Source organism: Cytobacillus sp. EB106-05-05-XG126 (assembly GCF_058791715.1).
On sequence record NZ_JBYTDU010000001.1, the window covers coordinates 543,791 to 659,133 of the forward strand.

Genomic DNA, 115,343 nt, shown 5'->3' on the forward strand with positions numbered 1-115,343 from the left:
GGGAGAGGATGAAGCTTATATGGATGTCGTAAATTCCTGGTTTGATAAACTTTTCTCCTTAGAATCTCCTAAAAGAATCGGAAACTATCACGAAACCATGCTGGCGAGCTTTCCGCTTATTCAGGCCATATCCTTATACGCTATGAAAGACTGGGGATATCAATCACTGTCAGTCAAAAAACAAAGTCTGAGTGAACGAATGGATAGCCTAAAAGTAGTGAACTGGAGCAGCACGAATCCGGAGTGGAGAAGATTTGACGGAAATGCAAGAGGGGAATTCTTTTACCTTGATAAAAGCAAGAAAAATATAGAGGCGATTGCCAATTGGCTGGAGACGCAAAGGAGGTGAGCATGATGTAACAGCATAAAAAAACCCTCAGGCGGGTCCGGGAAGACGATAGCCTGAGAGTCTAGTTGAGATGGAGTATACCAGCTCATAAGTTAGTATACTCCTTAATTTACATTTTTTAAATAGTGAAATATAAGGGAGGATATTAATTACAATGAATGCATTACTAATACGGGAGTATATCATCATACCGGAAACGAAATCAATTAGGGCCCATTATAACGAAGAAGGCGAATGCTGCAGTTTGGTTTTGGAAGGGAATTATACGTTTATGGTAAAGAAGAGGCCGATTGAGATCATAGATGAAAGCATAAACTATTATGGCTTTGATCTGAATGGTGCATCGAGCGGTTCGAAAACTATACTTGGACCCTGCAGAGCTGCCCCTGTAAGAATTCCGGGTGGGATGGACATGTATTGGTTTCCTCATACATCGCCTGGCCACGATGAGTGTGTGTGGTTTGCGCTTCATCATGTGGATGCCATCATGCCAGAGGGCTATAATACCTCAAACGTTTATGTGAGTGGCGGTCATTGTTTTAAACTGAATGCGGCTGAAAAAGAGGTCTCTATGAAATATGACCGGACAGAGATACTGGCATCAAGAATATCCAAACGAAAGGAAAACACTTTCAGCTTTATTATGGAAAGAACCACCGATACATACTCGGTTAAAAAAGGAAAGCGTAACTATATCATTGAAAGGAAGAAAAAGTAGCATCAGACAGCGTCTTTTGCCGGCTTAAGGGTGCCTGTCCAGCATAGCAGTAATGGGGATAGGCACTTTCTAATACAGTAGATTGATAAGCTAATACTATCCAGGCTAAGATCTCTTAGATGTTGTCTAATTCGACATAGTTCCTGATATAATGATAAGAGAAGGAGGTGAGAAAGGTGGAAAAAGTACTGAATTTAATCCTGAACAAGCTTGAATCATTAGATCATAAAGTGGGTTCCATGGACAAGAGGCTGGACGCACTGGACCAAAAGGTCAGCTCGATGGATAAAAGGCTGGACACACTGGACCAAAAAGTTAACTCTATGGATAAGAGGCTGACAGCGGACTTAAAACGGCATGAGGATCTTATCCAGCAATTGATTCATAGTGTTGCTGCCACTAATGTTAAAATAAATGAAATGAATGAAAAATTGTCTGTTATTGATGTGAAAGCAGATCAGGCTATTGAAGGGGTTGCCGACCTTAAAGAATCGGCTATTTCAAGGCATGATCTTGCTTATTATGATCAGAAGATTTCAGAGCACTCCCGGCAGATTTATAAGCTGAACAATCAGTAATCCTCCTGAAGAACACTTCGCATTATCTTCATCTTCACTATTGGATCCAATCAGGCACCTGACCTCATGCATTGGACTAAGAGGACAGGTGTTTTCATTTTTCTAACCCACCCCACTAAAAAATTAACAGGGCAGCGTCGTACAATTAATGTAAAAGAGGATGACATAACTCAGAGGGAGATATCATACATGAAAAACCTGACTATATTTACCGCCTCAGCTGCAAAGCCAAATATCATCGTGAATTCTGCTGATGATGCAGACCGAAATGATCCTCCGGCAGACTGGAGCATTTCAGCCGAGAACCCTGAAGATATCATCCATGGATTCTCTCAATTAAAAATCATGAAAGAATACAAGCTAAGAGGCTATCAATATTTCAGCGGCAGAAACGGAAATGGGGTGGTGTGGGCGATTCCAGCAGCAGTGGAGCTTCCTGATCCTGATCTTTGCGGCCGGTTGGATGACTTTTTCCTCAGTCCGCCTAAACCTCAGTTCGCATTGGATGACTTTATGGAGGCGATTGATGGGGACAGGTCACCTTTATCCTATCTGCAGGCGGCGATTGCTTTGCATGAGCTTTATGAATTTGGGGCGATATGGCATGGCTGTTCATGGGGACAGGATCGGATTTTGCCTTATACGGATGATTACAGAGAAGAGATGCGTTCAGATATAGACGAGCGGAATCCGCGAATAGAAGACTACTTAAATTTTATTCACCCGTGGGATGAACTGAAGGATATTCCGGATATCCTAAATCCTCATTTTTTCTATAAAAATGGAAAACCGATAATCATTTTTTATACGATTAATGATATCGGCTATTACAAATTAAACCGGTACATCCATACTTTTGAAAAGGAATCCTATATCCAGAAGGTAAAACGTGAAGAAATTGGGTCAGGTCCAGGGGGAATCATTTTCTGATTGAAATGAAACAAAGATGTCACGATTATAAGCCCCATTACCATGCAAATAATGTTAGAATCAACAGGGAGGACTAAGCGGCAGGCAAGGTTCTCTTTTCTTTTTGCAGAGAGTTTACCAGCATTGGGATTTTTCAGAAATCATTGAGCATCAACTCCTGTTATAATAGGTGTATAATGAGTATTGGTGTATAGAGAAAGAGAGAATAATTAAAAGGGGAAGAATTGATCATGAAAGAGGAAGAAACCCTGAAGACGCAGGGACGGCCTTTATCAAAGATCCTCGCACTGACAGTCAAAACAGGGATTATTAAATCCAATCTAATCCCGATGTTTGCAGGATTAACACTGGCCTTATATACGTATGACTTCGGCCTTCTGGAGAAGCTGCCCGAAATTCTGCTGGCCTTTATAGGCTCAAGCCTTGTAATGGGGGCAGCAGGGGCTTTTAATAATTTATATGACCGTGATATCGATTCGATCATGAAGCGGACTCAAAGCAGACCAACTGTTACAGGGGAAATCAAGCCAAAGCAGGTATTGTGGCTTGCAAGCCTCATGTCTGTGTTTGGGATTCTCGCTCTTGCCTTCACGACTCCGTTAGCAGGGCTGCTTGGATTTTTGGGGCTGTTTTTTTATGTGGTCCCTTACACGATGTGGAGCAAACGAAGAACCATTTATAACACGGAGATCGGAAGCATTTCAGGTGCGATGCCGCCGCTTATCGGCTGGGCTGCCATCCATCCGGATATCACGCATCCTGCGATCCTTGGGCTGTTCATCATCACCATCATCTGGCAAATGCCGCACTTTTATGCGATTGCCATCCGGAAGCATGATGAATATAAAGCGGCGAATGTGCCGATGCTGCCTGTTGTTAAAGGCGTCAGAAGGACATATATCCAGACGAATGTTTATTTAGTTATTCTGATCGGGATCAGCTTTCTGTTAGGTTCCTTAAGCACCGGCCTTATGCTCGTAGCATTGCTCCTCGGGATTGCCTGGCTGGTACTCAGTATCTACGGCTATAAACGGATGGATCCTGAAAAATGGGCAAAATCACTGTTTATCTTTTCGCTTGTCCATATGACAGTTCTTTTTTCGACGGTGATTATTTATTCGATTATGGGGATTATTTTTAATTTGTAAAAAACAGACACACTGGACAATCAGTGTGTCTGTTCTTGTTTAAGAGGTGATTCTTGATTTGCGGAATCCATCATAAATACTGATTCCTGCATAAATGATGAAAATAATGATGATGCTGCTGAGCAGCCAGTTCTTCAATTGGGCAGCTGATATTGCAAATAAATCGGTCATGTATGCAATAAATTCTGCCTGGAGCAAATTCGGGTTCAGCAGGATGAAGATGAACACGATGGTGGCAAGCAGTTCAAGGATGGTATTGAAGATCGCCATTCTTTTCGTCCACTGGCCAATGATGAGTTTGTAGAGAGCGAGTCCCGCTTCGAGCGCAATGATGACTGCCACAATAGGCCAATATCCGAGCAGAACATCCTGGTTGACCGCGGCAATCTTAAACTCCAATCCTTCACCTCCGCCTCTATAAACACCCATCAGCCGGTCGGCATAAAAGTAAAGGGTTGCCCAGATAGCAGTCCACATTAAGCTTCCGAACACCTCAAACTTGGAAATGGCTTTTTTCTTCGGAATATACGTAATGCTTTTCAAATCGTCCGGAGTCCACGGTTTTAAGCTGGGTGACAGTGGATGCTGCTCTTTTCCTTTATCCATCCTTTCAATTACGGCGAATACAATCGTCAGCCAGAAAAATACCTGGACGGCCACTTCCATGAGTCTCCAAATTCCGTAGCCCGTTAATTCGAGTATGGCATTGATGATCGTTTCGTCCCGGTTAAAATTAAAAATAAACTCGGCTGCAAGTGATATCAATGAAATCGCTGCGGCAATCGGCAGGATCATTTTTAACAGTGATACATATACATCAAAATACCGCGGCCCGATCAGGTGCATCGGCTGATCCCGGTATCCTGCCGCGAGGGTTGCGGGACTGCCCAATTTGCTGAGGACATCCCTCACATCTTCCTCATTGTAATCATCCGGAAGCATATCCCCGATTGTTGACTGAAGCTCGAGTGCGATATCCGCACGGCTCTTTTCAGGCAGCCTCCGGGTCACTTCCTGTATATATATTTCAATTAAATTCATCTTCCTCATCCCCCTTTAACAGCCCGAAAAGCTGTTTGGAATTCTTAATCCATTCTTCTCTCAGTTGCAGAAATGTCTCCACACCCAGTTCGCTTAAAACATAATACTTGCGCGGCCGGCTCTCCGTATGATCCCAGCTGCTTGTGACAAGCTCTTGTTTTTCCAGACGCCGCAGCAATGGATATAATGTGCTCTGATCAATATTGATGCCGGAGTCCTCCAATAGCTGAACCAGTGAATACCCGTATTGCGGTGTCCGAAGCTGGCTTAGCACAGCCAGCGTCAATGTCCCTCTGCGCAGTTCAGTTGTTAACGAATTCAGCAGCGTGCTCATTCAATCACCTCGCTCCATATACTATATGTCATACACTATATGGTTTATACTATGTATCATACAGTATGAATGTGATAATAATCTACTGCTTATTGTACTTTTTTTGGCACTGTTTTGATAAGCAGATGTGCAGTGCAGCCACTTCCTTTTGTAATCCAGGTGGGCTAAGTCTTCATTTTTTAAACATCGGGACAATGGTCTGTCCAAATGAATATTTAGAAATATGATAGTTATTAAGGAGGTGATAGTATGTTTACTTTAGGAAAATGCTGGTGGTGTGAACTTCTTCCTTCAGCTTGTGAGGGATGTGCCTGCAGCATTTTAAGGAATGCGAGAGAAGGGCAGGAGTTTTTGATTTTGCTGAAAGGTACTGCGGAATTTTTAGCTTTAGATCCTGGTCAAACCCTTCAGCCCACTGCCTTTTCTTTTGTCCGGTTTAAAGAAGGGACGTGCTGCGCAATCTTTACCTTCTCCCAGCAGCCGGCAGTGGCACCTGTTCCGGCAGAAAGAGAATTTATCATTGATTGCCGAAGCATTGCTGCTCTTTCTCCATTGACAACTCCTTGCTAAATTGAAGAGGAAATTGTGATCATCAGGTTACCCTGTAATCTGCATGTGGTCCGCTTTTCTATTTGCTGGGGTGCATCAGCGTGAGAGTAAAAAAAACATTGGGTTATCCAATGTTTTTTTGCAATTTATTGCTGTTTATCAAGCGCTAATTTTAATCCAAATCCAATTAGCATAAGGCCTGGTGCTTTATCCATGAATTAGGATTATTTTAGCCGTGTTAATTACGACTTGTATGCCAGTTCAATTCTCCTGTTTTTTGGATTTCTGATTTCTAGCCAGAAATCGTATTGATGCACAATTATATCTTCTATTCCATGATAAATGACTAGTTCATGGTTCGCCAAAAGAGACCCCTCCGAAGATTAAAGTTTTAGATACTTCTACCTGAAAACTGACTCACTGAAACTTAAATTTATGTTCCCTGAAGATAAAATTTAAAAGGGTGCTAAAGGGATAATAATCCAAGGATTAACGCCTTTTTATAAAGGGTCTTATTGAACAAACGGGGCAGCTTAGTTACAAAACATTTAAAGGAATTAGAGGTTTTGTTGCTAATTAGGCATTTGCTAAAGAAGTAAATTAATTTTACTTCGTTAACTAACGTGCTAACAGGGCAGGTTAATTGAAGAAGTAAATGATCAGAAACTCGGGTAATGAATGATCTGAGGATGATTAAATTTGAAGAAGTTATAAAAATTCTGGCACTAAAATCCCCTATGGTACCCAATTAGGGTGGGAGGAAGACCTGCTTCTGCACAATATAACACTCTTAAAATCCATCCTTTAAGATAAAGCAGCTTATATGCTTGAAAGAAGGCCTTGATAAGATGGTTTATCAAAGCCTATTCAAATTCCTATGTAATTAAGCTAAAGAATTATTTTCACCCGTGGGAGCTGGCCATACTGGATCCAATAAAATTTCTTTTTCTGCTATATTGTCTGCTGGTGCATTGCTTAAGGTATCGATCGGTGACTTAGATATGCTAACTGTAAAAAATGCAGCGCAAATTACAAAAACTAGAATTTTCTTCAAAAACTTTTCACCTCACTCTCTTTTATAGGGATATAATACCCGATTATGAAATTTATGTAAATTATAAATTTAAAAAAAATTAAATTTATTTAAATAAAGTTAAAAACCGACTAGAAACTGCTGAGTTTTCTATGTATTATGGATATTAAGATAGTCGATTCAATTATTCAAGATTTTAAAGGTAGTTTTAGAGTTGAGTGGAGGAATTCCTTATGACAACAATGGGAGAAAGGGTTAGAAAAAAAAGAAAAGAATTAGGTTTTACTCAAGAGGATTTGTCTGGCCCAAATTTTAGTCATGCAGTAATTAGTTTAATAGAGAGGGATAGGGCAAACCCTTCTTTAAAAACGTTAGAGTATATTGCAGAAAAACTAAATGTCAATGTTAATTATTTGTTATATGGTCAGGAAAAACAAATTGACGTTAGCAATGACATTACTTCAAAGCTAGCTATAATTCCTAGTCTGTTAAAACTTACTAAATTTAAAGAAGCAAAAAAGGCAATAAATGAAATCAATGAAGAGAGTGTTAATACAGATCAATTGGGTGAGTATATAAAGCTTAAAGGTGATATAGAGGTGGGGCTTGGAAATTATTCAGAGGCAGTTTCACATTATAAAAATGCTCTTATATATACCACACTTTTAAATATAGAAACGCTAATTGAAGTTTATACAAAAATTTCTGATTGTTTTATAAATTTAAAGGATTACCAATTGGCTATAGAAAATGCTCAACAAGGACTTTTGTTATTTAGATTCTATCAATCAAAAGTAAATCCTTTTACTAAACTGCAACTGTATTATAACTTATCCCTTAGTTATTGCCGTATATCTGAATTTAAGAAAGGTCTGCAAAGTATAAGTACAGCTTTTGCATATATGGAGGAGACTCATTGTTATTACTTTCAGAATTTATTTTGCATGTTAGAAGGCTTGGCATATCTGTATACTTCTAAGTTTAAAGAAGGAATAAAATCTACATTAATGGCGATCAAGCACATGGAAAAAAGTAACTCAACAGAATTAATAGGATGTTACACAAATTTGGGTATTCTGTACAGAGAAATAAGGGACTATAAAAAATCTTTAGTGAATTTAGAAAAAAGTCTAGAACTATCTATTATGCACAACAACAGCTGGAACCTATTAAATACCAATCTTGAATTAGCATTGACATATTTCTTAATAGGAGACTATAAATCATCGGAGATTATATGCCAAAAACAACTTGAAAATACAAATAATAGATCCGAACTTTTTGTAAAGATAACTTTATTGCTGGCTTTTATAAAGTTTAAATCCCATTCAAACGAGGAGGCACTAGAACTTGTAATTGAAGCGGAAAAGTTATCGAAAGCTAAAGGAGGATATGGTTTACTATCAAAAATTTTTATTTTAAAGTCTAAGATCTTCAATGCACAAGGTAATCACCAGGAAGCTATTAATGCGCTAAATACAGCGCTAAATTATTGTAAAGGAGAATCATACGATAATCTTTCATTTTTTTTAGAATAAGAATGACATGTTATTAAAAAAGATTCAGCCTCTATCCATTTGGTTGCTAAATAAAATTTTCAACATGAGTTCCTTTCACACCTATGAACATTGTTATTTTTAAAAATGTTTAAAGCTGGGGGAGTAAATAATATGCGTACTTATGAACCTTTGAAGGTTGAGGAAAAGTGGCAGCAAGAATGGGAAAAAAGCGAGATCAACACGACAAACACAACTACTGAAGATTCTAAAAAAAAATATTACATATTAGAACAATTTCCTTATCCTTCGGGAAGTGGACTTCACATGGGGCATGTGAGAGTTTATTCAATGGGAGACGTATTAGCACGATTTAAACGGATGAAAGGTTTTAATGTGCTCCATCCAATGGGCGCAGATGCTTTTGGTTTACCTGCAGAAAATGCAGCTATTAAACATCAGGTTAATCCAGAAGAGTGGACTTTAAAGAATATGGTTCAAATAAAAAATGAACAAAAAACTTTAGGCTTCTCTTATGATTGGAATAGATATCTTGGTACCTGCCTTCCCGATTATTACAAAATGACTCAAAAATTATTTTTATTATTTTATAAACGTGGATTGGCATATAGGAAAAAAGCTAATGTAAATTGGTGTCATGAATGTTCAACTGTTTTAGCTAATGAGCAAGTCGAAGATGGTAAGTGCTGGCGCTGCGATACAGAAATTGAAAGAAAAGAACTGGAACAATGGTTCCTGAAGGTAACTGATTATGCTGATAGGCTTCTAACAGATCTGGACAAATTAGATGAATGGCCAGATAATGTTAAAAATATGCAGAAAAATTGGATAGGTAGATCTGATGGTTATGAAATTACATTTTCGATTAAGGATTTAGATGAAAAGATAAACATATTTACAACTTGCCCGAGCTTAGTTTATGACACCAGCTTTCTAAAGTTGTCAATTGATCATCCTTTTATTAGGAACCTCCGAAATTCTAATTCCCAAATAAGAGAATTTGTAGAAAAAACAGGCAAAATTTCTGAGTTTGATAGAGCATCATATAATGTAGTTAAAGATGGAGTATTCTCAGGATTTAATGCTGTAAATCCTTTAAATGGTGCTGATATACCTATATGGGTTACTAATTATGTTCTTACTGAAGGGGGGTTAGGTGTTCCAGCCCAGGAAAAGAGTGACTTTGAATTTGCTGCTAAATATAATCTTGCTTTAATGGGAGAGGACCATAACAAAGATAGCTTAGATAGGGATGAGGTCCTCAATACACTTAAACAATCGGAAAGTGTGAAAAAGAAATGCAGATATAAATTAAGAGATTGGCTAATATCCCGTCAGAGATACTGGGGATGCCCAATTCCCATACTATATTGCTCTAAATGTGGTACGGTACCTATTCCTGACGACGATTTACCAGTTTTGTTACCTAAAGATGTTGTTTTTAATAAAGGGCAAAATCCTATTGAAACTTCAGCTGCTTATAAAACAACTATTTGTCCAAACTGTAAGAATGAAGCAAAGAGAGAAACCGATACGATGGATACTTTTATAGACTCGTCTTGGTATTTTTTAAGGTTCATAGATCCCAAAAACGGGCAAGCCCCATTTGATCCTGAAAAAGTAAATAAATGGCTGCCAATTGATGAATATGTAGGTGGAGTGGAGCATGCAATTTTACATCTTTTATATTCGAGGTTTTTTACTAAAGTTCTCTATGATGAGGGTTTGGTAAATTTTGATGAACCTTTTAAAAGCCTCTTGACTCAAGGTATGGTATTAAAAAATGGTTCAAAGATGTCAAAGTCTAAAGGGAACGTTATTAGTCCCATGGAAACAATAAAAAAATATGGAGCAGATGCTACCAGAATGTTTGTGCTTTTTGCAGCTCCTCCTGAAAAAGACTTGGAATGGTCTGATTCAGGTTTGGAGGGTATGCTCCGGTTCTTAAATAAGGTTTGGAAATTAGTTCAGAAAAATACGGATAATAATACATCTGAAAAAGTTCTAAATTTGGAAGATGAAGAAAGTCAAAAGTTATACCGAGAATTACATTTGACTATAAAAAAGGTTACAAAAGAGTTAGAAGAAGGAAATGGATTTAATACCGCGATCAGCTCTATAATGGAATTTGTAAATTCTGTTACGTTTAATCAAGAGAAAATAAGTAAGTCGAACTTAAAAGATTATTTAGAAGCTATCCTTTTGCTGCTGGCTCCTTTTGCACCGCATATATCTGAAGAACTTTGGAGATCCATTGGAAATACTGGCAGTATATTTAAACAAACATGGCCAGAATTCAATACAGATGCTATTATAATGGATAAAATAGAAATTCCTATACAAATAAATGGGATAGTTCGAGATTTAATTAAGATTAGAGCAGATATAAAAGAGGAGCAACTAAAAGAGGAAGTTATCAAGCTGCCTAAGATTCAAGCAAGGATAAATAATCAAGAAATCAAAAAAGTAATCATTGTTCCAAATAGACTTGTAAATTTAGTAGTTTGATCTATATTATAATATAAAGCCAGCTAATTTCGAATTAGCTGGCTTTTTCTTAATTGCATACTATTAGAAAAATAGATTATTTTGTGTATGGTACTATGGAACAAGAAAATTCCATGGTTTGAAAAAATGATATTTAATACAAAATAAAAAGGAGGCACTAATTAAGCGCACTCCTTTTTACCTTATGGATTAATCAATTCTCCATTAAATCTTGGGATAAGTTGACAATCTCTTATTTCATTATGGTTAACTAGCCAAAGTATAAACCTTTCTATGCCCATACCAAACCCTGCAGTATTTAGAGGATATAGTTCCTTCATGTCTAGATACCATTGATAATCTCTACCATCTAGATTATGAAAGTTTAAAGCCTCTCGCACCTCCTGTGCAGTTGTATGACGTTCACCACAACCAACAACTTCTCCGATGCCAAACAATAAGTCGCCGTTAAGAGCATATTTCCCTGTTTCATCAGATCCCTGATAAAATGGGACAGATAAATAATCATGATGGGTAAGCCAAACAATTCCATCATACATTTTTATTAGCTCCTGTTCCCCTTCATGAGTGATAGTTCGAAAACCCTCAGGATGGTATTTTACATAACGGCTGCTATTACCAAGCAAACCAACAGCCTCTTCCATAGTAACCGTCGGATAGTTACCATTCCTGTCAATCAGTTTTTCAATATGGGTTAGATCTCCTGAAACTGACTCTAAAGTATCTGGAATGTTATTTAACAAATCAGTACTTAATTGATGGACATAATTATTTACGAGCTTCATTACTTCATGCAGATTCCCTTGAATTTCTGCCTCACTGTGGTAGAACTGGCACAAATGCCTAGAATCAGCTTTTTCTCCTCTGAAAGAAGGCATTATATAATGTACACCTTCATTAAATACTCTTAACGCATATTCTAAATGAAACTGCATTGAATCTGATAAATAGGTATCTATGCCCTCAAGCTCTATCTTCACGGGCAATGAATCACTTCCAAGCCCCATTGGACTTGTAACAGAGCCGGTGGTTATTGGTAAACAAATAGACCTAAGGTTTGACTGTTTAAAAAATTTAAATGTGGAATGATTAATTTCGTCCTGAATGGTACAGATCGCTTTATACCAAGGGTCAGATAGAGCTTTTTTAAAATGCGTTTCTGTGTTCATCCACGTCTTTTGGGGAATTATTCTATCTTTACTATTTGTACTTATAGACATCATTAATTCTCCTCTCTAGATATTTACCGTTTATACTCGGCAGGATTTATGTAATATCGGCTCTGGGTTAATAGGTTTAAATTTGTAGAGCATAATTGAGAAACCACAGTAGGTAAGGTTCTTGTCAAATAATTCATAAAAATATCTTAGTCTATTCTCCATAGCTTTCTTAATATCAGGATCCACTGTTGAAAGATGTTCCTGGGACATGACCATGGAAATATATTGTTCAATTTCCTCACGTGTTGACTCCAAATATTTAAAGTCCTCAGTAAAATAGGGTTTTAATCCATGATCTTCAAACGTTTCTTCCCAGAAAGACTTATCCCACACATCAATATTTGAATGAATAGCTTCCTCAACTGACTTTTTAATATGGAAAGGAGGAATCTCCCTATAGTAAATCGGGGCAGCTGCCAATACACCGTTTGGCTTTAGGACTCTTAAATATTCTGAAATGGCACTATCCCTATCATTTATGAATGACGTTACATTACTGCAAAAAACAAGATCAAAGGAATGATCTTCGAATGGCAGAGTTCGAGCATCAGATTGTATAAACTCAACATTTTTAATACCGTGTTCTTCTGCTTTTGCCTTTGAAAAGGCCACTGATTGTTTATTAATGTCTATTCCAGTAACCTTTGCATGTGGGAGGGTGCTGGCGAATTCAAGACTGGAAAATCCAGTGTTTGAGCCAATCTCCAAAATACTTGCATCGTGTCGCAGGTTACTTTCCCTAATAATTACCCGAATGGTTTCGATTCCACCAGAACACATATTAGGCTCTCTTACTATAGAGACTAAATTTGAAAAATCAGTATTAATAATTTCTTCTTTACTGTAGATTCTTTCTAAAGTTACCACCATTAATAACCTCCGTTTGTTAGAAAATTCAAAATCCACTAAAATCTATCATAAATTTAAAAATAGGTCAATTATATTTTAAAAAATTTAAATATATTTGAATTTTTTTAAAAGGGCTGTTATGATGTGATTAAATAACATATTTTGGATGGTGGCAAATGAATGAATATAAAATATCAAAAAATGACGAAATAGTTGTATGGGCTCCATCCTCACCAGCCCCTTTCCTTTTCCCTAAAAGGTTTAAAAGAGCTATTACTTCATTAGCTGATCGGGGATATAAAAATATAAGGATCGGCGATTCATGCAAGAGAAACCAAACTTATGATATTGGATTTTCCAAATGCCTTGCTGAAGAGTTCCATAGTTATTTAACTAATGAGGATATAAAAGCAATCTTCTTTGCTGTTGGAGGCTGGACTACCAGTGCCTTGTTTCCCTATATAGATTGGGAGTTGGTTAGCGCAAACAAGAAAGTCTTAGTCGGTTACAGTGATGCTACCTCTTTATTACTAGCTTGTTATGCAAAATCCGGCATGCTGGGGTTTCACGGACCAATGGTAATATCTGAATGGGGTGAATACGGTGGTCCATGGCAATATACTGTTGAGAGACTGGAAGAACAATTGTTTGGTGAAAATCTTTATATAGATTTAAAACCACCCGATTATTGGACTGAGGAAAAGTTATGGTGGGATAAGGAAGATGTTCGAAAAAGAAGCATTTCCGGGAGAGGGGAGTGGCGTTTCTTTAAGAAGGGAAAAGCTGAGGGGGTTTTAATTGGCGGGAATTTAAATACAATTAGTTTTTTATTAGGAACAGAATATATGCCACGTCTAGAAGGTGCAATTCTATTTTTTGAAACTGAAGGATATAGCCCTGATAAATTATTAGCCTATTTAATGCAACTGAAATTTCACGGGGTATTTGATGACATATCCGGCCTTATTATTGGCAGACACTCTAATCCTGAATTGGCTAGTTCCGGCGAGTCTTCATTTGAAAAAATCTTACATAACGTGTTTGACAAATATAATTTCCCCATAATAGCCGATGTTGATTTAGGACATACGGAGCCCATGATAACACTGCCAATAGGCGGTCGTGCATTGATAGAAAGTGAACAAAACTTACTTAGAATTTATAAAAACTAGAGGAGATCTCCCATGTATAGGAATTCTTTAGCAGAAATGATTTATGATAATGTTGCTCCTAACCATTTAAGGGATACCAAATATCTACAGGCCTATTTAACTTCAGAAAATAAAGAGCCAATTCCATTAGCATTAGGAGAGACCTGGAAACGAGTCCCTGATGGTCTTATAAACAATTTGAAGGAAGCTGCTTCTTTTGAAAGTGGTTATCAGATTTCTATGTATGGCCTACCGAGTTTTAGGAATCTTTTGAAAGACTACATTGGAAGGTCAGAAAGAATTGCTGGGGATAATAGATTAGAAACTGCTGTTACCTGGAATGGAACAAGAAGTGCCATGTTTGATTTTGGTAGATACTTATTAAAAAAACAAAAGAATCAGAAGAAGCCAGTGTTTATCTCCACTGATCCTGGATGGGATTATGAAGGTGTTTTTTGTCCTTTAGGTTATGAAATAAAAAAAATCCAACTATCTCCCTTGAACAGCTTTCAGCCCAGTTTAGAAGATTTTAAGACAGCTATTGAAGATATAAAAAAGCATCAAGGCAAATACCTCTCGTTTATTGTAATTAATGCTCAACATAACCCTACAGGAAACAACTGGAGTGAAGTATTGGTTGAAGGAATTATTCAATTAGCTGCAATACATAAATGTGGGCTATTGATTGATAATGCTTATTATGGTCTAACACCTGATTTCAGCAGTAAAACTTCAGCACTAGAAATTGTTAATAGAAACTGGAGTATTATCGAATCTGCAAAGATTAATAATTGGATCTTTGCTACAAGATCTTTAGGTAAACAGTTCCATTGTAACGGTTGGGGAATTGGGGCAATCATGGCTAGCCCTCCAGCTTTGGATATTATAGTAAACGAATATAGAGCTGTTCATTCCTACAATTATAATGCACTGATGCAAAAATCTATGGAAAAGTGGATGAAATCTGAGGAATCCACAAGATTTTTAACTAAGCTGCATTGCGAAAGTGACAGAAAAAATAATTATATTAACGATTTTTTCAAGACTAAATTAAATTACCCAGAGTCTTCTTATCATATAGGCGTTTATTCTCCGTATTTACTTTTTGAAGTTCCGGAAAAATACCACAACGAGGCTGACAGTATAAATACCTATATTAAAAAACTCTTCTATAAAACTGGTGTTCTGGTAACTGATTGCTGGGCCACTCCTAGAAAGAGCGATTTAAAGGGTAAATCACTAAAGTTTGTTCGGATGTATACAGGTGTTTCAGAAGATATATTACATGAAGCCCTTGATAGACTTAGGCAAAATGAATTTTCATTTAAATAAGGGGGAACATTTAATGAGGAAAAAATTAATGGTACTGATACATGATATTGATCCATTTATCTATTTAAAAGGTTTAGAGTGTTTAGACTATGAAATTGACGTCATCTATACAGAACCCCAAAACCCTGCAATGTCTGCTATTTTTAACAATTGGCTTAAGGTTACTACGTTAAAAACCCAATCTGTAAAAGGACTTGAAAGCATTTATGAATTGGCTGAAAAAATTGGTCGGGAAAAAAATATAGACGGTATTTTAAGTTTTAATGAGTTTATGACAGAACCTGTAGCTGAAATTGCCCAAAACTTAAATCTGCCTGGGAATTCTGTACAGGCAGTTAAAGCCGTTCAAAATAAATATTTACAAAGAATGAAATTGAAGGAGTACCAAGTACCAAGTGCAAAGTTTCATCTAATTAGAGAAGAGTCTGATTTAGCTGCAGCAAGTCAATCAATAGATTTCCCTGCAGTCTTAAAACCTGCCTTCGGATCAGGCAGCTACCATGTGTATGACATCGAAAACATGGAGCAGCTCAGAGAGGTATATAAAACAAAAATAAAATCTTATTCAAATTATTTAAATAAAGAAAAAGAGTTATTCCTACTTGAGGAAAAACTGATCGGAGCAAATTTCTATCATACTGAAGGATATGGTGATTATGTTAGCGTTGAGTCAATGGTATACAAAGGGAAAATAAACCATATTTGTGTTTGTGATAAAACTCCTCTAGCTCCTCCGTTTAGAGAAACAGGTGCCATCTTACCTTCTGTATTGGAGACTGATAAACAAAATGAAATATATGAAGTAGCTTCCAAAGCAATAAAAGCTCTAGGACTAACAAATGGCCCTGTACATACAGAAATTAAGTTAACAGAGCATGGTCCAAAAATAATAGAGGTTAACGCCAGGGCTGGCGGAGCAATGCCCATAATGCTTCAATTGTGTTCTGATTATGACATTCCTAAGGAGGCTGCTAAAATCACTGTTGGTGAAGAGCCAAAATCTAAAGCAACCTTCAAAGGGTATGGCTCATCATTTTTCTTTCATGAAGAAAGTGTTAGTGAAAAAGAGGTTGAGTCGATTGATGGTGTAGAAGAGGCAAGGGCAATTCAAGGTATACACACCCTTGTTTGTTTAAAAAAGCCTGGGGATAAGATATTAGCAGACTTAGGTATGCGTTCCTTATACTCTTTTGCTTATACTTTTGGAAATACTTCAGTGGAATGCTTGGAGCAATATAAAAAGATAAAAGAGACTATAAAAGTCAGCTATAAGATAGGAAGTGTTGAACATGTCTGAAAAGAAAGTTTTTATTGAAAACTCTCAGACTGGTTTAAATGTACATTATGATGTCCAAATATGTGAAAATTGCGTTTTGCCTGAGACATTCCCAGATATATCATTTAACTCTAAAGGAATTTGTAATTATTGTGATGAATTCGCCGGTATTCCAGATTGGAACGAAACCAACTTAGAAGAGTTTATTAATACAGTTAAAACAAAGTCACTAGGTTCTAAATATGACTGTTTGGTCCTATATAGCGGAGGAAAAGATAGTTCTTTTTCTTTAAAATTAATGAAAGAAAAATATAATTTAAGGATTCTGGCGATGACATTAGATAATAGTTATTTATCTAACGTTACAAGCCAAAATATGAAAATTGTTTTGGATAACTTAGGGATCGATCATCACATAATTAAATACCCTAAGTCAGTGATGGATGAGATTTATAGAGGAAGTTTAAATGGAACGTTTGACAAGTCAACATACATGTATTCTACAACTTGCTGCGGCTCATGTATAGGGCTTGTATTCATGACGGGTGTTATGTTGGCGAATAAATTGAATATCCCTTTAATTGCGGGGGGATGGACCCCTGGTCAAATGACTGATTCAGCCGTTCTTGAAAGTGATTTCATACAGGGAATTATCAGCAAATATGCAGACAGGATGAAAGAAGTTTCAGAAAAAGCCTGGGCACATGTTGGAAGTGAAGAAGAACAACTACAGGTTACCCAGTTCTTAGTTAATCCACTTTATGTTTCAGATTATAAAGAAGAAGAAATAGTTAAGTCATTAAAAGAAATTGGTTGGAAGCAGCCTAAAGATACTGATTCGTGTTCTTCGAATTGCCGTTTAAATAGCTTTCTAATAGTAGATCATTTAAAGAAATTTCAATTCCACCCTTATGTCTATGAATTATCTTACCATGTAAGAGCTGGATTAATGAGCAGGCATGAGGCATTAGAAAAAATGTCACATATTAATGTCACTTTAGATTATGTAAATAAATTAGAAGAAGAGTTGGGGGTTTAATAATGAGAAAGCGTCTTTTATTACTTTTATATAGTGGAGGGTCCGCTCCTGATTTAATTTATCCTAGTATCAGTAAATTAGATACAGATATTGTTACCATCTATATACGACCTGAGAATAAAGCACTTAATGATCTATACAACAACTGGGTTGGAAAATACGGTGATGCGATTGAGGTAAAAAGTTTTCAAGAGATGGTCACTGAAGCTATAGCCTATCATGAAAATAAACCGATTCATGGTGTTATAACATTTGGAGAAATGGTTTTGGATACAGCAGCTCAAATCGCAGAAAAACTCAACTTACCATATAACACTAGAAAATCCATAGAGTTATCACAAAACAAGTATTTACAAAGGAAAGTACTTCATGAGAATGGTGTGCCGGTTCCTAAATTTCACTTGATTGAAGGTGAAAATGATTTAAAGATAGCTTGTGAGAAAGTTGGATTTCCTGCGGTCTTAAAACCAGTGTATGGTGCTGGTGGCTACCACATAGCAAGTGTAGAGAGTTATCAAGAATTAGTAAAAGTGTATACAGACTTTACTCAATCCTATAAAAATTATTTTGTGGAAAATGGAAAGCCGGATTTTTTATTAGAAGAAAGAATGGAAGGGGTAAAGTGGCATAAGGAAGACTATTATGCAGATTATTTGAGTGTGGAATCTATTATCCATCATGGAGAAATATATCATTTATGTGTCACAGACCGTACTGAAATCTTAGAACCCTTTAGAGAAACGGGATATATGTTACCTTCGAATTTAGGAAATGATTCTAAGGAAAGCCTATATCAGATTGCAGCAGCAGCAATTCATGCTTTAGGATTGAAAAATGGTGTAACTCATATTGAGATTAAACTAACAGAGAGCGGCCCTAAAATTATAGAAGTGAATGCAAGGCCAGGAGGAGGTATTCCATTTAGATTAAGACTTGCTGATCCAGATTATGATCTATTTTATGAAATGGGCAGATTATCTCTTGGAGAGAAACCGAAAACAATTCCTGACTTTAAAAGAAGTGCAGGTTCATTCTTATTACATGGGCCGAACTACAATGTTAAGATTGCCGAACTATCAAATATACAAACAGCAAGAGAAATACCAGGACTTGAACTGCTTATTATGGTTAAAGAGGCGGGGACTATTCTAGATCCTAAAAATAGTTTAATGGATATGTTAGGTTTCGCCTATGTAAGCGGGAAGACGCACAGTGATTTAATAGCAATAAGGGACCAATTAATAGATACTCTCAATGTTAAGTATGAGCCTGTATAATAAAGTTCCATTTTTTAAGGAGTGATAAGATGATTATAAAATTGATTGGCACTATAACTGCTTTAAAAAATTATTATCGCTCCTTTGATAGCTTTGTTTGGGTACTATTTCTTGGTACCCTTATAAACGCTATTGGAATTGGTATTTTTTACCCTTTTTTAACTATATACATGAAAGAACAAATTAATATGCCGATGAGTGCAATTGGGTTACTACTAGCCCTGCAAAGCATAGTTGGTATAGTGTCTCAGCCTCTTGTCGGATTAATGATTGGCAGATTTGATAAAAGACTTGCTCTTATAATAATAATGTCTGCTGTTACTCTCGTGGATATATTATATATCTTTTCCAGGTCCATTCTTTTAATTGCCATTGTCCTTTTTCTTTCAGGTATGTTGGTCCCTATGTATTATGTTGTAAGAAATGTAATTGTAGGGGAGAGTGTAGGCTCAGAACAGAGAACTGAGGTAAATAGTATCTTACTTATGGCTTTTAATGGAGGTCAAGTTTTAGGTGCTTCTATTGGTGGGTTCCTTGCCGTATTTTCTTATACATATGTATTTTTAGTAAATGCTGTAACCACCCTTTTGTTTACATTGTTATTAATATTTAGATTTAATTATAAAGATAATTCAAGCAAAGAACAAAAGATTAATTTTAATAGAACCAAAGAAAAAGTGAATTTCTCTTTGGTGTGGAAAAATAAGGGGTTTATATGGTTCTGTATTGGTACTATTTTAACCATTACTTGTTATGCCCAGTTATTTACAACGTTACCGGTATATCTAAAAGGGCATTTAGGTATTAATGAAATGCAATATGGAATTATCGCATCAATTAACACGTTCGCTATTATGGTCTTTCAGTTGCCTTTAAGTATCTTAACAAAGAACCTGAGAAAAGCAAGCATAATGGCAATGGGATCATTAATGTTTTGCTGCTGTTTAGTTGGTATTTACTTTGTAGATCAATATCTATTCTTCTTTCCATTAATTCTATTTGTATCATTTGGCTGTATGTTGTTTTTCCCTACCTCTACAAGCTATGTGGCAGATATATCACCACCGAATTATTCAGGCCACTTTTATGGTGTTTTTGGTGGAGTGAGCTCCCTTGGGTATGCTATTGCTCCATTAATTGGAGGCTTTTTATATGAAGAGTCTATAGGTTATCTATGGTTCTTTTTATTAATATTTTCCTTCTTAAGTCTTCTTATTTTTAGTTTATTAAGAAAAGAGGGTACAGAAAATGTCAAATACGATAATAAATCACAGGTTACCAATTAACAATCAGCAATTATTAAATATAGAAATAGTATTAAGTGAGCTCAAGAAATATGATTTAGTCCAAATCAATGATATCTTCTGCATTCCTGAAAAAGAAGAGATTGTTCGATCAAAGAGGAATAACAAAGTAAAACAAGTCAACCGAATATATTACCCTATTAAAGTTAAATTAGAAAATTCTAATACAATGTGTTATCTCAGATCTTTTGGAGCTGATTTTAATATTGTTTTGTTTGACTGGATAGATTTAAAAGCCCCTCCAAAAGGTTTTTTTTCCATTGGAAAAGGCGTTGCAAATGGGATTGAAGTCAAAAGCCTACTATTAGCACAATTTTTCGGTGAGCCTATGATATTAGATGATATAAGTAAAAATTTATCCAAAATATTAAAACAGCGTTCCAACAAATTTATTAGTATTGTTGATTCACAATATGATTTGCCATGCTTAAAGGTGAGTGCTGTTATATGATTCAGAATACTTATATCAAAAAATTAGAAGATGCACAAATTATTAATGAAAAAGGTTATGGAAAAGGAATCCCTATTTGGTATAAAAATGGAATAGACTTAGTCAACAATATTTTTCAAGTATTTAAAGAATGCTTACAATCAGAGATTAATGACTTTTATATTTTAGATTTCGGTAATATCATTCATAAATCAGTCTATGATCAAGTTTATGGAGATATTAATAATTATGATAGCATCTACACTTTTAAAGATAATAATAGTGATTACTTAATTAAATCAGATGCAATGCCTCTAAATATTTCTTACTTACTAGAAACAACTGAGAAAAGACCGGTTCTAACCTTAACCTCTGTCGCAAGAAATGAAACAGGCAGTACTAAGGCTTTATTTAGAGATCGAAATATTTGGCCAGTAATTCAGTTGAATCATGTCATAAAAGAAAATGAAATTAATGGTTTTTTTGACAAATTAACTCAAGTCTATCGCGATTTTTTTAGAAAACTATGTCTGCCAACTCTTTTTGTAGATGCAGGTGAACTACATAACTATGCCTCTAGCCAAAGGTATTTTGTAACCGCACTAGACAACTTGAATTTCACAAAATCAGGTATGATCTTTCAACTATCCGAAAACTTTAAGGAAAACTTTAATACTAATTTTGAATTAATTGATTCAGGGTTTTCAGAGAAAGTCATAGCCCTTATGGCTATTTTACACAGTGATCAAAATGGGCTTATATTGCCAACTTCAGTAGCTCCAAGTCAAGTTATTATTGCATCTGCCTTGGATAATAACATGCTATTAATTGAACAGGTTGAAAAACTACTCAATAGTCAATCCATAAGATGCAGTGTAAAGAGAGAAGAAAATAATATAAAAAAAATTAAAAGACAATGGGAAAAGGAAGGTGCTCCATTACTTATAATTTTGGATGAACATGAAATTACCTTATATATGAGGACCTCGAGAAAAAAAACAGTACTTACGATAGAAGACTTAAATGATTTGAGTCCATTTTTATTAACCCATGATAAAGCTTTATATTCAAAGGCCAACAAATTCTTAGAATTAATAGAACACGGGCATAGTACTGAGGATCGGATAACTTTTATATGTAAAGATTGTAAATCTGGAAATAATCAATTTTTCGGCCATATTTATCCATATAAATATGGCGAATGTGATGTATGTAAAATCAATAAAGGAGTAAAAAGCATTCTTTCTACTAGAGGCAGGTTCTATTAATTTCATGTTGGTAACTTCTTATTTTGGAGTGAAGAAATTGATTATAGATGTCAGAGAGCTTTCATTCAAATATAAGGGAGTAAAGGATAAATATGCTCTGAAAAATATAAACTTTTCTGTAAGTAAAGGTGAATTCGTTGTCATTACGGGTGCTTCGGGTGCTGGTAAATCCACTCTCCTGCAATGTTTAAATGGATTAATTCCCCATTACCAAAAAGGACTTTATTCTGGTGAAGTAATTATTCTTAATAAGAATATAAGAGAGCACAGAGTAGGTGAAAATGTAAAAGAGGTAGGGTTAGTTTTTCAGGATTTTGAGGCACAATTATTTTCGACAAACGCTGCTCTTGAAATTTTATTTGGACCCGAGAATTTAAATTTTTCCGATGAAGAAATGGATAAAGTCATAATGGAAATATTCCCTGCTGTATGTTTGTCCGGGTTAGAAGATAGAGCTCCTTCATCCCTTTCAGGGGGGCAAAAGCAGCGTTTAGCAATAGGTTCTATCCTGGCTATCGATCCAAAAATAGTTTGCATGGATGAACCAACTACAGATTTAGATCCCGGTGGTAAATTAGGCATCGTAAATATTATTAAAGACCTTCAATCAAAAAATGATAAAACAGTCATATTGGTTGAACATGAATTAGAGGAAATAATCACTTCAGATCGCATTATTGTAATGAATAAGGGACAAATTGTTCTGAATGATAATTCTGCTAATGTATTAAAGGAAGTTGAAGTTCTAGAAGCAAATGGAGTTTTTCCGCTTCAAGTGCCTCTATACTTTCACAAATTGGGCCTAGCGAAAGAGGTGCTGCCACTGCTTCCTGAGGAAGGGGTTCGGTTGTTCAAGAGTTTACCAATTAATTTAGATAGTAACCAATACAATAAACTTATAGAAAATGATAAAAAACGTATAAATACCTATAAAAATGTTGTGTTAGAAACTATAGATTTAAATTATAAATACCCAGATGGTTCATATGCGCTTCAGGGAATCGATATACAGATAAGAGAAAATGAATTTGTTGCAATTGTGGGTCATAATGGTAGTGGGAAAACGACTCTAATCAAACATTTAACTGGGTTAATCGATACTAATCATGGAAATATTTTTATACGTGGCAAGTCAGTTAAAGAATTAACAGTATTCGAAATAGGGCAAAAGATCGGCCTTGTATTTCAAAATCCTGATCATCAAATCTTTTCTGAAACAGTCTATGAGGAAGTAGTATTTAGCCTAAAATTAAGAGGGTTATCTGAAAATGCCATTAATGAAAGGGTAAAAGAAGCACTGAAAGTGGTAAATCTTTCAGGATACGAGGATGAGGATCCATTCTTTTTAACAAAAGGTGAGCGACAACGGTTGGCGATTGCTTCGGTAATTGCAGCTGAATCTAAAATCATTATTCTGGATGAGCCGACAACGGGTCTTGATTATCATGAACAAAGACAAGTAATGGACTTAATAAAAAAATTAAACAAGTCTGGACATACAATAATTATTATTACTCATGTGATGTGGGTGGTGGCAGAGTATGCACACAGAACTCTAGTTATGAAGGATGGTGAAGTTGCATTGGATGGGATTACAAGAGAAATATTAGGAAAAGAGAATTTACTTAAAGAGCTTTCTATCCGTCCTCCACACATAACCGAGTTTAGTAAACTTTTAGGAATCACACTTCTTTCTGTTGATGAAATGTTAAATTGTACAAATTATGGTGGTGTTCATTCAAGGAAGGAGGAAAAATGTGCAACTTTACCTGAATCGCAATACTCTTTTTAATAGGTTGGACCCAAGAACAAAAATCATAAATTTTGTTTCAATCTTCTTTAGTGCCATGCTTTTACCAGACATTCTTTCTCAAATAACTTTACTTTGTATAGTATTAATTATTGGAAAATTAGCACAAATGTTAAAAAATATTAAGCATTTAAAAATAGTAATAACAATGACCTGTTTTTTATCCATACTATTATGGTCCGCAAGCTATCCAGGAACTAAGGATGTATTATTCTTTTCAATAGAAGGTGCTGAATTTGGTGTAATAGTGGCAATCAAGATTAGCACCATTATTATTGCAGGCATCTTATTCCTCAGTACAACAAAGGTTGAAGAAATATCACTCGCATTAATATATTTTAAGGTTCCTTATAGGGTTTCATTTGCTTTTATGACAGCATTAAGAATGGTTCCAACCTTAATTTCTACAAGTCATATAATTATTGATGCTCAAAAGTCAAGAGGCCTTGACTTAAGTAAAGGGAGTATAATAGAAAGGTTCAAGAAGTATATTCCACTACTGGTCCCTGTATTCCTTACATCAATAAGGAATACTGGAACTTTAGCAATGGCTTTGGAATCAAAAGGATTTGGCTATCAAAATTATAGAAGTTATTATTTAAAGCTCAAAATGACTTCTGCCGATTTTATTATTCTTGGATTAATGCTGATATTATGCATTTCAGTAATTTATTACCGAATAAATTTTTAATAGCATTGTGAAAGGAGTGATGGTTTGTGAAAGAAGTATTTAGTATGTGGAAACACACCAAAATGGTAGTTTTAGTAGCACTATCAGCAGCGATATATGCAGCAGCGATGATTCCTTTTAAAGGTTTAGTAATTATACCTGGGGCTTCAGAACTGAGGCCAGCAGCTGTATTTCCTGTAATATTTGGTTTGTTATTTGGTCCTGCAGGGGCATGGGGAGTAGGAATAGGAAGTATTATAGGGGATATGTTTAGCTTTATTGGTCCGGGAACACCATTTGGATTTATCGCAAATTTTCTTATGGCATATATCCCTTACAAAATATGGAACAGTATAGGCAATATAAAAAGTACGGATGATGATTCTTTATATCTAAACTCTGCCAGAAAGATAATTAACTTTTGTATGGCCGGTATTCTAGGGGCCTTTGCATGTGCACTCACTTTAGGTTTTAGTGGAGAACTTTTGGCTGCTGTTCCCTTTGCTGCAATGGCTTCAGTCGTAGCTTTGAATAATTCAGTTGCTATCTGTGTGTTAGGTCCACCTTTAATGCTTATTTTATATAAAAGGGTAAAGAAATGGGATTTGCTATGGATGGATATTGTTGATGAAGAAGAGATACCAAAAAACTCAATTTTGACTTTTACAGGAACGATTTTTATCTTATGCGGAATTTTAGGCGGTATGGGCACTTCTTTTTGGTTAGCACTTACTACAGCGGACCAAAAATTTTTAGCCGATGGCTTCCAGGCAGGTACAGTTGGTGGAGGAATTATTACAATTGTTTCCGGACTTGGAATTGTACTTATACTATCTGGCTCGCTTTTACAAACTTATCACCAACGAAGTAGCTTTCAGAGCACAGACAACATTACCTCTCAAAAACAAGGATGATTATTCAATAATAACGAGGTCAGGATATATTAAAGAGGTTATGCAGTCCAGAGAAACATTAAGGAAAACCTTATTAAATGACCACATAATCGATATTATGTGGTCTTTATTAGTTTAGCTGGAGCTTTGTTCTTCTGTTAATAATCCTTGTAACATCTTCCCTTGTGTGTAAGTGTCCTATCTGCTAAACCCTTTAAGACAGAAGATGCTGATCAATTTGTCACTAACTATATAGAATGGAATGGGCTGCCTCGTGCATCGATTGCCATTGTAAAAGACGGTAAATTTGTATACGAGAAGGGATATGGCCACGATTCCAAGGGAAAGCCAGTAAAATAAAAGTCGTTAATGAGGATCGGTTCCGTATCCAAATCATTTACTGCATTTGCTGTTTTGCAGCTTGCTGATCAAGGGGAATCCAACTGGATGACCCAATAATTAAATATCTGCCAGAGGAAAAACTTGATGATTCAACATGAAAATATGTTGCGATTTTCCAGCTTTTAGGTATTCCTAATCCAGTTATTGTATCACCTGCAATTTCCTTACAAGCAGGTGTGGAACGTATGAATGATACGAACGAACCTGCAGTCAAACCCGGGAGAGAAATATAATTATAGCAATGGGAACTACTGGTTATTACCGTTACTGGTAGTGAAATTAAGCGGAATAGAATTCTCCCAATATCTTAAACAAAAGGTATTTCTCCACTGGGAATGACTGACTCTCTCACCATTGCAGTATTACTAAATCGTTATACCCCTAAGTTCGGGCATTATCCAAATGACCGAGGGAAAAGAACTAGTATTGAAAGCTCCAATATCAAAATTAATTGATCTAACACTTGGCGTTATCACATTCATTTTTTGATTTTAGGAATAAGAGGATTGCTGCGGAGTAAAAATTTCGAATAAACGTAAACAGCATCCTCCCTGGAAATTTATCCTTCGTTTAATTCCCCAATAGGCTCAATCAGTATTAATTGGGTGGTTGTTTTTTAATGTTCCAAGTTTACAAAACAACAGTTCGACCACTATTGATGTATTTGGTCTATACCCAGCCGCCATGTTCTTATTGGCGGTTGTTTTCATCATCGGATTGGTTCTTAACATTTTGAGAATCTATTATTGAATAGCATTAAATAAAGGGTAAGGACTAAAAAAATGACACTAAAAACGCTCAGAAATTACTCTGAGCGTTATTGAACTGAATCCCAATGTTTTAATGCTGCTTACCTAGCGCCAGCTTTAATCCGAAAGCGATTAACACAACACCTGTAGCTTTATCCATAACTCTTTGAACCTTTGGGGACATGAGCCATTCCCGCAGGTAATTGATGAAGAATACGTATAGGAAAAACCAGCATATGCTCAGCAATGTGTATATAATTCCCATAATGATCAGCTGCTGTTGCGCGTTTTCGCCTGTCTTCACAAATTGCGGCAGAAAGGTTAAAAAAAACATTGCAACTTTGGGATTGAGCACGTTTGAAAGGAGTCCTTGTTTAAAGGCAGACTTTTTCATGTCTGATTTTACTTCAGTTTCTAAATCAGCATTCTTCTTCTTTTTCATGCTGATGAATGAAGATAGCCCCAGGTAAATCAAATAAACCGCCCCGGCAAATTTAATGACTTCAAATGCTGAAGCAGACTGCATTAAAATGGCTGATAGGCCAAAAGCAGCCGCAAAGGTATGCACTAAAGAACCTGCTGTAATGCCCAGCCCCATTTTATAGCCATCTGTCCTTCCGTCTGAAATCGTCCTCTTTGTTATAAGGGCAGTATCAATCCCTGGACTCATGACCACAAACAAAGAAAGAATTAAAAACGTAAAGAAATCATTCATTTTTTTCACTCCTTGCCCATGTGTTAAAAGAGGATGAACATATTTAAATATAATTTAACACATGGTAAAACTATTTTGTTCAAAAAATTTAAAAAATTAAAGGGCTGGTCCCGACAGAAAAAACTTGAACCTAACGTAATGTTTTATAGTGTTCTTAACAGTGAGAAAGAGGAAGGAAGCATGAAATAGAGAATATAATTGTTAAGACACTGATTTATGACAAACATGTCCGTTTAGTTTTTATTGATAATACTGCTTTCAGAATGTTCATAACCTCACAATTCTTTATAAGGGGGAGAAGATGGTAAAGGGATTCTTCTTCTCCCCTGCACTGAACACACAATGAATCTTAACCGCTATTAATCTTCTGTAATCGTAATAATTACTTTTCCTTGAGCGTGACCTTCTTCAAAATATCTAAAAGCTTTGTCCACTTCACTTAATTTAAATGATCGATCAATGACCGGCTTTACTTTTCCGGCTTCAATAAGTTCGCTCATGTAAATCAGGTCTACCTGATTTTGCCTCTGCAGCATGCTGCTCATTTTCTTATTCCCTGTGAATGAAATCCACGGCCCCATGACCATCGCCTGTGTAAATTGTGCTCCTGAACCTCCGGCAAGCACATAGGTTCCATTAGATCTTAAAGCCCGCTTATAAACAGAAATCGGCTGATAGCCGTTAACAGCCAGAATCAGGTCATACTTCTCTGTCCTTTTGGAGAAATCCTCCTTTTTATAATCGATGGCATGATCTGCTCCAAGGGTACGCAAAATGTCTAAGTTCCTTGTACTGCATAAACCGGTAACCTTAGCACCCAATGATTTGGCGATTTGTACGGCGAAAGTTCCCACACCCCCTGACGCCCCATAAATCAAGACGTTTTGTCCTGCCTGAATGTTTCCTTTGTTTCTTAAGGCCTGTAGTGCTGTGACTCCCGCCATAGGTACTGCGGCTGCCTCCTTAAAGGTAAGATTGGCTGGTTTTATGGCCAGCGCCTTTTCAGGGACAGATACATATTCAGCAAAACCGCCCCAGCCGCAGCCTGAAAGGTCTCCGTACACATTATCGCCTGGCTGAAACTGTGTGACGTCTTTGCCGACTGCTTCCACCTGACCGGCGATGTCACCTCCTGGTACCGTGTATTTTGGTTTGAGAAGACCGTAGGCAAAGCGTGCCAGGTATGGTTTTCCTTTTAAAAGAACAAGATTCCCATAATTCACAGATGCTGCGTGAACCTTGACGAGTACCTCTTGATCCCTGGGCACTGGTTTATCTAAATCTGTCGATCTAAGATTATCTGGCGATCCGTATTTTTGATACACAATTGCTTTCAGAAAAAATCCCTCCTAATTTTCCAAGTAAGGCATAAGTTTAAAAGAATATCTATTAATTTTATTCCGGGAAAAATATTTCAAGACTATAATGCTTCTTTTGTTGATGAAGAAGGCGGGTCCATATAGTCTATTTTAAAAATTTTTTGTAATATTCCTTTACAGGAATATTCCTAATGGTGTATATTATTCTTAAGGAAAGTTACAATAAGGAATCGGGGGTGGGATCTACTATAGAAATGGAAAGAGTGACCATAATCACGCCGGGAGATGATACAACATGAATGGGCAACTTTTCAGTGCACTGGCTGAGCCCAACCGTCTGGATATCATAGACCTGCTGCTGGAAGGAGCGCTTCCAGTAGGGGATATCGCAAAAAAACTTGAGTTGAACCAGCCTCAAACTTCCAAGCATCTTCGCGTTCTTTGTGACGCTGGCCTTGTGGAGGTTCAGCCGATCGCCAACCGCAGGATTTATAAAATCAGGCCTGAACCGTTTCAGGAACTGGATAGGTGGCTTGATTCCTATCGCCGATTATGGGAAGGCAGGATGGATAGGCTGGATGATTACCTTAACGTATTGCAGGGCAAAAAACCTTTGAATTGATGATTAAGCTCAGATTAGGTCTGTCTCTAGAGTTGCAGACGGTTTTTCAAATACAGCTTCTAATGGAGGAGTAATAATGGCAAATAATGCAATGCTTTCAAGAGTTGAAGATGAACGGGTGCTGGTATTGGAACGCGTATTCGATGCACCGCGAGAGCTTGTCTTTAAAATGTTTAAAGAGCCGGAACACTTGAAACATTGGTGGGGTCCGAGAGGCTGGGAGCTCCCGGTTTGCAGCGTTGACTTCAGACCTGGTGGAGTATGGCATTATTGCATGAAATGTGTTGACCGGAATCAGGGCCAATTCTATGGCATGGAATCCTGGGGCAAGGGGATATACAAGGAGATTAGCGAGCCGGTGAGCATCAGCTATACTGACTATTTTTCCGATGCTGAAGGGACTATTAATGAGGATATGCCCTCTACTGAAGTGACTCTGGAATTTGTAGATGTGGACGGAAAAACCCAATTAATTAACCGTGGAGAATATGTATCTGCAGAGGCGCTCCAGTCCGTAATGGAAATGGGTATGCTGCAGGGTATAACAGATACTTGGAATCGTCTGGAAGAACATTTGAACGAGATCAAATAACGATATTGAACATACAGAAGGCAAGATTGGCTGCAAATTAATAAATTAAAAATGGCGTTGATCCTAGAAGGATTAACGCTTATTTTTGAATTACGCTTGTAGGTGCAACCGATAATCAAAGTTCCCTTTTGATGTGGATTTTTTTTATTCACTAAAGGGTGAGTAAAAAAATCGTCTTGACTATTTAGGAGGGAGGAACAATTGGCAATTCGAGATTGAGTCTTGATGAAGTCAATATATGATCTATTTGGAAACTAAAGACAAGTGCTTGTTTAGAATTAGTTTTTATAATCTTTAGGTGTTGAAAACGATAAAGAATAGCGCGCAATGCAGCACGCTATTTATCTATGATCAGATTTGATTTGGCATCGTTTCTATTTATGAAGCGTCCTCTGGATATAAATACTTCTTCTCGAAAACTGAAGTAAACGCCATCTGCATTGATAATTATATATTTTTGGTAGGTTTTGTACTATTTTCTTTTATTTTGGTTCCAAGCTATATCTTGGAAAGTTGTTTTGTTTTTAAAATGGCAAATATCCAGTGTAAGAGCTTATTTACACAAGCAATAACAGCTACTTTAAAAGGTTTTCCTTCTTCACTTTTTTTATCATAGAACTCTCGTAATTTCTTATTTCGAGGAATAATCTCATCGCTTGTTTTGCTCTTACGACAGTCACGAATCGCACAACGAACTGCAATATATTAGGCGTGACAAAGCCTGCTAGATCTTCTTTTCGTGATTCGGTTTTGGGTGGCTGTAAACTTACTCTATTTCCCCAATTTCTGAAATGATCGTTTCAGAGATCTTTTCTCAGATACCTGAGATAGATTTGATAATATTATATTCTTCAACTTCTTTTGCGAGGGCATCTATCTCTGACTCTAACTTGGATAGGTGCTCTTTGTATTGAAGAATGATGGTTATATACATACCATGACTCAATAATATGACGCTGATACAAAGTCTTTTCAAACGGATTTCGGTTTGCGGCAGCTTTGAGTTGAATAGCTTTTTCATAATTACCTGATTCTACTCCTAAAAGTTGTCGCACGTACCTTTTAATAATCGTGAAATATCCGTATAGAATACGGTATATCAAAAAATATAATTAAGTTTAGCATTTCTTATAACTTTTGCCTGCCCAGTGATGATTATGAACACCCTCGATAATCCATCTTTTCGTACTAACCTATTGATTTAAATATTTATCTCTGTCTTCATTAGTTCTTCTTATAGAATATTCAAGCTGCAAATAGTGTCACTAAATCTATTAATAGTATAAGTTGTGGAAGAATTGTTTAGACAATAATTGCTTCTTTTATAGCTCGTTTATATTTCTATATCGCTTTGTCAGAAGGGTTTCCCCACATTTTAGCGAATTTTTATGTAGTTAAGCACTTTAAAGGAGGAATCTCTTTGGATCTTCGAACAGTATTTGAATATTCTATTGAAAGACATCCTCAAAAGGTTGCCATTATAGACGGGGATAGAAGGTATACATACCGGCAGCTGGGTTTAGAGGTTAACAGTGTAGCCTCTTCCTTACATAGACTCGGTGTTAATAAATATGACCGAATAGCTGTGCTTTTGAAAAACCGTTTTGAAACAGTGGTTATATTCTGGGCCATTCAAAAACTTGGTGCTATATTTGCAGGAATAAATGTTAGACAATCCCAAGAGATCGTTCATTATTGTTTAAGTGATTTAGAGTCGAAATTTGTTATCTACGATGTTTCGACTGAGTATTTAATTAACAAAAAAAGGTTCATGGAAAGGCCAGTATTTATAAATATAGATGGAAATGGCGGGGATATTAATTATGAAGAACTAAAAAAACAAGAATCTTACGACTTTAATCCCAATCAAATCAATGAAAATGATTTAGCCGTCATCTTATATACCTCTGGTACAACAGGTAATCCAAAGGGTGTTCCACGTTCACATCAAAATGAATATGCAGCTGCTTTTGCCCATATCTTCCAATGTCATTATGAGTGGCATGATTCCACATTAGGGGTAGTACCCCTGTATCACACAATGGGATTGCGCTCCCTGCTTAGTATGGTGCTGTTAAATGGTACCTTCATCATTCTTCGGGATTTCGACTCTTATGAGGCTATTCAATTAATAGAACAAGAAAACATAAATAGTCTATATCTGCTCCCTAATATGTATCATGATATGGCAACATTGCCTGAAGCGAATAAATCGAATTTTAATGAATTGCGTACTATTGTGTATGCAGGAGCTCCTATGACAAGCAAATTAATTGGCTTATGTATGGAAGTTTTCCGTCCCAAGTATTTTATTAACCACTATGGCAGTACAGAAATTTACACCTATTCCTATTGTGATCATATCTCGGAAAAGCCTGGATGTGTTGGGAAGCCAGGCATCCATCAAAATTTAAGGATTATAGAACCTGATATCAGCCGTTCCAAGACACCTGCTGACACCGTTAAGGATGGAGAAATAGGTGAAATTATTGTTCATATCGGCTCCCCTGAATCGTTTAAAGGGTATTGGAATAAACCGGATCATACGAAAAGAAGTGTGATTCAAAATTGGTTTTATACAGGGGATTTAGGATACAAAGATGAAGATGGAGATATGTTTGTGATAGGACGCCTAGATGAAATGATTCTTCACGCTGGAGATAATATATATCCTATAGAGGTCGAATCTGTACTATTAGAACATGAGAAGGTTCAGGAAGCTGTTGTGGTTGGGGAAGATGATGAACGCTGGGGACAAGTGGTGGTTGCATATATCGTTCCAAGTGATCCATCTTTGACCGTTAATGAATTGGATTTATTTTGCAAAAGACACCCTAAATTATCAAACTATAAACGGCCAAGAAAATATATCTTTCAAGCATCTTTTCCAAAAACGGCTGTAGGAAAAATAATGCGTAAAAAAATTAAATCAAGTTATTAATGATAGATGGGACTTTCAAATTTTTATCATAAAAGCAATATTTTAAACATGAATAGGCAGGAGGCTTGAAATGCCCAATATGCTAATTGTAGATGATGAATATGAAAGCCGTTATGTCCTTCGTGAGTTTATAACTTCCAGTGAATATCATTATTTTTCTGTACATGAAGCAGAAACATATGAAAAAGGACTGTTAATGCTTAAACAGCTAAAGCCTTCCATCCTTATAGTTGAGATCTCCTTGCCGGGCAACAATGGTTTCGAACTGGGAAAAGAAGCAAAGCGGTGGGATCCGGAAATTTCTGTAATAATCTATACTCAGCTAAAAATATTTGAATATGTCCAAAGTGCTATTAATCTAGGGTTTTCAGCATTTTTGCTAAAACCGGTGTCAAGAAGTGAAATCAAACAGGCTTTTGAGCGAATAATTGTCCATAGTCTATCGACGGAGACAAACCGTTTTACAGGAAAGCGGAAAGATACCGCAAATGTCGATCTTGCCCATCCAATTGAATCATCTATTCAATATATTCAGAGTCATTTTAAAAACCCTATTACACTAAATCAGGTTGCGGATTCAGTCTATTTAAGCCCTTCCCATTTTAGCCGTTTATTCAAGGAAGAAATGGGTGTAACCTTTATCGAGTATTTAACTGCATATAGAATAGAGCAATCGAAGTCATTGCTCAAAATGACCTCTTTACCTATTGAGGTAATCGCCCATCAAATAGGCTTTACTAGTTCTGGGTATTTTGCAACGACCTTTAAAAAAAGCGAACGCTGTACACCATCTGAATATAGAAGTCTTTTTATAAATTAAATAAAGGATAATTAATATAAGGATAAGTCCCATTTCGGGATTTATCCTTTTTTAATAATATTTTAAAAGATCATTTGCAAATATATTAAAACCTCAAAATTACGAATGTTCATATAATTCAATTAACACATTCAAAGGAGCGAAGGAGCTTTGATTATAAATGAACTTAAGAGATGCATTCGAAATAATGAAAAAGCAATCCTAGCAACTATCATTGATAAAAAGGGTTCTTCCTATCGCCAAGTTGGGGCAAAAAGCCTCATTTTCTCAGATGGAACTGCTTATGGTGTACTTAGCGGTGGGTGCATTGAGCAAGACTTGCTTGAACATGCAAGGGATGTATTTGAGACAGGTGAACCAAAACAGATTATTTATGACCTAAGAAATGATCATAATGTGCCATGGGGGTTAGGTGTTGGGTGTAATGGCGTCATAACAGTTTTGCTTTCGCTTATAGATCCTGTAAATAATAGAGAATCAGCTGTAAAGCAATTCAAAGTATTAAAACAGCAATCTCTAAGTAAGGAACCATATCCAGTCTGTACAGTCATTAAATCAAGTAATCATAATGCGCTTCTTCCAGGAACTATTCTAGAAAATATTGAGTTGCCCTTATTTAAGATTATGTCAAGCGGGATTTTAGAAAATTATTCAATTGATATGGATGGAAAAAAGGAAACCGTAACTTTATTTTTGGAAACGGTTAAACCTACGCCTCATATCATCATTTTTGGAGCAGGACCAGATGCATCATCGTTAATAGATCAATTAAAGTTTTTACATTGGAGAATAACAATAGTGGATCATCGTCCAGGATATTTAAATAAGGATAACTTTCCTTACGCAGATGAATTGAACTTAGTGCCGCAGGGAGAGTTTCCGGAAGATTTAAATGCGAGTGAAAATTCTTATGCAATCATCATGACTCACCACTATGAACAAGACCTTGTGTATTTGAAGGGATTGCTCCAGCTTAATCTTAGCTATATAGGCCTATTAGGTCCGAAGAGAAGGTTCAATAATCTTAAAAAGGATCTTCAAGCACAAGGGTTCATGATACCTGCAAAAGCTGCTGAAAAGATTTATTCACCTATAGGTCTTGATATAGGCTCTGAGACACCTGAGGAAATAGCACTGAGTATTGCAGCAGAAATTATGGGCCACAAAAATAAAACGAGCAGCCAATCGCTTAAGTGGAAAAAGGATTCAATTCATCCTTCAAATCCCGCTTCAAATGAAAGATTAAAAGAATTGGTTCAATAGATGAAGATGGAAATCTGGAACATTGTCTTAGCAGCTGGTCATTCTACCAGGATGAAAGGAACTCATAAGTTACTTAAAAAGCTTGAAGAAGAAACAACAATCCTTAGATATACCGTCAAAAAGATTTCGGCTAACATGGCCAGTAAAACGATGGTTGTATTGAATAGGGATTTTCCTGAATTGGAAAATGAAATCCGTGATTTGCAAGTATCCATTGTATGGAATCCTTGTCCGAAACTTGGAATTAGCAGTTCCCTAGCTGCAGCAATTGAAAGCTTGTCTCCTGCGTGTGAAGCTTTGTTGATAACACTAGCTGATCAGCCCGAAATAAAAGTAGAAGTAATGAACGAAGTAATTACAGAGTATCTCATATCAAAAAATCCCTTAATTATAACTTCATATAGAGGAAAAATAAGGCACCCCATTTTATTTGGCCAATTGTATTTCAATGAACTCTTGAACCTAAAGGGAGATCAAGGAGCAAAAATACTTATTAGTGCTAATAAAGAAAAGGCGCACATTTATTATGAGGATGAAGAAGCTCCGGAGGACATCGATACTATTGAAGATTATAGGAGACTATTAAAAAGGAGGAATGAAATTGACCTATGTAGGTAAGCCTGTGAAACGAATAGAGGATGCCAGGTTAGTGTCCGGAGAAGGAACATTTATTGATGATCTTTCGCCATTGCCAAATATCCACTATGCTGCGATTCTTAGAAGCCCCCATGCACATGCCCGTATTAAAGCGATTTTTTTAGAAGAAGCGGCAAAAACACCAGGTGTAATCGGAGTAGTTGTTGGAGAACATGTAAAAGCTTTAACCAATCCTTTTCCAGTCGGCGTAAAGGCACCAATAAAATACTACCCCATTGCAGTAGAAAAGGTCCGGTTTGTGGGAGAGGCTGTTGCAGTTGTTGTGGCTAAAGATCGTTATATTGCAGAAGATGCTCTCGCAAAGATAAAAGTCGATTACGAACCGCTGAATCCTGTGGTCCAAATTGAAGATGCTCTTTCGTCTGAGTCAGCCGTTCTTCATGAAGAAGCGGGTACGAATATAGTTAATCATCGTGTATTCCAATACGGCAATGTCGAGAATTCATTTAAAAGTGCCGATTATATAATAAGTAAAAAGTTCACTTTTCCAAAGGTTAGTGCAACTCCTGTGGAAAATTACGGAGTAATCGCGAATTATACAAAAAGTGAAGGTGCGTATACCATTTGGTCAAACTTTCATGGACCTTTCACACTTCATTCCGTCATGACTGCTGCACTAAAGGTGCCGAGCAACAGACTGAGGATTATTACGCCAAAGGATATTGGCGGAAGCTACGGGATCAAATCAGGTGTATTTCCATACATGGTCTTAATGGGTGTAGTGTCAAGAATATTGGATGTACCCATTAAATGGACGGAAGACAGACAAGAACACCTCATGGCGAGTTCCAGTGGTACAGATCGTGTAACGTGGATTGATGCAGCGGTAAAAAAAGATGGAACCATTCTTGGTTTGAAAATGAAATATGCGGATAGTGTTGGCGGATATATACGTGCACCCGAACCTGCTTGTTTATATAGAACACACTCAAATTCAACTGGAGCCTATCGAATTCAAAACGTTAAAATGGAAGCGATTGCAGTCGTTACGAATAAAAGTCCAACAGGGCTCATAAGAGGCTATGGCGGTCCCCAGCACTATTTTCCGCTGGAAAGAATGATGCAAATCATTTCAGCTGAATTGGATCTGGATGTGATTGAAGTCATAAAGAAAAATTTAATTACGAAAGAAGAATTTCCCTATCATACAGCTTCAGGCGGGATATACGATAGCGGGGATTATCATAAGGCATTGCACCTTGCGCTTGAATCGATTGATTACGATAGCTTTAAAGAGAAACAAAAAGCAGCCTGGAAACAAGGGAAATATCTGGGGTTAGGGTTTGCTTGCATCGTTGAGCCATCCGGTTCGAATATGGGTTATGTGACCATTGCTTTGACGCCGGAAGAGAGAGCAAAATCATTGCCGAAATCAGGCTGTTCTGAAGGCGCAACAGTATCGATAGATCCAATGGGTGGAATCACAGTCCGGATCAGTACGGTACCAACTGGGCAAGGCCATGAAACAGTTACTTCCCAAATCGTTGCCGACGTTCTAGGTGTTGATCCTGCTTCTATCCGGGTTATTGCTGAATTGGATACGTTAACAAGCCCATGGTCAGTAGCATCAGGTAGTTACTCCAGCAGGTTTGCCCCTATCGGGTCAAGTGCCGTTTATCAAGCAGCGCAAAAAGTAAGATTGAAACTGTTAGAAATCGCCAAAAGCCAATTAGATACAACAGTGGACGAATTGGTCATGGCAGAAGGGAAGGTATTTGCAGAAAAAAATCCTTCTAAGAGTATCTCCATTAAGAGATTAGTAGGTTTGGCACATTGGAATCCGCAAGGCCTTCCCTCTGGTATTGAACCAGGTATCCATGAATCTGCATTTTATACATTATCTGCAGCGGAGTCCCCAAATGAATTGGATCTTGTTAATGGATCCGTCACCTATGGATTTGTTTTTGACGCTGTTCAAGTGGAAGTGGACATTGATACCGGTGAAGTGAAGATTCTTGACTATACCACGATCCATGACGCTGGGAAACTATTAAATCCAAATATTGTGGAAGGTCAAATAATGGGTGGTCTAGCTCATGGACTAGGAGCCGCACTTTATGAAGAACTTGCCTATGACGAAAGGGGGCAGTTCCTGACTGGAAGTTTTATGGACTACTTATGTCCTACGGCTACAGAAATCCCAAATGTGACCATAAAGCATATTGAAACACCTTCCCCCCTAACCCCTCTTGGAGCTAAAGGGTTAGGAGAAGGAAATACAATGAGTGCTCCGGTTGTCATCGCAAATGCGGTTACAGATGCGTTAAAACCATTTAATATATCAATTGATCAACTTCCTTTATCTCCAGATCGGATTTGGTCAAAAATTAATAATAAGAAAACGATACAAATCTAACTTAAGGAGGAATTGTCATGAATGGTGAAGGAAATATTCAGCTTAACGGAAATCTAGATAAAGTATTCTCGAGTTTATTAGATCCGGAAGTATTAAAAAACTGCATTATGGGATGCAAAGAACTATATAGACAAGAAACCAATGTGTATGTGGCGGACTTATCTGTTGGGGTTGCTGCAGTTAAAGGGAAATATGATGCAACCATTCGTCTTACGGACCTGGAGCCCCCTCATTCCTATAAGTTAATTGTTCATGGTGAAGGGGCACCAGGGTTTGTAGATGCCGAAGCAGCCATTCATTTGGTTTCGGTGGACGATGAAAATACAGAGCTTAGGTACACTTATGAGGCTGCTGTAGGTGGAAAAGTCGCTTCAATTGGCCAGCGTATGTTAGGTGGAGTAGCTAAACTGATTATTAAAGACTTTTTTAAAAAGATTAAAAGAGAGCTGGATAAAGTAAATATTGCTGACTAGGAAGGAGGACGCTTGTATGAAACCAGCAACCTTTACTTACTGCAGTCCTTCAACTATAGAGGAAGCAGTGAAACTATTAGAGGAATATGGAGATACAGGGAAAATCATTGCTGGCGGGCAAAGTTTTATTCCCATCTTAAATATGAGGATGTCCGAACCGGAGTGTCTCATTGACATTAACCAAATCAATGAGTTAAACGGAGTCAGGGTAGAAGAAGGGGTACTGAAAATTGGTGCTCTTACAAAGCAAAGGGAACTTGAACAGTCAGATGCCGTTAAAATCAATGTTCCTATACTCTCGGAAGCCACTCCATATATTGGTCATGTCCAAACGAGAAATAGAGGAACTGTTGGAGGAAGTGTTGCCCATGCAGATCCAAGCGCAGAGCTGCCCCTTTGCTTTTTAGCACTGGATGCTGAAATCGTTATCCAAAGTATAGATGGGACTAGGAAAATAAGTATAAATGATTTTTTTATTACCTATTTAACAACAGAGGTGATGCCGGAGGAAATATTAACTGAAATTCATGTTCCCTTATCTGAACATAATGGGTATGCCTTTGAGGAATTTAGCAGGAGACATGGTGACTTTGCCTTAGCAGCTGTTGCTTGCATTCTATCAGTTGATGAAATTGGAAAAATAGATAAAGTGAGACTTGTCTTAGGAGGGGTGGATGCAATTCCCCTTTTAGCAGAAGAAGCAATGGAATATTTGGCTGGAAAAAGTCTAACAGAGGATACACTTGAAAAAGCCGTAGAGCTGGCTGTGAAGGATGCTGATCCTGATGGGGATTTACATGCTTCAAAAGAGTATAGAGTCCATATGGCTAAAGTTCTAACAAGAAAAGCATTGATAAAAGCATTTAACCGAGCTTTAGGAAAGGGGGTGTAACATGTCGAATCTCTCCATTGAACAGAAAATGAACGTTTCTTTATCAATTAATGGAAGGGAGGTGGAAGCAGAAGCTGAGCCTAGAAAACTATTAAGTGATTTTATAAGAGAAGATCTGGGTCTTACAGGTACACATGTTGGCTGTGAACATGGTGTTTGCGGTTCCTGCACGGTGCTTTATAATGGTGCAGCCGTACGAAGCTGTTTAATGTTTGCAGTTCAGGCAAATGGATCATATATACAAACAATCGAGGGTTTAACAGAGAATGGAGAACAGCATGTTTTGCAGCAGACATTTACGGAGTTCCATGGACTTCAATGCGGCTTTTGTACACCGGGGATTTTAATGTCCTCATTAGAAATGCTGAATAGTGGCGAAGAACCCACAAAACAAGAGATTAAAGAGATGTTATCCGGCCATCTTTGCCGCTGTACTGGGTACACAGGAATTATTGAAGCTATTGAAAGAGCATGTGGGACAAATAAATGTAAAGAAGGTGACAATTAGTGGATCTTGGAAAGCTGTTTGATTTCGCAGTGAATCGATTTCCTGATAAAACAGCCATCGTTCAGGATGATAGACGGTTATCCTTTAAGGAATTTCAATTAGAAATTAATAAACTTGCATATTCATTGCAGAAGCTGGGGATCGAAAAAGGAGATCGTGTTGTTATTATTCTTAAGAACCGCTTGGAGATGGTCGCTATTTATTGGGCTGTTCAAAAAATCGGTGCCATTTTTACACCAATAAATTTTCGTCTTTCAACAGATGAAGTGGCATTTTGTGTAAATAATGCTGATGCGAAAGCGGTTATTTTTGAACCAAGCAGCCAGGATGCTGCATTAAACGCATCATATGCAAGTAAGCCTCTTTTTATAAGCGTTTTAGGTGCGGAAGGTGCAGAAATTACCTATAAAGAGCTATTAAATCATAACCAAGAGACGTTTCATCACCCCAATATCGACATGGATGATATTTGCTTAATGTTATACACTTCAGGAACTACAGGGAAACCAAAGGGTGTTCCCAGAAGCCACAAGAATGAATATAGCGCGGCTATCGCACACATTATTCAAAACCAATATGTACTCCATGAAAGCACTCTGGGTGTCATGCCGCTCTATCACACGATGGGGATGCGCTCGCTATTATCCATGGCATTTATCAATGGGAAAATGGTCATGATTCCTGATAATAATACAATGAAAATGTTAAAAGTAATGGAAGATGAAAAGATTAGCTGCGTTTATTTAGTTCCTACCATTATTCATGATCTGTTAAATCATAAAGATTTTAATAGGTATAATTTACGGAATGTTCGGAAAATAGGATACGCTGGAGCATCCATGACAACGGAGTTAACAGAAGACTGCTTTAGGAAATTAAAGCCTGATGTTTTCGTAAATCACTATGGCAGTACAGAGGTATATACTTTCAGCATTTGCAACTATTTAGATAAAAAGCCAGGCTGTGCGGGCAAAGCAGGTTTCCATCAGCAGCTAAAAATAGTTGAACCTGACCCTGAAGGAAGTTCAGGACCTGCTGATATTGTACCGCATGGAACTCCAGGAGAAATTATTGTAAATATTGACTCATTAGAAGCATTTAAGGGCTATTGGAAACGACCTGATGCAAACATCAAATCGATCAGAAACGGCTGGTATTTCACAGGAGATATGGGTGTTCTGGATGAAGATGGCGATCTTTATGTTGTTGGCCGCGTGGATGACATGATCATTTCTGGTGGAGAAAACATTCACCCTCTTGAGGTTGAAGATGTATTGTCTTCACATCCGGAAGTATTAGAGGCTGCAGTTGTCGGTTTACCTGATGAGCGTTTTGGAGAGAAGGTTGTCGCATTTATAGTCAGTAAAAGCCCAACTATTTCAACTGCAGAGCTGGATAACTATTGCAGGGAATCTGGCAGCCTGGCAAACTTTAAGCGGCCCAGGGATTACTGTTTTATAAAAGAGATACCTAAAAGCCCTGTCGGGAAGATATTAAGGAGAAAATTAAAAGAAAATTATTCATCCATAATACAAAAAGAGGAGAGTGTAGGGTAATGACAACAATTAATAACAAAGGTACTTATCAATGGGATCATATTTTAGTAGACAAGAACATTGAAGCAAAGACAGCCACTATTACATTAGATCGGCCAGAAAAAATGAACACGCTAAGTTTTATTGCACGCTCACATCTTAATCAAATTTTCACTGAATTAAATAATGATGAGGATGTAAGGGTGATTGTGATAAAGGGAGCGGGTGAAAAAGCCTTCAGTTCGGGCGGGAATATTGCAGAATTCATGGAGCAGCATCCATCTGTACTTTCAGAATTGCATGTAAATGTTGCTGCGCCAGAGCGTTCTCCCAAACCAGTTATTGCCCAATTGCAGGGGTATACATTTGGGGTAGGTCTTGAAATCGCAATGGCATGTGATTTTCGAGTGGCATCAGAAACCACGCAGTTGGCATTACCCGAGATCAATCTTGGCATGATTCCTGGCAGCGGCGGGTCACAGCGGATTGCAAAAATTGCCGGAGTCGGCCGTGCAAAGGATATGATCATGAGGGGAAGACGGATACCAGCACACGAAGCACATCAATGGGGCTTGTTAACAACTGTGACAAGTCAGGAGAATTTAGAAGTAGAGGTAAATAAATTGGTTAAAGATCTTGTCAGACTATCACCAATGACATTAAAAGTGTTAAAAAAGGTCATAAATAGTTCCCAGGATGCGCCTTTAAGTGTAGGGATGGAGATTGAAGGATTTGCATATGGAATGCTGCGATCTACTGAAGATTTTAATGAAGGTGTACAGTCGTTTGGAAATAAGGTGAAACCCAGTTTCAAAGGAATATAATCCTTTTTACTAGATAAATGGGAATGTTGAATAGGGAAATGGAGGGTATATATGAAATACTCAATGGGTGAAAGTTTGAGAATGCTGCCCAGGTATTTAAATATTAACACCTTTAGTGCTGGAACACTTGCGGCGATTTTTGGATGTACCGGACCAGCTTTAATTATCATTGGCGGTGCTGCTGATGGCGGATTATCAATTGAGCAGACTATTTCTTGGCTGTTTGCAGTTTATTTTTTCGGAAGCTTGATCGGGGTTTATTTGGCATTAAAGTATCGTCAGCCTATTGCGGGAGCCTGGTCCATTCCAGGGGCTGTTTTAGTCGCAGGTGCCCTGCAGCATTACTCCCTTAGTGAAATTTCAGGAGCCTATTTAGTTTCCGGTATTCTCGTATTTATTCTGGGGATTTCAGGGCTCATAGGGAAAATAATGAAATGGATCCCAGTACCGATTGTTATGGCGATGATAGTAGGGGCAATGATCAAATTTGGCACTGGAATGATTACATCTCTTGAAGGGACTCCTCTAATAGTGGGGACAGCCATTTTGGTTTATTTATTTTCTTCACGTTATATAAAAAAAGTGCCTCCTATTTTAATGTCCTTTGTCGCTGGTGGAATTTTGGCAGCGATAATGGGAGAGTTTCAATCGTCCAGTATGGAAGCAGGATTTACACTGCCGCAAGTATTACTGCCGACATTCAGTTTTGAATCCATCATATCAGTTTCAATACCCTTGACCCTATTGGTGATTGGGGCGGAGAATGCTCAAGCCATAGGCGTCTTGATGGCAGAGGGATATAAAGCCCCTATTAATTCAATGACGATCTGGAGCGGAATAGGCGGGATAGTTACATCTCTATTCGGCGGACATAATGCTAATATTGCAGGACCGATGACAGCGATCTGTTCATCTAGAGAATCTGGAGAAAATAAGGAAGGGCGCTATGCCTCTGTTATTGTAAATGCAGTAATATTTGGAGGCTTTGGCTTAATTGCAGGTTTAGCTGTCCCATTTGTGACTGCCTTACCAGGTGCGTTGATTTCAACTGTTGCGGGACTAGCGATGATCGGAGTACTGGTAAGTTCCCTTCAAGCATCCTTTTCTGAGAGGAAATTTCAAATTGGTGCATTTTTTTCATTAGTTATTGCGATGTCTGGAGTCTCTTTCTTTAGTATAAGTTCCCCTTTCTGGGCTCTTATTGGTGGAGTTATCGTTTCGTTAATCATTGAAAAAGGAGATTTTGATACCTTTAAAACTAAAATTAAAGCGGATGAAGGAAAAGAGAAATTTGAGAGCGCGGTGTAATCCTTAATTACTTTTAAAAGCACTATCTCCCACACAAGGGAATGGAACAAAGATAAATAATTCGATTGGAGAAACCCGATTCCTTCATGAGGAGGAACCGGGTTTCTTTTTGTGGCTAGATTGTAAGCTGTGCAAATAGCACAGAAAAAATGCACATAGGATGGCTGCTTTTGCAGAGTGAGAGCTTTTGAGGAAGTATCCGATGAAATATGGAAGACTACTTCAAAACGATAATATTAGTTAAAAAAGTGCTCGTTTCCTATTTAGGGCGAATACCTCTAACTTGAAAAGCAACAAGCTGGATGATGATTCTCCAACTAAGAATGATGTAAAAGGTGCCAAGGGCCTTGCCCAACTGGTCAAGGACGGAAGATACGCCGAACCTACAACCGCAAGGTGTTTATGCGAACTCCGTGTGGCAAAGAAAATTGGCGATCTTTTAACAGAGGACCTAAAAACGGTTCAGGGACAGATGCACAACTGGATTGACCGGAATTTTCCGGAATTCTTGAAGGTCATTAAGACGTGGGAGGGCAAGGCTGCATTACAATTCTTACAGCTTTATGCATTACCGCATGAAATAGCAGATTTACTTATCCATTTAAGAAAAACCGCAAAATGAAGTGTAGGTGCCAATAAGATTTGGAGTTAAGCAAGCAGCGAGTCAGCTCATCGGAATCCGCCAAGGCTCTGAGGTGGCAAAAATGGAGCTAAAAACTCTTCTGTCTAAATATGATCCGATCCAGACGGAATTCGAAGAATTGAACGTAAAAGAAGATTCCCTGCTTGATGAAATCCGGGTGTAGCTCAAATGTTAGCTGTCAAGGTGTTGGAAGAGATACTGTCGCTGGTTTCTTTGCGGAAGTGGGTGTCCAAAGTGGACTACACTCACTCCCGTCAAATCATTAAGCTGGCCGGCTTGAGCCTGAAGGAAAATACGAAAGAGGCCATAAGAAGTTAAGGGCTTTGACTAGTTTAATATTAATCGTTGAGAACCGCACCATAAGTAAATGAGGCTTTTTAAAAAATATTGATTTGCTTTCTTGATAAATCACAAGCGAGGTTGCCAAAGTAAAAACTGTGGTAGAATAAATTATCTTTAAAAAAGTATATAAGGTGTTTGATAAAATTGGAAATTAAACATTTGGAGTGTTTTATTGAAGTTACACGTACTGGCAATTTCACTAATGCAGCTGAAAATCTGTTCATTACGCAGCCTGCCCTCAGTAGAATTATCAAATCATTAGAGGTTGAACTTGGTACACAGCTATTTATTCGTACAAGAAAAAAGCTGATATTAACAGATGCAGGATTTATTCTAAAAAGACATGCATTAATAATTGAAAAGCAGTTGCAGCTATTGGATGCGGAACTTGGTAAGATGTTCATGCTAAAAAAGAGCCATGTCCGTATTGGGCTCCCTGCCATTACCAATTCCATTTTCTTCTCACAACTGATTGCTTCGTTTCATGAAAAATATCCAGAGGTTACATTTCAATTGGAGGAGCATGGATCTAAGCCGATTGAAGAGAAGGTTATCAATGGCTTGCTAGATTTTGGGGTTGTCGTTCTTCCAGATAAAATTGATGATTTCGACTATTATATGTTTGTTAATGAGGAATTGAAACTAGTTGTACCCGCGTCTCATCGTCTTGCCGGGAAGCAGGAAGTGTCATTGGAAGAACTTAAAGAAGAGAGCTTTATTATGTTCAACCGGGATTTTGAGTTAAGAAACCTTGTCACCACTGCTTGCAGAGAAGCTGGTTTTCAACCGATAATTATTTCGGAAACATCACAATTAGATTTTATTCAAGAATTAGTTGCTTACAATATAGGTATTACATTGCTGCCTGAGAATACATGTTTAGAACTAGCTAGTGATTTTCGGACTATAACCGTAACCAATCCGACAATCGAATGGAATCTAGCGATGATCTGGAAAAAAGATGCATACTTATCACAGGTTGCGAAAGAATTTATCCGATTTGCCAAAGTAAAGCTGTCGACAGCTAATCATAACCATGATTCATAATCTAGAATAAGTCAAAAATTAGAAGGCTTCCCCTTGTTTAAGAGGGGAGGTTTTTTTAATTGTATAGGCTAAAGAGCGCTTACATACTGTTTTGTTATGAATTGTATATGGGATTGGCATTGTATCTTTCCACAATAGTCATATTATAATTGTCCTTGTGAAAAAGCTAATGCAAATGAGGCGAACGCTTCAATGTAATTTATATAGGGTGGTAGTCATTCATGGAAGCTAAAAAAGTTAAAGAAACGCGTGTTGTTCAAACGGATCAAGTACTCATTAATGATTTGAACAACTATCATACATTATTTGGTGGAGTTCTAATGAAGAAGATGGATGCTTGTGCGACGCTTTCCGCTCGCAGGCATTCACGGGTAAAGGAATGTGTTACTGCATCGACCGATTCAGTTAATTTCCTCGAACCGATTCGACAAAGTGATTCGGTCTGTATAGAATCATTTGTCAGCTACACAGGTAAAAAGTCAATGGAGATTTTCTGTAAAGTAATTGCCGAAAATCTTGAAACTGGAAACCGCAGAATCGCAGCTACTGCATTCTTAACTTTTGTACCTCTAGATCAAGATAAAAGACCGATAGAAGTGCCAACTGTTATTCCAGAAACAGAGGAAGAAAAATTTCTCTATGAAACGGGAAAAGAACGTGAAAGAGTTCGCAAGCTAAAAAGACAAAAAAATAAAGAACTTGTGTCCAAACTTTCACTGGATAAACCATGGGACTAATACGAATCAAAAAGGAGAGATATTATGCTGACAACATCGAGTTACGACCAATTGAAAAATGCGCAAATGGCTATCGGAAAATTAAAAGACGCAAAACCATCTATTTATAGAAAATTTATAAATATCATTAAACTGACTCGTCAATTGCAGTTTGGATATCAATATATGGGTGCATTAATTATGGATGAAGACCCAGGTAAATTCAATTCGAAGTCAAAAGATGATTATGTATTGTCTGTCTATTATCGGGAAATCGAAAATTTAAAAACAGATAAAAAATTCCTTGATTTACAACAGTTACTCAAGACGTATAAACAGCTTAGCTATGCTAATATTAGCAAGTTGGCATTGGGGGAAAAACCAGAAGCATTAGTTGGTCCAACTATAGTCCGTTAATAGCGGAAGGGAGCCTTTCGCTTAGAACTTTTATGTGAACCGTACTAAATTCATACAACATTAAACTTACCTAATCTATAGAAATTTTTTAGGAACAGTTTAACATTGGCCAATAAAACTGTTCCTAAAAATCTTTTTTGTGAAATGGTGCATGGAGTGCCGGTTAAAAACCTTCTGCCGCATCTAATTAACGACTGTAGAACTAAAAGATGCGGAAGGTTTAGTAAATATAATCATCCAATCGATTCATCAATAATTCAGGCTGACCCCGAGGTTCTTATGAACACTTACAGGGTCAGCTTTTTTATATTCAGAGGAATTTTGGAAGTGATTTATTTCTAAATGAAGGTTAAATTAGTGGTCGGGATTTTCCTGATCACTAACCATTCCAGGTTTTTAAGATAATGAATTATTTGGCTGGGCTTTATTAGCAAATAAAGTAAAGATGAGTTTGGGAAAAATTAGTCGCTTCCGCCGTACAGGTTTCAATGTGCTTTTTAGTAGTAATCCCCTCAATTTTTATTTTTCCGGAAGATTACTGCTTACCGTGGGAAATTAAACCTTTTTTCTAATAATATTCTTCTCTACGGACACGATAATACAAAGGAAACTTATAGATTGGTGGCCGGGAGAATGAAGGTATTATCTATGATTCAGCCTTGGGCAAGTCTTTTTGTCCTTCGAGAGAATGAATTTGAAACAAGGTCATGGAAAACAAATTATCGCGGGCCGCTGGCCATTCATACAAGTAAAAAAATAGATAAGGCTGTTTGCAGGCATGTGGCCATCCGTTCGCTGCTCGGTAAGCATGGATATACAGAAGAGACCCTTCCGACCGGAATGATCATTGCTGTAGGCCGGCTTGAAAATTGTCTGAAGATAACTGAAAAAAATCAGACAACAGCAGTCCTGGAAAATGGACAAATCGTATCAGGAAATGATTATTTTTTAGGAGACTTTACTGTGGGAGGATATGCTTGGGAGGTTCAAGACATGAAGATCTTGAATGAACGTATCCCAGCAAAAGGCCAGCTTGGGTTATGGGAAACTGATTTATTGTGAAAGGCGATGAAGGTAAGCAGTATTTCACTTGTACATAGAAATAACGGATTAATTTTTATACTGAGGTGACTTTAAACGAGAGGGAGATTTAGTGATCTTAGGATGTTACAAAGGTTTTTTCGCCGAGTTAAGCGAGAAAGTTCGTGGGAGGCATAAATATCATCATGCATAAGATTTTCTATTCCTCATAAGTTGACATCCTATTAGCTAGTATAACGAATAACAAATAAGAATTCAGCTTTCCGTTTACTGTTTGTTTTCTTTAGATGCAGTATTTTTTTGACATTATATGTACAAAATAATGTAGATGAAAATAAAAATGGTGGCAATTATGAAAACATTGTGACTTTTTCTTGTTTTAGCAATATTATCCTTTACTTCCTTATACATCTTGAAGAAGAAAATGAACGTCATTAACATCTTGGGCTGTTATTTTTTCTCCAATATTCTTATTACAAATACAGGTCTAATCATTAATTTAAATTTAGAACTTACAAAGCAAGATCCAAGTCAGTTAATTTTTTGGACACAAAAAATTCCTGAGTTGTCACTCAAACCAGCGTTACTTTTATGGGTTATTTATATTTTGTTCTCTAAAAGAACTATTTTCAGTAAACTTATTCATCTCTTCATCTTCTTAACAGCACTCATTTCAATTGAAATATTTTTCGTTCATATCGGATATTTGGAATGGGTAAATTGGAATGTATTTTATTCATATTTGAGATACACTCTGATTATTTTATTATTGGCTATTTACTCATTTTATTTAGAAAAACTTATTTATAGAGACAAAGAGGTGAATACGTCATGATGTTACCTCTTCCTGAGAAATTTGATTCAAATGAAATGTTTATTCTCTTTTCCACAATACTTACTTGGTCCCTCATGTTTATATTACCTAGACGATTGCCTCCTGCTACCATCACAATTATTTGGACATTTAATGTTTTTCTTGCTTTGTCAGCTGATATTACCCTTAGTGTAAAACCATATGAATTATACTTTACAATTGATCATAAAAAGCATGAATTATTTGATGTATTATTGCACTTTGTAACTTACCCTACTCTTTCTTACTTTGTCGTAAACTTCTATCAATATAAAAAACCAAAAGGCCTAAAGTATCTATTTTATATTATTTTTTGGGCTGGGGTAGCGATTGCTCTAGAATGGATTGCAGTAAAGTTTCAAGTTTTTACATATACAGGCTGGAAATTGTATTTATCCTATATCACTTATTTGGTTGTTTTTGCTGCTACCATTTGGCTTTCGAACTTTATTGAAAAGAAGGACCCTTACAAAAGGACTCCAACTAATTGACTCGATTAAAACACCATTAACTCCTTCTTTTGCTATGGCGATAGCAGTAGCTCGTCCAATACCTCTGCCTGCACCAGTAACTAAAGCAGTTTTGCCATTTAATGAATTCATTTTTTTTACTCCTATGAACTGGTTTTTATACAAATTAAAATAGAAAGACCGCAATCTTGCATAGATAGTTTGCGGTCTTTCATAGACAAACAACGTTTTATTCTAAATTGGCGTGTTTGCCATACATCTTATTTGTATCCAAGCCCTTTTTCTCCATGAACCTCAGAATAACAGCATCGCAGAATAGTAAGAGAGTTTGCTCGAATAATGAGCCCATAGGCTGAATGGTTTTATAATCACCTTCCGATTGATCCTTAGGTGAACCAGGTAACTTAATCTTTATATCCGCTATTTTTCCGATTGTGGATTCGGGGAAAATCGTTACGGCGGCAATCGTTCCACCTATACTTTTTGCTTTCTCTGACATGGATACAAGGCTTTTCGTTTCTCCTGAACCTGAAGCGATGATCAAGATGTCATCTTTTTCAAAGTTAGGGGTCACCGTTTCGCCTGGTACATAAGCATCTATGCCCATATGCATCATTCGCATCGCAAATGACTTGGCCATAAATCCAGATCTGCCTGCGCCAGCTACAAACACTTTTTTTGCTTCAAGAATCCCATTAACCAATTTCTCAGCTTCTTCATCCGGAATGTGGTCAGTTGTTCTGATTAACTCTTTTAAGATCTTAGCTAAATATTGTGAAGTATGCATGCTTGATCTTACCCTTTTTTGATCATTTCTTGCATTGTTGCTGCTGCAGCTTTTGTATCAGCTTGACCTGTAATACCGCCGCCAACAATGACAAGGTCTGGATTTACTTTAATGACTTCTGGAAGTGTTTCTAATTTAATGCCGCCTGCGATTGCAGTTTTTGCATTTTTTACAACACTTTTAATCGTTTGCAGATCTTCAAAAGAGTTTTTTCCTACTGCTTGAAGGTCGTAGCCGGTGTGGACACAAATATAGTCTACACCCATTGCATCGACTTCTTTAGCACGGCCAGCTAGATCTTTTACAGCAATCATGTCAACAAGGATTTTTTTGCCTTGTTTTTTCGCTTCTTCTACAGCACCTTGAATAGACATATCTTCGGCTGTGCCTAGGATCGTAATAATATCAGCACCTGCTTCAGAGGCTTTCATTACTTCATAACCAGCAGCGTCCATGATTTTCAGGTCTGCTAAAACCTTTAAATTAGGGAATGCTTCTTTTACTGCCTTTACTGCATGGAGACCCTCGTTGATTACGACTGGGGTACCGATTTCTACGATATCGATATGTTCCCCCACTTCTTTAACAAGCTCAATTGCTTCTGGAATATTGACTAAATCTAAAGCTAATTGTAATTCCATATATGTTCACTCCTATTAATTTTATTCGGATTTTTCGTACAGTTATACTGTCTCCAAAATTAAATAGATCCTCTTCAGGAATATTATCCTTTTGGAGTATTATCTGTACCAGCAGCCGGGATCGATGATGTTCCCAATCGCTGAACAATTGCAAGTATACAACCTATAACATTTTAGTGGAAGTACGCACTTTTATTTTACATAGTGCTAAAAAGTATACTATGGGGTATAATAACGATAGAGGTGAGTGAAATGTCACGAATGCAGGATAAGATCTTTAACTGTGAAAAGGAATTGACGCTATCAGTTATCGGTGGAAAGTGGAAAATGCTGATTTTATGGCATCTAGGGAAAGAAGGAACCAAGCGATTTGGTGAATTGAAGGCTCTCATGCCAGGAATCACGCAAAGGATGCTTGTGAACCAATTGCGTGAACTGGAAGAAGACTTGATAGTAGATCGGAAAGTGTACCCGGTTGTTCCTCCAAAAGTGGAATATACCCTTACTGAACAGGGGAGAAGCTTGATGCCGATTCTTGATGCTATGTATAAATGGGGTAAAAACTATATGGAGACTGCAGGGTTAAACCCTAAGAAAGAGTCAATTAATTAAAACTTGACTATATAAATCGAGGCAAATAGCACCACAATATAGAAAGGGGCAATGTGATATAGCATTGCCCCTTTTTCTTTGTTTGCCTTGTAAAAGGCTGACAAAACATATCTATTAGATTGTAAATGCCAATGGTAATGACATACCTTTATTAAACTATGACTAGTTGTTAATTTATTTTTTCTTTTTCAAGCATATCCTTAACTACATACTCGATGGTTACATTTCCTAAGACCTTTTCCATCGCTAATTGTGCAGCAGACAATATAGGAATGATCGTATTTTGAATGTTTCTTCCTACAGGACATTTAGGATTTGGACTTTCATGAACATTAAACAACTCATTATCCTGTACGACATTAACTGCCTTATATACATCTAGCAGAGTAATGTCAGATAAATTCCTTGCAAGCTTAGTTCCCGGAATACCAGGATGTACCTCTACTAACCCTGCTTTCTTTAGCATTCCAATAATTTTCCTGATAAGTGCTGGATTTGTGTTTACACTTTCTGCTAAATATTCAGATGAACTTACACCGTCTTTATTAAACTCTATAAGAGATAATATATGAACGCCTACAGCGAATCGGCTGCTAATGGACATTTATTCATCACCTTTCTTGCATCTTCATAAGGATAAATCTTTTCTTGTAATAAATGTGGTTACACTCTTAATATTATACCTTAAAAAATGACCATTTATAGTTATTGACAAAATCTTAAAATGTAATTATTATGATTACATGTAACTGAGTTGGTTACAGTTAATTTAATTGTATGTAACTGATGGATGTAACGATAAACAATTTTATTGGGAGGAATGGAAGATGAGATTGTTAGTAACTGGAGCTACAGGGAAATTGGGCACCAAAATTGTTGATGCATTGTTGAAAACTGTTCCAGCAAATCAACTTGCAGTTAGTGTTCGGAATCCGGAGAAGGCAGAAGGAATAAAAACTCGAGGGGTAGAAGTTCGCCAGGGAGATTTTGACCGTCCAGAAACTTTAGATACGGCTTTTAAAGGAATCGATCGCTTATTGATTATTTCTGCGGATGGAGACAATGAAACAAGAATTCGTCAGCACACAAATGCGGTTTCTGCAGCAGAGCGTGCCGGTGTTAAATTTATTGTATATACCAGCATTGCAGACGCCAGGGAAAGTAAAAACATGCTTGCTCCAACACATAAGGCAACGGAAGAAGCTATTTTGAAAACAGGAATTCCTTATTCTTTCTTGCGTAACAATTGGTACTTGGAGAATGAAAGTTCAAGCATTCAAGGTGTACTGGCAGGAGCACCATGGGTGACTTCTGCAGGAACTGGTAAAGTTGGCTGGGCACTGCAGCAGGATTACGCAGAGGCTGCAGCAGCAGTATTAGCTGGTAACGGGCAGGAAAACACTATCTATGAGCTCTCTGGCAAGTTATTTACACAGGAAGAGTTTGCCTCTGCACTTGGCGCTGTATTGGGTAAGGAAGTACCAGTACACCAGGTTGATGATGCTTCCTATGCTGAGGCAATAAAGGGTGCTGGCGTTCCAGAATTCCTCATTCCTTTTCTAGTTGGTATCCAGAAAGATATTCGAGAGGGTACACTTGAAATCGAGAGCAGCGATTTTGAAAAACTACTTGGACGTCCTGCTGCTCCACTTAGCGAAGGATTATCTCAAATCGTTCAAAGTATCCAATAAAGTGTATTTTGGGATTTTATTATAAACCCGTAAATAAAAATCGCCTTTTAATAAACAAAAAAACAACATAATTCAGAAAATAAGTAATAGGTCTGGTTTTTGCGTATAAAAATTAAATTAGCACACAAAGAAGCAGTCCATTTCGCAACTGAATTGGTCTGCTTCTTTGGGTTAATGAGAAAAATTTTGAATAGGAATGGTATATTATGCGACCAACCTATTAATGTTTAAAAGGAGGTAATGATAAATCGTGAAACTGACTATAAAAAATTGGCTTTCTAATTTGCGATGGTACAATTTTAAGGCTATTATTGCGTTTTTTGAATCAGCATTATCTTACATATTTTATAAAGATTATCCCAGCCTTGAATATCGGGAGTGGTATTTGTAAAAAAATTATATACTTTAATGCGAAGCTGGGAACTCAGATGATGTTGCTGTTTGATACCTGAATTTCTTAAACTTGTCATTTGCTCTGAAAGCATATGAAGTTCCGACAAGACTTTTTAAATTTTAAACAATCAATTCCATCATCTTTAGTTTAGAAAAATTTGTTAAAAGACATGCACTTGAAAAAATATAAATCATATATAGGTGATATCCCGTTTTAAATGGCTGAGGAGGATAACATGAAACCTATGCTGCCTATTGAAAAATATTTCGGTAAGTTAGAACTAGTTCATACATTTTATGGGGCTATGCCTACAGGTGTTAGTGTTTCGGAAACTGGTCGTATTTTCATTTGTTTTCCGAAATGGGGAGACGATGTTAAATTTACGGTTGCCGAAATTGTTGAGGGTGAATTGCAGCCTTATCCTAACTTACAAACCAATTTGGTTAACCCCGGGAATATCAGAATGACTTTCATCAGTGTCCAAAGTGTAGTTGCGGATGGAAGGGGAACGCTTTGGGTATTGGATACAGCGGCACCCAATTTTTCTGCACCAATTAAAGGTGGGGCAAAATTAGTCGCTGTTGATTTAAAAACCAATACAATTAGAAGCGTATATACCTTTACAGAGGATGTAGTCCTGCCAACAACTTATCTGAATGATGTCCGATTTGACTTTCGTGTTGGAAAAGCAGGTTATGCCTATATAACTGATTCATCTTCCAAAGGACCCGGAGCTATTATCGTTGTAGATTTAGAAAATGGAAACGCGTTTAGACGGTTAAATGGAGCAAATTCAACTTCACCCGATCCTTATTTTTTACCGAAAGTAGAAGGTGAAATTTTAATGAACCGAAACAAAGATGGTTCCACATCTCCATTTAGATTGGCGTCTGACGGTATTGCGATTTCTCCCGATGGAAAGGTATTATTTTTTTGTCCACTTACAAGCCGTCATCTGTTCTCGATCCCAACAGAAGCCCTGAGAGACAGAAATATACCGGACATGGATTTACCTTATCATGTGGAGTACTGGGGAGAAAAAGGTGCTTCTGATGGAATGATCACTGATGCAAAAGGAACCATTTATGCAGGAGACTATGAAAACAACAGTATTCGAAAGATATTGCCAAATGGCACAATGGAAACCATCGCACATGACCCGAGAATTTTATGGCCGGATACTTTTTCGATTGGTCCGGATCAATACTTATATGTCATTGTGAACCAATTACATCGGCAGGCAAGATTTCATTATGGAAAAGACCTGCGACAAAAACCTTATAGTTTAATTCGTATGAAAATTGGTGAATTTCCTGCTCCTGCCATTTATAATAAATAAAATAGAATTTGTAATTGTGAAAAAATTATGGTCACAAAAGGAGGAAGATTATATATTAAATCATTTTTGGTTTGTTAGGAACAGTTTAGGTTGTAATTTTAAACTGTTCCTATTTTATTTTTATAGAGAGGGTAAGTTCAATGCTGTATCGATATTATTTAAATCTAAATTGATTTGTTCGTTTGTATCCCAAGCATGATACCATCCTTTTTCTTCCATATATAAGGAAACTTGTTCATGTATATCAATAGCTTCCGTTAAATGGCGAGTGAGCATTTCTTTAATTTCGGGCGTTCCTGATTCTGTAACAGCCATGGCAAAATTTCTAACTCCACTCTTAGCTGCAATCAATAAATCCATTGCAACCACTTGATCCGAGAGTGCGTTCATGCCAGTTAAATTTTCAATGATTGGATTCATGTTCATTCACCTCCTAATTTACTGCTTAGCGTTTGTAAGGATAGAAGCATATTCTTGTAATTGTACCGTAGATAAATCAATGTCTTGCTGCATAATATCTTTTAATCGCTGATCTGTAACTAACGCTTTCATCGTTTTGGATTTAGTCAGACAATTAGTCTTAAATGCAGCCATCTCATGGACCTCAAGAACTTCATGCAAGGCGTAGTTCATTTTTTTATACCTCCTTCCTTAAGGTTTCAACACGACTTTAATACATTCGTCCATTTTTGTGTCAAAAATCTCATAGCCATGTTTTGCTTCACTAAGAGGAAGGACATGACTTACTACATCGCTCGGGTCAATCTTACCACTTGTTACCAATTCGAACATGTATGGCATATAGTGGATGACAGGAGCTTGACCGGAGCGGATATTGATATTTCGCTGCATAATATCTCCAAGAGGGAAACCATTATATCTGCCGCCGTAAACGCCAGTAACTTGAATTGTCCCGCCTTTACGCACTGCTTGTGAAGCCATTATAAACGCACTTAATGCTCCCCCTTGAAGCTTCATTCCGCTCGCAAGGAACTCCATATCAGTCATTTTACCGTCCATACCAACAGCGTCAATAACAACATCAGCCCCGCCTTTGGTAATTTCCTTAAGATAATTTCCTACATTCTCATGGTCCTCAAAGTTAACAATTTCTACTTTGTTGGTACGTTTGGCGTGCTGCAAACGATAATCGACATAATCTACTGCAATCACACGCTTTGCACCTTTTAACCAGCAGAATTTTTGAGCAAAAAGACCAACTGGACCGCAGCCAAATACAATAACTGTATCTCCGGCCTTTACGCCTGCATTGTCAACACTCCAAAAACCAGTGGTCATAGCGTCAGCGATAACGGATAATTTTTCATCTGGTTCTTCACAGGTTTCTGGAACCTTAAAGTGAGTGAAATTGGCAAAGGGAACACGTAAATATTCAGCTTGCCCGCCTGGATAACCGCCAGTCGTTCCCGAGTATCCGAAATATGCACCCATATCACCATTATCATTAGAATTATCACATTGGCTTTCCAAATGGTTTTTACAATAAATGCATTCACCGCAGGCAATGTTAAATGGAATAATAACACGATCTCCTTTTTTTACTTTCGTAACATTTGGTCCAACCTCTTCAACAATTCCCATCGGTTCATGACCGATAATATAGTCTTCCTGCATATTTGGAATCATTCCATGGATTAAATGTAAATCAGACCCACATATAGCTGTACTCGTTACTTTAATAATCATGTCATCTGGTTTTTCAATCTTTGGATCTGGGACGTCTTTGACTACAACATTTTTAATACCTTGATATGTTACTGCCTTCATTGGTTACAGCCTCCAGTGTTAGTGATCATCAGGTGTCCGGTCAAACATACCTTTTCTATTGGTCTCAACGGGAAATAAATTCATTTTGCCAATCATCAATGTATTGTTGGCAGAGAGTTGATCTAGTTTATACTGTTCACTTAGTTCGTAAGGATGGAACCATTTTTTATTAATCATTAGTTCTGTAATTTCTTGGTGCATGGCAATCCCTTGCATTAACTGTTTTCGTAAGAGGTTTCTGACATCAGGTGATGCGGACTCCGTTAATGCTACAGCAATATTGCGGACACCTTCTTTGGCACGAAGAAGTAAATCCATCGCAAATGTGGTATCTGCCAGCTCTGGTACGTGTAGCGAGTTTATAGGGTCTAAATAGTCATTATTCAATGAATTTGCCTCCTTTTCAATTTACTATTGGTGTTGGCCGGTTTTGAGGAACAGGAGCTTCAAAAGGTGCGCGTTGATAAACTGCCTGTAATTCTCCAAGCGCTTGAATGGATTGTTCAACATCTTTTTGCATTAATGCTCTTAAATCATTATCAAATACCAGTCCTTGCATTAGTTTTGATTTCGCTAAGCAAAGGGTTTTAAAATTTATAACTTCATGTAGATCCAATGACTCATGATCAGCTAATTTTTGATTATCCATTTCTAATTAACCTCCTTATTCTTTCGTACAATCAATTGTATTGTTCCAAAATAGGAGGGAAACATTCTTTAATGTTTTTAAAAATTAATGGTTGGTTGGAATATTCATACAGTGGGGGAAATTCATTTATTTTGGTGGCTGCGGATGATTGTATCGGCGGTCTTTTTTCTTGTATCTAAAAAAATGTCCAACCAGAAATATCCGGTTGAACTTAAAATACGAAAGGAAGAAGAAATGCCTTATCCTTCTTACTCTCTTGTTGATTAAGAACCTCCATCTTAAGAAAAATCGTATTTATTATTGAAGAGACTTCTTATAACAGACATTGAAAATCTGACCAATAAGAAGGAAAAAGAAAGCGAATAGAAAGTGGTTTTCCAATTCCATCCCTTTTTATATTTTACAAGCTGTGTATTTTTTTCTAACCATTGCTCAGTAATAGTCATCGGTACACTGAAATACAGAACTTTTAAAAGGCAATCAAGGATGCGAGAATCCTTAGTCAGTTGATTATAAAAAACACAAGATATTGGGAAAAGAATGTAATCAAAAACCAAACTTGTTTTAACTTGTTTTGGAAATCGGGTGGGATATTTAACGTAGCCTTTATTTACAACTAGTTGATCTACCAATGATGCATAATAACTTTTTATAAAGAAAACAAGGAGCCAATCCTTTGCAAGAGGTTTTTTAATTAAGTAAATAAAGGAACTAATACCAAAGAAATAAAGCAATTTTATAAGGTTTTTTTCAAATTTTCTACCTATGTTCAGCACCTCCATAATATAGGTTATCTCTGATGCAGGTGGTTATACTTAGGACATTCGAACATTAGTTAAGTAAACAATATGGGAAATATAAGGAGGATACTATTAACCATCTAATGCATCCATTTTTAGGTTCAGCCAATGATGAGAGTTCCCTTTTATGCGGCTTTTCACAAAGGGGTTAGGGAAAGAATCGGACATTAATTAAACAAATCAGTTTATGAATAATCGTGTGGAACCTTATCATATTTAGAGGTATAAGCAAGGAGTATCATTTGATTTACAGTAGAATTCATATGCTATTGCACTGCAAAAAAAGACCAAATAAAGCAGGCCAAACCAAACAAAGATCTGTTAAAGGCTTCGTAGAGTCTGTGGAACAAGCTTAATGATTGTGAAATCAGCGTGTACAAGTATTCGACTCGGAAATCTCTCTGTTTTCAGGTGCTTTGTTTTCCTTTCCCCTAAGAATGGGCGTCAAGTCAGTTCTTAGTCATTTATTTACTTTGGGCTGTTCCAACACTTCTTCCTGCCACAATTGATACAGATAGAGGATGAACGCAAAACCGACCATCATAGCAACAATAGCTATTGTAGACAAAGTCGATTCACTCGAAACAAGCCCCATCCGTTGCCATACCGGGTAAACAATATACATAAAAGATCCGTCCAAAAGTATATTGACAGTCAAATACATCCAAAATTTCCTGAAAGTAAAGTGGAATACCCAAATAACTATAACTAAATATGCTCCATACACCCAAGGAACCGGTACGACTTTATCCCATCCGAACAGACTGGAACCTGTCTCTTTCCACCATCCGTAATGATAAGCCGCCTGATATGCCAAGGTATGAATAACGGTCATAAATAGAGCGACAGGCATGTACCTGCGTACAATATCCATTTTCAAAAAGAACAAGGACGCCCAAGGCAATATCAAGAGTGACCAGAGAATAATCTGTTTCATGTTTGTAAAACCCCACATTAGTTTTATATGTAGTGTACTCTTGGTGCATATATTTATTCGCTTATTCGATAAAGGTAACTGAAACACCGACTTAGTTATGCAGATTAACATTCCAATTGGGTATGATTTTTTGCGTTGAGCTGCGAAAAAAGGGTTTTACAGCCATTTCATTTAATTTGTGAAAGTAGTGTGTATACAGAGAGGGGTCACTCAAAGGGAGAGTAAGAGGGTAAACCGACAGTATAGAAAACGAAGATGTAGATATTTAACAAAAGAACCTAGAGAGTAATTCAAAAATGGAAACTTTTCAAAGAGTGATTCCGCTTTATTAGATGAAAGATTAGAGCATAGGTCCATAATCAACGAGCCGGACAAATGTCGAATAAAAGTACTGCAACAAGGGGCATCCTAAAGAAAAAGGGATTGTTATTATGATTGGACTAATAGTTGCGATTGTCACATTTAACTTGATAGCTTTCAGAACAAATAAGAGGTTAACCCCTAATCAAATTGTCCATATTTGGGCATTTACCATAGCGTTTCAACAATCTTTTGACAGCATAATTGAATTTAAATACCATGGTTACTGGTATTTTGATAAGGAAATTGATTGGATTGGAATACTTCCGCATACGATACTTATTCCTCCAGTCAATATGATGTTCCTCAATTGGTACCCTTTTAAGGAAAAAATTATTAAACAGTGCTCATACATACTCCTATGGGTTATAAGTATATTGGTTTATGAGACAATCACTTTACTTCCCCAACCATGGGGTTATTTTCATTACGGTTGGTGGTCGATATGGCACTCAGCTGTAATTGACCCCATACTTTTCTTAATTTTACTGAAATATTATAAGTGGATTAGCAAATTGTAAGGACATTTTCAATGAGAGAAAGCGAATAATTAGAAAGTTTCCTCCTTTCGCTTACCGGGTGGCATTAGCTAACGAACGGAGCTGAGCTGTCACTTTATTGAGTCAAACCAGCTAAACCTTTGTCAATATTTTTCAATGAAGACTAAAATAACCCACGCTATTCTATAAATGTGAATGCCTAATAACCTTCCATGTTCTTTCGTTGAAGGATTCGTGTTACTTAGATTAATTTTGTTTCAAAGCAAGCTCCTGGAATTTCGTTATATGAAATTTGTCCTTCCAGGTATTGAACAACAGGGGAATGATGGTTTCTGACCCCTTTCCTCATTACTTCCTCCAGAAATTTTATAAGTAAGCCAAGACCTACAACCGTATGAAAAGTTTTTGAAACTTTACTATAAGGTTTACCTTCTTCTAAAGTGCTTGAACCTGACTTTCCCCTTTTGAAATATCCAGACAAATTAATGGATTCATTCTTAGATCTCCTCTTAAATTAGTAATTTGCCAGTAAACCCTAATCTTCCATGCAGTCTCACCGCTTCGTTTGTTATACGTGTTCTATGTCCCAACCAGCCTTAATCATGTTTCTGCAAGTAAGAAAGAGGCAGGTTTGTTCAAAAAAGCAATCATATTATTGATAACTGGGCATTGGTCCTCAAAAGGATAATTGCACTTTTAGTTTGCGTTTTTATATATTCATGTTGCAACAATACATAACGAACATCGTCTAAATAGATAAACAGATGCCTGCTCAGATATTAGTGCATTCTTTTTTAGGAGGAAACCTCATGAAGAAAAGGTACCATATTATAGCTCTCTTTGGTTTAATCATCACTGGGTGTACAAATAATGGTGTGACTCAAGAAGAGCCAAAGCCACCTAAAGCCTTTATAGAAGTGGATAACGAAAGATTCGAAACTATACTTGGAACCTATTGCTGGTCGACGAAAGGTCAAGCCGAATGTGTGGATAAAGCTGAACCAATCGAGCTTTTGAAAGGAAGTGAACCAATTGAAGTAAGTCCTGGTGAAAGTGTAGCTTTTATTATGGAATATGAACCAAAACCAAATAAAATTCATGTTCTGCAAATAAGCAGTTCTGAAGAATCGGAAGTTAAAATAAGTAACAATCATTTCACAGCGCCTGCCCAAAAAGGGATTTATTATTATTCATATGGAGCCTGGTGGATGGATGAAAAGAAAGAGAACACATCTGCTGGAGATGCTAATTATGCATTTGCCATAGAAGTAAAGTAAATTTTCTTCTTTAGCTAACAGGTTAACGGGGCAGATTACTTTAAGAACGTATCAGATAACACTCTTACTTATAATCTGTGTATTAAATTCAGAATTGAAGGTTACCAGTCATAGTCGTTGTAAGAGGAGGCAATTCAAAAAACAGCTGAATAACCAAGATGCGATTAAGATTCATAAGATTATCAATATATGAATGGTCATTGGAAGCGAGAGCATACCGAAGTTAACATTTGTTTTTAGGTAGATTCTCAGACTTTTGGATGAAAAAAGTCCACACCTATGAAGGATTCCTGTATTCCATCAATAATATAAAATAATAGATAACAATTATTGTAAGTCTTCTATGAATTCTTTAGGGAGAGTGATACCATTGTCAGAATTGATTTATGCCGGTTCATTAAAGACGCTTGAAGATGAAGGTGCAAAGGTCATTAAAGGTGGAAATCAAGCAATTGCCGTATTTGTGTACGAAAAACAAGTCTATGCGGTGGATAACCGTTGTCCGCATATGGGCTTTCCCCTTCATACTGGAAGCCTATGTGATGGGATTTTGACGTGTCACTGGCATCATGCCCGCTTTGATATAAAAAGCGGAGGAACCTTGGATCCATGGGCGGATGATGTCCCTACATACCCTGTCGAGATTAAGGAAGATGAGGTTTGGGTTTATCCAGTTCCGTTTAATAAGGTGACAATCGAAAAATTAAGGCAGCGATTACGTGACGGCCTTGAGCAAAATATTAGTCTTGTCATCGCCAAATCAGTTGTTGGATTAATGGAAGCTGGTTTTCCATCGACAGAGATAGCAAAAATCGGCGTCGAATTCGGAACAACACATCGGAGGAGCGGATGGGGATCGGGATTAACGATTTTAACAGCCATGACCAATGTATTGCCCAAATTAGATAAAACTGGGCAGGTTTTAGCGCTGTTTCAAGGCCTGGTTCATGTTGCACGGGAAAGTTCCGGCATGGGAACACGCTTTTTGCTTGGATCCCTCCCTGTATTAAATGAAAAGAATACCCAATCATTCGAGCAATTATCAGAATGGTATCGTCATTGTGTGGAGGTGCGTGATTCACAGGGAGCTGAACGGGTGCTATTGACCGCGATACAATCGGGATTCTCGGACGAGCAGCTTGCTGACATGATGATGACAGCGGTGACAGATCATTTCTATGTAAACACAGGTCATACTCTTGATTTTCATAATAAAGCATTTGAAATTTTAAATCAGATTGGTATTGAGCACCGGCCCTATGTATTATCATCCTTGCTGCCTGGTATCGGCGATGTATCCCGCAGTGAAGAATCCCATAGCTGGCAATCACCTGTGAACCTGGTCAAACCCTTAAAGGAGGCATTCCGAGAATTACCTGATATACTTGCTGATGACACATCACGAGGGGACGCTGGTATAGATGAACCAGCCTTGGTTGAACAAATTTTATCAGATAACCCTATTAAAACGGTAAATATGATGATTGCTGCACTTAAAAACGGCGTCACTCCTTCCCGGTTAGCCCAGCTCGTAACTTTAGCGGCTGCTGATCGGATTTCCCGCTTCCATGTACAAAATGATTTCAGGGATTGGATCACTGTACTTCATACTTTTACTCACGCACATGCTGTACACGAATCGTTACGCCGCTCTGCTACGCCTGAATTGACCCGGGCTGTTTTCCATGGAGCAATGAGTGTGTATCTTGATCGTTTTCTCAATACACCCTCCGCCAGAAGGCCGGAACCAAAGGATGTGGAAACTGAACCGCAAAGTCCTTCAGAATTGTTGGAGATGATGAATCAGCAGCAGCAGGTTGCGGAATCAGCAAGATGGGTAGTGAATTACCTGGCACGCGGCGGTGATAAAAGCGAACTCTTCAATACGCTCGGGCACGCTTTACTAAGGGAGGATGCAGAGTTTCACTCCTTTCAAATGTATGAAGCAGCAATGGTCGAACACGATCATTGGGAAAAAGAGGATTCAGAGCTTGCCAGGTATGCACAGGAAACATTGATCCTTGCAGTAACACGTTATCTGGCAGGCCATGCCCCAACTGCGAGAGAAATGCCGCATACAGCACAAATTGCCATGCGCCTCCACCGGGGAGAAAAATTATTTGAAGATGATTGATCAATCGATGACGAGTCATGATTCAGAACGAGAAGGACAAACAATCGTATCATGCTCATTAACGCTTTTATAAACCCGTTTTAAAAGTGTCTAATCCCATGTATATAGGGGTTAGGCACTTTTTTAATATCATAATTAACGTTCATCATGACTATTATCCAACAAACTGGCCATATTGTTGAATAACTGCCTATATATCTTGATAAGCCTCAATAAATATTTGATGAAAACATTTACCATCAGCTGTAAGGAGGCGAGATCATCGAATTAAAACCTTATATTCCACAGAAACTTTAATCACAATCATGGGCAAGAGGGCTTCCAATGCAAATTTGGAGGTTCTTTTTCTTTTCATAGATAAGTCCTTTTGGATAGCTATCATTATCTCAACTAAGTTAAGTGGTATGTAATCTTAACAAAATGGAAAATATCCTTGACCAAATGTTAAGCATTCTTTACAATAAAGAGGCAGGAAATGGTAATAGGGGATGTTAAATATGCTGAGAAATAAAGTGAAGGAATTAAGAGCGAGGCATAATTATACTCAATCTGATTTAGGTAAATTGGTTGGAGCTACCCGCCAAACCATTGGCATGATTGAAAAAGGTGACTATGCTCCGTCTGTACTGTTAGCATTGAAAATTGCTAAAGCATTACGTGTTGATTTAGAGGAACTGTTTTGGATAGAGGGGGAGGATGAGTGATTATGGAACGTTTTTTGCGTTCACCTTTTACAATGAGTGTGTTTCTGATTGGGCTTGCGGTCATTTATTCGATGAGCATCGTTTTGGAGCAGCGGAATAACATGACGACTATTATTTTTGTTGCATATGCTATTTTTGTCATCATCTATTTCGGAACAATGGTTTATTTTAACCGTAAATTTCCAGACCAAAAGATTCGTATTCTTACCTTCATCCCTTATGAGCTGAAAGAAGAAGATGAAGGGCATCAATATATTACGTATCGTGCTTGTCGAAAAGTGTATATTTATTATTATTTTGCGATTCCGGCATCTATTGTAGCGGTTGCACTGTTTAGAAAAGTCGAGTTGCTCCCTGTCATCGCTTTGACTGTACTTGGCATTGGGCAGTATTTCATTTTTTGGTCGGAAGTTAAAAAACTTTATGAATAAAGGGGAGGATGTAGGATATGTTTTTATCGTATATATTTGTATTTCTTCTGGCGGCAATTCCGTTATTTGAACTTGTTGCTGTGATTCCATTGGCTATCATCGGAGGTCTATCTCCAGTTCTGACAGCGATACTTGCTTTTTTGGGGAATGCTCTGACAGTGGTTCTGTTAATTGTTTTTGTAGATCAAGTGAAGAAATGGATGAGAAAGCGAAAACAAAAAAAACGTATGCAAGATATTATGCATGTGGAAGAAGTTGCGGCGACGCAAGCTGAAGCTGAAGGCATGGAAGAGTCGAAAAAAGGCAAACGGGCACGGACACTTTTTGATAAGTATGGCTTACCTGGCTTAGCGATTATTGGCCCTTTTTTCGTTGGATCTCATATATCTGCGTTTATGGGAATGAGCTTTGGTTCTACAAGAAAGAGGGTAACCGGCTGGATGTTGACCAGTTTATTCCTTTGGACAGTCATTATGGCTGTAGCTTCAAGTTATGGAATCACCTATTTTATGCCTCATGTTGAAGAAGATGGTTTTTTAGTCCGCCTATTCAGCAACTAACATTTCATTAGAGACTTTTAAGATCCTTCATACTCATTCAGTAAGCAGGCGCTTTTCCTGAGTAAGGAAGCGTCCTTTTTCTTTAGTAAGTGCTCTCTTGGTTCGGAGAATATGCTATATAATTCGGACAAATTCAGTTATTCTGCATGGTAAGGTGAGAAAAGAAGGGGAAGTATACTTTATACCCGTACCACTTCTATGGATGAATGATACGGTAAAGATACGGCAGATGTATTACGGAAGGCCCAAAAGGCGTATGAGTGTGATGCACATTGGCTTGTCTATTTATTATCAGGCCATTAAATTGAATTAAAACTCGACAGAAGGAAGGATACTCTATGAAATCTATACTGTTAATCGGACAATCCAACATGGCTGGCAGAGGATTTATGGACGATGTGTCTCCAATTTATAATGAGCACATAAATATGCTGCGAAACGGCAGATGGCAGATGATGGCGGAGCCAATTCATTTTGATCGCCACGTATCTGGTATTGGACCGGCAGCCTCTTTTGCTCAGGCTTGGACAGAGGACCATTCAGGCGAGGGGATTGGGCTCATTCCATGTGCCGAGGGAGGAAGCTCTATTGATGATTGGGCAATAGATGGAGTTTTAACCAGGCATGCGATTTCTGAAGCAAAATTTGCAATGGAAACAAGTGAATTAGCGGGGATCCTATGGCATCAGGGAGAAAGCGACAGTTACGGAGAACGATATAAAACATACGAAGCCAAACTGCTTTCCTTATTCGAACACTTGAGAGAAGAATTGAATGCACCGGATATCCCGATCATAATAGGTGAGCTGGGGCATTATCTTGGACAGGCGGGATTTGGGAAAAGTGCTTCAGAATATAAACAAATAAATGAGATATTATCTAAAGTGGCTCATTCCGAAAAGAATTGCTTTTTCGTAACATCAAAAGGCTTAACGGCAAATCCAGATGGCATACATACTGATGCTGTTTCCCAAAGAAAGTTTGGGTTAAGATACTATGATGCTTTTTCAAAACAAAAGCATGTTTTAGAAACTTTAGATATAGAAGATGGATGGATTGAAAAGGCAGCAAAACGTGAACTAACGAAAAATGAACGTATTTTTGTTGAAAGTACGAAGTTTGCCTTAGGAGGAATGAGTTTTGAGGAATTCTCTAGTGCTGTCTCCAATATTAATGACGGTAAGTAATCAACAAGCGTCGCATTTCATAAATAAGGAATGCTTCTGCTTTTATTTTATGTAAAAGGCTATAGTCGAAAGCCATAGCCTCTATTGAGATATATGATCAAGCGAAATTTTATGATTGGGCAATAGAGAAATGGAAGTATTATGAGGAAATTCTTGAAAAATGGCTCGGTCAAAAGAGCCATTTGCCATTCAAAAGTTTGAAGAGAAGCAAATTTTAAATTCCTATAAACCAAGAAGCAATGAAGGATTTGAATGTCCTTAGAAATGATTTGAACAAGGAGGACTAAATAGATCTGAATTTGAACACTAAAAATAAGGGAGTTACCTCTCTTTTTTATGTAAATAGGGTGGTTTTCGAGAATGGTTTGCTTGTCTTAATAAGGATGGGATGCATGGCTGATTAAGACAAGCATCAGTAAAACTCTATTCAGGAATCCTTTCATATGCTAATTTTAAAATAATTTCCTTATATTCAGGGTATTTGGATAAAAGGTCTGCTTGTGTGAACAGTTCAAAATCCTGAAAATCAAAGCCTGGAGAAACCATGCAGCCTACCAGTGAGAATGTATCTGCCTCCATAACAGATGAACCAAAGATTGAATTTTTCGGTACTAAAGCTTGAGGTACTTCTCCGTTATCAAGGTTTATTCCTAATTTAATTTCTCCATATTCACCATTTTCATTGATGATATGTATGGTTAATGGACTTCCAGCGTGAAAATACCATAATTCATCCGATTTCAATCGATGAAAGTGGGACACATCGTTGGACGTTAATAAGAAATAAATGCTTGTATAGAGCTTGCGTGTTCCCGCAAATTTCACAGACAATTCTTGATCAGAAGTACATTCCTCTGATTGAAACGTTCTTTTATAATATCCTCCTTCTGGATGAGGAGTTAATCCAAGCTTTGAAACCCAATAATGCTCATTCTTCATTTTAAATGCTCCAATCCCTGCATAAATAAATACCAAAAAAGTTCCTTAAGTTGGCTTAACCTATTTTTTTGTATCTGTAACTTATTTTTCCTTAGAAAAGTCATTATAATTTTTGAACTTTGAAGGCCACTTTTTCTTCTTTAAGTACTTTTCATTAAGTACTAAAATCTTCCCGCACTCAGCGGGTGTGTATTTTTTATACACTAGTTTATATTTTTCGAATGCCAAGTGCCCTAATATATAAATTGGTAAAATAATGAAAAAGAGGATTGTCAATTGCAGTAACCAGTTGATTTCATCTCCAATGATATAAATCGTAAATACAGCATGTGCTGCAAAAGAAACCATTAAGGTGAGAAGCACATTAGATAGATGAAAAGGGATCATTTTATTTTTTTCCGGAACATTCGCTCCAGTTCATTTTTGATAAAAAGTGTAGTAAATACAGATATCACAATGACAACAAGGGAAACAAAATATGTAAGAACAGTGTACATGTTTTCCGCCCACGCTCCTTCAATTACAATAGAAGAAAAAGCTGATCATCAATTATTCTTACTATTGTTATCATGGTCACAAACCGCTTTTTTGTGGTGGCCTCAATTTACACAGTTGTCTGAGATTAAAGTATTAAGACGCTTAGTGTCTAAATCTTTGTTTTGTTCAGAAAAAAATTTTATATTCATTGTAACACAAAAAATAATAAAGATTTTGGCTGAACTAGAAGAAGTAAAGCGTGTAGATTAATTCAGCTTCGCTTAGTAAATTTTTTGTTCGGCCTATTTGAAACAGCACTTGTGAATATACGGCACTGAATAATTAAAATTATCAGAATTTTTAATGTTATTAACGAGCTTGTTGGTTATAATAGTATTTGGAGTATATCCAACAAAATTAGAGGAGCTGAAATCATGCAATTTATTCCTTATTTACAGTTGAACGGAAATGCAAGAGAAGCAATTGGATTTTACGAAAAGGTATTTCATGCCGAAAATTTAGGAGTGATTACTTTTGGTGAAATGCCTGCCAGCCCGGATTTTCCTTTACCAGAGGATGCAAAAGACCTTGTTGCACACGGGACGATAAAGGTTGGTGAGTCAGCTATTATGTTTTCAGATACATTCCCAGGGCAGCCAGCTCAAGAGGGAAACCTTGTGACTATTTGTATTACCTTTGACCATGCAGATAAAGCCCGGCAAGTTTTTAATGCCTTACAGGATGGGGGGAAAGTTGAAATGCCGCTATCAGAAACAAGTTTTAGTCCTGCATACGGGGTCATTAAAGATAAATTCGATGTAACCTTTCAAATTTATACTGAAGGACATCAAGGTTAGTACATACGATATAGGAGAAAAAACGGCTTTGAGAAAAAATCAAAGCCGTTTTTTATGACTCGTTTATTGAATGGGTAAACTTTTAATAATTGAACAATTGGAAAGGAGTATACATAATGACGAACCTGAAAGAAGTATCTATTTCAAAAGTGGAAATGCTTATCAGAAAACCTGTTAAGGAGGTATTCGATGCTTTTATCGATCCTTCGATTACTACTAAAATCTGGTTCACCAAAAGCAGTGGAAGATTAGAAAAAGGAAAACGACTCCGCTGGGATTGGGAGATGTATGGAGTTTCTGCTGAACTTGACGTAATAGAATTGGAACAAAACAATCGAATTCTTATCAAATTTGACGATGAAACTACGGTAGAGTGGATTTTCACACCCCGGACAGAAGGAACTTTTGTCACCGTCATTAACGCAGGTTTTAAAGGAAGTCCAGATGAAATAATAAATCAAGTGAAAGATTCAACTGGCGGTTTTACGATTGTTCTGTGTGGTTTAAAAGCACTTCTTGAGCATAACATCATTTTGAATCTTGTTTCGGATAGATTTCCTGACGCGCAAGTATGAAGTTAAGAATATCTTTACCCTTAGAGCTTGACTTAACAGCATTGACAAGTTTTGAATGGGATACAGCAGCTCGAGGCATTTGGCCCTTATACAAAAATGAATTAACTAGGAATGAATAATGAGAAATTAAAGAATGTGGCACGTGCCCTGATTTCAGGGGAATGGACTCTGGATCCTCTTGTTATTCCGAAAAAACCAAATATATTTGCAGAAGTAAAGTACTTAAGCGAATACAAATATATTCAGCAATTTATTATGCTTGCCGGTTAAAGCCAAAGAAAATACATCCGGCAAGCAGCAGAACCCTCCCCATTAAGAGAAGCCTTATCATTTCTTTTTACCCTTCTTTTTTACCCTCTTGGCAATCATGACGGCGATAAAGAACAAGGGGATATAAATGAATGTAAAGACAAACCCTGCTTTCCCAAAATATTCATTAAACAGACTAATCCTTTCGCGCGAATTAATAAAGTTAATCAATATTAATAAAGGACCGACCACAAAAAACACACCGACTTTTTGTCTAATGTTAAAGATTCTCTTGATAAGTCTTGAAGAAATCCAAATGGCAATACACACATTCGGAAGCATAATTAAGTTCCAGTTTGCAATTCCAATATATTCGAAACGTTCCACAAATGGCATCTCAACAATTTTCCACATGGTTAAAGTGGGCCAAACCTGTTTAGCAAGCTGATCTTCCGAATAATATGCAAAGGTAATGACTGCTAAAATCGTATAGATCAGGGTAGTGGTAAAAACTGCAAGGTGGGCCCACTTTTTGGATTTCTTTGGTTCTTTTATAAAAGGATAAACGAACAAAATAATCTCAAAACCGATGAAGGTAAGCGACATATTGTAGGAACTGATGAGAAGTTCCTTAACGGAATGATCCCAAATTGGGAGGAGATTATAAAAATTTGAGAATTTAATGGCCCAGCCAAATGTGAGAAGGAGATAAGCCGGCAATACAAGACCAAAAAAGGCTATACCGACTACGGTTCTTAACCCTCCAAAAATGATATAAGTACAAAGTATCATGAAACCAAAGGAGAACCAGAAAGTGCTAAGATCCGGAAACATCCACACTTGAATGATTTCGATAAATGTTCGTGCGATAGCTAAGACATACAAAAAAAAGTAACCTATAAAAATGGAACTGATAGCTTTGCCGATCAAATTGCCTAGAAGGTACTTATGGGCTGTCACAAAATCTCCATCAACCGTTTCGGCAATTTTATAGATCATCCAAAGGATGACATGTATGCATCCCCCGGCAAACAGGATGGAAATCCAGGCATCATAGCCAGCATCCTTTGCGATGTCTCTCTGATAGCCAAGAACCCCAATGCCAATTTGCATAGACATAATTAAATAAAACACTAAAAATGGGGATATCTTCAATCTGTCTGGTATTGGCTGTTCCTTTATCTGGTTCACCTCCGTTTCATAATTTGGTATCTGGCTGTGGTAAAACTGCGTTCTCACTCCGGCGTTATTCATCAACTTTTTATCTTGTGTTCTTTTTTGCTAAAGGGGATAGGATGTCTATTAAAGTAAGACCAAAGCGTATATTTGTTTTTTGACTATATTAAAAATTTATTGGAATAAAAAAGGGTTTTTCCCATACCTCATGCTGGACTTCATCCTTAATCCTGTTTAGTCATAAGTAAATCACCATTATTTTCTGCATTACTCTTAATATTACCGGTGTTGGAAAACTTATGAATGGAAGGCCATAAAAAAGTGTGGCGGTAAGTGGAAATATAGTGGAGATATATGCCTGGCACTTACACAAATGATATAAAATATTGGAACTGTGCCAACGCCCAGCTGCATTTGGATTATAATGATAGGCTGGTTAGTGCACAAAGGAAACTGTATCCTCCCCTCTGAATGTCGAAAATTAGTGAGTAAGATCATTGCTGGAATCAATATACAAAGATCCTTCTTTCTGTAATTCAGCGTAAAAAACATCATATATACCTGGTTTCACAGCACCTTTCAAATGATAATTACAGTGTTCAGATATTGCAGCTAAAGCTTGAGTTGAACCGCAAAAATATAACCGCCACTAAAAAGTAGTCCAAGACACAGTTAGCTTTCTGGCGGAAGTTATATGCTTCAGCTTGGAGGATTATACAGGTACATTAAGATCATTCCCATAACTTCCTATTAAAGAATTATGACCCCCGTCTTGAATTTAGATGGGGGCAGGGTGTTTGGAATATTTTAAGAATGGATCATTAATTTAGGTGTTCTCTTTGGGATAGCAGACTTTCCGGAATAGTAACGATATGGCTAAGTTCACGAGTCTTCAAACTGAATGCCGGACAATATTAACTTGAGCTATTCTTGACTACTTACTGAATTGAAAAAAGGTGATTACAATAGCTAAAATCAGCATTGTTAAGGCATTTAATCCCATAATCGGTCTATGTCTGGCTCTTAAGAAGTGAGCGTGCAGGGCACCTAGCATAAGAATAGTAATGAGGGATCCTGAAAGCAAGATAAATTTAGGAAGCCAAAATCCGATGATCAATCCGCCTACGCTCAATATTTCCAGGAAAGCAATTAATTGCATGAACCATAGGGGGTAGCGATATTCTCCCCAGTGCTTAACCATTGACTTGGTACGTGCTAATTTCATCGAAATGGATATGGCGAAAATAAAAATTAAAATTATTTGAATGATCATAGTTACTACATCCACAAAGTTTCCTCCTTTTGTATAATAGACGTAGCTGCTATATATACATTCTAGGCTTGTTAGGTTAGTGAGTATGTAGTCTGGACTACATTCGGCAGAATTGGGGGAGGGCTATTTGGAAAAAATGAAGTATTTATCGAGAATACAGATTTTTGAGGATCTGGAATTGGAGAAATTAAAGAAATATGAACCGGTCACACCTATGAAAGTTGTGGAGAAAGGTACCGTTATTAGTTCTCCACATATGGATCAAAAGTTATTGTATTTAATCAAATCGGGTAAGGTTCGTTTGTATAGAATAACTGAGAGCGGGAAAGAGCTTACAGTTGATATTTTAGAAACGGGGCATGTGTTTGGAGAAATTGGTACTTTTACAACAGGTTCTGAAAATTTATATGCTGAGGCATGGGAGGATTCTGTTATTTGCAGAATTGATAGAGTGCAGTTTGAAAAAATAATACGTGAAAATCCAAGTATTTCTTTAAAGCTTCTTGAAATAATCTCCAGCCGCCTTAAGGAAGTCGAAGAGTTACTGGAGTATATGGCATATAGCAGTACAAGGAAACGGCTTTTATTCCTCTTAAATAAACTTACAGAGAAGTTTGGGGATAAATTGCCAAGCAGCAGTGCGGAAGAATGGGTTGCACTTGATATTTACATAACTCATCAAGAATTAGCATCGATGATGGGCAGTATCCGTGAAACAGTGACAGCACTTTTAAATGAATTTAATGCAGAAGGAATAGTGCGCAAATCAGGAAGGCGGGGAACCATGGAAGTTCATAGTGTGCGCTTAAAATGTGCATTAAATGAGGACGGATAAAAATCAGCACTTATTGAAGAGTGCATTAGATCAAATTAAAAAAATGATATATTTCCATCTTTATAATCAAGAGAATAGTGTTGACATTTTTAGTAAAATAAATTATCTTTAATTCAAGATATTTTATTTCGAGATATATTTCGATTTATACTTGAAAGGAGTAAGTCTTATGCATGAGATTCTAAAAAGAATAAATGAACTCGCAGTAAAAAGAATGAAGGAAGGCTTAACACAAATTGAAAATGCAGAAATAATCATTTTGCGCTGTCAATATATCCAAGAATTTCGCGGCTCAATGGAAGAGCTGCTATTAAACACAACCATCGTTGATCCTATAGGAGATGATGTAACTCCTGAAAAATTAAAGAGAGCCCAGGCAAGACATAAAGTTAAGCCAATATGGTAAATCTTATATTATCCAGAAAGCGCGCAGCAGTTACAAAGGGAACCACAAAAAACATTAATTTTAGGTAAGATTATTAAATGCAGAGGAACTGAGGCATTAGTTCAATTTCTCGAAATGATAAGAAAAAGCAAAAAAATTTTAAAATATTATCTCGAATTCGAGATAATAAAAATTAGGAGGAAATAAAAATGATGGACTTAGGATTATTAATTATTAGGCTGGTAATTGGCATATTATTCATTGGTCACGGAGCTCAAAAATTGTTTGGGTGGTTTGGGGGTCATGGATTAAAAGGAACCGGAGGCTGGTTTGATTCCATTGGGATGAAGCCGGGAGTAATGATGGCTCTTTTTGCTGGATTAGCAGAACTTATAGGGGGAATCTTGTTTGCATTAGGATTTTTAACTCCTCTCGCAGCACTAATGATTGCAGGAACTATGATCATGGCTATCGTTAAGGTGCATGGTCCAAATGGGTTATGGGCAACATCTAATGGATATGAATATAACTTAACGTTACTCTCTGTTGCCATTGGTATCGCATTAATTGGCCCTGGCCGATATGCATTGGATTTCTTTTTATTCTAAACTATCCCGAATTAGAAATACTCAAATAAAGCTTTCGGAAATTTTTGTTCCATTCCAGCTTGTCTATAAATTGATTAACTGAATTGATAGCAGGGCATGGCCTAGTCACAGAATATATTTAATCAAAGTTTAAAGGAGTGTTGAAGATATGGGTAAAAAAACAATGGGGATTCATCATATAACTGCAATTGTTGGCCAACCTCAGGAGAATGTAGATTTCTATGCTGGAGTTTTAGGATTGCGTTTAGTCAAGCAAACGGTCAATTTTGATGATCCAGGCACTTATCACCTTTACTTTGGAAATGAGGGCGGCAAGCCAGGAACAATCATTACTTTCTTTCCTTGGGCAGGTGCCAGTCAAGGGGTTATTGGCGATGGCCAGGTAGGAGTCACTTCGTATGTCGTTCCTTTAGGTGCCATGAAGTTTTGGGAAGAAAGGCTTGAAAAATTTAAAGTGCCTTATACAAAAATGGAACGGTTCGGAGAGCAATATTTGGAATTTGATGATCCTCATGGACTTCATTTGGAGATAGTTGAAAGAGAAGAAGGAGAAGTAAATTCCTGGACTTACGGGGAGGTTACCCCTGAAGCAGCTATAAAAGGCTTCGGTGGAGCAACTCTCTTATCAACTCAGCCGGCGAAGACGGCTGATCTGCTGGAAAACATTATGGGACTTGAAGTGGTTGGTCAGGAAGGAGATTTTATCCGATATCGTTCTTCTGCTGATATTGGAAACATCATCGATCTTAAATTAACTCCAATTGGACGGGGGCGAATGGGTGTGGGAACCGTCCATCATATTGCCTGGAGGGCTATTGACGATCAGGATCAATTAGATTGGCAAAAATATGTTGCCGAAAATGGATATGGGGTTACACCAGTTCGGGATCGAAACTACTTTAAAGCGATCTATTTTAGGGAGCATGGGGAAATTTTATTTGAGATTGCTACAGATCCTCCGGGGTTTGCTCATGATGAATCCCAGGAAACAATGGGCGGGAAATTAATGCTGCCTGAACAATATGAGCCGCAAAGGGATAAGATAGAAAGTGTTCTGCTTCCGTTTACACTAAGAGAATTGGATTAAATTTTATAGAGGTGATGCCCGCTATGCTTTCAATTGACCCAGCTGACAATAGTGAAAGAGAAAATTACAAACTTTTAATAGGAAGCATCATACCAAGGCCCATTGCTTTTGTAACCACGATCTCAAATAAAGGTGTATTGAATGGGGCGCCATTCAGTTATTTCAATATCGTAACATCAAATCCCCCAATGATTTCCTTGGCGATTCAAAGAATTGAAGGAACACAGAAGGATACGGCCAGAAATATTATCAGCACAAAGGAATTTGTTGTTCATATTGTCGACGAGGACAATGTAGAAAAAATAAATAAGACAGCAGCAGCTCTGCCTCCTGATAAAAGTGAAATAGAATTAGCACAATTAACTTCAGCTGAAAGTACGAAAATTTCAGTGCCTGGAGTGATGGAAGCGAAAATCCGTATGGAGTGTATCCTGGAACAATCGCTTTCATTAGGAGGGACGGATACTCCTGGCTGTGATCTTATCATTGGAAAAGTTGTTCAATTTCATATTGATGAAAACATCTATGAAAAAGGAAGAGTTGATCCAAGGGGGCTTGCTGCAGTGAGCCGTTTAGCTGACATTAATTATGCAAAGATTGGCGAACTGTTTTCAATCGAAAGACCCAAGTAGAAATTAAGTCACTTTTAAAGAAGTGGAGGGAATGATTTTGCAAATCACTTCAGGTATCCATCATATTACGGCTATGGTTAACGATGCCCAGCGAAATATCGACTTTTATGCAGGGGTACTGGGACTAAGGCTTGTAAAGAAAACGATTAATTTTGACCGGCCGGAAGTTTATCATCTGTATTTCGGAAATGAAAATGGTGATCCTGGAACGGTTATAACTTTCTTTCCTTGGGAGAAGCAGCTCAAAGGGCGGATTGGAACCGGCCAGGTCGGGGTGACCAGTTATGTGATCCCTGAACACTCAATTGAATTTTGGAAAAAACGGCTGAGTAAATTTGGCGTTAAGTTTATACAAACGGTTCGCTACGGTGAAAACTACCTGCAATTCCAGGATCCGGACGGCCTTGAAATCGAACTGGTAGAGCGGTCTGAGGGGCCTTTGAATACATGGGCTTTGAAAGACGTTCATCCAGAGGCTGCCATTAAAGGATTTGGGGGAGCAACCCTGATTTCTGCAAAGCCAAATAAAACGGCTGAAGTACTTGAAGATGTATTAGGGCTTGAATGCCTAGGTCAGGAAGAGGGATTCTTAAGATTTAAATCAGAAGCCGAACTTGGAAATACAATCGATATAAAACTTACCCCTTCTGTACGAGGGCTGATGGGGGCAGGTACAGTTCATCATATTGCCTGGAGAGCAAAGGATGAAGAGGATCATATGAGGTGGAGAAACCTTCTTCAGGAGAAGGGCTATTATCCAACCGAAATTCTCGACCGCAATTACTTCAAAGCACTTTACTTTCATGAAGAAGGAGGCATTTTGTTCGAGATCGCGACAGACCCTCCAGGATTTACGGTTGACGAACCACTAAAGGAACTTGGCAGCAGGCTTATGCTGCCTTCCTGGCTGGAATCGAAGAGGGAGGAATTGGAAGAGGCCTTACCTGCTTTAGAGGTCCCTGTATAAAAGGATGAAAATATTTCAAAAAGGAAATGCCTATCAGTAAAAAAAGCTAATCCGCGTTATTCGATTAGCTTTTTTAGTGTATTATTGGCAGCTCTTTTTTTCTTGGAATTACCAGCTAATAGTTTATCAATCTATTTCAATAACAACTTTTAAGCTAGATCCTGGAAAGTCGTTCTGTTTTTTAAAAAGTGAAAATATCCAGTGTAAGAGCTTATTTACACAAGCAATAATGCCCGTGCCAATAAGCTTTTACACTATCATTTTATAAACTATTCCATCCTTTATGTTCGTTATTTATACTATCAGTAGGAGGGAGAAAAATGATCGAAGGGAAAATTCTAAAATACTACAGAGAAAAACAAGGATACACACAGGATCAGCTTTCAAGAGGGGTTTGTTCTGTCACTCATTTAAGTAAAATTGAGCGAGGCATAACAGAATATTCTGGGGAAATTATTACACTTCTTTCTAAAAAATTGAAGATAAATTTTCAAGACGAAGTAAGGAGTTTCAATAGGTTTAAAGAAACATTAGAAGAATGGAAAAATGCTATTGTTATGTTAGATACCGAAAACATGAAAGTAAAAAAAGCAGAACTTGACGCTAATCTATTAAAGGATTTCCCCGATTTTCAAGTACACTACTCACTGCTTCTAGCCCGTCATTATCTCATTCTTTATGAAAATGAAAAATGTCATAAAGTGATGCAAAAGATCAAGAAACTGGACATCAGCCTTTCACCTTATGAGAGCAATCTATATAAACATGTTCAGGGAATCTGTTATTTTAGTATCGGAAACTACAAGGATTCAATTGAAGTCCTAAAGAAAATTGATTCCAGTTATTCGAGCGAAGAATATTACTACCACCTGGCTATTTCCTATCATGCAGTTCATGACAACACTTTAGCTTACTATTATGCTCAAAAAGCTTTGCGCTATTTTCAAGAAACATTAAATTTCACACGCATACTCGATACTGAGTCGCTTATTATCCTTCAATTAAACGCCAAATCGCAATTTAGCCTAAAAGAGACCCGCAGCTATTATGATAAATTAATCCAATCTGCAAAAAAGATTCAATCTGCAGATAGATTAACTAAACTCTATTTTAATCTTGGACAAGAGCTGTTTAGAAGAAAACATTTCCGAGAGGCGAAAGAGTATTTTGATAAAGGGTTGACCTTACTGAAAGAAGAAGATTTCTTATATCTAACCATGTTAGATTTATACATAGACATTTGTTATAAGGGAAACTTGAAATCGAAAGAAGACCTATTATCCGATGCAAAAAAAGGTTTGCACCTAGCCCAAAAACGAAACGACCAAAGTTATTTATTTTTTCATCTGCATGTTTTATTACTGAACGGGGAGGAAGATTCCTATTATGACTATGTTGAAAATAAGGTGCTTCCATATTTCATTCAGTCCGGAAACGAGGATCTAATCCAGCACTTTGAAGTTAAGCTTTTTCGGTATTATATCAAATCAGAGCAAAACGAAAAGGCATGGGCTCTCGCTAAAAAGAAAATGCTTGCTGAGATGAGCTATTATGAAATGGATTAGTGTCGTGTACTTTTAAATGGAATAAGGACTAATGCCCTCCTCACAAATTTGACGGGTGCTCTTCTTTTCCTCTTTTCTAATTTGATGAAAGAAACAGGCACTTTCCTTGATCAGGAAGTGCTCTTTTTTAATTTTTAGGTCAGCATTATTTTAATGAGTTATTCCACAATCTGGGGCCTATCAGGAGCAAGTAATATGCTCTTTCCTTGTGAATAGGACCTGATTGTGGAAAAGGGATCGTTTGACTTGCTTAGACAATTATAATATGGAAAATAAATAAATCGTCGTATTTACATCACCATGTGTATTCTTTAGACTAAAAAGGCAGAAAATTACCAATGTTATTATAATATCTTCGCGGCTACCAGATAACAAAGGGGAGATAACCTTGAAGAAGAAAATTTGTATTATAGGCAGCGGCACAGCAGGTTTACAGCTGGCTTTTTCTCTGAAAGAAGAATTTGATGTGACTGTTATTCACTCAAATTCATCGGATAAGATCCGAAATGGACGAATTATGTCTACCCAGGTACATTTTGGCTCGACGAGAACCCGAGAAAATCGCTTTAAAATGCCAAAATGGGAGGATAGAACCCTTCTTAAAAGTATTCACATGACGATCGGTAATCAAAAACTATTTGTTGGCAAGCTGAAAGAACCAGCATTATCCGTTGACCAGCGTTTCTACTTTTCACACTGTTTGAAGGATCTTGAAAACCAGGGTGTCTCTTTTCGACTTTTAAGAGTAAATAAAGATCAGATAGAAAGTTTGGCAGATGAGTTTGATTTAACGATTGATTGTTCTGGAAAATCGGGCCCTCTCTTTCCATTTCCTATTGAAAAGCAGCTTTCTCCTATCCAAGTGCCTCAACGAAAATGTATCGTTGGTTATTTTTTGGGGGTAAAGCCAAATGATCCTCCAGGTATAAGCGTAACCGTTCTGCCTGAGATAGGTGAAATGTTTGAAATTCCTGCAATGACAGAACAAGGGCCAGTTACCATATTGTTCATTATGGCAGTTCCAGGCGGAGAGTTAGATGTATTTAAAGAAATAAAGGACGTAAAAGAATTTACAAATCAAATGAAAAATATTACACAAAAATATTTCCAAGACATCCACGAACGTATCCAGCAAGATATCTTTGCTCTTTCCGATGATAAAGCCTTCCTTAATGTTGCCATTAAACCTGTAATTAGAAAACCTTACGTAATCTTTAAAAATAAAATAGTAATTGGTTGTGGAGATAGTGTTTTTCTTAATGACCCAATTACTGGTCAGGGATGTAATCTTTCTTCTTTTTGTGCTGAACAGTTGTACGAAACGTTGATTCAATATAAAAATTCAATCTGGGACATCCGAATTGGTGAGACATATTGGGATCGAACAAAAACTGTTGTAAAAGAAGTAACAGAATGGACAAATGCCATGACTCAGGCATTGCCTCAGCATGTTGTTCAAATCCTGTTAGCGGGCGCAGAAAATCAAAAGATTGCAGATGAAGTTGCAGAATGGTTTGCGAATCCCCGAAAAGCTTATGAAGCTTTTTTTCAAAACATTAATGGCAGCACAGTGGTAAAGGAGTGATTATATGAGTAATTTAAAACTAATTGAAACATACAAACACGATTTGCAAAACTATTCACTTGAGCAACTAAGATATATAACAGCTGAAGGGGTTTGGTCCATTGGACAAATGTACGACCATGTGATAATTGTTGCTATGGAGTATCTGGATAATGTGGAAACATGTGCGGCATCAAAGGAAGAGCAAACGCTCGGGAAAACGGAGTTTGGTGAGCATTTATATAGAATTGGAGATTTCCCGCCAATAAAAATTAAATTACCGGACGAACTAAATACCCCGCCAAGCAATTCAGATAGTAAAGAAGACCTTGCGAATAGGCTAGATCTGGTAAAGCAGAGGCTGAGACAATGGGAATCTAAAGTAGATACTTTAAATCTCAATTACAAAATTAAACATGAAGGTTTTGGCTGGCTGAACGCGAGAGAGTGGTTCGATCTTGTCGGTATGCATTTTCGCCATCACTTGCGTCAGAAGTGTGAACTGGAACAAAAGTTTTTTAATGCATAATTCAACCAATTTAATAAACTAGAACAATTAAAAGAAGGTGATCTTCAATAATTGGGGGCGTTTATTTAGGATCGTGTCCCTTTTCGTATATTAGGCTAACAATAATATTGGGGTCTTCTTCAAATCATAATATCCTTCATACGATTCATTTTCCATTTATCATCACAAAGAAGTAATTTAAAGGAACAGAGATATTTGATATAGATAATGATATCATTTTTCTTATTTATAAAGTTTCTTTCAATGGGAGTACATGCGGAGTTTAAACTTTCGGAGGAGTATAATGATATATTTAGAAACATCGAGATTGCAATTACGCGACTGGGAGGAAGAAGACATAGAGCCATTTAGTCGACTAAATGCAGATGAACAGGTTATGAAGTATTTTCCTAAAACCTTATCAACCGAAGAAACAAATGTGTTCTATAAATCAATTGTATCTGAATTTAAAGAATGCGGATTTGGATTATATGCCGTGGAAGTAAAGGAAAATAAAGAGTTTATAGGATTTATAGGATTTCATAGAGCAACATTTAAAGCTGATTTTACACCGTGTATAGAAATTGGCTGGCGACTGAAAAAAGAGGCTTGGGGAAAAGGATACGCATCTGAGGGGGCGTCAGCCTGTTTACAATATGGATTTAACGAATTGGGTTTTAGAGATGTTTTTAGTTTTACTGCCGATGTTAATAAGCCTTCGAAAAACGTAATGATAAAAATCGGAATGAATTTTATTAAAACATTCAATCATCCGAAAGTTAAGAAAGATAGTCCTTTAAATAAACATGTTCTATTTCATATAAATCAAAAAGAAGAGGGTGGAGTGAGCTAATGGAAAATAATCGCGCAAAGAAAATGTACGATTACCACGTTTGGGCTAACCAAAAATTGATCCAGCACTTGAAGCAGCTGCCTGGTAGGATTTATAACGAGACAGTTAATAGTGTTTTTTCATCGATATCAGAGGTGCTGATTCACCTGTATGCAACAGACATTACTTGGTTGGAGACGATGAAAGGAAGCAGCTTCCACGATACTGTTAGGGAAGTTGAGCGTCGAAAGACAGAAGCATCAAGAGCGTCTATAGATGAACTTAAAGTGTTCTATGATTCGCTTTCAAATGAATTTTACCACTTTTTTGCAGATAATCAGGATCCAGAACGTATCATCATTACAGAGCACCCGAAATATGGTCGCTGTGAGTTCATACTTTCCGATCTCATTCACCATGTAGTGAATCATGGAACCTACCATCGCGGAAATGTGACAGCGATGCTGCATCAGCAAGGTGAACGAGGCGTACCTACAGATTATGTATATTTTCTTTTTGAATGTTAGCTTTTTATGATTATGCCAGAAAAGGAGTGCAATTCTGCAGCAAAAGAATTGTGCTCTTTTTTTATGTTAAGAGCCAGCAATCCTGTTTAATATTATAATTTGCATAAGCATGATACCCACAAGAAAGGAACAATGACTTCAACGGTTTGTGTTTAAGAAATATAGGGGCTATTTTCCTCGTATAAACGAACTGTTTTAGAGAAAATTCAGAAAATAAATTTACTTTATGTACCTTCCTAAAGATAATAGACATAACCAATTGAATAGGAGGGAAACATTTTGCCAAAAAAAGTACTCATCGTGTTCGCTCTTTTTGCATTATTGATTACCGGAGGGACAAGCCTGTCGCTTGCCGACAGCCAAACCGAGCAGCTTGAGTTAAACGGAAAGACGTTAAGCACGGTTACTGTAAATGGAAAGCCTTATGTATCAGTGAATCAGGTGGCCCAGGCTGCAGGAGGGGATGTACATAAAAATACCAATACATTCGTCATTGGCTCAAGGCTCGACTATATTTTAAAGAAAGGTGTGATTCGGGTAGGTACAACTGGTGACTATAAGCCATTTACGTACTTTAATCCGAAAACAAAAGAGTATGAAGGCTATGATATCGAAGCGGCTAAATTAATGGCAGCAGACCTTGGGGTGAAGATCACTTTTGTTAAAACTTCCTGGCCAACCTTAATGGAGGACCTCCATAAAAATAAGTTTGATATAGCGGTTGGCGGGATCAGCCGCAATACCGATCGGCAAAAAACAGCACACTTAACGCATCCTTATATTAATGACGGAAAGGCTCCTTTAATCCGGCAGGAAGATAAGGAGAAATATACAAGCTTGGAAGCGATTGACAAGCCAGATGTCACCATCGGTGTAAACCCAGGGGGAACCAACCAAAAATTCGTGGATGCCAACATTACACAGGCGAAGGTTGTGGTAATCGAAAACAATCTGGATATTCCGAACATGGTTGCTGAGGGAAAAGTAGACGTGATGATTACCGACAGCATTGAGGCCATCTACTATGCAAGCCAGGATTCCAGGCTGTATGCGGCTCTGACGGACAATACGTTCACGAAGAGCCAGAAAGGCTACCTTCTGCATCGCGGGGATACGGTATTCCAGAACTGGGTCAATCTATGGATGGAGGAGATGGAGCTCAATGGAGAATTTGACCGATTAAAAGAAAAATGGATTTACAATAAGGGAGAATAATAGAAAAGATAGGCAAGGCTTCTATTTCCTATGCCAACCTCTTTTTAGATTCAGCCGTGTAAATTCTATTAGAAAAAGAGATGACAGAAAAAAAACGGATGTTTTTGCTGCAGAAATACTACAGGTTTAACTTCAGGTGTGAGTGTGGCTGCCAGTACAGCAGGAAAACGATCTTCCATTAAAGGCGCGATTCTAAAGCAAGAATTGTGCTTTTTCTTTATGTTAAGGGCCAGATTGTGGAGGAATAGTGAAGGACTTGTTCATTTTTGCTTATGGGTAGAAAACCTTCAGCAAGAGGTTGAACGATTAAAAGAATTGAACACCCATTTTGTTTTGAAAAATGACGAGATCATTAATTATATAGAAAATGGTCACTTATGTAAGTTAAAAGCACTAGAAGGAACGATCGTGGAATTACGTGATAACAAAGGAATTTAAGGGGCTATTATTTGAAGTTTCAATGGATAGGAGAAGTTGTAAACTTAGATAAGCACTCAATTAATATGGCAGAACAATCCTTTATCGTGTTTTGAAAAGGAAAAAAAGAAAGAGAAGTGTTTTTTAATACTCGATGTAGTATTTGGTTAATGGGACTCGAAAAAAGTGAACCCACCAGAGTCTTTCGTACCTGAGTGTACATCTGAGACGTGAGTTATATAAGAAATCTCTTTTAGGTATTGCTGATGCAGCATTTTTCAATGAACAAGCGGGGCAGGTTAGTTGGTGAAGGACAAGGAATAGTTTAAGGAGATACAAAATAAAATGCAGGAGAGTTAATCGTACTAACGTGCAGTTTGGTCAAATATGGGGGGATAAACTTTGAATCAAAAGAAAGATCGTATAGGAAGAGTCAAAGAAATCAATAGGTTTCCTGTGAAATCAATTTTGGGGGAGTCTTTATCTTCTGCCCTAGTTGATAGCCGAGGCATACTTGGAGACCGTTTATGGGCAATAAAAAATGAGAATGGAAAATTTGGCAGTGGTAAGACTACACGACGCTTTCAACAGATGGAAAGTTTATTTAACTATAAAGCAAGATATGAGGGGAACACTCCTCTATTAACTATGCCCGATGGAACAGAATATCGAGGTGATCAGGATGGGGTAAACAAAGCATTAAGTGAGTTGTTAGGGTTTCCAGTAACATTGGCAAAGGAAGAGTTAATATCACATTTCGATGAAGGGCCAATAAGTATCATCACAACCTCAGCGTTAAAAAGGTTAAGTAAGGATTTAGGAGAAAGAGTAGACCCTCGTCGATTCCGAGCAAACATGTTAATCGAAACAGAAGCAACAGGTTGTCTTGAGGATGAATGGGTGGATCGACTAATTCAAATAGGAAAGAGTGTTACTCTGAAAATTGTTGCCCCACTTCAAAGGTGCATTATGGTCAACAATCCTCAAGAGGAACTAAAACAGGATGCTCGAATATTGAAAACCTTGGTAACTAATCATGCTGCAATGTTTGGTGTTTGGGCAAAGGTTGAACAATGTGGTGAGGTAAGTGTTGGGGATGAGGCAATATTTCTTGAATAAATGCTGAGTGTTTGGTCTGCATGAATAGTAAATTACTTCACGTAAAATGTGCAAGAGTTGAAGATCAGGGCTGTCGTTGTGGCAGCTTTTTTTTATTCAAGTGAATTAGCATTAAAAAAGCTTAATGTGCAACCTGAAGTCCTGGCAAAAAAGGTAAAGCGATGGCCACAGTTACTACAGGTTTTACTATATCCCTAGCATTTGGGGTGCCTATTGGGACTCTAACTGCTGCGTATATAGACTGGCATTATATTTATCTCATTATTGCAGGATTAACACTTATAAAATTTGCTCTTATTAAACAGATTAGTTCCCAAATTAGAAGCGGAAAAATCAATTCCACTGAAAAAACAATTATTAGTAATAAAGGACAAGAAGGTTATAACCGGACTTTTAACAAGAGTATTTTGGATATTGGGATACACCTTGGTCTTTGCATATATTTCGCCGGGTTATAGAAGATTTAGCAGAACTTTCCACCCTCCTTTAATAACAGTTTACCATATTCATCCAAAAGAAAATGTTGCTTTTGCATAAACGGGTAGAAATTAATCTGGTTTTGAAACTAGATATTTATATATGGGGTCTGTCTCACGTTTCATGCTCTACAAACGGGGCAGCCGTTTTCACTTCTTTTATTGAGGGAGTTGAAAAAGGATAATTGATAACAGGGTTGTATATTAGTTTAAAAAAGGAAATTATCTAGGTGGAAGGGATTTAATGAATAAGGAGAACGATGATATAGATAATAGTAAAATAAATACAGATGATGGTTGGAATAGAGCCTTTTATGGGAGTCCTTCAATTGGGGGTTTTGTTGTTATATATTCAGATGTGGGGAAGATGAAGTAATTATTGAACGTGCTCATGAAAAGATAGCCAAATAAAGAGAAGCCCGAGATGATTTATCAATAAATAGTTAATGGTGACAGGTACCTATAGATACCTGTCATTTTGTGTTGACAAATTGAAAAATTAGCCGGTTAAGTTCTTTTGCAGCCTTGGTCGGGATACGGTGGTCAACATTCTCGATAAAGAATAATTCGTTTTGTGGCAATTTCTCATGCAATTGCCTTGCATAGGAATAAAAGGGCTTATCCTTCTTACCATAAACCAATAAGGTAGGCAAATTAATTTCATTAAGCTGATTGACACAATTGTATTTTAGACTATAGCGGTAATATTGCTCAATGTTGCGGTAATCCCCTTTTTTTGCTTCTGAAAACATATTTTTAAACAGCTTGATATTATTTGAATTATTCCAGGAGATGGACCAGGCTAATAAGTTAATAGCCCCTTTGCTTGAAAGCTTGATTCCTAAAGAAATCTTCTTTCTCAAGTAATCGTCATTTACATCGGGCATTGCCCCAATTGATATTCCCCCCAATGCTCTTTCAGGAAACGTAAGCATGAATTCTAAAACAATAGAACCGCCAGTAGAATATCCGCATAAAAACGCTTTATTTATATTAAGGTGGTCCAATAGTCGAATGATATCCTCAATAATTAGTGGATAGGTTATTGGTTCTGGGGAGTATGGGCTTTTTCCGTGTCCGCGTATATCAAAAGTAATTATCTGGAAATTTTTTGAGAGTTCTTCTAATTGATATTGGAAGTTTACTGAAGTCAATACAGGCGGGTGGATAAAAACAATCGGAGTTCCGCTTCCTTTTACAGTATAATACAGGCTGGCACTGTTCATATTTATCATTGGCATATACTGTCACCTCAATTACTTATTAATTTTAATTTTTTAGCCAATTTGTCTGATCAGGAAAGAATTAAACTGTCATTACAAATGTTAATGAAGACACAATAAATATTTTTCCATACTTTTTTACAAAAAATGCATATGACCAGGGTAAGTAAAACGGGAAAAGGATATGAAGGAGCATTTCGTGTAGCGTCAAAAACTATTTATACAATGGAATGGCATATATATTAATAATTGCAGGGAGGTAAAAGTTAGGGTACGAGTTAGAAGGAATTCTAAAGAGCGAGGATTTAATAGCAGAACGGATACTAGTATATATGCAAGAGACTAGAAAGGTACAGTGTGAAGGATGCATTTTTTCATTTCTGACTATTTAAAGTCTGAATCTATGAAATGGTTTCTTAAGTGTTTTTGGGTTGAACAGGTAACTAATTTGCTGGTTAATACATTTCAAACGCAAGGCAATTTTTAACCTTGCGTTTTTTTTTAATGTTATTTAGACTTAAGGACAATTTTCTTCCTAATCCTTGTTGTTAATATGCACTCTTTTTTAATTACCTTAGTTTTTACTGCCTAATTTATTGCAGATTCGCATACCGTACTCGATTACTTTTTCAATTAAGCAGTTTTGTCTTTCTTCTGTGATATTGAAATTAACATATCCGATGCTTATGGCTCCTAAGAGTTCATTGGCGTGATCGAAAATAGGCGCAGCGACAGATGAGGTTCCAGGCGTTTGTTCGCCATGACTCTCCCCATAGCCCTGTCTTCTAACTTTGCTCAATAATTTTATAAACGAATCTCTTTCCTCAGATGGCACTAAGGAATTAATAACTTTAACAGACTCGGAGTTTGGCATATTAGCTAACAGCACTTTGTTTGCTGCCCCAATATTCAGCGGGATACGAATACCCAGCTGATCATTGATTCGAATCGGATTGTTGAGACAATCAATTCTTTCGACTACAAGTGATTCTAATCCAATTGGCTTGCTAAAATACACACTTTCCTCCACCTCATGCATTAATTTTTCCATCTCTGGGCGAATCAGTCCAACAAAATCAAAGGTGTCATACATTTTAAGTCCATATTCTAACCAGGTGTTACCCATGGAATATAATTTCAAATCGGGGTCCTGCTGAATAAGCCCGTGCTGCTTCATGGATTGCAGGAGGCGATGAAGTGTACTGACAGGCAAGTCGCATTCCTTTGATAAATCTGTAATGGAAATCCACATTCTTGTATCATTTTTAGACAAAACCTTGATTACCTGCATGGCACGATCGATTGTCTGCATCTTTTATCCTTCCATTCCTTTTAATTTACACAAGTGTATTGAAATAAATTAGTCAGTAAATTCAAAATATATTGACATGAAGAATCTATCACTATAATATCATATTATAAGTTTTCCTGTCAGAGGAAACCTATTCCGATATGTGGAAAAAGGAGGTTAAGCCAATTGGTGACTTCAATGTACAAAAAGCTAAACACAGTCATTGTAAAGCATCCAAAAGAAGCCTTTATCAGTCAGGAGCATTTAAGAAGTGAGTGGAAAAAGTTTAACTATATCAGTGAGCCGGATTATATGAAAGCCCAGCAGGAATACGAACAGTTTCTATCCATAATCAAGAAGCATGTCGGCCATATTAAATTTCTGCCGGTTTCAGAAAAGGCGGGGCTGGATTCGCTTTATGCCCATGATCCTGTTAAATTTACGAAAAAAGGCGCAATGATTTTAAAATCAGGGAAAAAATTACGTCAGCCTGAAGCAGAAATTTATAAAGAGTTTTTACAGGAAAAAAATATCCCGCTTCTGGGAGAATTAACTGGTGATGCTGTAGCTGACGGGGGAGATCTTGTTTGGCTGGATGACCGGACTTTATTAATTGGACGCGGTTATCGGACAAACGATGAGGCGATTCGCCAAATTAAAGAAATGACAAAAGAGATAGTTGAGGAATGTATAGTTGTCCCGCTCCCGCATGATCAGGGAGAAGAGGAATGTCTTCACCTTATGTCTTTTATAAGCATCGTAGATGAAAATCTTGCTGTGGTGTATTCACGGCTTATGCCCGTATTTCTAAGACAGATGCTTCTGAAACGCGGTTTCCAGCTGGTTGAAGTACCGGACGATGAATACCAGCGGCTCGGCTGTAATGTGCTGGCTGTTGCACCGCGCATCTGTGTCATGGTTTCCGGAAACCATCAAACCAAACAGAGACTACTGGATGCAGGGGCGACCGTCTATGAATACGAAGGTAATGAAATTTCATATTTAGGCACAGGAGGACCAACATGTCTCACATGTCCTGTGGAACGTGTTTAACTAAAATTAATAAATCATAAGAGTAGATGGAGGAATAACACATGTTAAGAGAATCAACAACAAAATCATCACAAGCTGCAAAAATGTTTCATAACACAATTGTAAAAAGACCCGGCACAACTTTTATCAATGGATTAACAACATCTGACCTTGGAACACCTATTTTAAATAAGGCATTAGAGCAGCATGATGCCTATATTGAAGCACTTAAAGCATGCGGTACAGAAGTAACTGTTCTTCAAAGCAATGATCAATTCCCGGATTCTACGTTTGTAGAAGATACAGCTGTTTTAACTGCTGAGTTCGCAGTCATTTCCAACCCTGGTGCGGAAAAAAGAAATGGCGAAATTCACGAAATAGAGCCGGCAATCAAATCCTTCTTTGATAAGATCTACTATATTAAAGCGCCTGGAACACTTGATGGCGGCGATATTTTACAAATCGAAGATCACTTTTACATTGGGATCTCTACCCGGACAAACCAGGGAGGCGCCGAACAGCTTAAGCAAATTTTAGAATCCGAAGGCTATAATGCAACCATCGTTCCATTACAAAAATTCTTCCACCTGAAAACCGGAATAGCATATATAGGCAATCAAACGATTGTCGTTGCTGGAGAATTTGTAGACCACCCGGATTTTATTTCCTATCAAAAAATTGTTGTTCCTCCGGAAGAGGAATATGCAGCAAACTGTATTCGCGTCAATGACTATATCATCATCCCGTCCGGATACCCGCATACAAAGCAAAAAATTAATGAAGCCGGCTTCCAGACGATTGAACTTGATACATCTGAGTTCCGTAAACTTGATGGCGGATTAAGCTGTTTGTCTCTTCGTTTTTAATACTAGTTGAAAAATGGTCGTTTTAATTTGCATAGAAGGAGCGTTTAGTTATGACACAGCTAAGGTGGGGAACCCCGGATGCATTGCGCAGGTTATTGTGTGAAGTAGTAAGCTGGAAAAGCATGACACTTACGGATGGAGAGCGTAAATTTTCTTGTAAGGTGACACAGAAGCTCAAGGAGTTGACCTATTTTCGAGAGAATCCTGATCACCTGGGGCTCCATGATGCCGATTCGGGCCGTCGGTTTGTAACCGCTTTATATAAACATCCTGATGCCACGGAAACGGTCGTGTTAATCAGCCATTTTGATACAGTAAATACCGAAGAATATGGCGATCTTCAGGAGTACGCGCATCTGCCGGAGGAATTGACGAATTTGCTTCACTCCAGGATTGAAGAGCTGCCGGAAGAAGCCAGGCAGGATCTTCTCTCGGGAGAGTTCTTATTTGGCAGGGGCACGATGGATATGAAAATGGGGCTTGTCATGCATATGGGATTATTAGAAAAAGCTGCTGTTGAACATTGGCCTATTAACCTTATTTTGCTGACGGTTCCGGATGAAGAAGTGAACTCTTCCGGTATGCGTGCTGCGGTTCAGAAGCTTTTAGAATTGAAGGAAAAACATCAGCTCATCTATAAGCTTTTCTTGAACGGGGAACCGGTATTTACGCAGGAACCGGGTGACAGGAACTATTATGTGTATTCAGGCTCTATTGGTAAAATCATGCCTGCCGCTCTTTTTTATGGAAAAGAAACGCATGTGGGGGAACCGCTTAGCGGCATTACAGCGCCTTATATTGCCTCGTTTTTAACACAAAGAATGGAGTGGAATTTAACACTGCAGGAAACGGAGATGGGAGAACAAACCCCGCTTCCGGTGACACTGCAGCAAAAGGATCTGCGTCTGGAGTATTCCGCGCAAACACCTTATCGTTCAGCGGCTTTGTACAATGTATTTTTAATGAAACGGAATGCCGGGGAAATCATGGATATTTTCGAAAAGGTAGCGCTAAATGCGGCTCACGCCTGCAACGAAGCCTATAAAGAAATCTGCAGTGAACGGAATGTATCTCCCATCGGAGAAGTGAGGGTGCTGCGTTATGAAGAACTGGAAAAGCATGCCGTTCGAAAATTTGGTGCAGATTTTGTTGCGGGCATTAAAGACTTGGTACAGAAAAAAGCGGAATGGGATGACCGGGAGAAAACTATCCGAATTGCTGATGCTTTAATCATTCAGTGCCAGGAGCTGACACCGGCAATCGTTCTGCTTTATGCACCGCCTTATTATCCGGCAGTCAATTCCTCTGAGGATAAGCTGGTCGCGGAGTGCATTGAATATGTAAAACAAGAAGGCTTTGAAAAGTTTGGACTGCCTGTTAACCAAGTTCACTATTTTAATGGGATTAGCGATTTGAGCTATGTCAATTATCAGGATGCTGGTGACGGCTGGATCGTATTTAAAGAAAACACGCCAGTTTGGGGCAGCAGCTACAGCATTCCATTCGATGAAATGACACAGCTACAGGCACCGGTACTAAATGTAGGTCCATTCGGAAAAGACGCCCACAAACGAACCGAACGCCTCCACATCAAAAGCGCCTTCGTAGAAGTACCCGCCCTTGTAGAAGGGATGATCAAAATGCTGGCAAAAAAGCACCTAATGGTGTCAGGCGCAACTAGCTGACAAAATGGTGGTTTTCTCCATTCAGGGTGGACAATTCACGAAAGCTTAATGTGTCTGATGCCAATTTAATTAAGGGATGTGATCAAGATGGTAGAGCAAGAGGGTCAGAAGAATCAATTAAACCGGTCGATGAAGCGCCGTCATTTATTTATGCTATCTTTGGGTGGAGTAATAGGAACTGGACTGTTTTTAAACGCCGGCTACACGATCAATCAAGCGGGGGCAGGAGGGGCTTTAATCGGGTATTTATTCGGTGGGGTCATTTTGTATCTTGTCATGGTTTGCCTGGGGGAGCTTGCTGTGTACATGCCTGTTACGGGATCGTTCCAGACTTATGCCAGTAAATTCATTAGTCCTTCGGCTGGTTTCTCGTTAGGCTGGATGTATTTCATTGGTTCAGCCACAACAGCTGGAGTAGAATTTACGGCTGCCGGAATTTTGATGAAACGCTGGTTTCCGGATATCTCGGTATGGGTGTGGTGTGCCACATTCATCCTTCTTTTATTCGCACTCAATGCCTTAACAACAAGAGGCTTTGCTGAAGCGGAATATTGGTTTTCCGGCATTAAAGTGGTAGCTGTGATCTTCTTTATTATTATTGGCTTCAGTGCCATTCTGGGCATCATACCACTGGCGGACAGGCCGGCGCCATATATGGAACATTTAGCTCCTAAAGGCCTTTTCCCTGCTGGAATTGCCATCGTGTTTGTAACGATGATGAATGTTATCTTTTCCTATCAGGGATCAGAATTAATCGGAATTGCGGCCGGTGAAAGCGAGGAGCCTCAAAAGAATATTCCTCGTGCGATTCGAAATGTCCTTTTTAGAATCATCATTTTTTATATTGCTTCTATTATTATATTATCCGCCATTTTTCCTACACAGGAGCTCGGCATATTAGAAAGCCCATTTGTAACCCTGATGGACCTGGCTGGGATTCCATTTGCCCCTGATATCATGAATTTTGTTATCTTAACAGCTATTTTATCAGTAGGAAACTCTTGTATCTATGCTTCGACCCGCTTACTTTGGGCGATGGCCCATGATGGAATGGCACCAAGAGTTTTTGGAAAACTCTCGAAACGGAAGGTGCCGTTCACTGCTCTAGTATTCACCATGATTTTTTCCCTTTTATCATTACTCACAAGCGTATTTGCAGCTGAAACCGTGTTCGTGTTATTGATGTCCATCGCTGGTATTTCTGTCACCATCTCATGGATGGGAATCGCGCTCTCTCAATTCATGTTCCGGCGTAACTATATACAAGCAGGCGGAAAGGCAGAGGACCTAAAATACAAAGTTCCATTCTACCCAATCATCCCGCTGATATGTATTATATTCTGTGTCTCTATCCTGGTATTCCTGGCCTTTGACCCAACTCAGCTGGCAGGACTGCTTATCGGAATAGGATTCCTGCTTGTCAGCTATCTATTCTATTACTTCAAAAATCGGAAAACTGAAAAAGTTAGATCAAATAATGAAATAGGTGCATGAGAGCAATCGCAGACATTTGTATGTTTCGGTGTGATTATTTACCAGGATTAACCGGATGGCCATGATGGCTGTCCGGTTTTTTTATGCTTCATCTTAATCTAATATACTAAAAACCTTAATTTACTTTATCTTAAATGGATGAATAACGACGAAAAAGAAGATAGTGTGGAAAGAATGGTAGTTAATCTGGATGAATAACGACGAAAAAGAAGATAGTGTGGAAAGAATGGTAGTTAATCTGAATGAATAACGACGAAAAAGAGGATAGTGTGGAAAGAATGGTAGTTAATCTGGATGAATAACGACGAAAAAGAAGATAGTGTGGAAAGAATAGTAGTTAATCTGGATGAAAACCGACGAAAAAGAAGATGATGTGCAAAGAATGGTCGTTAATCTGATATTCTAAAAAATAAATCTATTTTACGGGAGAACGGACTGTTATATTCTGTATAATTATAATATTACTCGTTATTTAAGGGAGGGATATCATGATTCCAGGTTCATGGAGAGCGTTAATTTGGATTGGAATAGCTGAATTATGCGCATTAAGCCTGTGGTTTAGTGCTTCGGTTATAGCTCCTGAGCTAATTCAAGTATGGAATCTCAGCTCCAAGTCAGAAGCATGGCTGTCTGCTTCTGTCCCAATTGGTTTTGTAATAGGTGCATTAGTTAGTTCATATTTTGGAATAGCAGATTGTTTTAATCCCCGAAAGGTTCTTGCCGTTTCAGCGTTTTTGGGAGCGCTATTGAATTTCTTAATTATACTGGCAGATCAGGCTTTTTTCGGTATCCTTCTTAGAATATTAACCGGTGTATCACTTGCAGGTGTATACCCGACAGCTGTGAAAATTTTATCACAATGGTTTCCAAAAAAACGCGGGCTTGCTGTTGGCATCTTAATAGCCGCCTTAACGCTGGGGTCTTCTTTGCCGCATTTTATTGTTATATTCTCTTCTTCTTTAAATTGGCATTTAGTGATTATTTGCAGTTCACTATTGGCTCTCCTGGGAGCTATCATTGTCAATTGGGTTTTAGAAGATGCTCCAGTAACAATTAAAAAAATACCTTTCTCATTTAAATTAATTAAAAAGGTAGTATCGAATAAACCAGTAATGCTTGCGAACTACGGTTATTTTGGGCATATGTGGGAATTGTATGCGATGTGGAGTTGGATTCCAGTCTTTTTAGCCGCTAGTTTTACAAGCTATTCTCCAGGGATTCCTCCCTGGTTTATTGCATTATCCTCTTTTTTGATCATCGGGATTGCAGGGGGAATTGGCTGTGTAGCAGGCGGACTGGTCTCAGATAAAATTGGAAGAGCAAATCTGACGATTATTTCAATGGTTATCAGTGCCATTTGCTGTATCTTGATTGGTTTTACTTTTGGTCAATCTATTTGGTTAACATTATTTCTTTCTATCATTTGGGGAATGTCTGTCATCTCAGATTCTGCCCAGTTTTCTGCAGCCGTTTCAGAAGTTGCAGAAGTTGAGTATGTAGGAACAGCCCTGACTTTTCAAATGTGTATTGGTTTCTTGATCACTATATTTTCTATAAATCTAATCCCTATTATTCAGAGGTTAGTTGGCTGGGAATGGGTCTTTGCCTGTTTAGCGATTGGACCGATTCTAGGCATTGTATCTATGGTCCAGTATAAACGGCATGAATTTACTAATGTCAAAGGGACAATAGGTCATTTTAAATAAATGAAACAACGTTTATTTGTACTAACTTTGTGAAAGTAAAGGGTGCAAGAGCTTCAGTATGTGCTGCAAATAAGAAGGCAGGGTTCTTTGTACCAGAGCCACCAAAGAACTTTCCGCAGTTTATGTGGAGTATACGAATAACACACAGGTTTTTATGAGTACCTCTTTAGTCAACTAAAGATGCACACTTTGACAAATATTAAATAATAACATAAACATAAAATACTAAAAACCCTTGCTGCGCAAGGGTTTTTGTGTATGGAGCAAAGGGGCTCGAACCCCTGATCTCTACGCAGCCAGAGGAAAATCCTAATGAACAATTGAGTAAAAGGCTTTAATATACTTTATCGCCATTAAAAATAGAGTTTTTGACAATAACATAATCTACGTGACGAATGGAGTCTAAAGTGGTTCCACCAGCATATGAAATAGAAGATTGGAGATCTTGTTCCATTTCAGTTAACGTATCTTGTAAGGAACCTTTATGCTCAACGTACATTTTCTTACCTTCTACGTTCTTCTTTTCACCTTTTTGATATTCAGAAGCAGAGCCAAAATATTCTTTAACAAACTTTCCATCTTTTTTGATGGTTTCTCCTGGTGATTCTTCATGTCCGGCAAAAAGGGAGCCAATCATGACCATCGATGCACCGAAACGGATTGATTTGGCTATATCACCGTGTGTTCGTATTCCACCATCAGCAATAATCGGTTTACTTGCTGCCTTTGCACACCAACGAAGTGCTGCCAACTGCCAGCCTCCAGTCCCGAATCCTGTTTTAATTTTTGTGATACACACTTTACCAGGACCAATCCCAACTTTTGTCGCATCTGCACCGGCATTCTCAAGTTCTCGTACAGCTTCAGGAGTACCAACATTACCAGCTATGACAAAGCTCTCGGGTAGGTATTTTTTAATATGCTGAATCATATTAATGACAGCATTTGAATGACCATGTGCAATGTCGATCGTTATGAATTCAGGCGTCAGCTCTGCCTTTGCAAGCTCTTCAATGAATTGATATTCTTCTTCTTTCACTCCAACACTAATTGAAGCGTAGAATCCTTTTGCTTGTATATCCTCTACAAATGACCGCCGTTTTTCTGGCTCAAAGCGATGCATAATATAAAAATAATTATTTTCAGCAAGATAAAGGGCTATCTTTTCATCAATGATTGTTTGCATATTGGCTGGCACAACAGGAAGTTTAAATTGACGACCTCCTAGTTTCACAGTGGTATCACACTCAGATCGGCTGTTAACCACACATTTAGCAGGAATTAACTGAATATCTTCATAATCAAATACATTTTCCATGATATCCACTCCTAAAAATAATTTTAATAGTAATGTTCGTTAAAATCTTAAGGTAAAAAAAATCCTAACTATAAATGGGTAGAGTAATCTCACCCATGCGTAGTTAGGATTTTTAGGCTCCTAGTAGAAACTCTTAGACCATAATACTAAGAATATACGAATGATTTTAAATAATTTATTTAAACACAATTTTGATTATAAACGAACTTTTATTATATGTAAACGTTTATTATTCGGATTTTCATTGAAAATTAAAAGGAATTTGAACATTATCATCAAAAAAATGTTTTTTTAATAGGAGGGAGGAAATTAAATCAATATATATAATCATTTTTTGTTTTTCCAGAGCATCGGATTTCTTCTTCCAATAACGGGGAGGATTGTGGAATAAAGGGGTATTTATTTGATTAATGGTCATCGTAGAACAAGAATAGAACCTTTTTTAGTAGGAACAGTGGGAACAGTCGCAGCCGGGATTCTTTTTTGGGGTGTGACTATTTATCTATGGAAAGTATTTATTAAAACATTAATGATCACAGGATTATTGGCCTAAAAGTAAGTCAAGCGGAACCCTAAAGTATGAAAGGTTAAGGGCTAGTAGTTGATTTAATTGGATTGGTTTTTTCTTCTTAATGCCGGCTTTGCCGAGATTGGAAGTGTGATTAGTCTGAAGCGTGCAGATGGATTTAAAAATTGGCCCTCTACGATCAGTTGTCTTGTTTGCGGAAGTTTAAGCTTATATTTTCTTTCTTTGTCAGTAACTTCCCTTCCAGTGGGAACTGCTTATGCAATATGGACTGGCATAGGCGCTGTCGGAAGTGTTTTAGCCGGCATAATCTTCTTTAATGAACCTAGAAATTTAAGATCTACGGTATGGATTATGTGTATTATTGCAGGGGCTGTCGGTGTTAAAATAACTTCAGGACATTATGATTCCATTTGGAGGAGAATAAGTGATGAAAACGATTCAAGATTGGATAAAAGAATATCCTTTAATAGGTGAGCTGGTAGATGTAAAGGAAGTATTTTGGACGAACCCGAAAAAGGAACCGTATCAAACAGGAGCAAAGAAACTTCCGCTTAATGAAAATGATGTAAAAGATGCAGAGGAAAGGTTAATGCGTTTTGCTCCTTACATCGCAAAGGTTTTTCCAGAAACAAGGGAGAATAACGGAATCATTGAATCTCCTATTGTCTCCATCCCCGCGATGCGTGAAAAATTATCACAGATGTATGAACATCCATTAGAAGGGGAATTTCTGCTGAAATGTGACAGCCATCTTCCGATTTCAGGTTCCATTAAAGCGCGCGGCGGCATATATGAAGTGCTGAAACATGCAGAAACATTGGCGATTCAACAAGGTTTATTATCAGTAGAGGATGATTATTCGATCCTTGATCGTGAGAAATTCAGAAACTTCTTTTCCGAATACTCCATTGCCGTCGGATCTACGGGCAATTTAGGGTTAAGTATAGGCATAATGAGTGCTAAATTAGGTTTTAAAGTCACGGTCCATATGTCTGCAGATGCAAAGGAATGGAAGAGAGATCTCCTTAAAAGCAAAGGAGTAACGGTGATCGAATATAGGGAAGATTACAGCAAAGCGGTCGAAGAGGGGCGCAAACAGGCTGATCGTGATCCGAATTGCTATTTCATTGATGACGAGAACTCCCGTGATTTGTTTTTAGGATATGCAGTGGCAGCCATTCGCTTACAAAAACAGTTAGAAGAATTAAATATAACTGTAGATGAAAACCATCCGCTTTTTGTTTATCTGCCATGTGGTGTAGGAGGCGGACCGGGGGGAGTCGCTTTTGGTTTAAAATTAATCTATCAAGATCATGTACATTGCTTCTTTGCAGAACCTACTCATTCTCCATGTATGCTGCTGGGACTCGTAACAGGAATGCATGAAAAAGTTTCGGTCCAAGATTTTGGAATTGACAACATCACATCAGCTGACGGCCTTGCAGTTGGGAGACCATCAGGATTCGTTGGTCAAACGATTGAGCCTCTATTAAGCGGAAGTTATACCGTAAGTGATCATGAGCTATTTAAACTATTAAGCACATTGGCCGATACAGAAAACATTCGTCTTGAGCCTTCCGCATTGGCAGGCGTCATAGGTCCAGTAAAGTTATCGACTAAGAAGCAAGGGATAGAATATGTTCAAAATCATAACTTAAAAGATAAAATGAAAAATGCTGTCCATCTCATGTGGGCTACTGGCGGAAGTATGGTTCCAAAAGAAATAATGGAAGAATATTATATTAAAGGTGCAAAACTATAATTCTAATCTTCGGTCTCCATAAATTTTAGATGAGAGAAAATCAGCGGAATTGCTCATGAAGCGTCCTTAAGAACTCGCCAATCGGCGAATTTCATTTTGTGGAGAGTACACTTGCTGATGTCTTTTACCAAATCTTATTTCAAAAAGTCAAGGGCATTAACACAGCATAAAAAAAATTATGAAAAAAATAATATGTCAAAATTGGTCATTATATGTTATATTAGTAAAAAATTAATATATCAATTTAAATAAGTGCTCACTTTGGTGAGGTAAAAGGGAAACCAGTGAAAGTCTGGTACAGCCCCCGCTACTGTAAGAGCTGATGAAATTACAATGCCACTGAGAAATCGGGAAGGTGTAAGAGTAAGAAGAAGCTTAAGTCAGGAAACCTGCTTATTTAAACGACACTTGCTTTTCGGAGGGAGAAGTATAGGCGGGACAATTATGATCAATTGTTTTTGGGTTTCAGTATGCTTATTTTTATACTGTCATTTCATATGCCTGTATTCCTTTGAAAAGGAGTGCAGGCATTTTTTATTTGGCAAGAAGCATTGAACTTTGAGAATGGTCTTGCGCAGAGTGCCTGCTTGAGCATTACGGCAACAGGCAGGGCGCATGTGCATTTCTTAATTGGAGGTTAGTCTATGAAGAAGGGAAAAATCTTTGTTGTCGGCTTTGGTCCGGGCGATCGTGAGCATATAACCAAGCGGGCTGTGGATGCGCTGCAGCAGAGTGATTGCATTATTGGCTACAAAACTTACGTAGATCTGATCGAGACACACGTAACAGCAAGTTCGATTGTCAGCACAGGAATGACTGAGGAGGTATCCCGTGCGCAGGATGCAGTGAAAAGAGCGGAAGCCGGCCATATTGTTTCCGTAATATCGAGCGGTGACTCTGGGGTATATGGAATGGCCGGCTTAGTGTATGAAGTGCTGATCGAAATGGGCTGGAAGGAAGAAGAAGGAATCGAAGTGGAAATTGTTCCTGGCATCTCCGCGATTAATTCATGTGCAAGCTTACTGGGTGCACCTGTCATGCATGACTCCTGCACCATCAGTCTGAGTGATCATTTAACACCCTGGACGGTAATCGAGAAGCGGATTGAAGCAGCCGGAATGGCGGATTTTGTCATCGCTTTATATAACCCGAAAAGCGGCAGGAGGACACGGCAGATTGTCGAGGCACAAAGGATTCTATTAAAATATCGTTCTCCTGATACACCAGTGGGGCTTGTGAAAAGTGCTTACCGTGAAAATCAGAATGTCATTCTGACGACACTGGCGGAAATGCTTGATCATGATATTGGCATGCTTACAACAGTCGTGATCGGGAATTCTTCCACTTTCTTTTATGACAATAAAATCATTACGCCTAGAGGCTATCAGCGCAAGTACACGCTGGGGGAAGAAAAGCAAATCTTAAAGCCGCATCAGCGTTTAAAAAAGGAAGCGGAGCCATGGGCGTTAAATCAGGAAACCGGGGAAGCCCAGGCCGGCTATGAGCAGATCCAAAGAAAAAAACAAGAATCCAGCTCTTTGGATATGGCTTTTAAGGCATTATCGATGGTAACGAAATCCGAGATTGACCAAACACATCTGGTGCAGCAGCCAATTGAAGATATTTTTGAATTTGCGGTTTCGCCTGGTGTTGCGAATAAATTTATTACAGCTGACCAAATGCGCGTACTGGCAGAAGCTGTTGGCGAGAAAGGCACCATGGAATATACACCGGATCACCGATTTTTAATCAAGGTTCCAACTGTTCAGCCTCATTCGATTGTGGAAAAACTCGAACAGCACGATCTGACAGTCATGCCGGTGGGGGATGTTCTAAATGTAAAAGCCTGCGATTTTTGCTACGGGGAGAAGGCAGAATCCATTCCATATGCAGAGGAAATTGCAGCTGAACTGGGCGGCTTAAAGCTTCCAAAAGAACTGCATATTGGCTTTAATGGCTGCGGAATGGCCTGTTATCGGGCAGTATTTGATGATATAGGCATTGTTTACCGCAAGAAGAAGTTTGATTTATTTATCGGGGCAAAGCCGGTTGGCCGTACAGCCCATGCTGCCCAGCCGGTGGCAGAGGGAATTGAGCCTGATCAGCTGGTGCCGTTATTAAAGGAGATTATCGAAGAATACAAAGAAAATGCGCATCCGAATGAACGGCTTTTTAAATATTTTAAGCGCGTGAAAAAAATTCAGTATTTTACCTATCAGGATATGAGCTCCAAGATCGAAGTAGAGCCGGCACCATGCGGGGATTAGGAGGATCTCATGATTTTATTTTTAGCAGGCACAAGTGATGCGAGAGCATTAGCCATTCAATTGAAAAATCAAGGTTATCCTTTATTGGCAACCGTTGTCACAGAATCGGCAGCAGACAGCTTGAAAGCTGAAGGCATTTCTTTTAAAGTGGGGCGGCTGTCAGAAAATGACATGATTGAACTGATTCAGATGCAAGAGATGACCACTGTGATTGATGCCAGTCACCCCTATGCGGAGGAAGCGTCAAAAACGGCCATGGCAGCAGCTAAAGCATGCAGCATTCCATACATACGTTACGAAAGGCCAAATGAACAGTTTACCTCACCGCTTATCACTGAAGCTGAAAGCTATGAGGAAGCAGCAAAATTGGCTCAATCGCATAAAGGGACAATCATGCTGACAACCGGCAGCAAAACACTGGAAATCTTCACAAACTATTTAATGCGTGATGAGATCCGGCTTGTATGCAGGATGCTTCCAAACATAGGAAACATGGAAAAATGCCATAAGCTTGGCGTTAAACAAAAGGACATTATTGCGATCCAGGGACCATTTTCCGAATCATTAAACAAAGCTCTTTGTGAGCAATACGATGTGACATTGATGATTACGAAAGAAAGCGGCAAAGTGGGATCGGTGGATGAAAAAATGACCGCTGCTCTGGAGATGGGGATTCCTGTTATTTTGATTAAGCGGCCCCCGCTCGTATATGAAAACTTTTGCACTTCTTTCGAAGAAGTGACTCAAAAATTGGGAGGATTATACACATGGCAAACATGAACTTTAATACCACATTTGTACCGTTAACGGTAGATCCGGATAAAATTTATGATCACAGCTTCGCGATTATTAAAGAGGAGATGGGCGAGCATCCATTTACAGATGAGCAGTGGCTGGTGGTTCGGCGTGTTATCCATGCCTCGGCCGATTTCGAGCTGGGCAGAAGCATGATTTTTACAAAGGATGCCATTGAAGCAGGGATTCAATCCATTTTAGCGGGCCGTCATGTCGTGGCAGATGTGCAGATGATAGAAAGCGGGTCAGGACGCAAGCGATTCCAAAAGCATGGCGGGGACCTGCATTGTTATATTGCGGATGAAGATGTTTCAAAGGAAGCGAAGGCTCAGGGGACAACACGTGCGATCATTTCCATGCAAAAAGCAACGAGTCTGCATGAAGGAGGAATCTATGCCATTGGCAATGCGCCAACAGCGCTCCTGGAATTGATTCGTTTAGTGAAAGAAGGGCTCGCAAAACCAGACTTGATTATTGGCATGCCAGTCGGCTTTGTATCAGCGGCAGAGTCCAAAGCAGAGCTGGCCGTGCTTGAAGGAATCCCATTTATTACGAATGCAGGGAGAAAGGGTGGCAGTACAGTGACGGTCGCTGCGCTGAATGCCATTTCGATAATGGCGGATGAACGGGCAAAAGCAGCGAAATAAAAAAGATCCATCTCAAATGCGGCACGGCTATACGACTGGTGCCTGTGCCGCAGCCATGACAAAGGCAGCACTGCAGGCGCTTGTGACCGGAGAGGTGCCAAATGAAGTAACGATTTATCTGCCGGTTGGCCAGTATGCCACTTTTAAAGTGACGGCTTTTGATCGGTCAGATGGACGGGTCATGTGCGAAACGATCAAGGATGCAGGGGACGACCCGGACGCCACACATCAGGCACGAATTCAAAGTACGGTCACATATGCCAAAAAAGAAGGCATCCATTTAGATGGCGGGATCGGTGTGGGACGGGTCACGAAAGCCGGTTTGCCAGTAGCGGTAGGGCAGGCAGCGATCAACCCTGTGCCGCGTAAAATGATCCATGGTGTCGTCCAGGAAGCAATGGACAAATATAAAGTAAATCGGGGCATTGATGTGGTCATTTCGGTTCCGGACGGTTTAGAAATAGCTGAAAAAACATTGAATGGCCGATTAGGAATTATCGGAGGAATCTCGATATTAGGTACAAGGGGAACGGTAGTGCCATTTTCCAGTTCCGCCTATATGGCAAGTATCGCTCAGGCGATTAATGTCGCAAAAGAAGCAGGATGTGAGCATTTAGTCATTACAACGGGCGGACGCAGTGAAAAATTTGCCATGAAGCAGTACCCTCATTTGCCGGAAGAAGCCTTTATCGAAATGGGCGACTTCGTCGGTTTTACATTGAAAAATATTGCAAGGAAGAAGATTCCCAGAGTCTCACTAGTAGGGATGATGGGGAAGTTCTCAAAGGTTGCACAGGGAGTCATGATGGTGCACTCGAAAAGTGCACCAGTCAGCTTCGAGTTTTTAGCAGGTATGGCCAATAAAGTGGGTGTCAATGAGGAATTTCAGCAGGACATTTTACAGGCAAATACGGCTTCACAGGTTGGTGAAATCCTTCAGGCAAAGGAAGAATTCTTTGAAGCCCTTTGCCGAAACTGCTGCTATTATGCACTGAATCATATGAACGCAAGCGTCAAAGTTTCGACAACTCTGTATGCCATGAACGGAAGCTGTCTAGGAAAGGCTGAGAATATTGACAAATTGGATGAAGATGATTGGTATCGGGGATAATGGCGCGGAAGGATTGCTTCCCACATATATAGACTGGATTCATGAATGTGATGTCCTGGTCGGCGGGGAACGCCATTTGCAATTTTTCCGGGAATTTAATGGAGAGAAAAAAGTAATTAAAGGCGGCTTGTCGGCCTTAACGGCTGACCTGCAGCAGGAAACACGCAATACGGTTATTTTGGTGTCGGGTGATCCGCTGTTTTACGGGCTTGGCAGTGTATTAGCAAAAAAGCTTCCATTGGAGATTTATCCTTATACAAGCTCTGTTCAGCTCGCTTTTTCAAAAATGCAGGAGAGCTGGCAGGATGCGTATATTGTCAGCCTGCACGGACGATCTATTAAAGGCTTCGCCCAAAGAATTGACGGGCGGAAAAAGATTGCTATTTTAACAGATGAGAAGAATTCACCTCAGGCCATTGCAGCGTATTTAAAGAAGTTCGGCATGACGGAGTATGATGCTTTTGTTGCTGAAAATCTGCAGGGGGAAGATGAACGCTGCCGCTTTTTCACCTTGGACGAAATGGAGCAAACATTCTTTTCCCCATTGAATGTGGTGATTTTAAAGCAGCGTATGGCTGTGGAGCGTGCCTCACTGGGAATTCCGGATGACAGGTTCGTACAGAGAAAGCCGGATAAAGGCCTGATTACGAAAAAGGAGATCAGGACTCTTTGTCTGCAGGAATTAGAGCTGAAGGAAAACAGCATCGTCTGGGATATCGGTACCTGCACCGGCTCCGTTGCAATTGAAGCAGCGAAAATAGCCCGGGAAGGTGCCGTATATGCAATTGAAAAGAATGAGGGCGACCTGGAAAACTGCATTGAAAATCAATTAAAGCATCGGACAGATTTCACTGCGGTCCTTGGAAAGGCACCTGAGGGGCTGGATGAATTTCCTGATCCGCATGCGATTTTTATTGGCGGAAATGGCGGCAATATGGAGCATTTATTGCGGACATGCCTTTCACGGCTGCAGTCAAATGGCCGGCTCGTTATGAATATTGCCACGATCGAAAATCTCGCAGAAGCGATGCAGCATTTGAAAAATTTGGGCTGCGAAGTATCCGTAATGCAGGCGCAGATTTCAAAAAGTAAGCCAATCCTGCATTTAACGCGCTTTGAGCCGTTAAATCCCATTTTTATTGTGACTGCAAAGAAAGGAAAGAACTAAATGAGAATCGGAACTTTATATGGATTAGGAGTCGGGCCGGGAGATCCGGAATTAATCACGGTAAAAGCATTCCGCAAATTGCAGGAAAGCCCGGTTGTTGCATATCCAAAAAAATTAAGAGGCAGTAAATCCTACGCCCATCGCATCGTTGACATGTATATAAACCCAGAAGAAAAAGAAATGCTTGGCTTGGTTTTTCCAATGACAAAAGATGAAGATACACTAAGGGCTGAGTGGACAAAATCCGCAGAAGCAATATATGGCTTTCTGTCTCAGGGAAAAGATGTCGCATTCGTGACGGAAGGGGATCCGATGCTGTTCAGCACATTTATCCATTTAATGAAGCTGATGCAGACGATGCATCCCGATGTTCCAATTGAAACGGTAGCTGGCATCTCGTCCTTTAATGGTTCTGTTAATCGCTTAGGAATTGCCTTGGCTGATGGCGATGACCATGTCGCAATGATTCCGGCAACCGGGAATATGGAGGAAATGCGGCGGGTGATTGAATCTCATGATGCGATTGTGTTCATTAAAGTAGCAAAGGTATTGGACGATATGCTGAATCTGCTGGAGGAAATGGATTTATTGGACAAAACACATGTTGTAACAAAGGTTACATCTGACGATGAAGTCATATGGAATGTCCATGAGCTCCGGGGAGCTGAATTAAATTACTTGTCATGTATGGTGGTGCGCAAATGAAAAAAATTTGGATTATCGGAGCAGGACCAGGAGATCCCGAATTAATTACGGTAAAAGGCTTAAAACTATTAAATAGAGCTGATGTTGTTATGTATACCGACTCCCTTGTCAGCGAGACCTTGGTGGCGGAAGCCAAGGAGTCGGCAGAGATTATCCGCACAGCCGGGATGCATCTCGAAGAAATGGTGGATTGCATTGCTGAACGAGTCCATGCAGGCAAAACGGTTGTACGTTTACATACAGGCGACCCGGCCATGTACGGGGCAACGATGGAGCAAGTGGCACTATTGAAGCAGCACGATATCAGCTGTGAAGTTGTGCCGGGCGTCAGTTCTGTTTTTGCCTCCGCAGCAGCAGTCGGGGCAGAGCTGACCATTCCGGATTTAACGCAAACGCTTATATTAACAAGGGCTGAAGGGCGGACACCAGTGCCGGAGCGTGAAAAATTACAGGCATTGGCCAGCCATCACTGTACCATCGCGATGTTTCTAAGTGCGACCTTAACAAAGAAAATCACAAAAGAACTGCAGGCAGCCGGTTGGGCAGACAATACACCCGTTGCGGTTGTGCAGCGGGCTTCCTGGCCGGATCAAAAAATTGTCCGCACCACACTGTCTGAGCTGGACGAAGCAATGCGTGTCAACGGCATCCGCAAGCATGCGATGATTCTGGCAGGATGGGCATTGGATCCGCATATCCATGAAAAAGAATACCGCTCGAAGCTATATGATAAAACGTTCACACATGGCTTCCGCAAAGGTGTGACTGCGAATGATTAGTTTGCGCGAAGGTGAAATACCGGTAATTGAGAAGCGCAAACCCTATGCCCTTGTTGCCATTACAAAGCATGGGGTGGCGCATGCGAGAAGCTATGCGGAAAAATTCCCTTATGCTGACCTGTATTATATGAAAAAATTCGAACAGGGCGATGAAGAAGGTCGGCAGATTCAATTATTTGATGGAACGGTCCGCCTATTGTTGCCCGCATTGTTCCAGCAGTATAAAGGGATTATCTGCATTATTTCTCTCGGTGCTGTCGTCCGCATGATTGCTCCGCTTTTGATCGATAAAAAGACGGACCCTGCCGTTCTGGTGGTTGATGATAAAGGCCAGTATGTCGTCAGCGTATTATCCGGCCATATTGGCGGTGCCAATGCATTAACACATGAATTTGCCCATGCGATTGGGGCGGTGCCCGTTGTGACCACCGCATCAGATGTTCAAAAAACAATTCCCGTCGATTTATTTGGAGCCCAATTTGGGTGGATGTGGGATAGCGAAGAAAAATTAACCCCTGTCAGTGCATCGGTTGTCAATGAAGAGCATGTGGCGATCGTGCAGGAAACCGGGGAAAAAAATTGGTGGATGTACGACCGGGAAATGCCGGACAATCTAAAAATTTATCAATCTATAGAGGAAGCCATCAAGGCAAAGCCTCAAGCAACACTGCTTATTACAGATCGCATTCTAGTACCGTATGAAGAGTCGCTGCTTGAGAACGGGGTCCTGTACCGTCCAAAATCAATAGTTCTTGGGATTGGCTGCAATCGAGGCACGTCAATGGCAGAGATTGAAGGAGTAATTGATGAAACATTGGCGGAGCTAGGTTTGAGCAAAAAAAGCGTCAAAGCGATTGCATCTATTAATCTGAAAAAAGACGAGGCAGGATTGCTGGAATTAACAGCTAAATATAACTGGCCGTTTGTGACATACACACCTGAAGAGCTGAATGAGATTCCGATGCAGAATCCGTCGGACACCGTTTTTAAATATACAGGCGCGTATGGGGTCAGTGAGCCGGCGGCCATGAGGTATGCAAATGCGAAGGAATTGCTGCTGGAGAAAAAGAAAAGCGGCAATGTGACCATCAGCGTTGCACGCGTCAATTTTGAGGAGGGAAGAGGATGAATCGATTTGTTCTGGCCGGAACTGGAAGCGGTGTCGGAAAAACAACCTTCACCATCGGTATTATGCGTGCGCTCATGAAGCGCGGGTTAACCGTACAGGGCTTTAAATGCGGCCCTGATTATATTGACCCAACGTATCATACAGCTGTCACCAAACGCCCTTCCCGAAATATTGATAGTTTCATGATGTCCCATGATACCGTGCGTGCCATTGTAGCAAGAGCAAGCCATGATACAGACGTATCAGTGATTGAGGGAGTGATGGGCTTTTATGACGGCAAATCACCATTATCCAATGAAGGATCTGCCGCCCATATAAGCGGGATTACAAAAAGTCCCGTCATTTTAATTGTCAATGCGGCAAGTATGGCAAGAAGTGCGGCTGCGATTGTCAAAGGTTTTCAAATGCTTGATGAAAGCTCCTATATCGTTGGTGTCCTTGCCAATCAATTAGGAAGCAAAAGCCATTTTGATATTGTCAAATCAGCGATTGAACAAGAATGCGGAATTCCTGTCATTGGCTATCTCCCAAAAGGAGCTGTAGCCGAGATGCCAAGCCGTCATTTGGGGCTGGTGCCAGCCATAGAACGCGGTGATTTAGATTCTTATTTTGAAAGTCTGGCAGAAGCGATTGAAGAAACAGTCGATATTGATCAGCTTCTGGAACTAACGAAAGCCCAGGTCCTGGAGGTTTCCTCTTCGATTTTTGATGCTCAGCCGGAAAGACATGGAGTACATATTGCGGTTGCCAGAGATGCGGCCTTTAATTTTTATTATGAAGAAAACTTAGAATTGCTGAGAGCCCATGGTGCCACATTGCATTTCTTCTCTCCGCTCGATAACGAGGAAGTTCCTGAAATAGCGCAAGGGCTTTACATCGGCGGCGGCTTCCCGGAAGAGTTTGCTGAAGCATTGGCTAATAATGAGGCAGCCAAGCTATCTATAAAGGCCGCGATGGAGCGGGGGCTGCCTACATTGGCAGAATGCGGAGGTTTTATGTATTTAACAGAAGAAATCGTGGATCGAAAAGGACAGGCATTCCCGATGGCCGGTGTGATTCCGGGCCGGGTCAGGATGCAGGATAAATTGGCTGCCCTCGGATATCGGGAGATTACAGGTGTTCCGGGCAACTTCCTGATGAATGAAGGAGAGCAGGCAAAAGGGCATGAATTCCATTACTCGGCATATGAAGGGGAGCACTCATCACCGGCTTACTTTAGCAAAGGCCGCTTCCGCTCTCAGAAGGAAGGCTATTTAACTGATAATCTTGCAGCCGGCTATACACACTTTCATTTTGCATCGAATCCTCAGCTTGTGAAAAATTGGCTGGCAGCTTGTTTGGAGGCAGAATATGAATTATTTCCCGTTATTAATGAATCTTGATTATAAAAAGGTGGTTATTGTCGGTGGCGGACATGTGGCACGCCAGAAGGCTGAAGCGCTGCTGCCGACAAAAGCCCAAGTAACTGTGATCAGCCCGGAGGTTACTGAAAAATTGCAGCAGTACATCCATGAAGGGCTGGTGACATGGAAAGAAAAATCCTTCGAGCCGGCTGATTTAGATGACGCTGCCCTGATATTCGCTGTCACAAACGACGAAGAAGTAAACAATGCAGTGGAAGAAGCCGCACAGCATTGGCAATTGCTTAGCCGTGCAGATGCAAAGGGACGTGTTGATTTCATTAATCCCGCAGTTGTCCGCCGCGGTGAATTCGTTTTGACGGTATCTACATCGGGCGCAAGCCCCGGACTGACCCGCAAAGTGAAGTCAGAATTAGCAGAGCAATATGGAGAGCATTACGCCCAGTATGTATCTTTTTTGAAGGAAGCCCGTCAGCGAATCTTAGAGAAGTTTACCGGCAATGAAAAAAAGCAGCTGTTGGCAGAGCTTTTGAATCCTCAACTTTTGGAGTGGATGGAGCAAGGCAATGTGCAGAAGTGTGAAGCATGGCTTCACCTGCGGATAGGAGAAGAACAGTGAGCGGATTTGTATATATTGTAGGAGCGGGACCTGGTGACCCTAAACTGCTGACAATTCGCGGATTGGAGTGCATTCAGCAGGCTGATGTAATTTTATACGACCGTCTGGTGAATAGTGAGTTATTAACACATGCAAAAGCAGATGCAGAGCTGATTTATTGCGGGAAAGAGCCGGGCAGGCATGGATTGATTCAGGATGAAATCCATCAGGTCCTGGTACAACAGGCAAACCTGGGCAGGCAGGTGCTGCGCTTAAAGGGCGGTGACCCTTTTGTATTTGGACGTGGCGCAGAAGAAGCAGCCATTTTGCGGGAAGCAGGTATTCCCTTTGAAATTGTTCCTGGTATAACCGCCGGGATTGCTGCGCCTGCTTATGCAGGGATTCCTGTGACACATCGTGATCACGCGGCAAGCTTTGCCATTGTGACAGGCCATGGCCGCGCCGAAAAGGAGCAGGACTTTTTAAAGTGGTCTGCGCTTGCTCAAATTGACACGGTCGCTTTTTATATGAGCATTGGCAACATTGCTCACATTACGAAAAGCTTAATAGCCAATGGCAAAAGCGGAACAACCCCAGCCGCTGTTATTGAGTGGGGCACAACTGCCAATCAGCGGACGATTACGGGAACGCTCGAAAATATTGCAGAGGATATCAAGGTTCATGGCATCTCGAATCCATCGATGATTTTGGTTGGAGATGTGGTTGGAATACGGGATCAAATTGCCTGGTTTATAGAAAAGGAGCATGAATTATGTTAGAAGCCTTGAAAAAACGGCGTGCGATTCGAAACTTTGAATCGCGCGAAGTAGAACGGGATAAAATCGAAACATTATTGGCAGCAGCCACATATGCACCAAATGACCGCATGCGTGAGCCATGGCATTTCTATGTATTGCAGGGAGAAAGTTTAAAACGCTACGAGCAGGTTGCACTTGATTATCTGCAAAAACGCTTTCCGGCGAAGCCGCATTTAGTGAAAAGCTCCATGGTAGCCATCACGAAAACACCACTGATCATCGTCGTGACATCCGCCATAGTGGAAGGAGATGAAGGGGCAACTAAAGATAATGTTTTTGCCGTAAGCAGTGCGATCATGTCGATGTGGCTGATGGCCGAACAGCTGGGATTAGGCATGGTATGGCGTACAAGAGGCGTTGGCTTGGTGCATGATACCGCACTGCATGATTTTATCGGTGCATCCGGCCAGGAGCAATTAGTGGGAACGCTATGCATCGGCTACCCGGCAGAAGAAATTGCTTCCGAGAAAAAGCGTACCCCATTTGCTGAAAAGACAACTTGGCTGTAAGGAGGAATGGTTTATGCCACAAAAAGGAATGCTGCTGGTTTATACAGGAGATGGAAAAGGAAAAACAACCGCCTCGCTTGGTGTCGCATTAAGGGCAATTGGCCGGGGCATGAAGGTGAAATATTTTCAATTTATTAAATCACCGGATCGTACATATGGTGAACAGCTGGCCCTCAGGAAACTGGGTGTTGAAACTGTGCAGCTGGGAATCGGATTTACATGGACGAAAACACCGGAGGAGCACCGTGAAGCACTTGCGACCGCCTGGCAGACAGTAAAAGAAGAATTAAAAAATGAAACAACAGATGTGTTAGTGCTGGACGAACTGAATAATGCCCTGGCTATTACACGTTTTCCCATTGCCGATGTGCTGCCATTATCTGAGGTGCTGGAGGCCATTCAAAACCGTCCTGAATCGATGCATTTGGTGATCACAGGGCGTTCTGCACATCCAGCCATTCTCGAATTGGCCGATTTAGTGTCTACCATCGATGCCACCAAACATTATTATGCCGAACAGGATGTTAAAGCCTTGAAGGGGCTGGAATTTTAAGCAGCTCATCCCGAGTATTTAGGACCCTGTATCTAGTTAGGTTTTTTGGAAATTGAGGAGAATATCAATGATAAAAGAATCCCATTTGCATTACGATTTTGAGAAGCTCTGGAAGGAAGGCATGCTGGATTGGCATGGCAGGATGCCGGAGCGAATGGTTGATGATGAGCTGGAGGAAGCCTTTTGGATGCAATCCATGAAGAAAAAAAGATACAAGCAAACAGATGAGTATGCCAAAAGGATCTACGAAAAAATGAAGCAGCATATCCCGGAAGACTCAAGCTGTATAGAATTCGGTCCGGGATGGGGGAACTATACCTTTCCGCTCAGCCAGGATGTCGGAAGTTTAACTCTGGTGGATGGTTCAAAGAGTGTGCTCGCATACTTAAAGCAGTACTTTGAAGAGGATGCCCCTATCCAGTTTGTCCACAGTAAATGGGAAGAAGCACAATTGGAGCCGCATGATATCGTGGTGGGGGTGAACTGCTTTTATCGAATGTATGAAATGAATGAAGCATTGAAGAAAATGAACAGGCTGGCAAAAAAGCGTGCCATAATCGGCTTAACGACTGGCCCTATTCAGCCGCATTACGTACTGTTGGATGAGCGGTTTGGCTATGACATTAAATACCCGCGCCGGGATTATATCATGATCGTCAACATGCTGTACCAGTTAGGCATTTATGCAGATTGTGAAATGATAAAGCTTGAGCGGGAGCATCGTTATGATACATGGCAGCAGTTAATTGATACCCAGAGCAAGAAAATCTTGTCTCCCCGGTTTGAGCAGGCACATGTGGAAGCTTCATTGAAACAATTTATTGTCAAAGAGGACGGCCAGTATGTGTACCGTTACCCATTCCATGCAGCTATCATCAGCTGGGAGCCTGTGAAGCATATATGACAAGGGGACGGTTTGCATTACTGTTGGCTGCACTGGGGGCGGGGCTGCTTGCTTCTATGACTTTTGCTGTGATGGTGGGATCTGTGGACATTACCCCGCGCCTTATTTGGGAAGTGCTGTTCTCCAAGCTGGGTATATTCATAGCAGCAGATGCTTCTAAGGCACAGGCGGTTATTATTTGGGATATACGATTCCCCCGTATTGTACTTGCGGCCATAGTAGGTGCCGCACTGGCCATTTGCGGGGCAGCCATTCAAGCATTAGTAAAGAATTCAATCGCAGATCCCTACATTCTGGGTGTGTCATCCGGTGCATCTGTTGGAGCTGCATCTGTTATCTTATTTGGTGCATTCAGCTTGCTGGGCGTCTATGCCATTTCCCTGGCCGCATTCTTAGGTGCCATTTTTGCGGTCATGATTGTGTTTTTTTTAGCACGCGTGAATGGACGAATATCGGTCATTCGTCTGCTTTTGGCAGGGATTGCGGTTTCGATGGTGTTATCCGCCATTACCAATTTTATGCTGATGATGTCCAAGCATCAGGGCGGCATTCAAGCGGTCATGCATTGGATGCTCGGCAGTCTGGCTGGCGCGAAATGGTCCAATCTAGGCATCCCATTTTTTTCACTGCTGCTCGTTTTTATGCTGCTGCTCATGAATTATCGGCAGCTTAATGCATTATTGCTTGGAGAGGAAACGGCCGCGACACTTGGCGTTAATCTGGACCGGTTTCGAATTTTTATCATTCTCTTTGTATCTCTTCTGACCGGTGTGGTCGTGGCTGTCAGCGGAAGCATTGGCTTCGTTGGGCTGATTGTTCCTCACATCGTGCGGATGCTGGTGGGGTCTAATTACAAACTGGTTCTGCCAATAAGCGCCCTGATCGGTGCCATTTTCTTAGTTTGGGCGGATATGGCCGCACGTATGGTGCTGGCGCCTGAAGAAATGCCAATCGGGATTATTACCGCCATTTGCGGAAGCCCATTCTTTATCTGGATGCTCAGGCGAAAGCGTTATTCTTTTGGGGACGGTGAATAGTGATGATCCTGGTCAAAAATATGTCCTTTTCAGTGCCGGACAAGCAAATCTTAAATAATATAACTTTTTCGGTGCAACAGGGAAAATTCATTGGCATCATTGGACCGAATGGCAGCGGAAAGTCGACAATGCTCAAAATCATTTATCGTCATTTAAAACAAACGAGCGGTTTCGTGACGTTAAATGAAAAAGATATTCTCGATATTCCGCAGAAAAAGCTTGCTCAGGAGTTAGCTGTTGTCAGTCAGGAAACTCCGGTACTCTTTGATTTTTCGGTAAAAGATTTAGTCATGATGGGGCGGATGCCTTACAAGAAATGGCTTTCCGCTGACAATCAGGAGGACTTTGCCATTGCAGAAGAAAGCATGGTGCTTGCAAATGTGATTCACCTGGAAAACCGCATGTTTAACCAATTATCCGGAGGCGAGAAGAAGCGGGTGATGCTCGCACGCGCCCTGGCACAGCAGGCAAACATATTAATTCTGGATGAACCGACCAATCATCTGGATATTGAACATCAATATCAATTAATGGATTTGGTAAAGGATCTGCCGATAACGATTGTGGCAGCGCTCCATGATTTAAACCTGGCAGCCGGGTATTGTGATGAACTCCTTGTCATGAATGATGGAGAACTATATATGTCGGGGACACCTGAGCAAGTTTTGACAGAAGAGACATTGAAGGAAGTCTTCCATATGGAGGCCGGTGTATCGAAAAATCCATTTACCAAAAAACTTCATTTATTTTTCTACACAAAAGATGAAATTGAATCGAGGGACCGCCGAACATGAAAAATCGCAGAATTTGGGCTTTTCTCTTCTTAGCGGCAGCATTATTATTAGCCGCATGCTCAGCAGAAGAAGCAAATACAGCACAGGTGAAAAGTGATCAAGCGGAGCAAACGGAGAAAGTGGTTATTGAAAATGAAGGCTTTGTGAATGAATACAAAGAAGCGCCAAAGCGTGCGATTTCATTGAATCAGCATGTAACCGAAATCATGCTGGCACTTGATTTAGAAGATTCCATGGCCGGTACTGCATTTTTGGATAACGAAATTTATGAGCCATTACAGGAGGCATACGGCAAAGTTCCAGTACTGGCAGAACAATATCCATCAAAAGAGCAAGTCATTTCAGAAGAAGCAGACTTTCTATACGGCGGCTGGGAAAGTGCCTTCAATGAGAAAAACATTGCAACACGTGAAGAACTAAAGGAATTAGGCATTAACAGCTACTTACAATCTTCATCTGTTAAAGTGGCACCCACCCTGGAAGATATCTATAGTGACATCCGCAATATCGCAAAAATTTTCCGGGTGGAAGAACGCGGTGAAAAACTAATTGATCAAATGAATCAAGAAATTGACGCCATTACTACCCAATTGCCGGAAGTAAAAGAGCCGCTGGATGTCCTGGTTTACGACAGCGGCGAAACCGATGTATTCACCGCCACACAAAACTTCATGAATACACTTGTCACAATGGCAGGCGGCCACAATGTCTTTGGTGATGTAAAAGGAAACTGGGCCACCGTCTCAAAAGAAGATGCAGTAGAACGCCAGCCTGATGTCATAGTAGTAATAGATTATGGATCAACAACTGCGGAACAAAAAATAGAGTTCCTTAAAAAAGACCCGGCGTTAAGCCAGACACCTGCTGTGAAAAACGAACACTTTGTCATCCTGCCGCTGTCAGCAGCATCTGAAGGAGTTCGTGTTGCGGAAGCGCTGGAGGTTTTGGCAAAAGGATTTTATCCGGAGGCTTTTAGGAATTAGGTGATTATGCGATTTTGTGGATTTTTGAACTAAATTTATCCGCTGAGTTGATTGGAGCGGAGGGCACTTGATCCTCGAAAATGCATTCGCATTTTCTTCGTGCGGTGAGGATTCAAGGGAGATTATTCAATGTCCTGCGGGAGGAGAGGGAGCGGGAGACCCCGCAGGCGAAGCCGAGGAGGCTCCCGTTCCTCCCCGCGGAAAGCAAGTGCCCGCAGCGGAAATCAACGGGCATTATTCATAAGCAAAATTTAATAGAGGGAGGTCACCCAATGACAACCTGGAACCTAACACAAATGCAGCGCCACCTGCTAATATGCAACGGCGCAACCTGCATGAGTGCAGGCGCAGAAGAAGTCACAACGCAAATACGTGATGAAATCCGGAAAAACCGATTAGACGAGCATATTCACACATCCCGTACACGCTGCAACGGCCGCTGCAAAGACAAATGCGTCGTCATTGATTACCCAAAAGGAACCTGGTATTCAGTCCAGCAAGAAGAAACAGCCCGAAGCATCGTTCATGAAGCAGTGAAAGAAGAGTCCATCATCTATTCAATGGAACACGGCGAACGCAAACGCAATGAAAGCCGCATTAAAGGAATTGATAAATACAAAAAAGGAAAAGGGCCAATGAAAAAAGCTGTCTTATTTGTCGGGCATGGCAGCAGGATGGAGGCAGGGAATAACGAAGTCCGCCGATTCATCGATCAAATGAGAAACGACATTGACCCAGCCCTTCTGGTAGAAACCTGCTTCTTAGAATTTGCATCCCCCAATATAGAAGATGGCATTCAGCTTTGTGCTGAAAAAGGGGCAGATGAAATCCATGTCATTCCCATCATCTTATTGCATGCCGGACACTCCAAACTGCACATACCGGCAGAAATTGAACATGCCAAAGAGCACTTCCCTGATATTCAGTTTACCTATGGCCAGACGATAGGAGTTCATGAGGAAGTTCTTGAAATATTAAAAACAAGACTTGCTGAAACCGGTTTTGATGTAAATCAAACACATGAAGATACAGCTATTTTATTAATCGGACGAGGCGGCAGTGATCCCTATGCCAATGCAGATTTTTATAAGATAAGCAGATTGCTGTGGGAAAAGTTAAATGTATCATCCGTTGAATGTGCCTTCATGGGGGTCACAATGCCAACCGTCAAAGATGGTATGGACCGCTGCATTAAACTGGGGGCCAAACGAATCATCATGCTGCCCTATTTCTTATTTACCGGCATTTTAATGGAAAGAATGAACAAAATGGCCGAACAGTTTAAAGAAAGCTATCCTCATATTTCCATTGATATTGCTGAATACTTCGGCTACCATCCAAAGCTGAGATCCGTCCTGCTGGAGCGAATGAACCAGGCTCTCGATGGCACTTCAACAGGAATGCAGGACCTGGAAAATTTCCGTAAGTATGCGGAAGAACATGGCTATGAACATCATCACCATCATTAAAATGAATAATTCCTATATGATTATTATTCCGGCTGCCAATTGGCAGCCTTTTTTTATAAGAAGTGTTTAGGTGCAATGCTTTAGGAATAAATACATTCAAAGTGGGTGAATTTAGTAATATCTGTAATAGGAAAGGCTGATCATATATGGAGAAAAAATTATTAAACCTGCTTCTCGGATTGTGCATTTTTTCTGTTCCATTTTTGTTTAAAGGGAAAAAAATGAGGGAGACTTTAGTTATTTTTTTCTCGAAAGGCGTTCTGGCTACTCTGATTGATGCCTATGTTGTTGGCACGAAAAGAGTAGAATATCCGGTCCGCCCTTTTTCAAGAATTTTTAAAACCAACCTGATTTATGATATTTTGTTTTTCCCGCTCTTAAGTGTGATTTGGGTTAAGATTTCTTACAATGACAATTTAAGAGTTATCTTTCTCAAAAGCTTGATATTCAGTGTCCCAATGAGCATCGCCCAATGGTATTTTGAGAAAAACACAAGACTGTTCAAGTGGAGGAAATGGTCCATTTTCCACACCTTTGGGAGTGTGAATTTCACTTTATTCACGATAAGAGGATTTGTTGGGTTTATTAAAAAATTGGATCGATTGAAGAATAATCGGAACTTATCTGAGTTTGAAGGTTGATGATGTTCTGCAAACCGCCTTACTATCTCCCTTAAAAAATGCTGCCATAACGGCAGTTTTTTTTGTGTAAATCTTACTCCATGCAAAGTCACAAAAAGGCAACAGGTATTATTGCACAACCGGCATTCCACATTTAATGTGAATGATCATTATTACTAAATTTACGCTCTGTCCATAAAAAACGTCCGTTAACACCTTAGCTAATATAATTACGATTAGGTAACATGCAAAAAGAAAAAATAATTCGTGCCTCCATATAACTTGAAAAGACCCCATTTTGACAATCTGATCGAATTCTTTTATCCCGTTTTCCTCCACGGCATATGAACGAGTTAGTTATGTCTTTTCTTATTTTTATATGTGCGA

The 115,343-nt window shown here is 38.8% G+C and carries 118 protein-coding genes, 4 pseudogenes and 2 riboswitches (1 of these 124 cut by a window edge); of the genes and pseudogenes, 96 read left to right on the forward strand and 26 right to left on the reverse strand.

From position 1 onward, the window contains the following. The 5 genes from AC3WTL_RS02670 to cyoE all read left to right on the forward strand — a co-directional run. On the forward strand, positions 1 to 349 hold the final stretch of the coding sequence (locus AC3WTL_RS02670; RefSeq protein WP_492368956.1) for a DNA sulfur modification protein DndB. It extends 686 nt beyond the left edge of the window; the window shows 349 of its 1,035 coding nt (coding positions 687–1,035); its start codon lies off the left edge, out of view; the stop codon is at positions 347 to 349. Positions 350 to 503: 154 nt separating this feature from the next. Beyond that, complete coding sequence (locus AC3WTL_RS02675) at positions 504 to 1,067, forward strand: competence protein ComK (protein ID WP_492368957.1); 564 nt, start codon at positions 504 to 506, stop codon at positions 1,065 to 1,067. A gap of 176 nt (positions 1,068 to 1,243) precedes the next feature. Then, on the forward strand, positions 1,244 to 1,645 hold the full coding sequence (locus AC3WTL_RS02680; RefSeq protein WP_492368958.1) for a hypothetical protein: 402 nt from the start codon (positions 1,244 to 1,246) through the stop codon (positions 1,643 to 1,645). Positions 1,646 to 1,834: 189 nt separating this feature from the next. Continuing rightward, positions 1,835 to 2,575, forward strand: a complete 741-nt coding sequence (locus tag AC3WTL_RS02685; protein ID WP_492368959.1) for a hypothetical protein — start codon at positions 1,835 to 1,837, stop codon at positions 2,573 to 2,575. A gap of 230 nt (positions 2,576 to 2,805) precedes the next feature. After that, on the forward strand, positions 2,806 to 3,723 hold the full coding sequence (cyoE, locus tag AC3WTL_RS02690) for a heme o synthase (protein ID WP_248347774.1): 918 nt from the start codon (positions 2,806 to 2,808) through the stop codon (positions 3,721 to 3,723). A gap of 39 nt (positions 3,724 to 3,762) precedes the next feature. On the opposite strand, the gene AC3WTL_RS02695 is transcribed toward cyoE, so the two are convergent. Then, positions 3,763 to 4,764: an HAAS signaling domain-containing protein gene (locus tag AC3WTL_RS02695; RefSeq protein ID WP_492368960.1), complete on the reverse strand. Its 1,002-nt coding sequence runs from the start codon at positions 4,762 to 4,764 to the stop codon at positions 3,763 to 3,765. Further along, positions 4,751 to 5,098, reverse strand: coding sequence for a PadR family transcriptional regulator (locus tag AC3WTL_RS02700; RefSeq protein WP_252218544.1), 348 nt, complete (start codon positions 5,096 to 5,098; stop codon positions 4,751 to 4,753). Before AC3WTL_RS02700 ends, AC3WTL_RS02695 begins: the two co-directional genes overlap by 14 nt. Positions 5,099 to 5,347: 249 nt before the next feature. On the opposite strand from AC3WTL_RS02700, the gene AC3WTL_RS02705 reads away from it, so the two are divergent. Continuing rightward, positions 5,348 to 5,668, forward strand: coding sequence for a hypothetical protein (locus tag AC3WTL_RS02705; RefSeq protein WP_248347772.1), 321 nt, complete (start codon positions 5,348 to 5,350; stop codon positions 5,666 to 5,668). 221 nt (positions 5,669 to 5,889) lie between these two features. Here AC3WTL_RS02705 and AC3WTL_RS02710 read toward each other — a convergent pair whose 3' ends face one another. Together AC3WTL_RS02710 and AC3WTL_RS02715 are read right to left on the reverse strand one after the other, a co-directional pair. Then, positions 5,890 to 6,012, reverse strand: coding sequence for a hypothetical protein (locus AC3WTL_RS02710; protein WP_282956705.1), 123 nt, complete (start codon positions 6,010 to 6,012; stop codon positions 5,890 to 5,892). A gap of 518 nt (positions 6,013 to 6,530) precedes the next feature. Further along, positions 6,531 to 6,701, reverse strand: coding sequence for a hypothetical protein (locus AC3WTL_RS02715; protein WP_248347771.1), 171 nt, complete (start codon positions 6,699 to 6,701; stop codon positions 6,531 to 6,533). 212 nt (positions 6,702 to 6,913) lie between these two features. Here AC3WTL_RS02715 and AC3WTL_RS02720 point away from each other — a divergent pair, with 212 nt between their 5' ends. Both AC3WTL_RS02720 and AC3WTL_RS02725 read left to right on the forward strand, forming a co-directional pair. After that, on the forward strand, positions 6,914 to 8,218 hold the full coding sequence (locus tag AC3WTL_RS02720; RefSeq protein WP_492368961.1) for a helix-turn-helix domain-containing protein: 1,305 nt from the start codon (positions 6,914 to 6,916) through the stop codon (positions 8,216 to 8,218). Positions 8,219 to 8,350: 132 nt separating this feature from the next. Further along, a complete protein-coding gene (locus AC3WTL_RS02725) occupies positions 8,351 to 10,705 on the forward strand; it encodes a leucine--tRNA ligase (RefSeq protein ID WP_492368962.1) in 2,355 nt (784 codons plus the stop codon). A gap of 182 nt (positions 10,706 to 10,887) precedes the next feature. On the opposite strand, the gene AC3WTL_RS02730 is transcribed toward AC3WTL_RS02725, so the two are convergent. Both AC3WTL_RS02730 and AC3WTL_RS02735 read right to left on the reverse strand, forming a co-directional pair. Further along, a complete protein-coding gene (locus AC3WTL_RS02730; protein WP_492368963.1) occupies positions 10,888 to 11,925 on the reverse strand; it encodes an asparagine synthetase A in 1,038 nt (345 codons plus the stop codon). A 30-nt stretch (positions 11,926 to 11,955) separates the two neighbouring features. Continuing rightward, positions 11,956 to 12,795 (reverse strand): class I SAM-dependent methyltransferase, encoded by an 840-nt coding sequence (locus AC3WTL_RS02735; protein ID WP_197205468.1) that lies wholly within the window; start codon positions 12,793 to 12,795, stop codon positions 11,956 to 11,958. Between the two features lie 155 nt (positions 12,796 to 12,950). Here AC3WTL_RS02735 and AC3WTL_RS02740 point away from each other — a divergent pair, with 155 nt between their 5' ends. The 13 genes from AC3WTL_RS02740 (at position 12,951) to AC3WTL_RS02800 (ending at position 25,965) form a co-directional block, all read left to right on the forward strand. Next, positions 12,951 to 13,946: a S66 family peptidase gene (locus tag AC3WTL_RS02740; protein ID WP_248347765.1), complete on the forward strand. Its 996-nt coding sequence runs from the start codon at positions 12,951 to 12,953 to the stop codon at positions 13,944 to 13,946. 12 nt (positions 13,947 to 13,958) lie between these two features. Further along, complete coding sequence (locus AC3WTL_RS02745) at positions 13,959 to 15,257, forward strand: pyridoxal phosphate-dependent aminotransferase (protein WP_492368964.1); 1,299 nt, start codon at positions 13,959 to 13,961, stop codon at positions 15,255 to 15,257. A gap of 13 nt (positions 15,258 to 15,270) precedes the next feature. Beyond that, positions 15,271 to 16,554 (forward strand): ATP-grasp domain-containing protein, encoded by a 1,284-nt coding sequence (locus tag AC3WTL_RS02750; RefSeq protein ID WP_248347762.1) that lies wholly within the window; start codon positions 15,271 to 15,273, stop codon positions 16,552 to 16,554. Further along, positions 16,547 to 17,572 (forward strand): adenine nucleotide alpha hydrolase family protein, encoded by a 1,026-nt coding sequence (locus tag AC3WTL_RS02755; RefSeq protein WP_197205464.1) that lies wholly within the window; start codon positions 16,547 to 16,549, stop codon positions 17,570 to 17,572. Before AC3WTL_RS02750 ends, AC3WTL_RS02755 begins: the two co-directional genes overlap by 8 nt. A 2-nt stretch (positions 17,573 to 17,574) precedes the next feature. Further along, positions 17,575 to 18,849, forward strand: a complete 1,275-nt coding sequence (locus tag AC3WTL_RS02760) for an ATP-grasp domain-containing protein (protein WP_492368965.1) — start codon at positions 17,575 to 17,577, stop codon at positions 18,847 to 18,849. A gap of 29 nt (positions 18,850 to 18,878) precedes the next feature. Then, a complete protein-coding gene (locus AC3WTL_RS02765; protein WP_248347757.1) occupies positions 18,879 to 20,135 on the forward strand; it encodes an MDR family MFS transporter in 1,257 nt (418 codons plus the stop codon). Beyond that, positions 20,098 to 20,604, forward strand: a complete 507-nt coding sequence (locus AC3WTL_RS02770; protein ID WP_248347755.1) for a hypothetical protein — start codon at positions 20,098 to 20,100, stop codon at positions 20,602 to 20,604. Before AC3WTL_RS02765 ends, AC3WTL_RS02770 begins: the two co-directional genes overlap by 38 nt. Next, entirely contained in the window at positions 20,601 to 21,851 is a 1,251-nt protein-coding gene (locus AC3WTL_RS02775; protein WP_248347753.1) for a His/Gly/Thr/Pro-type tRNA ligase C-terminal domain-containing protein, read from the forward strand. Before AC3WTL_RS02770 ends, AC3WTL_RS02775 begins: the two co-directional genes overlap by 4 nt. Before the next feature lie 37 nt (positions 21,852 to 21,888). Continuing rightward, positions 21,889 to 23,643: an ABC transporter ATP-binding protein gene (locus AC3WTL_RS02780; RefSeq protein WP_492368966.1), complete on the forward strand. Its 1,755-nt coding sequence runs from the start codon at positions 21,889 to 21,891 to the stop codon at positions 23,641 to 23,643. Then, on the forward strand, positions 23,609 to 24,352 hold the full coding sequence (locus tag AC3WTL_RS02785) for an energy-coupling factor transporter transmembrane component T (RefSeq protein ID WP_248347748.1): 744 nt from the start codon (positions 23,609 to 23,611) through the stop codon (positions 24,350 to 24,352). Before AC3WTL_RS02780 ends, AC3WTL_RS02785 begins: the two co-directional genes overlap by 35 nt. A gap of 26 nt (positions 24,353 to 24,378) precedes the next feature. Beyond that, positions 24,379 to 25,245 (forward strand): QueT transporter family protein, encoded by an 867-nt coding sequence (locus AC3WTL_RS02790; protein ID WP_492368967.1) that lies wholly within the window; start codon positions 24,379 to 24,381, stop codon positions 25,243 to 25,245. Between the two features lie 348 nt (positions 25,246 to 25,593). Then, positions 25,594 to 25,683, forward strand: coding sequence for a beta-lactamase family protein (locus tag AC3WTL_RS02795; RefSeq protein WP_242061767.1), 90 nt, complete (start codon positions 25,594 to 25,596; stop codon positions 25,681 to 25,683). 132 nt (positions 25,684 to 25,815) lie between these two features. Then, on the forward strand, positions 25,816 to 25,965 hold the full coding sequence (locus AC3WTL_RS02800; RefSeq protein WP_282956704.1) for a serine hydrolase: 150 nt from the start codon (positions 25,816 to 25,818) through the stop codon (positions 25,963 to 25,965). A gap of 501 nt (positions 25,966 to 26,466) precedes the next feature. Here AC3WTL_RS02800 and AC3WTL_RS02805 read toward each other — a convergent pair. Both AC3WTL_RS02805 and AC3WTL_RS02810 read right to left on the reverse strand, forming a co-directional pair. Further along, the gene (locus tag AC3WTL_RS02805; RefSeq protein ID WP_248347746.1) at positions 26,467 to 27,090 is read right to left on the reverse strand and encodes a LysE family translocator; all 624 of its coding nucleotides are present in this window, start codon (positions 27,088 to 27,090) and stop codon (positions 26,467 to 26,469) included. 359 nt (positions 27,091 to 27,449) lie between these two features. Beyond that, positions 27,450 to 28,415 (reverse strand): NAD(P)-dependent alcohol dehydrogenase, encoded by a 966-nt coding sequence (locus AC3WTL_RS02810; protein ID WP_492368968.1) that lies wholly within the window; start codon positions 28,413 to 28,415, stop codon positions 27,450 to 27,452. Between the two features lie 289 nt (positions 28,416 to 28,704). Here AC3WTL_RS02810 and AC3WTL_RS02815 point away from each other — a divergent pair, with 289 nt between their 5' ends. Further along, the gene (locus AC3WTL_RS02815; RefSeq protein WP_227887731.1) at positions 28,705 to 29,031 is read left to right on the forward strand and encodes an ArsR/SmtB family transcription factor; all 327 of its coding nucleotides are present in this window, start codon (positions 28,705 to 28,707) and stop codon (positions 29,029 to 29,031) included. A gap of 76 nt (positions 29,032 to 29,107) precedes the next feature. Continuing rightward, positions 29,108 to 29,623: an SRPBCC family protein gene (locus AC3WTL_RS02820; protein WP_248347745.1), complete on the forward strand. Its 516-nt coding sequence runs from the start codon at positions 29,108 to 29,110 to the stop codon at positions 29,621 to 29,623. Positions 29,624 to 30,095: 472 nt separating this feature from the next. Here the strand turns inward: AC3WTL_RS02820 and AC3WTL_RS02825 are convergent. Next, positions 30,096 to 30,642: pseudogene (locus AC3WTL_RS02825) on the reverse strand (transposase); the annotation flags it as partial. Between the two features lie 401 nt (positions 30,643 to 31,043). On the opposite strand from AC3WTL_RS02825, the gene AC3WTL_RS02830 reads away from it, so the two are divergent. The 17 genes and pseudogenes from AC3WTL_RS02830 to AC3WTL_RS02910 all read left to right on the forward strand — a co-directional run bounded on the left by AC3WTL_RS02830 (position 31,044) and on the right by AC3WTL_RS02910 (position 48,750). Then, entirely contained in the window at positions 31,044 to 32,564 is a 1,521-nt protein-coding gene (locus tag AC3WTL_RS02830) for a class I adenylate-forming enzyme family protein (RefSeq protein ID WP_248347744.1), read from the forward strand. A 70-nt stretch (positions 32,565 to 32,634) separates the two neighbouring features. Next, positions 32,635 to 33,384 (forward strand): response regulator transcription factor, encoded by a 750-nt coding sequence (locus tag AC3WTL_RS02835; RefSeq protein WP_197249625.1) that lies wholly within the window; start codon positions 32,635 to 32,637, stop codon positions 33,382 to 33,384. 150 nt (positions 33,385 to 33,534) lie between these two features. After that, a complete protein-coding gene (locus AC3WTL_RS02840; protein WP_492368969.1) occupies positions 33,535 to 34,647 on the forward strand; it encodes an XdhC family protein in 1,113 nt (370 codons plus the stop codon). Beyond that, positions 34,648 to 35,265, forward strand: coding sequence for a nucleotidyltransferase family protein (locus tag AC3WTL_RS02845; RefSeq protein ID WP_492368970.1), 618 nt, complete (start codon positions 34,648 to 34,650; stop codon positions 35,263 to 35,265). It abuts the gene before it with no gap. After that, positions 35,249 to 37,660 carry a xanthine dehydrogenase family protein molybdopterin-binding subunit gene (locus AC3WTL_RS02850; RefSeq protein WP_492368971.1) on the forward strand — a complete coding sequence of 804 codons (2,412 nt, stop codon included), beginning with the start codon at positions 35,249 to 35,251 and terminating at the stop codon, positions 37,658 to 37,660. Before AC3WTL_RS02845 ends, AC3WTL_RS02850 begins: the two co-directional genes overlap by 17 nt. A gap of 17 nt (positions 37,661 to 37,677) precedes the next feature. After that, positions 37,678 to 38,133 (forward strand): SRPBCC family protein, encoded by a 456-nt coding sequence (locus AC3WTL_RS02855; protein ID WP_048008578.1) that lies wholly within the window; start codon positions 37,678 to 37,680, stop codon positions 38,131 to 38,133. 16 nt (positions 38,134 to 38,149) lie between these two features. After that, positions 38,150 to 39,025, forward strand: coding sequence for an FAD binding domain-containing protein (locus AC3WTL_RS02860; RefSeq protein ID WP_248347738.1), 876 nt, complete (start codon positions 38,150 to 38,152; stop codon positions 39,023 to 39,025). Between the two features lies 1 nt (position 39,026). After that, positions 39,027 to 39,533, forward strand: a complete 507-nt coding sequence (locus AC3WTL_RS02865; protein WP_248347737.1) for a (2Fe-2S)-binding protein — start codon at positions 39,027 to 39,029, stop codon at positions 39,531 to 39,533. Next, entirely contained in the window at positions 39,533 to 41,089 is a 1,557-nt protein-coding gene (locus tag AC3WTL_RS02870; protein ID WP_163140473.1) for a class I adenylate-forming enzyme family protein, read from the forward strand. Before AC3WTL_RS02865 ends, AC3WTL_RS02870 begins: the two co-directional genes overlap by 1 nt. Beyond that, on the forward strand, positions 41,089 to 41,892 hold the full coding sequence (locus AC3WTL_RS02875) for an enoyl-CoA hydratase/isomerase family protein (RefSeq protein ID WP_048008582.1): 804 nt from the start codon (positions 41,089 to 41,091) through the stop codon (positions 41,890 to 41,892). The genes AC3WTL_RS02870 and AC3WTL_RS02875 overlap by 1 nt, the downstream gene beginning before the upstream one ends. Before the next feature lie 51 nt (positions 41,893 to 41,943). Then, positions 41,944 to 43,200 carry a benzoate/H(+) symporter BenE family transporter gene (locus tag AC3WTL_RS02880; protein WP_217025659.1) on the forward strand — a complete coding sequence of 419 codons (1,257 nt, stop codon included), beginning with the start codon at positions 41,944 to 41,946 and terminating at the stop codon, positions 43,198 to 43,200. Between the two features lie 286 nt (positions 43,201 to 43,486). Further along, positions 43,487 to 44,140 (forward strand): annotated as a pseudogene (locus tag AC3WTL_RS02885) (transposase); the annotation flags it as partial. Between the two features lie 189 nt (positions 44,141 to 44,329). Then, entirely contained in the window at positions 44,330 to 45,232 is a 903-nt protein-coding gene (locus AC3WTL_RS02890; RefSeq protein WP_492368972.1) for a LysR family transcriptional regulator, read from the forward strand. A gap of 221 nt (positions 45,233 to 45,453) precedes the next feature. Beyond that, positions 45,454 to 45,969, forward strand: coding sequence for an acyl-CoA thioesterase (locus tag AC3WTL_RS02895; RefSeq protein WP_019382162.1), 516 nt, complete (start codon positions 45,454 to 45,456; stop codon positions 45,967 to 45,969). Between the two features lie 24 nt (positions 45,970 to 45,993). Next, positions 45,994 to 46,365, forward strand: coding sequence for a hypothetical protein (locus AC3WTL_RS02900; RefSeq protein WP_048008585.1), 372 nt, complete (start codon positions 45,994 to 45,996; stop codon positions 46,363 to 46,365). A gap of 633 nt (positions 46,366 to 46,998) precedes the next feature. Beyond that, positions 46,999 to 47,427, forward strand: a complete 429-nt coding sequence (locus AC3WTL_RS02905) for an ASCH domain-containing protein (protein WP_394578614.1) — start codon at positions 46,999 to 47,001, stop codon at positions 47,425 to 47,427. An 810-nt stretch (positions 47,428 to 48,237) separates the two neighbouring features. Continuing rightward, positions 48,238 to 48,750: a CBO0543 family protein gene (locus tag AC3WTL_RS02910; RefSeq protein ID WP_492368973.1), complete on the forward strand. Its 513-nt coding sequence runs from the start codon at positions 48,238 to 48,240 to the stop codon at positions 48,748 to 48,750. A gap of 3 nt (positions 48,751 to 48,753) precedes the next feature. Here the strand turns inward: AC3WTL_RS02910 and AC3WTL_RS02915 are convergent. From AC3WTL_RS02915 to hxlA, 3 genes and pseudogenes are all read right to left on the reverse strand, one after another. After that, positions 48,754 to 48,861: pseudogene (locus AC3WTL_RS02915) on the reverse strand (short chain dehydrogenase); the annotation flags it as partial. A 97-nt stretch (positions 48,862 to 48,958) separates the two neighbouring features. Continuing rightward, positions 48,959 to 49,516 (reverse strand): 6-phospho-3-hexuloisomerase, encoded by a 558-nt coding sequence (gene hxlB, locus AC3WTL_RS02920; protein WP_076258576.1) that lies wholly within the window; start codon positions 49,514 to 49,516, stop codon positions 48,959 to 48,961. A gap of 8 nt (positions 49,517 to 49,524) precedes the next feature. Continuing rightward, complete coding sequence (gene hxlA / locus AC3WTL_RS02925; RefSeq protein WP_076258578.1) at positions 49,525 to 50,157, reverse strand: 3-hexulose-6-phosphate synthase; 633 nt, start codon at positions 50,155 to 50,157, stop codon at positions 49,525 to 49,527. A gap of 252 nt (positions 50,158 to 50,409) precedes the next feature. On the opposite strand from hxlA, the gene hxlR reads away from it, so the two are divergent. After that, positions 50,410 to 50,769: a transcriptional activator HxlR gene (hxlR, locus tag AC3WTL_RS02930; protein WP_048008590.1), complete on the forward strand. Its 360-nt coding sequence runs from the start codon at positions 50,410 to 50,412 to the stop codon at positions 50,767 to 50,769. A gap of 169 nt (positions 50,770 to 50,938) precedes the next feature. Here the strand turns inward: hxlR and AC3WTL_RS02935 are convergent, their stop codons facing one another. Then, positions 50,939 to 51,373 carry an Rrf2 family transcriptional regulator gene (locus AC3WTL_RS02935; RefSeq protein ID WP_048008591.1) on the reverse strand — a complete coding sequence of 145 codons (435 nt, stop codon included), beginning with the start codon at positions 51,371 to 51,373 and terminating at the stop codon, positions 50,939 to 50,941. A gap of 223 nt (positions 51,374 to 51,596) precedes the next feature. Here AC3WTL_RS02935 and AC3WTL_RS02940 point away from each other — a divergent pair, with 223 nt between their 5' ends. Both AC3WTL_RS02940 and AC3WTL_RS02945 read left to right on the forward strand, forming a co-directional pair. Continuing rightward, positions 51,597 to 52,460, forward strand: a complete 864-nt coding sequence (locus AC3WTL_RS02940; protein WP_492368974.1) for an SDR family oxidoreductase — start codon at positions 51,597 to 51,599, stop codon at positions 52,458 to 52,460. A gap of 629 nt (positions 52,461 to 53,089) precedes the next feature. Next, positions 53,090 to 54,193, forward strand: a complete 1,104-nt coding sequence (locus tag AC3WTL_RS02945; protein ID WP_197249640.1) for an L-dopachrome tautomerase-related protein — start codon at positions 53,090 to 53,092, stop codon at positions 54,191 to 54,193. Positions 54,194 to 54,313: 120 nt separating this feature from the next. Here the strand turns inward: AC3WTL_RS02945 and AC3WTL_RS02950 are convergent, their stop codons facing one another. The 5 genes from AC3WTL_RS02950 to AC3WTL_RS02970 are packed head-to-tail and all read right to left on the reverse strand — an operon-like array spanning position 54,314 to position 56,630. Next, positions 54,314 to 54,613: a spore coat protein gene (locus tag AC3WTL_RS02950; RefSeq protein WP_404321763.1), complete on the reverse strand. Its 300-nt coding sequence runs from the start codon at positions 54,611 to 54,613 to the stop codon at positions 54,314 to 54,316. A gap of 18 nt (positions 54,614 to 54,631) precedes the next feature. Then, positions 54,632 to 54,826, reverse strand: coding sequence for a hypothetical protein (locus AC3WTL_RS02955; RefSeq protein WP_049662129.1), 195 nt, complete (start codon positions 54,824 to 54,826; stop codon positions 54,632 to 54,634). An 18-nt stretch (positions 54,827 to 54,844) separates the two neighbouring features. Further along, the gene (locus AC3WTL_RS02960) at positions 54,845 to 55,981 is read right to left on the reverse strand and encodes a zinc-dependent alcohol dehydrogenase (protein WP_492368975.1); all 1,137 of its coding nucleotides are present in this window, start codon (positions 55,979 to 55,981) and stop codon (positions 54,845 to 54,847) included. Positions 55,982 to 55,999: 18 nt separating this feature from the next. Continuing rightward, positions 56,000 to 56,368: a spore coat protein gene (locus tag AC3WTL_RS02965; RefSeq protein WP_163140457.1), complete on the reverse strand. Its 369-nt coding sequence runs from the start codon at positions 56,366 to 56,368 to the stop codon at positions 56,000 to 56,002. Between the two features lie 16 nt (positions 56,369 to 56,384). Next, positions 56,385 to 56,630, reverse strand: a complete 246-nt coding sequence (locus AC3WTL_RS02970) for a hypothetical protein (RefSeq protein WP_048008599.1) — start codon at positions 56,628 to 56,630, stop codon at positions 56,385 to 56,387. 144 nt (positions 56,631 to 56,774) lie between these two features. Here AC3WTL_RS02970 and AC3WTL_RS02975 point away from each other — a divergent pair, with 144 nt between their 5' ends. Continuing rightward, the gene (locus AC3WTL_RS02975; RefSeq protein ID WP_282956703.1) at positions 56,775 to 56,897 is read left to right on the forward strand and encodes a hypothetical protein; all 123 of its coding nucleotides are present in this window, start codon (positions 56,775 to 56,777) and stop codon (positions 56,895 to 56,897) included. Between the two features lie 11 nt (positions 56,898 to 56,908). On the opposite strand, the gene AC3WTL_RS02980 is transcribed toward AC3WTL_RS02975, so the two are convergent. Both AC3WTL_RS02980 and AC3WTL_RS02985 read right to left on the reverse strand, forming a co-directional pair. After that, positions 56,909 to 57,412, reverse strand: a complete 504-nt coding sequence (locus AC3WTL_RS02980; protein ID WP_282956702.1) for a CBO0543 family protein — start codon at positions 57,410 to 57,412, stop codon at positions 56,909 to 56,911. A gap of 478 nt (positions 57,413 to 57,890) precedes the next feature. Then, positions 57,891 to 58,367 carry a hypothetical protein gene (locus tag AC3WTL_RS02985; protein WP_492368976.1) on the reverse strand — a complete coding sequence of 159 codons (477 nt, stop codon included), beginning with the start codon at positions 58,365 to 58,367 and terminating at the stop codon, positions 57,891 to 57,893. A 1,669-nt stretch (positions 58,368 to 60,036) separates the two neighbouring features. Here AC3WTL_RS02985 and AC3WTL_RS02990 point away from each other — a divergent pair. The 6 genes from AC3WTL_RS02990 (at position 60,037) to AC3WTL_RS03015 (ending at position 65,520) form a co-directional block, all read left to right on the forward strand. Then, the gene (locus AC3WTL_RS02990; RefSeq protein WP_492368977.1) at positions 60,037 to 60,504 is read left to right on the forward strand and encodes a hypothetical protein; all 468 of its coding nucleotides are present in this window, start codon (positions 60,037 to 60,039) and stop codon (positions 60,502 to 60,504) included. 370 nt (positions 60,505 to 60,874) lie between these two features. Continuing rightward, a complete protein-coding gene (locus AC3WTL_RS02995; protein WP_492368978.1) occupies positions 60,875 to 62,638 on the forward strand; it encodes a Rieske (2Fe-2S) protein in 1,764 nt (587 codons plus the stop codon). Between the two features lie 497 nt (positions 62,639 to 63,135). Then, positions 63,136 to 63,342 carry a helix-turn-helix transcriptional regulator gene (locus tag AC3WTL_RS03000; RefSeq protein WP_035329703.1) on the forward strand — a complete coding sequence of 69 codons (207 nt, stop codon included), beginning with the start codon at positions 63,136 to 63,138 and terminating at the stop codon, positions 63,340 to 63,342. Beyond that, positions 63,339 to 63,773 carry a hypothetical protein gene (locus AC3WTL_RS03005; protein WP_492368979.1) on the forward strand — a complete coding sequence of 145 codons (435 nt, stop codon included), beginning with the start codon at positions 63,339 to 63,341 and terminating at the stop codon, positions 63,771 to 63,773. The genes AC3WTL_RS03000 and AC3WTL_RS03005 overlap by 4 nt, the downstream gene beginning before the upstream one ends. Before the next feature lie 17 nt (positions 63,774 to 63,790). Beyond that, positions 63,791 to 64,333, forward strand: coding sequence for a small multi-drug export protein (locus AC3WTL_RS03010; protein ID WP_250800571.1), 543 nt, complete (start codon positions 63,791 to 63,793; stop codon positions 64,331 to 64,333). A gap of 338 nt (positions 64,334 to 64,671) precedes the next feature. Further along, positions 64,672 to 65,520 (forward strand): sialate O-acetylesterase, encoded by an 849-nt coding sequence (locus tag AC3WTL_RS03015; protein WP_492368980.1) that lies wholly within the window; start codon positions 64,672 to 64,674, stop codon positions 65,518 to 65,520. Positions 65,521 to 65,943: 423 nt separating this feature from the next. On the opposite strand, the gene AC3WTL_RS03020 is transcribed toward AC3WTL_RS03015, so the two are convergent. After that, positions 65,944 to 66,459, reverse strand: coding sequence for a cupin domain-containing protein (locus AC3WTL_RS03020; RefSeq protein WP_492368981.1), 516 nt, complete (start codon positions 66,457 to 66,459; stop codon positions 65,944 to 65,946). Between the two features lie 911 nt (positions 66,460 to 67,370). Between AC3WTL_RS03020 and AC3WTL_RS03025 the strand changes: the two genes are divergently transcribed. The 3 genes from AC3WTL_RS03025 to AC3WTL_RS03035 all read left to right on the forward strand — a co-directional run bounded on the left by AC3WTL_RS03025 (position 67,371) and on the right by AC3WTL_RS03035 (position 68,638). Further along, positions 67,371 to 67,793, forward strand: coding sequence for a VOC family protein (locus AC3WTL_RS03025; protein WP_048008610.1), 423 nt, complete (start codon positions 67,371 to 67,373; stop codon positions 67,791 to 67,793). A gap of 116 nt (positions 67,794 to 67,909) precedes the next feature. Continuing rightward, entirely contained in the window at positions 67,910 to 68,368 is a 459-nt protein-coding gene (locus tag AC3WTL_RS03030; RefSeq protein ID WP_394578598.1) for an SRPBCC family protein, read from the forward strand. Positions 68,369 to 68,479: 111 nt separating this feature from the next. Next, positions 68,480 to 68,638, forward strand: a complete 159-nt coding sequence (locus AC3WTL_RS03035) for a hypothetical protein (RefSeq protein WP_394578597.1) — start codon at positions 68,480 to 68,482, stop codon at positions 68,636 to 68,638. A 57-nt stretch (positions 68,639 to 68,695) separates the two neighbouring features. Here the strand turns inward: AC3WTL_RS03035 and AC3WTL_RS03040 are convergent, their stop codons facing one another. Together AC3WTL_RS03040 and AC3WTL_RS03045 are read right to left on the reverse strand one after the other, a co-directional pair. Continuing rightward, a complete protein-coding gene (locus AC3WTL_RS03040) occupies positions 68,696 to 69,799 on the reverse strand; it encodes a GerAB/ArcD/ProY family transporter (protein WP_048008689.1) in 1,104 nt (367 codons plus the stop codon). Positions 69,800 to 70,727: 928 nt separating this feature from the next. Beyond that, the gene (locus AC3WTL_RS03045; protein WP_492368982.1) at positions 70,728 to 71,081 is read right to left on the reverse strand and encodes a DoxX family protein; all 354 of its coding nucleotides are present in this window, start codon (positions 71,079 to 71,081) and stop codon (positions 70,728 to 70,730) included. Positions 71,082 to 71,193: 112 nt separating this feature from the next. Here AC3WTL_RS03045 and AC3WTL_RS03050 point away from each other — a divergent pair, with 112 nt between their 5' ends. The 16 genes and pseudogenes from AC3WTL_RS03050 (at position 71,194) to AC3WTL_RS03125 (ending at position 84,179) form a co-directional block, all read left to right on the forward strand. Continuing rightward, positions 71,194 to 71,901, forward strand: a complete 708-nt coding sequence (locus AC3WTL_RS03050; protein ID WP_492368983.1) for a Crp/Fnr family transcriptional regulator — start codon at positions 71,194 to 71,196, stop codon at positions 71,899 to 71,901. 169 nt (positions 71,902 to 72,070) lie between these two features. Next, positions 72,071 to 72,307: a DUF896 domain-containing protein gene (locus AC3WTL_RS03055; RefSeq protein ID WP_492368984.1), complete on the forward strand. Its 237-nt coding sequence runs from the start codon at positions 72,071 to 72,073 to the stop codon at positions 72,305 to 72,307. Between the two features lie 188 nt (positions 72,308 to 72,495). Then, positions 72,496 to 72,894 (forward strand): DoxX family protein, encoded by a 399-nt coding sequence (locus tag AC3WTL_RS03060; RefSeq protein WP_492368985.1) that lies wholly within the window; start codon positions 72,496 to 72,498, stop codon positions 72,892 to 72,894. A gap of 148 nt (positions 72,895 to 73,042) precedes the next feature. Next, positions 73,043 to 73,981: a ring-cleaving dioxygenase gene (locus tag AC3WTL_RS03065; protein WP_492368986.1), complete on the forward strand. Its 939-nt coding sequence runs from the start codon at positions 73,043 to 73,045 to the stop codon at positions 73,979 to 73,981. 23 nt (positions 73,982 to 74,004) lie between these two features. Then, positions 74,005 to 74,613 (forward strand): flavin reductase family protein, encoded by a 609-nt coding sequence (locus AC3WTL_RS03070; RefSeq protein WP_492368987.1) that lies wholly within the window; start codon positions 74,005 to 74,007, stop codon positions 74,611 to 74,613. Between the two features lie 31 nt (positions 74,614 to 74,644). Next, entirely contained in the window at positions 74,645 to 75,580 is a 936-nt protein-coding gene (locus AC3WTL_RS03075; protein WP_492368988.1) for a ring-cleaving dioxygenase, read from the forward strand. Positions 75,581 to 75,900: 320 nt separating this feature from the next. After that, complete coding sequence (locus AC3WTL_RS03080; RefSeq protein WP_248347710.1) at positions 75,901 to 77,145, forward strand: helix-turn-helix domain-containing protein; 1,245 nt, start codon at positions 75,901 to 75,903, stop codon at positions 77,143 to 77,145. A 388-nt stretch (positions 77,146 to 77,533) separates the two neighbouring features. Beyond that, positions 77,534 to 78,730, forward strand: coding sequence for a styrene monooxygenase/indole monooxygenase family protein (locus AC3WTL_RS03085; RefSeq protein WP_492368989.1), 1,197 nt, complete (start codon positions 77,534 to 77,536; stop codon positions 78,728 to 78,730). A gap of 4 nt (positions 78,731 to 78,734) precedes the next feature. Continuing rightward, complete coding sequence (locus AC3WTL_RS03090; protein WP_492368990.1) at positions 78,735 to 79,238, forward strand: DinB family protein; 504 nt, start codon at positions 78,735 to 78,737, stop codon at positions 79,236 to 79,238. Positions 79,239 to 79,521: 283 nt separating this feature from the next. Next, positions 79,522 to 80,070 (forward strand): GNAT family N-acetyltransferase, encoded by a 549-nt coding sequence (locus AC3WTL_RS03095; RefSeq protein WP_252218380.1) that lies wholly within the window; start codon positions 79,522 to 79,524, stop codon positions 80,068 to 80,070. Further along, the gene (locus AC3WTL_RS03100) at positions 80,070 to 80,576 is read left to right on the forward strand and encodes a DinB family protein (RefSeq protein ID WP_222500909.1); all 507 of its coding nucleotides are present in this window, start codon (positions 80,070 to 80,072) and stop codon (positions 80,574 to 80,576) included. Before AC3WTL_RS03095 ends, AC3WTL_RS03100 begins: the two co-directional genes overlap by 1 nt. Before the next feature lie 279 nt (positions 80,577 to 80,855). Further along, positions 80,856 to 81,791, forward strand: a complete 936-nt coding sequence (locus AC3WTL_RS03105; protein WP_492368991.1) for a transporter substrate-binding domain-containing protein — start codon at positions 80,856 to 80,858, stop codon at positions 81,789 to 81,791. Positions 81,792 to 81,935: 144 nt separating this feature from the next. Beyond that, positions 81,936 to 82,229 (forward strand): VOC family protein, encoded by a 294-nt coding sequence (locus AC3WTL_RS03110; protein ID WP_252218376.1) that lies wholly within the window; start codon positions 81,936 to 81,938, stop codon positions 82,227 to 82,229. Between the two features lie 381 nt (positions 82,230 to 82,610). Next, the gene (locus AC3WTL_RS03115; protein WP_492368992.1) at positions 82,611 to 83,327 is read left to right on the forward strand and encodes an MOSC domain-containing protein; all 717 of its coding nucleotides are present in this window, start codon (positions 82,611 to 82,613) and stop codon (positions 83,325 to 83,327) included. 137 nt (positions 83,328 to 83,464) lie between these two features. Beyond that, positions 83,465 to 83,777, forward strand: a pseudogene (locus AC3WTL_RS03120) (MFS transporter); the annotation flags it as partial. Between the two features lie 270 nt (positions 83,778 to 84,047). Next, positions 84,048 to 84,179, forward strand: a complete 132-nt coding sequence (locus AC3WTL_RS03125) for a hypothetical protein (protein ID WP_492368993.1) — start codon at positions 84,048 to 84,050, stop codon at positions 84,177 to 84,179. A gap of 97 nt (positions 84,180 to 84,276) precedes the next feature. Here the strand turns inward: AC3WTL_RS03125 and AC3WTL_RS03130 are convergent, their stop codons facing one another. Both AC3WTL_RS03130 and AC3WTL_RS03135 read right to left on the reverse strand, forming a co-directional pair. Beyond that, a complete protein-coding gene (locus tag AC3WTL_RS03130; RefSeq protein WP_492368994.1) occupies positions 84,277 to 85,044 on the reverse strand; it encodes an alpha/beta fold hydrolase in 768 nt (255 codons plus the stop codon). Positions 85,045 to 85,600: 556 nt separating this feature from the next. Next, a complete protein-coding gene (locus AC3WTL_RS03135; protein WP_197205412.1) occupies positions 85,601 to 86,338 on the reverse strand; it encodes an IclR family transcriptional regulator in 738 nt (245 codons plus the stop codon). A gap of 177 nt (positions 86,339 to 86,515) precedes the next feature. On the opposite strand from AC3WTL_RS03135, the gene AC3WTL_RS03140 reads away from it, so the two are divergent. The 5 genes from AC3WTL_RS03140 to AC3WTL_RS03160 all read left to right on the forward strand — a co-directional run bounded on the left by AC3WTL_RS03140 (position 86,516) and on the right by AC3WTL_RS03160 (position 93,100). Further along, positions 86,516 to 87,370, forward strand: coding sequence for a dimethylarginine dimethylaminohydrolase family protein (locus AC3WTL_RS03140; protein WP_492369373.1), 855 nt, complete (start codon positions 86,516 to 86,518; stop codon positions 87,368 to 87,370). Positions 87,371 to 87,411: 41 nt separating this feature from the next. Further along, positions 87,412 to 88,215 (forward strand): dimethylarginine dimethylaminohydrolase family protein, encoded by an 804-nt coding sequence (locus AC3WTL_RS03145; protein ID WP_492368995.1) that lies wholly within the window; start codon positions 87,412 to 87,414, stop codon positions 88,213 to 88,215. A gap of 50 nt (positions 88,216 to 88,265) precedes the next feature. Continuing rightward, a complete protein-coding gene (locus AC3WTL_RS03150) occupies positions 88,266 to 89,900 on the forward strand; it encodes a M20 family metallopeptidase (protein ID WP_492368996.1) in 1,635 nt (544 codons plus the stop codon). Positions 89,901 to 89,987: 87 nt separating this feature from the next. Next, on the forward strand, positions 89,988 to 91,394 hold the full coding sequence (locus AC3WTL_RS03155) for an amino acid permease (protein ID WP_492368997.1): 1,407 nt from the start codon (positions 89,988 to 89,990) through the stop codon (positions 91,392 to 91,394). A 488-nt stretch (positions 91,395 to 91,882) separates the two neighbouring features. Next, entirely contained in the window at positions 91,883 to 93,100 is a 1,218-nt protein-coding gene (locus AC3WTL_RS03160; protein WP_492368998.1) for an MFS transporter, read from the forward strand. A 334-nt stretch (positions 93,101 to 93,434) separates the two neighbouring features. On the opposite strand, the gene guaC is transcribed toward AC3WTL_RS03160, so the two are convergent. After that, the gene (gene guaC, locus AC3WTL_RS03165; RefSeq protein WP_252218362.1) at positions 93,435 to 94,418 is read right to left on the reverse strand and encodes a GMP reductase; all 984 of its coding nucleotides are present in this window, start codon (positions 94,416 to 94,418) and stop codon (positions 93,435 to 93,437) included. A gap of 80 nt (positions 94,419 to 94,498) precedes the next feature. Then, a riboswitch (purine riboswitch) is annotated at positions 94,499 to 94,598 on the reverse strand. Between the two features lie 223 nt (positions 94,599 to 94,821). Here guaC and AC3WTL_RS03170 point away from each other — a divergent pair. From AC3WTL_RS03170 to AC3WTL_RS03275, 22 genes are all read left to right on the forward strand, one after another. Then, positions 94,822 to 94,971 carry a hypothetical protein gene (locus tag AC3WTL_RS03170; protein WP_492368999.1) on the forward strand — a complete coding sequence of 50 codons (150 nt, stop codon included), beginning with the start codon at positions 94,822 to 94,824 and terminating at the stop codon, positions 94,969 to 94,971. A gap of 57 nt (positions 94,972 to 95,028) precedes the next feature. Continuing rightward, the gene (locus tag AC3WTL_RS03175) at positions 95,029 to 95,421 is read left to right on the forward strand and encodes a DMT family transporter (protein WP_252218361.1); all 393 of its coding nucleotides are present in this window, start codon (positions 95,029 to 95,031) and stop codon (positions 95,419 to 95,421) included. Then, positions 95,375 to 96,709, forward strand: coding sequence for a D-serine ammonia-lyase (dsdA, locus tag AC3WTL_RS03180; protein ID WP_252218359.1), 1,335 nt, complete (start codon positions 95,375 to 95,377; stop codon positions 96,707 to 96,709). Before AC3WTL_RS03175 ends, dsdA begins: the two co-directional genes overlap by 47 nt. A gap of 233 nt (positions 96,710 to 96,942) precedes the next feature. Then, positions 96,943 to 97,120: riboswitch (cobalamin riboswitch) on the forward strand. A gap of 233 nt (positions 97,121 to 97,353) precedes the next feature. Continuing rightward, on the forward strand, positions 97,354 to 98,976 hold the full coding sequence (cobJ, locus tag AC3WTL_RS03185) for a precorrin-3B C(17)-methyltransferase (RefSeq protein ID WP_283934667.1): 1,623 nt from the start codon (positions 97,354 to 97,356) through the stop codon (positions 98,974 to 98,976). Positions 98,977 to 98,985: 9 nt separating this feature from the next. After that, positions 98,986 to 99,756, forward strand: a complete 771-nt coding sequence (gene cobK / locus AC3WTL_RS03190) for a precorrin-6A reductase (protein ID WP_252218355.1) — start codon at positions 98,986 to 98,988, stop codon at positions 99,754 to 99,756. After that, positions 99,753 to 100,418: a precorrin-8X methylmutase gene (locus tag AC3WTL_RS03195; protein WP_252222417.1), complete on the forward strand. Its 666-nt coding sequence runs from the start codon at positions 99,753 to 99,755 to the stop codon at positions 100,416 to 100,418. The genes cobK and AC3WTL_RS03195 overlap by 4 nt, the downstream gene beginning before the upstream one ends. Further along, positions 100,393 to 101,529 (forward strand): cobalt-precorrin-5B (C(1))-methyltransferase, encoded by a 1,137-nt coding sequence (locus AC3WTL_RS03200; protein WP_252218352.1) that lies wholly within the window; start codon positions 100,393 to 100,395, stop codon positions 101,527 to 101,529. The genes AC3WTL_RS03195 and AC3WTL_RS03200 overlap by 26 nt, the downstream gene beginning before the upstream one ends. Then, positions 101,504 to 102,697 (forward strand): precorrin-6y C5,15-methyltransferase (decarboxylating) subunit CbiE, encoded by a 1,194-nt coding sequence (gene cbiE, locus AC3WTL_RS03205; protein ID WP_252222414.1) that lies wholly within the window; start codon positions 101,504 to 101,506, stop codon positions 102,695 to 102,697. Before AC3WTL_RS03200 ends, cbiE begins: the two co-directional genes overlap by 26 nt. Beyond that, positions 102,698 to 103,402, forward strand: a complete 705-nt coding sequence (gene cobI, locus AC3WTL_RS03210) for a precorrin-2 C(20)-methyltransferase (protein WP_252218350.1) — start codon at positions 102,698 to 102,700, stop codon at positions 103,400 to 103,402. Next, a complete protein-coding gene (gene cobM / locus AC3WTL_RS03215) occupies positions 103,399 to 104,181 on the forward strand; it encodes a precorrin-4 C(11)-methyltransferase (protein ID WP_252218348.1) in 783 nt (260 codons plus the stop codon). The genes cobI and cobM overlap by 4 nt, the downstream gene beginning before the upstream one ends. Beyond that, on the forward strand, positions 104,174 to 105,310 hold the full coding sequence (locus AC3WTL_RS03220; RefSeq protein WP_252218346.1) for a cobalt-precorrin 5A hydrolase: 1,137 nt from the start codon (positions 104,174 to 104,176) through the stop codon (positions 105,308 to 105,310). The genes cobM and AC3WTL_RS03220 overlap by 8 nt, the downstream gene beginning before the upstream one ends. Then, the gene (locus AC3WTL_RS03225; protein ID WP_252218344.1) at positions 105,307 to 106,692 is read left to right on the forward strand and encodes a cobyrinic acid a,c-diamide synthase CobB; all 1,386 of its coding nucleotides are present in this window, start codon (positions 105,307 to 105,309) and stop codon (positions 106,690 to 106,692) included. The genes AC3WTL_RS03220 and AC3WTL_RS03225 overlap by 4 nt, the downstream gene beginning before the upstream one ends. Continuing rightward, a complete protein-coding gene (locus tag AC3WTL_RS03230) occupies positions 106,661 to 107,290 on the forward strand; it encodes a precorrin-2 dehydrogenase/sirohydrochlorin ferrochelatase family protein (protein WP_252218342.1) in 630 nt (209 codons plus the stop codon). Before AC3WTL_RS03225 ends, AC3WTL_RS03230 begins: the two co-directional genes overlap by 32 nt. Further along, positions 107,287 to 108,048 (forward strand): uroporphyrinogen-III C-methyltransferase, encoded by a 762-nt coding sequence (gene cobA, locus AC3WTL_RS03235; RefSeq protein ID WP_252218340.1) that lies wholly within the window; start codon positions 107,287 to 107,289, stop codon positions 108,046 to 108,048. The genes AC3WTL_RS03230 and cobA overlap by 4 nt, the downstream gene beginning before the upstream one ends. Further along, positions 108,042 to 108,596 carry a nitroreductase family protein gene (locus tag AC3WTL_RS03240; RefSeq protein WP_252218338.1) on the forward strand — a complete coding sequence of 185 codons (555 nt, stop codon included), beginning with the start codon at positions 108,042 to 108,044 and terminating at the stop codon, positions 108,594 to 108,596. The genes cobA and AC3WTL_RS03240 overlap by 7 nt, the downstream gene beginning before the upstream one ends. Before the next feature lie 13 nt (positions 108,597 to 108,609). After that, complete coding sequence (locus AC3WTL_RS03245; RefSeq protein WP_197215984.1) at positions 108,610 to 109,149, forward strand: cob(I)yrinic acid a,c-diamide adenosyltransferase; 540 nt, start codon at positions 108,610 to 108,612, stop codon at positions 109,147 to 109,149. 67 nt (positions 109,150 to 109,216) lie between these two features. Beyond that, positions 109,217 to 110,053: a class I SAM-dependent methyltransferase gene (locus tag AC3WTL_RS03250; RefSeq protein WP_252218335.1), complete on the forward strand. Its 837-nt coding sequence runs from the start codon at positions 109,217 to 109,219 to the stop codon at positions 110,051 to 110,053. Next, entirely contained in the window at positions 110,050 to 111,090 is a 1,041-nt protein-coding gene (locus AC3WTL_RS03255; protein ID WP_252218334.1) for a FecCD family ABC transporter permease, read from the forward strand. The genes AC3WTL_RS03250 and AC3WTL_RS03255 overlap by 4 nt, the downstream gene beginning before the upstream one ends. A 2-nt stretch (positions 111,091 to 111,092) precedes the next feature. After that, the gene (locus AC3WTL_RS03260; RefSeq protein ID WP_252222411.1) at positions 111,093 to 111,884 is read left to right on the forward strand and encodes an ABC transporter ATP-binding protein; all 792 of its coding nucleotides are present in this window, start codon (positions 111,093 to 111,095) and stop codon (positions 111,882 to 111,884) included. After that, positions 111,881 to 112,867, forward strand: coding sequence for an ABC transporter substrate-binding protein (locus tag AC3WTL_RS03265; protein WP_197249687.1), 987 nt, complete (start codon positions 111,881 to 111,883; stop codon positions 112,865 to 112,867). The genes AC3WTL_RS03260 and AC3WTL_RS03265 overlap by 4 nt, the downstream gene beginning before the upstream one ends. A gap of 272 nt (positions 112,868 to 113,139) precedes the next feature. Further along, complete coding sequence (locus tag AC3WTL_RS03270; protein WP_197249688.1) at positions 113,140 to 114,336, forward strand: CbiX/SirB N-terminal domain-containing protein; 1,197 nt, start codon at positions 113,140 to 113,142, stop codon at positions 114,334 to 114,336. Positions 114,337 to 114,482: 146 nt separating this feature from the next. Next, on the forward strand, positions 114,483 to 114,977 hold the full coding sequence (locus tag AC3WTL_RS03275; protein WP_197249689.1) for a CBO0543 family protein: 495 nt from the start codon (positions 114,483 to 114,485) through the stop codon (positions 114,975 to 114,977). Positions 114,978 to 115,343: the final 366 nt, after the last annotated feature.

Bases quoted from the DNA above. Each gene is read 5' to 3' on its own strand.
- AC3WTL_RS02760 (WP_492368965.1), top strand. From the start codon at position 17,575: ATGAGAAAGCGTCTTTTATTACTTTTATATAGTGGAGGGTCCGCTCCT.
- AC3WTL_RS03125 (WP_492368993.1), top strand. From the start codon at position 84,048: ATGAATAAGGAGAACGATGATATAGATAATAGTAAAATAAATACAGAT.
- AC3WTL_RS03145 (WP_492368995.1), top strand. From the start codon at position 87,412: ATGTTAAGAGAATCAACAACAAAATCATCACAAGCTGCAAAAATGTTT.
- AC3WTL_RS02750 (WP_248347762.1), top strand. From the start codon at position 15,271: ATGAGGAAAAAATTAATGGTACTGATACATGATATTGATCCATTTATC.
- AC3WTL_RS03230 (WP_252218342.1), top strand. From the start codon at position 106,661: ATGAATTATTTCCCGTTATTAATGAATCTTGATTATAAAAAGGTGGTT.
- AC3WTL_RS02970 (WP_048008599.1), bottom strand. From the start codon at position 56,630: ATGGATAATCAAAAATTAGCTGATCATGAGTCATTGGATCTACATGAA.
- AC3WTL_RS02975 (WP_282956703.1), top strand. From the start codon at position 56,775: ATGATTGTATCGGCGGTCTTTTTTCTTGTATCTAAAAAAATGTCCAAC.
- AC3WTL_RS03030 (WP_394578598.1), top strand. From the start codon at position 67,910: ATGACGAACCTGAAAGAAGTATCTATTTCAAAAGTGGAAATGCTTATC.
- AC3WTL_RS02755 (WP_197205464.1), top strand. From the start codon at position 16,547: ATGTCTGAAAAGAAAGTTTTTATTGAAAACTCTCAGACTGGTTTAAAT.
- AC3WTL_RS02705 (WP_248347772.1), top strand. From the start codon at position 5,348: ATGTTTACTTTAGGAAAATGCTGGTGGTGTGAACTTCTTCCTTCAGCT.
- AC3WTL_RS02945 (WP_197249640.1), top strand. From the start codon at position 53,090: ATGAAACCTATGCTGCCTATTGAAAAATATTTCGGTAAGTTAGAACTA.
- AC3WTL_RS03195 (WP_252222417.1), top strand. From the start codon at position 99,753: ATGAACTTTAATACCACATTTGTACCGTTAACGGTAGATCCGGATAAA.
- AC3WTL_RS03220 (WP_252218346.1), top strand. From the start codon at position 104,174: ATGATTAGTTTGCGCGAAGGTGAAATACCGGTAATTGAGAAGCGCAAA.
- hxlR (WP_048008590.1), top strand. From the start codon at position 50,410: ATGTCACGAATGCAGGATAAGATCTTTAACTGTGAAAAGGAATTGACG.
- AC3WTL_RS02725 (WP_492368962.1), top strand. From the start codon at position 8,351: ATGCGTACTTATGAACCTTTGAAGGTTGAGGAAAAGTGGCAGCAAGAA.
- AC3WTL_RS02905 (WP_394578614.1), top strand. From the start codon at position 46,999: ATGAAGGTATTATCTATGATTCAGCCTTGGGCAAGTCTTTTTGTCCTT.
- AC3WTL_RS02795 (WP_242061767.1), top strand. From the start codon at position 25,594: ATGAGGATCGGTTCCGTATCCAAATCATTTACTGCATTTGCTGTTTTG.
- AC3WTL_RS02935 (WP_048008591.1), bottom strand. From the start codon at position 51,373: ATGTCCATTAGCAGCCGATTCGCTGTAGGCGTTCATATATTATCTCTT.
- hxlB (WP_076258576.1), bottom strand. From the start codon at position 49,516: ATGCATACTTCACAATATTTAGCTAAGATCTTAAAAGAGTTAATCAGA.
- AC3WTL_RS03270 (WP_197249688.1), top strand. From the start codon at position 113,140: ATGACAACCTGGAACCTAACACAAATGCAGCGCCACCTGCTAATATGC.
- AC3WTL_RS03065 (WP_492368986.1), top strand. From the start codon at position 73,043: ATGGGTAAAAAAACAATGGGGATTCATCATATAACTGCAATTGTTGGC.
- AC3WTL_RS03225 (WP_252218344.1), top strand. From the start codon at position 105,307: ATGAATCGATTTGTTCTGGCCGGAACTGGAAGCGGTGTCGGAAAAACA.
- AC3WTL_RS02980 (WP_282956702.1), bottom strand. From the start codon at position 57,412: ATGGAGGTGCTGAACATAGGTAGAAAATTTGAAAAAAACCTTATAAAA.
- AC3WTL_RS03245 (WP_197215984.1), top strand. From the start codon at position 108,610: ATGCCACAAAAAGGAATGCTGCTGGTTTATACAGGAGATGGAAAAGGA.
- AC3WTL_RS03070 (WP_492368987.1), top strand. From the start codon at position 74,005: ATGCTTTCAATTGACCCAGCTGACAATAGTGAAAGAGAAAATTACAAA.
- AC3WTL_RS03155 (WP_492368997.1), top strand. From the start codon at position 89,988: ATGGTAGAGCAAGAGGGTCAGAAGAATCAATTAAACCGGTCGATGAAG.
- AC3WTL_RS03135 (WP_197205412.1), bottom strand. From the start codon at position 86,338: ATGCAGACAATCGATCGTGCCATGCAGGTAATCAAGGTTTTGTCTAAA.
- AC3WTL_RS03025 (WP_048008610.1), top strand. From the start codon at position 67,371: ATGCAATTTATTCCTTATTTACAGTTGAACGGAAATGCAAGAGAAGCA.
- AC3WTL_RS02765 (WP_248347757.1), top strand. From the start codon at position 18,879: ATGATTATAAAATTGATTGGCACTATAACTGCTTTAAAAAATTATTAT.
- AC3WTL_RS02675 (WP_492368957.1), top strand. From the start codon at position 504: ATGAATGCATTACTAATACGGGAGTATATCATCATACCGGAAACGAAA.
- AC3WTL_RS02735 (WP_197205468.1), bottom strand. From the start codon at position 12,795: ATGGTGGTAACTTTAGAAAGAATCTACAGTAAAGAAGAAATTATTAAT.
- AC3WTL_RS03100 (WP_222500909.1), top strand. From the start codon at position 80,070: ATGGAAAATAATCGCGCAAAGAAAATGTACGATTACCACGTTTGGGCT.
- AC3WTL_RS02990 (WP_492368977.1), top strand. From the start codon at position 60,037: ATGAAGAAAAGGTACCATATTATAGCTCTCTTTGGTTTAATCATCACT.
- AC3WTL_RS02815 (WP_227887731.1), top strand. From the start codon at position 28,705: ATGAATGGGCAACTTTTCAGTGCACTGGCTGAGCCCAACCGTCTGGAT.
- AC3WTL_RS03090 (WP_492368990.1), top strand. From the start codon at position 78,735: ATGAGTAATTTAAAACTAATTGAAACATACAAACACGATTTGCAAAAC.
- AC3WTL_RS02985 (WP_492368976.1), bottom strand. From the start codon at position 58,367: ATGAAACAGATTATTCTCTGGTCACTCTTGATATTGCCTTGGGCGTCC.
- AC3WTL_RS02820 (WP_248347745.1), top strand. From the start codon at position 29,108: ATGGCAAATAATGCAATGCTTTCAAGAGTTGAAGATGAACGGGTGCTG.
- guaC (WP_252218362.1), bottom strand. From the start codon at position 94,418: ATGGAAAATGTATTTGATTATGAAGATATTCAGTTAATTCCTGCTAAA.
- AC3WTL_RS03250 (WP_252218335.1), top strand. From the start codon at position 109,217: ATGATAAAAGAATCCCATTTGCATTACGATTTTGAGAAGCTCTGGAAG.
- AC3WTL_RS03255 (WP_252218334.1), top strand. From the start codon at position 110,050: ATGACAAGGGGACGGTTTGCATTACTGTTGGCTGCACTGGGGGCGGGG.
- AC3WTL_RS03200 (WP_252218352.1), top strand. From the start codon at position 100,393: ATGAACGGGCAAAAGCAGCGAAATAAAAAAGATCCATCTCAAATGCGG.
- AC3WTL_RS03240 (WP_252218338.1), top strand. From the start codon at position 108,042: ATGTTAGAAGCCTTGAAAAAACGGCGTGCGATTCGAAACTTTGAATCG.
- AC3WTL_RS03140 (WP_492369373.1), top strand. From the start codon at position 86,516: ATGTACAAAAAGCTAAACACAGTCATTGTAAAGCATCCAAAAGAAGCC.
- AC3WTL_RS03265 (WP_197249687.1), top strand. From the start codon at position 111,881: ATGAAAAATCGCAGAATTTGGGCTTTTCTCTTCTTAGCGGCAGCATTA.
- AC3WTL_RS02960 (WP_492368975.1), bottom strand. From the start codon at position 55,981: ATGAAGGCAGTAACATATCAAGGTATTAAAAATGTTGTAGTCAAAGAC.
- AC3WTL_RS02800 (WP_282956704.1), top strand. From the start codon at position 25,816: ATGATACGAACGAACCTGCAGTCAAACCCGGGAGAGAAATATAATTAT.
- AC3WTL_RS02720 (WP_492368961.1), top strand. From the start codon at position 6,914: ATGACAACAATGGGAGAAAGGGTTAGAAAAAAAAGAAAAGAATTAGGT.
- AC3WTL_RS03060 (WP_492368985.1), top strand. From the start codon at position 72,496: ATGATGGACTTAGGATTATTAATTATTAGGCTGGTAATTGGCATATTA.
- AC3WTL_RS02895 (WP_019382162.1), top strand. From the start codon at position 45,454: ATGGAAGCTAAAAAAGTTAAAGAAACGCGTGTTGTTCAAACGGATCAA.
- AC3WTL_RS02940 (WP_492368974.1), top strand. From the start codon at position 51,597: ATGAGATTGTTAGTAACTGGAGCTACAGGGAAATTGGGCACCAAAATT.
- cbiE (WP_252222414.1), top strand. From the start codon at position 101,504: ATGAAGATGATTGGTATCGGGGATAATGGCGCGGAAGGATTGCTTCCC.
- AC3WTL_RS03080 (WP_248347710.1), top strand. From the start codon at position 75,901: ATGATCGAAGGGAAAATTCTAAAATACTACAGAGAAAAACAAGGATAC.
- AC3WTL_RS02805 (WP_248347746.1), bottom strand. From the start codon at position 27,090: ATGAATGATTTCTTTACGTTTTTAATTCTTTCTTTGTTTGTGGTCATG.
- AC3WTL_RS03010 (WP_250800571.1), top strand. From the start codon at position 63,791: ATGTTTTTATCGTATATATTTGTATTTCTTCTGGCGGCAATTCCGTTA.
- AC3WTL_RS03260 (WP_252222411.1), top strand. From the start codon at position 111,093: ATGATCCTGGTCAAAAATATGTCCTTTTCAGTGCCGGACAAGCAAATC.
- AC3WTL_RS03275 (WP_197249689.1), top strand. From the start codon at position 114,483: ATGGAGAAAAAATTATTAAACCTGCTTCTCGGATTGTGCATTTTTTCT.
- AC3WTL_RS03000 (WP_035329703.1), top strand. From the start codon at position 63,136: ATGCTGAGAAATAAAGTGAAGGAATTAAGAGCGAGGCATAATTATACT.
- AC3WTL_RS03075 (WP_492368988.1), top strand. From the start codon at position 74,645: ATGATTTTGCAAATCACTTCAGGTATCCATCATATTACGGCTATGGTT.
- AC3WTL_RS02745 (WP_492368964.1), top strand. From the start codon at position 13,959: ATGTATAGGAATTCTTTAGCAGAAATGATTTATGATAATGTTGCTCCT.
- AC3WTL_RS02955 (WP_049662129.1), bottom strand. From the start codon at position 54,826: ATGAACTACGCCTTGCATGAAGTTCTTGAGGTCCATGAGATGGCTGCA.
- AC3WTL_RS03130 (WP_492368994.1), bottom strand. From the start codon at position 85,044: ATGCCAATGATAAATATGAACAGTGCCAGCCTGTATTATACTGTAAAA.
- AC3WTL_RS02855 (WP_048008578.1), top strand. From the start codon at position 37,678: ATGAATGGTGAAGGAAATATTCAGCTTAACGGAAATCTAGATAAAGTA.
- AC3WTL_RS03160 (WP_492368998.1), top strand. From the start codon at position 91,883: ATGATTCCAGGTTCATGGAGAGCGTTAATTTGGATTGGAATAGCTGAA.
- AC3WTL_RS03020 (WP_492368981.1), bottom strand. From the start codon at position 66,459: ATGAAGAATGAGCATTATTGGGTTTCAAAGCTTGGATTAACTCCTCAT.
- cobJ (WP_283934667.1), top strand. From the start codon at position 97,354: ATGAAGAAGGGAAAAATCTTTGTTGTCGGCTTTGGTCCGGGCGATCGT.
- AC3WTL_RS02910 (WP_492368973.1), top strand. From the start codon at position 48,238: ATGATGTTACCTCTTCCTGAGAAATTTGATTCAAATGAAATGTTTATT.
- cyoE (WP_248347774.1), top strand. From the start codon at position 2,806: ATGAAAGAGGAAGAAACCCTGAAGACGCAGGGACGGCCTTTATCAAAG.
- AC3WTL_RS02770 (WP_248347755.1), top strand. From the start codon at position 20,098: ATGTCAAATACGATAATAAATCACAGGTTACCAATTAACAATCAGCAA.
- AC3WTL_RS03055 (WP_492368984.1), top strand. From the start codon at position 72,071: ATGCATGAGATTCTAAAAAGAATAAATGAACTCGCAGTAAAAAGAATG.
- AC3WTL_RS02695 (WP_492368960.1), bottom strand. From the start codon at position 4,764: ATGAATTTAATTGAAATATATATACAGGAAGTGACCCGGAGGCTGCCT.
- AC3WTL_RS02900 (WP_048008585.1), top strand. From the start codon at position 45,994: ATGCTGACAACATCGAGTTACGACCAATTGAAAAATGCGCAAATGGCT.
- cobK (WP_252218355.1), top strand. From the start codon at position 98,986: ATGATTTTATTTTTAGCAGGCACAAGTGATGCGAGAGCATTAGCCATT.
- AC3WTL_RS02950 (WP_404321763.1), bottom strand. From the start codon at position 54,613: ATGAATCCAATCATTGAAAATTTAACTGGCATGAACGCACTCTCGGAT.
- AC3WTL_RS03150 (WP_492368996.1), top strand. From the start codon at position 88,266: ATGACACAGCTAAGGTGGGGAACCCCGGATGCATTGCGCAGGTTATTG.
- AC3WTL_RS02775 (WP_248347753.1), top strand. From the start codon at position 20,601: ATGATTCAGAATACTTATATCAAAAAATTAGAAGATGCACAAATTATT.
- cobM (WP_252218348.1), top strand. From the start codon at position 103,399: ATGAAAAAAATTTGGATTATCGGAGCAGGACCAGGAGATCCCGAATTA.
- AC3WTL_RS02845 (WP_492368970.1), top strand. From the start codon at position 34,648: ATGAAGATGGAAATCTGGAACATTGTCTTAGCAGCTGGTCATTCTACC.
- AC3WTL_RS02875 (WP_048008582.1), top strand. From the start codon at position 41,089: ATGACAACAATTAATAACAAAGGTACTTATCAATGGGATCATATTTTA.
- AC3WTL_RS03015 (WP_492368980.1), top strand. From the start codon at position 64,672: ATGAAATCTATACTGTTAATCGGACAATCCAACATGGCTGGCAGAGGA.
- hxlA (WP_076258578.1), bottom strand. From the start codon at position 50,157: ATGGAATTACAATTAGCTTTAGATTTAGTCAATATTCCAGAAGCAATT.
- AC3WTL_RS02835 (WP_197249625.1), top strand. From the start codon at position 32,635: ATGCCCAATATGCTAATTGTAGATGATGAATATGAAAGCCGTTATGTC.
- AC3WTL_RS02865 (WP_248347737.1), top strand. From the start codon at position 39,027: ATGTCGAATCTCTCCATTGAACAGAAAATGAACGTTTCTTTATCAATT.
- AC3WTL_RS02860 (WP_248347738.1), top strand. From the start codon at position 38,150: ATGAAACCAGCAACCTTTACTTACTGCAGTCCTTCAACTATAGAGGAA.
- AC3WTL_RS02730 (WP_492368963.1), bottom strand. From the start codon at position 11,925: ATGTCTATAAGTACAAATAGTAAAGATAGAATAATTCCCCAAAAGACG.
- dsdA (WP_252218359.1), top strand. From the start codon at position 95,375: ATGAAAACGATTCAAGATTGGATAAAAGAATATCCTTTAATAGGTGAG.
- cobI (WP_252218350.1), top strand. From the start codon at position 102,698: ATGAGAATCGGAACTTTATATGGATTAGGAGTCGGGCCGGGAGATCCG.
- AC3WTL_RS03095 (WP_252218380.1), top strand. From the start codon at position 79,522: ATGATATATTTAGAAACATCGAGATTGCAATTACGCGACTGGGAGGAA.
- AC3WTL_RS03035 (WP_394578597.1), top strand. From the start codon at position 68,480: ATGAATAATGAGAAATTAAAGAATGTGGCACGTGCCCTGATTTCAGGG.
- AC3WTL_RS02685 (WP_492368959.1), top strand. From the start codon at position 1,835: ATGAAAAACCTGACTATATTTACCGCCTCAGCTGCAAAGCCAAATATC.
- AC3WTL_RS02740 (WP_248347765.1), top strand. From the start codon at position 12,951: ATGAATGAATATAAAATATCAAAAAATGACGAAATAGTTGTATGGGCT.
- AC3WTL_RS02880 (WP_217025659.1), top strand. From the start codon at position 41,944: ATGAAATACTCAATGGGTGAAAGTTTGAGAATGCTGCCCAGGTATTTA.
- AC3WTL_RS02700 (WP_252218544.1), bottom strand. From the start codon at position 5,098: ATGAGCACGCTGCTGAATTCGTTAACAACTGAACTGCGCAGAGGGACA.